General features: G+C 71.5%; 80 protein-coding genes and 1 riboswitch (1 of these 81 only partly in view). Of the genes, 34 read left to right on the top strand and 46 right to left on the bottom strand.

Going from position 1 to position 80929, the window contains the following annotated elements; all coding sequences use genetic code 11:
- Positions 1–109 precede the first annotated feature (109 nt).
- On the bottom strand, positions 110–1297 hold the full coding sequence (gene xylA, locus AB0N73_RS03235) for a xylose isomerase (RefSeq protein ID WP_363560305.1): 1188 nt from the start codon (positions 1295–1297) through the stop codon (positions 110–112).
- Positions 1298–1366: 69 nt separating this feature from the next.
- Between xylA and AB0N73_RS03230 the strand changes: the two genes are divergently transcribed.
- Complete coding sequence (locus tag AB0N73_RS03230; protein WP_363560303.1) at positions 1367–2527, top strand: ROK family transcriptional regulator; 1161 nt, start codon at positions 1367–1369, stop codon at positions 2525–2527.
- Positions 2528–2543: 16 nt separating this feature from the next.
- Here the strand turns inward: AB0N73_RS03230 and AB0N73_RS03225 are convergent, their stop codons facing one another.
- The gene (locus tag AB0N73_RS03225; protein WP_363560301.1) at positions 2544–3539 is read right to left on the bottom strand and encodes a LacI family DNA-binding transcriptional regulator; all 996 of its coding nucleotides are present in this window, start codon (positions 3537–3539) and stop codon (positions 2544–2546) included.
- A gap of 202 nt (positions 3540–3741) precedes the next feature.
- Here AB0N73_RS03225 and AB0N73_RS03220 point away from each other — a divergent pair, with 202 nt between their 5' ends.
- Genes AB0N73_RS03220 through AB0N73_RS03205 form a run of 4 tightly spaced genes read left to right on the top strand, consistent with a single transcriptional unit; the run spans position 3742 to position 9234 of the window.
- A complete protein-coding gene (locus AB0N73_RS03220; protein ID WP_363560299.1) occupies positions 3742–5028 on the top strand; it encodes an extracellular solute-binding protein in 1287 nt (428 codons plus the stop codon).
- A gap of 11 nt (positions 5029–5039) precedes the next feature.
- Positions 5040–6056 (top strand): sugar ABC transporter permease, encoded by a 1017-nt coding sequence (locus AB0N73_RS03215; protein ID WP_363560297.1) that lies wholly within the window; start codon positions 5040–5042, stop codon positions 6054–6056.
- Entirely contained in the window at positions 6053–6928 is an 876-nt protein-coding gene (locus AB0N73_RS03210) for a carbohydrate ABC transporter permease (protein ID WP_363560295.1), read from the top strand. The genes AB0N73_RS03215 and AB0N73_RS03210 overlap by 4 nt, the downstream gene beginning before the upstream one ends.
- Complete coding sequence (locus AB0N73_RS03205) at positions 6928–9234, top strand: glycoside hydrolase family 3 N-terminal domain-containing protein (RefSeq protein ID WP_363560293.1); 2307 nt, start codon at positions 6928–6930, stop codon at positions 9232–9234. Before AB0N73_RS03210 ends, AB0N73_RS03205 begins: the two co-directional genes overlap by 1 nt.
- A 21-nt stretch (positions 9235–9255) precedes the next feature.
- On the opposite strand, the gene AB0N73_RS03200 is transcribed toward AB0N73_RS03205, so the two are convergent.
- Positions 9256–9735, bottom strand: coding sequence for a sigma-70 family RNA polymerase sigma factor (locus tag AB0N73_RS03200; protein ID WP_363560291.1), 480 nt, complete (start codon positions 9733–9735; stop codon positions 9256–9258).
- 44 nt (positions 9736–9779) lie between these two features.
- Positions 9780–10310: a hypothetical protein gene (locus AB0N73_RS03195; RefSeq protein ID WP_363560289.1), complete on the bottom strand. Its 531-nt coding sequence runs from the start codon at positions 10308–10310 to the stop codon at positions 9780–9782.
- Between the two features lie 113 nt (positions 10311–10423).
- Between AB0N73_RS03195 and AB0N73_RS03190 the strand changes: the two genes are divergently transcribed.
- Positions 10424–11629 carry a prolyl oligopeptidase family serine peptidase gene (locus AB0N73_RS03190; protein ID WP_363560287.1) on the top strand — a complete coding sequence of 402 codons (1206 nt, stop codon included), beginning with the start codon at positions 10424–10426 and terminating at the stop codon, positions 11627–11629.
- 207 nt (positions 11630–11836) lie between these two features.
- Here the strand turns inward: AB0N73_RS03190 and AB0N73_RS03185 are convergent, their stop codons facing one another.
- Positions 11837–12154, bottom strand: a complete 318-nt coding sequence (locus AB0N73_RS03185) for an ATP-dependent DNA ligase (RefSeq protein ID WP_363560285.1) — start codon at positions 12152–12154, stop codon at positions 11837–11839.
- A gap of 82 nt (positions 12155–12236) precedes the next feature.
- On the opposite strand from AB0N73_RS03185, the gene AB0N73_RS03180 reads away from it, so the two are divergent.
- On the top strand, positions 12237–12566 hold the full coding sequence (locus AB0N73_RS03180) for a hypothetical protein (protein ID WP_363560283.1): 330 nt from the start codon (positions 12237–12239) through the stop codon (positions 12564–12566).
- Positions 12567–12573: 7 nt separating this feature from the next.
- Here AB0N73_RS03180 and AB0N73_RS03175 read toward each other — a convergent pair whose 3' ends face one another.
- The gene (locus AB0N73_RS03175) at positions 12574–13590 is read right to left on the bottom strand and encodes an NADP-dependent oxidoreductase (RefSeq protein WP_363560281.1); all 1017 of its coding nucleotides are present in this window, start codon (positions 13588–13590) and stop codon (positions 12574–12576) included.
- 23 nt (positions 13591–13613) lie between these two features.
- Entirely contained in the window at positions 13614–14003 is a 390-nt protein-coding gene (locus AB0N73_RS03170; protein WP_363560279.1) for a DUF1304 domain-containing protein, read from the bottom strand.
- A gap of 71 nt (positions 14004–14074) precedes the next feature.
- Here AB0N73_RS03170 and AB0N73_RS03165 point away from each other — a divergent pair, with 71 nt between their 5' ends.
- On the top strand, positions 14075–14683 hold the full coding sequence (locus AB0N73_RS03165; RefSeq protein WP_363560277.1) for a TetR/AcrR family transcriptional regulator: 609 nt from the start codon (positions 14075–14077) through the stop codon (positions 14681–14683).
- Positions 14684–14740: 57 nt separating this feature from the next.
- Positions 14741–15394, top strand: a complete 654-nt coding sequence (locus AB0N73_RS03160; RefSeq protein WP_363560275.1) for a hypothetical protein — start codon at positions 14741–14743, stop codon at positions 15392–15394.
- A 9-nt stretch (positions 15395–15403) separates the two neighbouring features.
- Here AB0N73_RS03160 and AB0N73_RS03155 read toward each other — a convergent pair whose 3' ends face one another.
- Genes AB0N73_RS03155 through AB0N73_RS03145 form a run of 3 tightly spaced genes read right to left on the bottom strand, consistent with a single transcriptional unit; the run spans position 15404 to position 17990 of the window.
- Complete coding sequence (locus AB0N73_RS03155; RefSeq protein ID WP_363560273.1) at positions 15404–17053, bottom strand: Imm61 family immunity protein; 1650 nt, start codon at positions 17051–17053, stop codon at positions 15404–15406.
- Positions 17050–17700 (bottom strand): maleylpyruvate isomerase family mycothiol-dependent enzyme, encoded by a 651-nt coding sequence (locus tag AB0N73_RS03150; protein WP_363560271.1) that lies wholly within the window; start codon positions 17698–17700, stop codon positions 17050–17052. The genes AB0N73_RS03155 and AB0N73_RS03150 overlap by 4 nt, the downstream gene beginning before the upstream one ends.
- The gene (locus AB0N73_RS03145; protein WP_363560269.1) at positions 17700–17990 is read right to left on the bottom strand and encodes a DUF1905 domain-containing protein; all 291 of its coding nucleotides are present in this window, start codon (positions 17988–17990) and stop codon (positions 17700–17702) included. The genes AB0N73_RS03150 and AB0N73_RS03145 overlap by 1 nt, the downstream gene beginning before the upstream one ends.
- 65 nt (positions 17991–18055) lie before the next feature.
- Here AB0N73_RS03145 and AB0N73_RS03140 point away from each other — a divergent pair, with 65 nt between their 5' ends.
- Positions 18056–19054, top strand: a complete 999-nt coding sequence (locus AB0N73_RS03140; protein ID WP_363560267.1) for an RNA polymerase subunit sigma-70 — start codon at positions 18056–18058, stop codon at positions 19052–19054.
- Here the strand turns inward: AB0N73_RS03140 and AB0N73_RS03135 are convergent.
- Positions 19051–19773, bottom strand: coding sequence for an NRDE family protein (locus AB0N73_RS03135; protein ID WP_363560265.1), 723 nt, complete (start codon positions 19771–19773; stop codon positions 19051–19053). The genes AB0N73_RS03140 and AB0N73_RS03135 overlap by 4 nt on opposite strands.
- Positions 19774–19820: 47 nt before the next feature.
- Between AB0N73_RS03135 and coaBC the strand changes: the two genes are divergently transcribed.
- Complete coding sequence (gene coaBC, locus AB0N73_RS03130) at positions 19821–21035, top strand: bifunctional phosphopantothenoylcysteine decarboxylase/phosphopantothenate--cysteine ligase CoaBC (RefSeq protein WP_363560263.1); 1215 nt, start codon at positions 19821–19823, stop codon at positions 21033–21035.
- Positions 21036–21064: 29 nt separating this feature from the next.
- On the opposite strand, the gene AB0N73_RS03125 is transcribed toward coaBC, so the two are convergent.
- From AB0N73_RS03125 to AB0N73_RS03110, 4 genes are read right to left on the bottom strand one after another with little or no spacing between them, the layout of a single operon-like run.
- Entirely contained in the window at positions 21065–21709 is a 645-nt protein-coding gene (locus AB0N73_RS03125) for a GyrI-like domain-containing protein (protein ID WP_363560261.1), read from the bottom strand.
- 31 nt (positions 21710–21740) lie between these two features.
- Positions 21741–23354: a glycerol-3-phosphate dehydrogenase/oxidase gene (locus tag AB0N73_RS03120; protein ID WP_363560259.1), complete on the bottom strand. Its 1614-nt coding sequence runs from the start codon at positions 23352–23354 to the stop codon at positions 21741–21743.
- Positions 23351–24169 carry an aminoglycoside phosphotransferase family protein gene (locus AB0N73_RS03115; protein WP_363560257.1) on the bottom strand — a complete coding sequence of 273 codons (819 nt, stop codon included), beginning with the start codon at positions 24167–24169 and terminating at the stop codon, positions 23351–23353. Before AB0N73_RS03115 ends, AB0N73_RS03120 begins: the two co-directional genes overlap by 4 nt.
- Positions 24166–24840: a class II aldolase/adducin family protein gene (locus tag AB0N73_RS03110; protein ID WP_363560255.1), complete on the bottom strand. Its 675-nt coding sequence runs from the start codon at positions 24838–24840 to the stop codon at positions 24166–24168. The genes AB0N73_RS03115 and AB0N73_RS03110 overlap by 4 nt, the downstream gene beginning before the upstream one ends.
- A gap of 51 nt (positions 24841–24891) precedes the next feature.
- Here AB0N73_RS03110 and AB0N73_RS03105 point away from each other — a divergent pair, with 51 nt between their 5' ends.
- Positions 24892–25521 (top strand): helix-turn-helix domain-containing protein, encoded by a 630-nt coding sequence (locus AB0N73_RS03105; RefSeq protein WP_363560253.1) that lies wholly within the window; start codon positions 24892–24894, stop codon positions 25519–25521.
- Between the two features lie 4 nt (positions 25522–25525).
- On the opposite strand, the gene AB0N73_RS03100 is transcribed toward AB0N73_RS03105, so the two are convergent.
- Complete coding sequence (locus AB0N73_RS03100) at positions 25526–26044, bottom strand: Lrp/AsnC family transcriptional regulator (protein ID WP_363560251.1); 519 nt, start codon at positions 26042–26044, stop codon at positions 25526–25528.
- A 111-nt stretch (positions 26045–26155) separates the two neighbouring features.
- Here AB0N73_RS03100 and ald point away from each other — a divergent pair, with 111 nt between their 5' ends.
- The 9 genes from ald (at position 26156) to AB0N73_RS03055 (ending at position 35284) form a co-directional block, all read left to right on the top strand.
- Positions 26156–27247, top strand: a complete 1092-nt coding sequence (ald, locus tag AB0N73_RS03095) for an alanine dehydrogenase (protein ID WP_363560249.1) — start codon at positions 26156–26158, stop codon at positions 27245–27247.
- A gap of 144 nt (positions 27248–27391) precedes the next feature.
- Positions 27392–28189, top strand: a complete 798-nt coding sequence (locus tag AB0N73_RS03090; protein ID WP_363560247.1) for an SDR family oxidoreductase — start codon at positions 27392–27394, stop codon at positions 28187–28189.
- Positions 28189–28836: a TetR family transcriptional regulator gene (locus AB0N73_RS03085; RefSeq protein ID WP_363560245.1), complete on the top strand. Its 648-nt coding sequence runs from the start codon at positions 28189–28191 to the stop codon at positions 28834–28836. Before AB0N73_RS03090 ends, AB0N73_RS03085 begins: the two co-directional genes overlap by 1 nt.
- Positions 28826–29599: a hypothetical protein gene (locus tag AB0N73_RS03080; RefSeq protein ID WP_363560243.1), complete on the top strand. Its 774-nt coding sequence runs from the start codon at positions 28826–28828 to the stop codon at positions 29597–29599. Before AB0N73_RS03085 ends, AB0N73_RS03080 begins: the two co-directional genes overlap by 11 nt.
- Positions 29596–30852 (top strand): aminotransferase class III-fold pyridoxal phosphate-dependent enzyme, encoded by a 1257-nt coding sequence (locus tag AB0N73_RS03075; RefSeq protein ID WP_363560241.1) that lies wholly within the window; start codon positions 29596–29598, stop codon positions 30850–30852. The genes AB0N73_RS03080 and AB0N73_RS03075 overlap by 4 nt, the downstream gene beginning before the upstream one ends.
- Complete coding sequence (locus AB0N73_RS03070) at positions 30849–32003, top strand: MFS transporter (RefSeq protein WP_363560239.1); 1155 nt, start codon at positions 30849–30851, stop codon at positions 32001–32003. The genes AB0N73_RS03075 and AB0N73_RS03070 overlap by 4 nt, the downstream gene beginning before the upstream one ends.
- Positions 32004–32139: 136 nt before the next feature.
- Complete coding sequence (locus AB0N73_RS03065; RefSeq protein WP_363560237.1) at positions 32140–33219, top strand: acyl-CoA dehydrogenase family protein; 1080 nt, start codon at positions 32140–32142, stop codon at positions 33217–33219.
- On the top strand, positions 33216–34562 hold the full coding sequence (locus AB0N73_RS03060) for a bifunctional PIG-L family deacetylase/class I SAM-dependent methyltransferase (RefSeq protein ID WP_363560235.1): 1347 nt from the start codon (positions 33216–33218) through the stop codon (positions 34560–34562). Before AB0N73_RS03065 ends, AB0N73_RS03060 begins: the two co-directional genes overlap by 4 nt.
- Positions 34559–35284 (top strand): glycosyltransferase, encoded by a 726-nt coding sequence (locus AB0N73_RS03055; RefSeq protein ID WP_363560233.1) that lies wholly within the window; start codon positions 34559–34561, stop codon positions 35282–35284. The genes AB0N73_RS03060 and AB0N73_RS03055 overlap by 4 nt, the downstream gene beginning before the upstream one ends.
- Positions 35285–35304: 20 nt before the next feature.
- Here AB0N73_RS03055 and AB0N73_RS03050 read toward each other — a convergent pair whose 3' ends face one another.
- Positions 35305–36264: a Gfo/Idh/MocA family oxidoreductase gene (locus AB0N73_RS03050; RefSeq protein WP_363560231.1), complete on the bottom strand. Its 960-nt coding sequence runs from the start codon at positions 36262–36264 to the stop codon at positions 35305–35307.
- Positions 36265–36581: 317 nt separating this feature from the next.
- On the opposite strand from AB0N73_RS03050, the gene AB0N73_RS03045 reads away from it, so the two are divergent.
- Both AB0N73_RS03045 and AB0N73_RS03040 read left to right on the top strand, forming a co-directional pair.
- Complete coding sequence (locus AB0N73_RS03045; protein ID WP_363560229.1) at positions 36582–37382, top strand: hypothetical protein; 801 nt, start codon at positions 36582–36584, stop codon at positions 37380–37382.
- Between the two features lie 439 nt (positions 37383–37821).
- Positions 37822–38163 (top strand): hypothetical protein, encoded by a 342-nt coding sequence (locus tag AB0N73_RS03040; protein ID WP_363560227.1) that lies wholly within the window; start codon positions 37822–37824, stop codon positions 38161–38163.
- An 89-nt stretch (positions 38164–38252) separates the two neighbouring features.
- On the opposite strand, the gene AB0N73_RS03035 is transcribed toward AB0N73_RS03040, so the two are convergent.
- On the bottom strand, positions 38253–38768 hold the full coding sequence (locus AB0N73_RS03035; RefSeq protein WP_363560225.1) for a MarR family transcriptional regulator: 516 nt from the start codon (positions 38766–38768) through the stop codon (positions 38253–38255).
- Between the two features lie 67 nt (positions 38769–38835).
- On the opposite strand from AB0N73_RS03035, the gene AB0N73_RS03030 reads away from it, so the two are divergent.
- The 4 genes from AB0N73_RS03030 (at position 38836) to AB0N73_RS03015 (ending at position 41169) form a co-directional block, all read left to right on the top strand.
- Positions 38836–39630, top strand: a complete 795-nt coding sequence (locus AB0N73_RS03030) for an IclR family transcriptional regulator C-terminal domain-containing protein (RefSeq protein ID WP_363560223.1) — start codon at positions 38836–38838, stop codon at positions 39628–39630.
- Positions 39631–39732: 102 nt separating this feature from the next.
- On the top strand, positions 39733–40428 hold the full coding sequence (locus AB0N73_RS03025) for an NUDIX domain-containing protein (RefSeq protein WP_363560221.1): 696 nt from the start codon (positions 39733–39735) through the stop codon (positions 40426–40428).
- Between the two features lie 10 nt (positions 40429–40438).
- Positions 40439–40933 (top strand): metallophosphoesterase, encoded by a 495-nt coding sequence (locus AB0N73_RS03020; RefSeq protein WP_363560219.1) that lies wholly within the window; start codon positions 40439–40441, stop codon positions 40931–40933.
- 71 nt (positions 40934–41004) lie between these two features.
- On the top strand, positions 41005–41169 hold the full coding sequence (locus tag AB0N73_RS03015; protein WP_363560217.1) for a hypothetical protein: 165 nt from the start codon (positions 41005–41007) through the stop codon (positions 41167–41169).
- A gap of 110 nt (positions 41170–41279) precedes the next feature.
- On the opposite strand, the gene AB0N73_RS03010 is transcribed toward AB0N73_RS03015, so the two are convergent.
- Complete coding sequence (locus tag AB0N73_RS03010; protein WP_363560215.1) at positions 41280–41636, bottom strand: multidrug efflux SMR transporter; 357 nt, start codon at positions 41634–41636, stop codon at positions 41280–41282.
- A 1-nt stretch (position 41637) separates the two neighbouring features.
- Positions 41638–41952 carry a multidrug efflux SMR transporter gene (locus AB0N73_RS03005; protein ID WP_363560213.1) on the bottom strand — a complete coding sequence of 105 codons (315 nt, stop codon included), beginning with the start codon at positions 41950–41952 and terminating at the stop codon, positions 41638–41640.
- Positions 41953–41963: 11 nt separating this feature from the next.
- Positions 41964–42029, bottom strand: a riboswitch (guanidine-III (ykkC-III) riboswitch).
- Between the two features lie 58 nt (positions 42030–42087).
- Between AB0N73_RS03005 and AB0N73_RS03000 the strand changes: the two genes are divergently transcribed.
- Positions 42088–42498, top strand: coding sequence for a hypothetical protein (locus AB0N73_RS03000; RefSeq protein ID WP_363560211.1), 411 nt, complete (start codon positions 42088–42090; stop codon positions 42496–42498).
- Between the two features lie 6 nt (positions 42499–42504).
- Here AB0N73_RS03000 and AB0N73_RS02995 read toward each other — a convergent pair whose 3' ends face one another.
- The 17 genes from AB0N73_RS02995 to AB0N73_RS02915 form a co-directional block, all read right to left on the bottom strand.
- Entirely contained in the window at positions 42505–43044 is a 540-nt protein-coding gene (locus tag AB0N73_RS02995) for a YaeQ family protein (protein ID WP_363560209.1), read from the bottom strand.
- 125 nt (positions 43045–43169) lie between these two features.
- Positions 43170–43676: a 2'-5' RNA ligase family protein gene (locus tag AB0N73_RS02990; RefSeq protein WP_363560207.1), complete on the bottom strand. Its 507-nt coding sequence runs from the start codon at positions 43674–43676 to the stop codon at positions 43170–43172.
- A gap of 130 nt (positions 43677–43806) precedes the next feature.
- Positions 43807–44889: a glycerate kinase gene (locus tag AB0N73_RS02985; RefSeq protein WP_363560205.1), complete on the bottom strand. Its 1083-nt coding sequence runs from the start codon at positions 44887–44889 to the stop codon at positions 43807–43809.
- Positions 44886–45917: a LacI family DNA-binding transcriptional regulator gene (locus AB0N73_RS02980; RefSeq protein ID WP_363560203.1), complete on the bottom strand. Its 1032-nt coding sequence runs from the start codon at positions 45915–45917 to the stop codon at positions 44886–44888. The genes AB0N73_RS02985 and AB0N73_RS02980 overlap by 4 nt, the downstream gene beginning before the upstream one ends.
- Positions 45914–46801: a sugar phosphate isomerase/epimerase family protein gene (locus tag AB0N73_RS02975; protein WP_363560201.1), complete on the bottom strand. Its 888-nt coding sequence runs from the start codon at positions 46799–46801 to the stop codon at positions 45914–45916. Before AB0N73_RS02975 ends, AB0N73_RS02980 begins: the two co-directional genes overlap by 4 nt.
- Positions 46798–47997, bottom strand: coding sequence for a dihydrodipicolinate synthase family protein (locus tag AB0N73_RS02970; protein WP_363560199.1), 1200 nt, complete (start codon positions 47995–47997; stop codon positions 46798–46800). Before AB0N73_RS02970 ends, AB0N73_RS02975 begins: the two co-directional genes overlap by 4 nt.
- A gap of 10 nt (positions 47998–48007) precedes the next feature.
- Positions 48008–49180, bottom strand: a complete 1173-nt coding sequence (locus tag AB0N73_RS02965) for a Gfo/Idh/MocA family oxidoreductase (protein WP_363560197.1) — start codon at positions 49178–49180, stop codon at positions 48008–48010.
- A 70-nt stretch (positions 49181–49250) separates the two neighbouring features.
- On the bottom strand, positions 49251–54233 hold the full coding sequence (locus AB0N73_RS02960; protein ID WP_363560195.1) for an Ig-like domain-containing protein: 4983 nt from the start codon (positions 54231–54233) through the stop codon (positions 49251–49253).
- Between the two features lie 97 nt (positions 54234–54330).
- On the bottom strand, positions 54331–55914 hold the full coding sequence (locus tag AB0N73_RS02955; protein WP_363560193.1) for a family 43 glycosylhydrolase: 1584 nt from the start codon (positions 55912–55914) through the stop codon (positions 54331–54333).
- A 10-nt stretch (positions 55915–55924) separates the two neighbouring features.
- Positions 55925–56899, bottom strand: coding sequence for a hydroxyacid dehydrogenase (locus AB0N73_RS02950; RefSeq protein WP_363560191.1), 975 nt, complete (start codon positions 56897–56899; stop codon positions 55925–55927).
- Complete coding sequence (locus tag AB0N73_RS02945) at positions 56896–57801, bottom strand: family 43 glycosylhydrolase (protein WP_363560189.1); 906 nt, start codon at positions 57799–57801, stop codon at positions 56896–56898. The genes AB0N73_RS02950 and AB0N73_RS02945 overlap by 4 nt, the downstream gene beginning before the upstream one ends.
- Positions 57794–59893 carry a glycoside hydrolase family 36 protein gene (locus AB0N73_RS02940; protein ID WP_363560187.1) on the bottom strand — a complete coding sequence of 700 codons (2100 nt, stop codon included), beginning with the start codon at positions 59891–59893 and terminating at the stop codon, positions 57794–57796. The genes AB0N73_RS02945 and AB0N73_RS02940 overlap by 8 nt, the downstream gene beginning before the upstream one ends.
- A complete protein-coding gene (locus AB0N73_RS02935) occupies positions 59890–60615 on the bottom strand; it encodes a hypothetical protein (RefSeq protein ID WP_363560185.1) in 726 nt (241 codons plus the stop codon). The genes AB0N73_RS02940 and AB0N73_RS02935 overlap by 4 nt, the downstream gene beginning before the upstream one ends.
- A complete protein-coding gene (locus tag AB0N73_RS02930; RefSeq protein ID WP_363560183.1) occupies positions 60612–61496 on the bottom strand; it encodes a carbohydrate ABC transporter permease in 885 nt (294 codons plus the stop codon). The genes AB0N73_RS02935 and AB0N73_RS02930 overlap by 4 nt, the downstream gene beginning before the upstream one ends.
- A complete protein-coding gene (locus AB0N73_RS02925; RefSeq protein WP_363560181.1) occupies positions 61493–62527 on the bottom strand; it encodes a sugar ABC transporter permease in 1035 nt (344 codons plus the stop codon). Before AB0N73_RS02925 ends, AB0N73_RS02930 begins: the two co-directional genes overlap by 4 nt.
- A gap of 57 nt (positions 62528–62584) precedes the next feature.
- Positions 62585–63937 (bottom strand): ABC transporter substrate-binding protein, encoded by a 1353-nt coding sequence (locus tag AB0N73_RS02920; protein WP_363560179.1) that lies wholly within the window; start codon positions 63935–63937, stop codon positions 62585–62587.
- A 127-nt stretch (positions 63938–64064) separates the two neighbouring features.
- Entirely contained in the window at positions 64065–65102 is a 1038-nt protein-coding gene (locus AB0N73_RS02915) for a LacI family DNA-binding transcriptional regulator (protein WP_363560177.1), read from the bottom strand.
- Positions 65103–65183: 81 nt separating this feature from the next.
- Here AB0N73_RS02915 and AB0N73_RS02910 point away from each other — a divergent pair, with 81 nt between their 5' ends.
- Positions 65184–65834 (top strand): ThuA domain-containing protein, encoded by a 651-nt coding sequence (locus AB0N73_RS02910; RefSeq protein ID WP_363560175.1) that lies wholly within the window; start codon positions 65184–65186, stop codon positions 65832–65834.
- 18 nt (positions 65835–65852) lie between these two features.
- Here AB0N73_RS02910 and AB0N73_RS02905 read toward each other — a convergent pair whose 3' ends face one another.
- Together AB0N73_RS02905 and AB0N73_RS02900 are read right to left on the bottom strand one after the other, a co-directional pair.
- Complete coding sequence (locus AB0N73_RS02905) at positions 65853–67109, bottom strand: MFS transporter (RefSeq protein WP_363560173.1); 1257 nt, start codon at positions 67107–67109, stop codon at positions 65853–65855.
- Between the two features lie 95 nt (positions 67110–67204).
- Complete coding sequence (locus AB0N73_RS02900) at positions 67205–69370, bottom strand: glycoside hydrolase family 3 C-terminal domain-containing protein (protein WP_363560171.1); 2166 nt, start codon at positions 69368–69370, stop codon at positions 67205–67207.
- 93 nt (positions 69371–69463) lie between these two features.
- Between AB0N73_RS02900 and AB0N73_RS02895 the strand changes: the two genes are divergently transcribed.
- Positions 69464–70042 carry a TetR/AcrR family transcriptional regulator gene (locus tag AB0N73_RS02895; RefSeq protein WP_363560169.1) on the top strand — a complete coding sequence of 193 codons (579 nt, stop codon included), beginning with the start codon at positions 69464–69466 and terminating at the stop codon, positions 70040–70042.
- Positions 70043–70054: 12 nt separating this feature from the next.
- On the opposite strand, the gene AB0N73_RS02890 is transcribed toward AB0N73_RS02895, so the two are convergent.
- The 3 genes from AB0N73_RS02890 to AB0N73_RS02880 are packed head-to-tail and all read right to left on the bottom strand — an operon-like array spanning position 70055 to position 72482.
- A complete protein-coding gene (locus AB0N73_RS02890) occupies positions 70055–71071 on the bottom strand; it encodes a zinc-binding dehydrogenase (RefSeq protein WP_363560167.1) in 1017 nt (338 codons plus the stop codon).
- Positions 71068–71646, bottom strand: coding sequence for an isochorismatase family cysteine hydrolase (locus AB0N73_RS02885; protein ID WP_363560165.1), 579 nt, complete (start codon positions 71644–71646; stop codon positions 71068–71070). The genes AB0N73_RS02890 and AB0N73_RS02885 overlap by 4 nt, the downstream gene beginning before the upstream one ends.
- Positions 71643–72482 (bottom strand): SDR family oxidoreductase, encoded by an 840-nt coding sequence (locus tag AB0N73_RS02880; RefSeq protein WP_363560163.1) that lies wholly within the window; start codon positions 72480–72482, stop codon positions 71643–71645. The genes AB0N73_RS02885 and AB0N73_RS02880 overlap by 4 nt, the downstream gene beginning before the upstream one ends.
- 77 nt (positions 72483–72559) lie before the next feature.
- Here AB0N73_RS02880 and AB0N73_RS02875 point away from each other — a divergent pair, with 77 nt between their 5' ends.
- The gene (locus AB0N73_RS02875; RefSeq protein ID WP_363560161.1) at positions 72560–73126 is read left to right on the top strand and encodes a helix-turn-helix domain-containing protein; all 567 of its coding nucleotides are present in this window, start codon (positions 72560–72562) and stop codon (positions 73124–73126) included.
- Positions 73127–73154: 28 nt separating this feature from the next.
- On the opposite strand, the gene AB0N73_RS02870 is transcribed toward AB0N73_RS02875, so the two are convergent.
- Entirely contained in the window at positions 73155–74345 is a 1191-nt protein-coding gene (locus tag AB0N73_RS02870) for a polysaccharide pyruvyl transferase family protein (protein ID WP_363560159.1), read from the bottom strand.
- Between the two features lie 98 nt (positions 74346–74443).
- Between AB0N73_RS02870 and AB0N73_RS02865 the strand changes: the two genes are divergently transcribed.
- Positions 74444–76606 (top strand): glycosyltransferase, encoded by a 2163-nt coding sequence (locus AB0N73_RS02865; protein ID WP_363560157.1) that lies wholly within the window; start codon positions 74444–74446, stop codon positions 76604–76606.
- Entirely contained in the window at positions 76603–77901 is a 1299-nt protein-coding gene (locus AB0N73_RS02860; protein WP_363560155.1) for a glycosyltransferase, read from the top strand. The genes AB0N73_RS02865 and AB0N73_RS02860 overlap by 4 nt, the downstream gene beginning before the upstream one ends.
- Positions 77902–77917: 16 nt before the next feature.
- On the opposite strand, the gene AB0N73_RS02855 is transcribed toward AB0N73_RS02860, so the two are convergent.
- From AB0N73_RS02855 to AB0N73_RS02845, 3 genes are all read right to left on the bottom strand, one after another.
- Positions 77918–78592, bottom strand: a complete 675-nt coding sequence (locus AB0N73_RS02855) for a hypothetical protein (protein ID WP_363560153.1) — start codon at positions 78590–78592, stop codon at positions 77918–77920.
- An 83-nt stretch (positions 78593–78675) separates the two neighbouring features.
- Positions 78676–79137: a DUF3237 domain-containing protein gene (locus AB0N73_RS02850; RefSeq protein WP_363560307.1), complete on the bottom strand. Its 462-nt coding sequence runs from the start codon at positions 79135–79137 to the stop codon at positions 78676–78678.
- 171 nt (positions 79138–79308) lie between these two features.
- Complete coding sequence (locus AB0N73_RS02845; protein WP_363560151.1) at positions 79309–80037, bottom strand: GAF and ANTAR domain-containing protein; 729 nt, start codon at positions 80035–80037, stop codon at positions 79309–79311.
- A 221-nt stretch (positions 80038–80258) separates the two neighbouring features.
- On the opposite strand from AB0N73_RS02845, the gene AB0N73_RS02840 reads away from it, so the two are divergent.
- A protein-coding gene (locus AB0N73_RS02840; protein WP_363560149.1) for an acyl-CoA desaturase crosses the window boundary here: on the top strand, positions 80259–80929 show its 5' portion. 508 nt of this gene lie beyond the right edge of the window; 671 of the gene's 1179 nt are visible here — the first part of the coding sequence; its start codon is at positions 80259–80261; its stop codon lies off the right edge, out of view.

The following is an 80929-nucleotide window of genomic DNA, read 5'->3' as shown; positions in this document are numbered from 1 at the left end:
GCCTTGACGTCTCCCCCTTCTCTGACCCGCGTCACACCCCCCCGGCGCCGAGACGGCGGGTTTAACCCACGGTCTCGGCGCGAAAGTGCTGTCTCGCGGGTCGGGTGGGTCAGCGGGCTCCGAGCAGGTGCTCGGTGGCGAGCTGCTGCAGACGGACGAAGCCGAAGCCCTGACCCCCAAAGTACGCGGATGCGTCGAAGTCCTCGTAGGCGGCGCGGTCGGCGAGGAGGTCGTCGTAGCTCTCGCCGGCGCCGAGCGTGGGCTGCGACAGCTCGGGAACGCGGGATGCGGCGAGCGCCTCCTGCACCTCGGGGTCGGCGCGGAAGGCCGCAGCGCGCTCCTTCAGCAGCAGGTAGGTGCGCATGTTTGCGGCGGCCGAGTCCCAGACCCCGGTCTCGTCCTCCGTGCGGCTCGGCTTGTAGTCGAAGTGACGCGGCCCCTCGTAGGCGGGCACACCACCGGGGCCGCCGTTCTCGAGCAGGTCGACGAGCGCGAACGCGTTGTGCAGGTCGCCGTGACCGAAGACGAGGTCCTGGTCGTACTTGATGCCCCGCTGGCCGTTGAGATCGATGTGGTAGAGCTTGCCGTGGTACAGCGCCTGGGCGATGCCGGCGGCGAAGTTGAGACCCGCCATCTGCTCGTGGCCGACCTCGGGGTTGAGGCCGACGAGCTCGGGACGCTCGAGCGAGTCGATGAACGCCAGCGCGTGGCCGAGCGTGGGCAGCAGGATGTCGCCGCGCGGCTCGTTCGGCTTCGGTTCGATGGCGAAGCGGATGTCGTAGCCCTTGTCGGTGACGTAGTCGCCGAGCAGGTTGACGGCCTCGCGGTAGCGCTCGAGCGCAGCGCGGATGTCCTTCGCGCTGTCGTACTCGGCGCCCTCGCGACCGCCCCACATGACGAAGGTCTTCGCGCCCAGCTCGGCGGCGAGGTCGATGTTGCGCAGCACCTTGCGCAGCGCGAAGCGCCGCACCTGGCGGTCGTTCGAGGTGAAACCGCCGTCCTTGAAGACGGGCGCCGAGAACAGGTTGGTGGTGACCATCGGCACGATCACACCCGTGTCGGCGAGCACACCCTTGAGACGGTCGATCTGGTGCTGACGCTCGGCATCGGTCGAGCCGAACGCGAACAGGTCGTCGTCGTGGAACGTCAGGCCGTAGGCGCCGAGCTCAGCGAGCTTCTCCACGGCGTGCACGACGTCGAGCGCCGGACGGGTGGGGCCGCCGAACGGGTCCGCACCGTTGTAGCCGATGGTCCAGAGGCCGAACGAGAACTTGTCGGCGGGTGTGGGGGTGGGCATGACGCTCCTTCGCGAGGGTCCCGACACGGGATGTATATGTTGTTGATCGCAACTTACTACACTGTTGTCATGGACGCCATGGGGATGCGGCAGCGCAATCTGTCTCGGATGCTCGAACTGCTGCACCGCGAGGGCTCGCTCTCGCGCGCCGCCCTCACCGAGGCCACGGGGCTCAACCGGTCGACGACGGCGGCTCTCGTCGCCGAACTGGCCGGTCAGCGGCTGGTTCGCGAAGATCCTCCCGATCCCTCGCGCCGCGCCGGTCGCCCCTCTCCGATCGTCGCCGTCACCCCCCATGCCGTCGTGATCGCGGCGAACCCCGAGGTCGACGCGATCGTGGTCGCGGCGGTCGCGCTCGATCGCACCGTGCTGGCCCGCCACCGTGTGGCGTTCGCCGCTCCCCCGACGCCCGCCGACACCGTCGCGCTGCTCGCCGAGCTCGTCGCGCAGTGGCGCGACGGCGAGCTGGCGGACCACCGGATCGTCGGCATCGGGCTCGCCGTGCCCGGACTCGTCCGCGCCGAGGACGGCGTCGTCCGCGACGCCCCGCACCTGGGATGGCGTGACGTGCCGCTGGCCGCGCAGGTGCGGCAGGCGACGGGGCTGCCGACCGCCATCGGCAACGACGCGAGCCTCGGCGCGCTCGCCGAGCACCGGTACGGCGCGGCGGTCGGTGCGGCCGACGTCGTCTACCTCAACGGCGGCGCCAGCGGCATCGGCGGCGGGCTGATCGTCGGCGGCATCCCGCTCGGGGGCGCGGGCGGGTACGCGGGCGAGTTCGGCCAGAACAGACCCGGCATCGAAGACCCCGCCGATCGCCGTGTGCCGGGCGGGGTACTGGAGGACGAGGTGAACCGGGCCCGGCTGCTCGATGCGCTCGGCCTCGACGCCGCCGACGAGCCGACACTGTCGGCGGCACTGCTCGACGCGACGGATGATCGCGTCACGGCCGAGACGACACGGCAACGCCGGATCCTGGCGACGGCGCTCGCCAACGCGGTCAACGTGCTCAATCCGGATGTGGTCGTGCTCGGCGGTTTCCTCGCCTCGCTCGCCGGCATGGACCTGGGCGACCTCGGCGCGGCCGTCCGCGCGCAGGCGATGCCGGCCTCCGCCGAGCGTCTGGAGCTGCGATCGGCCTCGCTCGCCGAGGACCGTCTCCTCGTCGGCGCGGCGGAGCTCGCCTTCGCCCCGCTGCTGGCCGACCCGCTCCAGCCGACGGGCGCCTGAACCCCCGAGCCGGTACTCAGCGCGGCGGCGCGGTCGTCGCGCGGGCCACGAGTCGGGTCGGCAGCCGGATGTGGGTCTGGTCCGGCGTCTCGCCGCCGAGCAGGGCGAGGACGAGCTCGGTCGCGACGGCGCCGAGGCGCTGCATCGGCTGACGCACGGTCGACAGCGGCACGGCGGCCCGCGAGGCCTCGGGCACGTCGTCGAAGCCGACGACCGAGAGGTCGTGCGGCACCGAGAAGCCCCGCTCCTGCGCCACATCGATGATCGACAGCGCCGAGAGGTCGTTCGCCGCGAAGATGGCGGTCGGCGGATCCTCGAGCGACAGCATCCGCAGGGCCGCATCGCGGGCGATGTCGCCCTCGTAGCGCCCCACCCCGACGAGCGCGGGATCGAGGGCGATGCCGGCTTCCGCGAGGGCGGCACGATAGCCGGCGTCGCGCGCCGTGGCGGAGCGCAGGTCGGGGCGGCCGGCGATGAACCCGATACGCCGGTGGCCGAGCTCGACCAGGTGACGCACGGCTTGCTGCGCTCCCCCGAAGCTGTCGGACTCGACGGTGGGGAGATCGGCGCGCCCGGTGTGGGGATCGATCGCGACGATGGGCACGTCGGAGGTGACGTTGACGATAGTCGGGGTCACCATGATCGCGCCGTCGATGAGCGTGCCGCTCAGCCTGCTGAGGGATCGGCGCTCCCACCCCGCGCCGTCGCGATGGGAGCCACTGTAGGCGAGCAGGTCGTACGGGGTCTCGGCGAGCGCGCGTCCGACGCCCTTGAGCACCTCGGCCGAGAAGGGCTCGAAGTCGGCCACGAGCACCCCGATGACACCGGTGCGGCGCGAGCGCATGCTGCTGGCGACGAGGCTGGATTCGTAGCCCAGCGCGTCGACGTGGTGCATGACGCGCGCCATGGTCTCCGGCGCCACCCCGTACCGGCCGTTGACGGCCTTGGAGACGGTCGCGACCGACACCCCTGCAGCCTCGGCCACATCGTGGATCGTCACGCGTCGTGTCATGCCCGGGAGCCTAGCCCCCTGGAAAAGGTTTTCGAAAACGTTTGACACCCCGAAGGGGCGTTGCGACACTGACTGCGCCCCGGACCTCCGGGAGCATCGCACGGCAGCCGGTCGGGGCAGCGACGCCCGACGCCGTCGTGCTTCCTACCGCACACCGCCCGTCGAACCGGGCGACTCGATGAAGAGAACAGGGTGGAATCACATGAGAACCAGCAGAATCGTCCTCGGCGCGGCAGCACTCGCCGTCGGGGCACTCGCACTCGCCGGATGCAGCGGCGGCTCGTCGGGCACGGACGCGGACGGCAACGTCACGCTCACCTTCTGGCACAACTCGACCACGGGCGACGGCAAGCAGTACTGGGAGGACACGGCCGCGGCCTTCGAGGCCGCCAACCCCGGCGTCACGATCGAGATCCAGTCCGTGCAGAACGAGGAGATGGACGGCAAGCTCCAGACGGCCCTGAACGCCGGCGACGCCCCCGACGTGTTCATGGCCCGCGGCGGCGGCAAGCTCGCCGACGTCGTCAAGGCCGGTCAGGCGATGGATCTCACCGAGGGCCTCACCCAGGCGACGAAGGACGCGGTGGGCGGGTCGCTCTCGGCGTTCGCCCTCGACGGCAAGAACTACGGCGTCCCGGTCGCCGTCCTCCCCTCCGGCATCTTCTACTCAGCCGACCTCTTCTCCGAGGCCGGCGTGTCCGCCCCTCCCGCCACCATCGACGACCTCGAGGCCGCCGATGCGCAGCTGCGGGATGCCGGGATCGCCCCGATCGCCGTCGGCGCGAAGGACGCCTGGCCCGCCGCGCACTGGTACTACAACTTCGCGCTGCGCGCCTGCTCGCAGGACACCCTCGACGAGGCGGCGAGCAGCCGGTCGTTCGACGACGCCTGCTGGCTGACCGCGGGCGAGAATCTGCAGTCGTTCATCGAGACCGAGCCCTTCACCGACGGCTTCCTGACCACGACCGCTCAGCAGGGCGCGGGTTCGTCCGCGGGCCTGCTCGCCAACCACCAGGCGGCGATGGAGCTGATGGGCGCGTGGAACCCGGGCGTCATCACCGACCTGACCCCCGACAAGGCACCGCTGGCCGACCTGAAGTGGTTCCCCTTCCCGGAGGTTCCGGGCGGCGACGGCGAGGCGGGCGCGATGATGGGCGGCGTCGACGGCTTCAGCTGCTGGGTCAACGCTCCCGCCGAGTGCGTGGACTTCCTCAACTTCATCGTCGAGAAGGACAACCAGGAGGGCTACGCCGACGCGTTCAAGACCCTCCCCGCATCCGTCGAGGCGCAGGGCGTCGTGGCCGATCCGGCACTGGTCGACGTCCTGGCCGCCTACAACGAGGCGCCGTACGTGGTCGTCTGGCTCGACACGCTCTACGGACAGAACGTCGGCAATGCGCTGAACGTCGCCGTCGTCGACATGTTCGCGGGCAAGGGCGATGCGCAGGACATCGTCGACGCCGTGAACGCCGCGGCCGCGAAGTCCTGAGGGAGCACCCCATGGCTTCCGTCCGTGAAGACGTGATCCCCGTCGCCGATCCGGCGGAAGTCCCCCTCGCGGCCGGGGGCGGTGCCCTCACACCGCCCCCGGCCCCGGGCACCCGTCGCCGCCGCGAACGCTGGGCCATCCGCGGCGAGCTCGCGATCCTGCTCGGCCCCGCGCTCATCGTGTTCGTCGCCTTCGTCATCCTGCCCGTCGCGCTGGCCGCCTACTACGGCTTCTTCAGCTGGTCGGGCTACGGCGCCCCCACCGACTTCGTCGGCATCCGCAACTACGTGACGATCCTCACCGACAGCGCCTTCCACGAGGCGCTCGGGCACAACGCGTTCATCGTGGTGATGTCGCTGATCCTCCAGGGCCCGATCGCGATCGGTCTGGCGCTGCTGCTGAACCGCAAACTCCGGTTCCAATCGCTCATCCGGGTGCTGATCTTCGTGCCGTACGTGATCTCCGAGGTCGTCGTCGGCCTGGGCTGGAGCCTCATGCTGCAGTCCAACGGTGCGGTGAACGGCCTGCTCGAGAAGCTCGGGCTCGGCGCGCTCACCGCCGACTGGATCTCCGATCCGGCACTCGCGATCTGGACGCTGATGGTCATCATCACGTGGAAGTACATCGGCTTCGCCGTCATCCTCTTCCTCGCGGGACTCCAGGGGATCCCCGAGGAACTGTCGGATGCGGCGGCGATCGACGGCGCCTCGTACTGGCAGATCCAGCGCTACATCGTGCTGCCCCTCATGGGGCCGACCATCCGCATCTGGGCGTTCCTGTCGATCATCGGCTCGCTGCAGCTCTTCGACCTGGTCTGGATCATCTGGGGCCAATACGTGGCCTCGACCGCCGGCACCTCGACCATGGCGACCTACATGGTGGCCAACGGCCGCAACGCCGGCAGCTTCGGCTACGGCAGCGCCGTCGCCGTTGTGATGTTCCTCATCTCGCTCGCCATCGCGTTGATCTATCAGCGCTACGTCCTGCGCCGCGACACCGCGGGCGCCGTCACGGGAGGAGCGAAATGACCGCCACCGCCGCCCTCATCGCGCCGGGCGCTCGCCGCCGGCCGCCCGCCGGTCATCGGCCGTCCCGCTCGTACGCGATCTACTTCGTCGCGTTCGTGCTGGTCGCGCTCATGCTCGCGCCGGTGGCGTACATCGTGCTGGGAGGGTTCCGCTCCAACTCCGAGATCACCCTCGATCCGTCGGGCCTCCCGGTCGTCTGGAACATCGGCAACTACCTCGACGTGCTCGCCAGCGGCGTGTTCTGGCGTCAAGTCGGCAACTCCGCCATCGCCGCGCTCGCGACGACCGCGTTCGTGGTCACGCTCGGGCTCATGGCGGCGTACGCGCTCTCGCGCTACTCGTTCCGCGGCCGCGGCGCCTACTACGCCCTGTTCACGGCGGGGCTCATGTTCCCCATGACGGTCGCGATCACGCCGCTCTACATCCTCGTGCGCGATCTGGGGCTCATGAACTCCCTCGCGGGCGTCATCGTGCCCCAGATCGCCTTCGCCCTGCCGATGACGATCATCATCCTCGTGCCGTTCCTCGGCGCCATCCCCGCCGAACTGCAGGAAGCGGCATCGATCGACGGATGCGGCCGGCTCGGCTTCTTCTGGCGGATGGTACTGCCGCTCGCGGTTCCGGGCGTCATCACCGTCGGCATCCTCGCCTTCATCGGAAGCTGGAACTCCTACATGCTCCCCCTCTTCATCCTCAACAACGAGGCCGCCTTCACACTGCCGCTGGGCACGCAGGCGTTCGCATCGCAGTACTCGGTCGACACCGCGAAGGTGCTCGCCTTCACCTCGCTGTCGATGATCCCCGCGCTCGTGTTCTTCAGCCTCTTCGAACGTCGCATCGTCGGCGGGCTGACCGGGGCGGTGAAGGGCTGATGTCGATCGAACAGGATGCGGCGGTGACCGCGGCCAGCGCCCGCGTCGTCGACCTGCTGGCACAGATGACGCTCGACGAGAAGCTCGCGCAACTCGTGGGGTTCTGGGTCGATCAGGGCGACGAGGTCGTGGCCCCGATGGCCGGCGAGATGGCCTCGTCGACCCGGTACGCGGATGCGGCAGCGCACGGCATCGGCCACCTCACGCGCGTGTACGGCACACGCCCCGTCGTGCCCGCCGAGCGCGCCGCCTGGCTGCGCTCGGAGCAACGACGCCTGCGCGCCGAGACGCGGCTCGGCATCCCCGCCCTGGTGCACGAGGAATGCCTCACCGGCCTCGCCGCGTGGCAGGCCGCCACCTTCCCGACCCCGCTCGCCTGGGGCGCGGCGTTCGATCCGGAGCTCGTCGCCGAGGTCGCCGAGGCGATCGGCGCGTCGATGCGCGCGCTGGGCGTGCACCAAGGCCTCGCACCGGTGCTCGACGTCGTGCGCGACCCCCGGTGGGGGCGCGTCGACGAGTGCATCGGCGAGGACCCCTACCTCGTCGGCACGATCGGCACCGCCTACGTCCGCGGTCTGCAGGATGCGGGTGTGCACGCGACCCTCAAGCACTTCGTCGGCTACTCCGCGTCACAGGCGGGACGCAACCATGCCCCGGTGCACGCGGGGCGCCGGGAGCTGCAGGATGTGTTCCTGCCGGCGTTCGAGATGGCCGTGCGGGACGGCGGCGCGCGGAGCGTCATGAACTCCTACGCGGAGATCGACGGGGCCCCCGTGGCCGCGTCGGCCGAGCTGTTGACCGGCCTGCTGCGCGACGACTGGGGCTTCGACGGCGTCGTCGTCTCGGACTACTTCTCGGTCGCGTTCCTCGAGACGATGCACCGGGTCGCCGCGGACCGCGGCGAGGCGGCGGCGCTCGCTCTGGCCGCGGGCATCGACGTCGAGCTGCCTACCGGCGACGCCTACCTCGAGCCGCTCGCCGAGCGCGTGCGCGACGGCCGCGTCCCGGTCGCCGACGTCGACCGGGCGGTTCTGCGAGTGCTCGCACAGAAGGAGGAGCTGGGACTCCTCGACGAGACGTTCGACGAGCCGGCACCCGCATCCATCGACCTCGACACGCCTCACCACCGTGCACTCGCGCGACGGCTCGCCGAGGAATCGATCGTGCTGCTGTCTAACGACGGCGTGCTGCCGCTCGCCCCACCGGAGCGCATCGCGCTCATCGGGCCGAACGCGGATGCGGCGGCGGCGCTGATGGGCTGCTACTCGTTCGTCAACCATGTGCTCGCCCACCACCCGGGCGTCCCCGCAGGATTCGAGATCCCGACGCTCCGCGAGGCGCTCGGCGCGCGGTTCCCCGATACGGCCATCGACCGCGTCGAAGGCTGCGCGGTTGAGGGCGATGATCGTTCGGGCTTCGCCGACGCCGTCGCCACGGCACGCGCCGCATCCGTCGCCATCATCGCCGTCGGCGACCGCGCCGGGCTGTTCGGTCGCGGTACCGTCGGCGAGGGAAACGACACCGAGACGCTCGACCTGCCGGGCGTCCAGCGCGAACTCGTCGAAGCCATCGTCGCCACCGGCACACCCGTCGTGCTGGTGGTCCTCTCCGGTCGGCCGTACGCCATCGGATGGGCGCTCGACGGCGAGACGGTGCCCGCCGCCGTGCTGCAGGCCTTCTTCCCGGGCGAAGAAGGCGCCACCGCCGTGGCGGCGATCCTCTCCGGAGACTCCTCGCCCTCGGGTCGACTCCCCGTCTCTCTCCCGCGCTCGGCCGGGGCACAGCCCTTCGGCTATCTGCATCCGCCCCTCGGTGGGCCGAACGCCATCACGAGCGCCGACAGCACGCCGGTGCGCCCGTTCGGGTTCGGCCTCTCGTACACCCGATTCGCGCACCGCGATCTGCGGGTCGACGACGACGCGACGACGTCGGCGGGGTTCCGCGCTCGCGTCCGCGTGGAGAACGTCGGCGCCCGCGCCGGCGTCGAGGTCGTGCAGCTGTACGCGCACGACCCCGTCGCCTCGCTCACGCGTCCCGTCGCGCAGCTGGTCGGCTACGCCCGGGTCGCGCTCGAACCCGGTGAGGCGGCCGTTGTCTCGTTCTCGGTGCCCGCCGCCCGTCTCGCGTTCTCGGACCTGACGTACCGACGGGTCGTCGAGCCGGGACGGATCGAGGTGTGGACCGGCCCCTCGTGCGCCGTGCGCGCAGCCGAGAGCGCGGTCGCTCTCACCGGCGACGTCCACGCGATCACCGCGCGCGACGAACGCCTGACGACCGTGGCGGTCGGGCACGTCGGCTCGTCCTGACGCACGGCGGGCGCCGACCCGTCAGACGCATGCGGCCTCGGATCCCAGCGCCGTCTGCAGGCGGGCGCGTGCCCGTGCGTGCCTGCTGCGCACGGTCGCGGCGTTCATCTTCAGCACGCGGGCCGCCTCGACCAGGGAGAAACCGTCCCAGTAGACGAGACGGATGATCTCCTGGTCGATCTCCTCCAGCCGCGCGATGGCCTCGCGCACGTCAGGGTGGTCGTCGTCCGACGGCGCACCGCTGCTGCGCAGATGGTCGGCCAGCCGCTCGGCGAGCGCTCGTCGCCGTGTGCCCGACCGATGGTTCTGCGAGAGCACACGCCGTGCGATGCCGAACATCCACATCCGCGCCTCGGTCGGATCGACGGGCAGGGAGCGCGCCTTGCGCCACACCACGACGAGCGTCTCGCCAAGCAGATCCGCCGCGTCCTCCCTGACCGGCGTCCTGCGGACGAAGTAGTCGAGCAGCGCACCGGACTCCCTCCGCACCGCGGCCGCCACACGATTCGCCTCGGTCCCGGGTGTCTCCGTGGACCGGTCGGCGCTCAATGCAGCTCTCCCGTGCAGGTCGATTCGATGCCCATGCCGCCGTTGAGGAACAGATCGTCGGGCGCACCCGCCATCAGCGCGTCGTTCTCCGCCACCTGCCACGGCGAGATGCCGCCGACGGCTTCGATCTCGAGCGCACGGTCGTAGATCCGCTGCCCCACGCCGTCCCAGTCCTGCGCGCGCATGTACTCGACGGCCTCGACGTTCGTCTCCACGTAGTTCATCTCGCCGTTGAACATCTCGATGGAGCACTCGATCTCGCGTCCCGTGTCTGTGACGTAGGAGACCGGGATCTCGAAATCAGGCACCAACCGCGGATCCGTGCCCGCCGTCGAGGCGAAGGCGAACACCGGCACCGCCAGCACCGGCACCGCCACCCATGACAGGCGCCGGATGCGACGGCCCCGTGTCGCCGTGACCCGAGCGGCGAGGGCGATGCGGTCGAGCTCCCCCGTGACGCCCGGATCGTCGGATGCCCCGCGTGGGGCGCTTCGGCGCAGCAGCGTGTCGATCGGCGACGTGTCCATGTCTCTCCTCTGGTCGTGTCTACACCCGGTACATGGCCGGCACGGCGAGGAACGTTGCACTCGCCCGCGAGGGATCCGAGCGCTAGATTCGGGGCGGGGATGGGGGGACGCATATGACGCACGTCACGAGTCCGTTCGCGGGATCGTTCGCGAAGAACGCGGATCGGGAGTACACCGTCCGCGGCATCGTCGGGCAGGCGCCGGCCGGCGGCGCGGACGTGGGCGAGGTGCTCGCCGCGGTCGGCCCGGTGAAGAACACCGACACGGCGGGCTGGGCGCGCGCCTGGCGCGATCTCGGTGAGCGCGTCGACCGGTATGCCGTGGAAGCCACCGGCCCGACCGCGCGGTGGGCGTCGCTGCGTGCCGCGAACTACCTGGCGGTCGCCGCCGACGCGGCGGGCGCCGCGGACGACGACGCCGCCGCATCCGATCTCTTCTCGGCGCACCGCGCGGCGTGGGAGCGGTTCGCCGCCGCGCTGCCCACCCCCGCGGAGCGCGTCGACGTGCGCCTCGACGACGCCGTCATGCCCGGGTTCTTCTTCCGGGGCGGGCCCGGAGCCCGCAGCACCGTCGTGTTCGTGAACGGCAGCGACGGATCCGTCAGCGGGCTGTGGGGCACGGGCGTCGCCGCGGCCCTCGAGCGCGGCCATCACGCCTACGTGTTCGACGGCCCCGGCCAGCAGTCGATGCTCATCGACCAGGGCGTGCCGTTCCGGCCGGACTGGGAGAACGTGCTCCGTCCGGTCGTCGACGCGCTCGTCGCGCGGCGGGATGTGGATGCGGGGCGTCTCGTGGTCTGGGGCATCAGCCAGGCGGGCTATTGGGTTCCCCGCGCGCTCTCGTCCGAGCATCGCTTCGCCGCGGCGATCGTCGATCCCGGGGTCGTCGACGTGTCGACATCCTGGTTCGACCACATCCCGGCCTCGCTCGTGCGGCTCCTCGACGCGGGCAAGGACGCACGGTTCGACAACGAGATGGCCCTGGGCATGCGGGTGTCGCCGGGCACCGCCGCGACCTGGGCCTTTCGCGCGCGCCCCCTCGGGACGACGGGATACGCGGCGACGCTGCGGCGGATCCGCGAGTTCGCCCTGACGGACGAGCAGGCGGCGGCGATCACGACGCCGCTGCTGATCACGTCGCCCGAGGAGGAGCAGTTCTGGCCCGGTCAGTCGGCGAGACTCGCCGAGATGACGCCGGCGGTCTCACAGGTCATCTCATTCACGGCGGCGGAAGGCGCCGCCGGTCACTGCGAGCCGCTCGCGCGGACCCTCGTGCACGAGCGCGTGCTCGACACTCTCAGCGCAGTGATGGCCAGATGAGGCTGACGTCTCGCGGCACGAGCTCACCGTCGATCACGTCGATTCCCGGGACGGCCTCGTAGTGAGGCTCATCCGGATGCGGGTCGATTTCTCGTTCCTGGGGCCATGAGGTCATGGGGGGACACCTCCAACGGATGACACCACCCTGCACGAGCACGGCCGGAACGGCGCGAGGCCTTGACACTCCCCGAACGGGGGTCTATCGCGTCAGCCCAGGTGCTCGACCGGCTCGTCCGGCGGTTCGGGCACGATCGAGAGCCCGCTGGGGCCGGATGCCGCGAGCATCAGGTCTTCGACCCACGCGCGGTTGACCTTGGGCTGACGCGACCCGTAGAAGTGGAACTGGAGCGGCACGGCGGGGTGCACCCAGAAACTACGACGACCGCTTCCGTCGCCCACCTCGACGTCGAACATGAACGGTTCGCCGCGGCGAAGCTTGTTCATGATCACGATGCGCAGGTGCGCCAGCGTCCGGTCTTCGATCTCCACCGCGTTGCCGCCGGTGTCATAGATGAATCGCCCCACGGGTCGAGCATATGTCAGCCGTCGCCGAGAAAAGGACGGGTGGCCTCTCGGCGATAGCGCCGGTCGCGGCTAGGGTGGCGGCATGGGAACGATCCACTACGGCGGCGGCGCGACTCCGATCCACATCGAGGATCGCGCACTCGCGCACCTGAAAGTGGTCATCGCGACCAAGCTGCGACGGGGCGAGAGCTTCACGCTCTCGTGGCGTCACCCCGAGGATCAAGAGCACGGCCGCAGCACCATCTGGCTGCACCCCTCGATCCCGCTCCGTTTCGTCTTCGACGACCCGGAGCCCGCGACGCTCAGCCGCGAGTGGATCGAGGAGCTCGCCAACTCCGCCAACTCCTCGGGCGGCATCATGCTCGTCTCCGAGCACTTCGACACCGAGTCCGCGCAGCCCGTGGAGTCCTGAGCGCCGCTCAGACCCCGACGCGCACCAGCATCTTGCCGGTGTTCGCTCCGCGCATCATGTCGAGGAAGGCATCGACGGTGTTCTCGATGCCGTCGACGATCGTCTCGTCGTAGGCGATGCGCCCCTGCGAGAACCACTCCGTCATCCGCGCCCGGAACTCGGGCGCGAGGTCGCGGTGGTTGCCCACCGTGAAGCCGCGCAGCATGAGCGAGCGGGTGATGATGTTGGTCATGTTGCGCGGGCCGACCGGCTCATCCTCCGTGTTGTAACCGGCGATCGCGCCGCAGAGAGCCGCCCGGCCCCCGTCGCGGAAGGCGCCGAGAGCCGCCTCGAGGTGGTCGCCGCCCACGTTGTCGAAGTACACGTCGATGCCGTCGGGCGCGGCCGCGGCGAGCTGTTCTGCCACAGAACCGTCGTGGTAGTCGAACGCGGCGTCGTAGCCGTAGACCTCGACCAGACGCGCGACCTTCTCGGGCGTGCCCGCCGAACCGATGACCCGGCCCGCGCCGAGGAGCTTCGCGATCTGACCGACGGCCGTGCCGACGGCGCCCGCCGCACCCGAGACGAAGACCGTGTCGCCGGGCTGGAGGTGCGCGATCTCGGTGAGTCCGACGTAGGCCGTGAGCCCCGTCATCCCCAGCATCCCGAGGAGCAGCGAATGCGGCACGCCGGGCGTCTCGGGCACCACGCGGAAGCCCGCGGCGTCCTCCTGCACGACATCGCGCCATCCGAAGTCGTGCATCACGAGCGCGCCGACGGGCACGTCGTCGGATGCGGAGGCGACCACGCGGCCGACGGAACCGCCGGTCATGGTCTCGCCGAGGCGGAACGGCGGCACGTAGCTCTTGACGTCGTTCATCCGCCCGCGCATGTACGGGTCGACCGAGAGGTACTCGTTCTCGACGCGCACCTGCCCGGGGGCGAGGTCGCCGTAGGTCACCTGGACGGTGCGGAAGTCCTCGGCGGTGGGCCACCCGGTGGGGCGGGAGACGAGCTGGATCTGGGTGCTGATGGCGGAGGTCATCGGGGTCCTTTCGGGGGGAGGGGTCAGAGCGCGAGGCCGACGGCGAGCAGGACGATGCCCGCGAGCGGCGGCACGAGCTGGATGAGGGCGGCGCGCGCCTTCGACGGGCTCGACAGGATCAGGACGAGGCCTGCCGCGACCATGGATCCCGCGCCGACGAAGACGAGCGTGGCCCCCACAGCGGCGTGTCCGACGGCGAACAGCACGATGCCCAGCGCGATGGCGATGGCGAGGAAGAGGTTGTAGAAGCCCTGATTGAAGGCGAGCGAGCGCGTGAGCTGCGCCTCTTCCTCGCTGCGGATGCCGAAGGTGCGGCGGGCACGCGCACCGGTCCAGGCGATGGACTCGAGCCAGAAGATGTAGACGTGGATGAGGGCGGCGAGGCCCGTGAGGATGAGACCGGCGACGATCATGGTGTGCTCCCGACTTCTGTAACGATCTTTCCACTATATACTGAGACGACCGTTACACAACAGGAGAGCGCATGGGCCGTCCACAGGGTTTCGACACCGAGCAGGTCGTGCGCGCCGCCCGGACCGTGTTCTGGCGCCAGGGTTATGAGAGCGCATCGGTGCCCGAGCTGGAACGGGCGACCGGCCTCGCGCGGTCGAGCCTGTACCACGCCTTCGGCTCGAAGCGCGGGCTCTTCGACGCCGCGGTCGACAGCTACCTGACCGAGGTCGTCCGCCCCCGCCTCGCGCCTCTTCTGGTCGAGGACGTCGCGCCGACGGCCCTGCACGACTACCTGACGGGGCTGCGCGCGGCCCTGGCCGTTCCCCGTTCCCCCGCCGGCGAGAACGGATGCCTGCTCGTCAACACGGCGGGATCCCCCCTCGCACTCGACGCCGCCGTGGCCGAGCGCGTGTCGGCGTATCGAGCCGAGCTGCGCCACGCGTTCGCCCGCGGCGCCGCCGCCCGGAACCCCGCAGCATCCGCGGCCGAGATCGACCGCCTGGCCGACACGTGCACCGCCCTGGTGGTCACGGCCTTCGCCATGACCCGGGTCGACAACGCCGCCGCCCTCGGCGCGCTCGACACCGCGCTGGCGCTCGTCGACGAGACAGACGGCCGGGATGGTGCCGCGATCTCCTGAGGGCACATCACCTCACCGCGTCCGTCTGCGACCAGCTGACAGAGACATGATGGAGCGGTGAGCACCCATTTCGAGAAGACGTTCCGGACCGATCCGCGGTTCGTGCGCAAACGACTCGCGGGGCTCACCGTGCTCGCGATCGCACTCATCCTGATCGCCGCCGTCTCCATCGTCCTCACGGCAGAGAACTTCATCCAGCTCGCGACGTGGGCGCGCGAGGGCACCGAGGATTCAGCTCTCGTGCGCACCCGCATGGGCGGCATCACGCCTCTCGTCATGATCGCGATCGAACTGACGGGTGTCGCGTGGGGCGTGCACCTCCTCGTGGTCGGTTCCCGCCCATGGCATGTGGCGGCAACCGGGACCCGGCTGCGTAAGCGCTACTACGGCTTCCACCTCAGCGATCAGAGCTTCTTCCATGAGGTGCACAGGCGCTTCGCCACGGGCGACCCGGCCGTCTACACCCCCCTTCCTCATCAGGTCGACGGCGGACAGACCGTTGTGATGATCTGGACGACTGACGCCGACCGGACCGCATTCGTCGGCATCTCCTGGGATCAGAACCGGCGACGCACGGTCAATCTGCCGCTCATCACGCACACGGGTCTGCGGTACCAAGCGCTCGACGCCGCGCTCCGGAACTCTCTGCACACGTCGCTGCCCGACGAGCGCAACCCCCTGCTGCACCGCGGCACGCAACCGACAGGATGAGCGCGCCGATCAGCTGCCGAAGGAGACCCGCGGTGTCCGCGCCCCTGCGCGGAACTCGGCGAGAGCGCGCTCGAAAGAGTACGACGACGACCGGTAGAGCACGGATTCATCATGCGCGACGAGGATCATCCCGCCGCCGCGGATCGCTCGGAACACCGCGACTCCCGCATCGAACGGGACCGCGGACACGGGATCGCCGAACGCCTTCCCCGACTGCGCGCTGAGGGAGCAGAAGAGACGAAATCCCGCGTCCGCGAGTCGACGGTCCGAAGGCGAGAGCTCTGCCCACGCCACCACGGGCGGCGCGGAGACGTGGGGGCTGACGGGAACGCATACGGGCGTCAGCGCCGGGGATCCCGTTGCGTCGAGGTACGACTCGCGGATGTCCGGCAGCGTCGCGGAGAGGAGGTGGGTGAGGTCGCGGGCATCCCGTGCGGCGATGATTCCGGCGTCGGCGATCTCGATGCCCCGCTCCGAGTCGTCTGCCCCGCGCACGGACACCCATCCGGGTGCGACGGATTCGAACCGTAGCCCGTGCGCGATCTCCGCGGGAGGAGTGGGCTCGACCAGGAGTGGGAGCATCAGTTGGGGCGCGTGCCGGGCAGCCGGACCGAGCTTCAGCAGGAGATAGCGTTCGACATCTTCGGCTCGCCGCGCTCGCAGCGTCGTGTCGTGAAGACCACGAGAGTACCGGCGAACGCGCCACCACCCGTCCGTGTCCGAGACGTCGTAGCCGGCCTCCTCGTCACCGACGTGCACCGTGTCGCCACGTGCCGTCACCTCGGCGCCGCCGAGCGCGACGAACTCCCGGAAGGCTGTCGAGAACAGCCACGCGGGCGACCAGGGCAGAACGGCGGGCGGGCTCGCCTGGGGCTGCGCGACGTCGAAGACGGGAGATCCGTGTGCGTCCAGCAGCGCTCGTCGAAGGATCCCGAGGGGCACACCCATGAGATGGCTGAACGTTCGGGACTCCCAGGGAACCCCCCGAAGGAAGGTCACTGTCCGGCTCGGATAGGCCACGCTCCAGAGACGCACGTTCCCCTCGCCGTCGGTCGCCGACGCGGTGCCGGCAGCGGGCGCTACCTGAGTACTGGTCGCCAGCAGCCCGTGTCCACGCATCCCCCGGATCGATGCGTTGCCGATAAGGAAGGTCAGATACCGCTCGACGTCCTCGAGCCGTGACGCCTGAAGCTCCGTGACATAGCTTTCCGATCGCGACGCTCCGGCCACCAGGTAGCCGGAGTCGCTTGCGCGGATTCGGTGGCGCTCCTCACCGCCCCTGCTCCACACCTCGACGTCGTCACCATCGCCGCCGACCGTGTACCCGCCGAGCTCGACGAACTCGGCGAAAGCCGACACGGGCCCGAGTGCGTCGAGAAGCGTCACAGAGGCCAGGGTAGCCCGCACACCCCTCGTGCAGGCGCCGTCTCTCGACGATCCCGCAGTCCACGGCGGTCGCTGCTCGTCACCGCGCTTTCGCTCGTCGGCTAGAAGCCGATCCGGCCCCACACCCCCGGGGCGGGAAGCGTGGCGTCGCGCACATCGGCCACGATCGCGAGCCAGTCGTCCCACCAGGCGTATGGGCCGTCCACAGGGTTTCGCCGTTCTCGCGCTCGGCACCGCGCTGGCGCTCGTCGACGAGGCATTCTGCTCGCTCAACGCTGCGGCTTCCACTCCGCTCCGCCCCGGTCGATCAAGACAGCGGCACCGGACCCGCGCAGTTCGCCCGGGCGAACCGGTCGCCCGGCGAGCGCGAGGAGAAGTGTGAGCGCCGGACCGTACACCTCGTCCCCTCCCCCGATCACGGTGTCCGCATCGTCGGCAACCAGCCGCAGGCCCTTCGCTCGTGAGCGCGAGTACTCGGTGAAGTCATGGCGCGCGAACCATCGCAACGTTGTCGCCGCTGTGTCCGCAGGTACCTGTGCCGCTATGCCGACGGGTCGACGGATCTCCTCGCCGTGGATCAGCACCTCGCCCAGTGCCGCCATCAGCGGGCCTGCTGCACGACGTGTGTTTCGGATCGCCCGTTCGTACCTGGCCAGCGTCTCGTCCGGCGTAGCGCCGATCCTCGTGGCCACCCCCCGCTCCTTATGGCGCTCGAAGTCGAAGCGCGCGGAGAACACGCTGCGCAGCCAGGCGGCCATGCTCTGCTCTGCGCCCGCGGTCAGGTGCGCGATGGTCTCTTCGAGAGTCCATGAGCCGACGAGTGCGGGCGTCTGCCACTGCTCGGCGGCGAGAGGCCGAACCTGGTCGTGAAGACGTCGACGTTCGGCATGGATCAGTGACCAGAGCGCGGACCTTGCCATCACGCGACCCGACGCACGAGGTGGACGGTGACCGCATCCCCCACGCCCTTGCCGAGCGCGCGGCGGGCCGCGGCGTTCAGCGACACCATGTGACCACCCGTTCCGGTGACCATCATCCCGACGTTCGACAACGGAAGCTCGTCGACGGTGAGATCTACGCGGACGGAACGACCCGTGCCGAAAAACGCGGCAGAGTCGGGCATCTCGACACACGCCCACACCTCGCCTTTGACATTGACGCCGATCGGGGCGGTGAAGGTGTGGTCGAGGGCGATGGGGTCGAAAGGCATGGGTCCTCCTGAATCGTGGGGTGCTGTCGATAGGTGAGACCGGGCAGGACGGGCAGAATCGTCGCATGGCGCAAGATTTCTTGGATGCTCCCGCCCCCGAGCGCGCGGAGGGTGCAGACGAGGATGCTCGCCGCCGGTTCGATCGGGCGGTGTCGCCTCTGCGCCCCGCCCTGCATGCCCACTGCTACCGGATGCTGGGGTCCGTGCATGACGCCGACGACGCTCTGCAGAATGCACTTCTCCGAGCCTGGACAGCGTTCGACCGGTTCGAGGGGAGGAGCTCACTGCGAACATGGCTCTACACAGTGGCCACCCGAACGTGTCTGGATGCGGCGCAGGCTCGGGGAAGACGCGCGCTTCCGATCGATCTCGGCCCCGCCACCACCGAGCCCACCGCCTACGCGGTACCGGACACCGAGATCGAGTGGCTGACGCCGTACCCCGACCCGGCAGCCTCGGCTCAGCGCACCGAGCACATCGAACTGGCCTTCGTCGCGACGTTGCAGCGCCTGAGCGGCAATGAGCGAGCGGCGCTCCTCCTCGTCGACGTCCTCGGCTTCTCGGCCGCCGATGCGGCCTCGGCGATGCGGACCAGCACGGCGTCGATACACTCCGCGCTCGCGCGGGGTCGACGGAGGGTAGCGAAGCACAACGCACCACCCGATCAGCCCGTGCAGCCTCAGCCCTCGCGAGCAACGCTCGCACTCGCCCACCGATTCGCCGAGGCACTCGCCACATCCGACCTCCGAGCATTCATCGACCTGCTCGCTCCCGACGTGACCTGGCAGATGCCCCCGCTCGTGGAGTGGTACGCCGGCTCGGATGCTGTCGCAGCCTTCGCGCACGCCGTACCCATGACGCTGTGCCCGAGTTGGCGCACCCTCGTCACCACGGCCAACGGGCAGGTCGCCGTCGCCTTCTACATCGGTGAGCACGCCGATCAGCCCCATCAGCCCTGGTCGCTGACGCTCCTCGACGTCACCGACGGGGCCATCTCGGGCATCACGTCGTTCCTTGATCCCGGTCTCTTCGCGCGACTCGACCTCCCGAGCTCGCTCGGCTAGAAGCCGATCCGGCCCCACACCCCCGGGGCGGGAAGCGTGGCGTCGCGCACATCCAGCTCGGCGGCGTCTCCGCCCACGCTCGCGACGGCGACCATGAGCGACAGCGTCGGGATGCCCAGATGCCGGTGATCGCGGATGAGCGCGCGGTCATCCGTCGCCGCCAGCGCCGCGCTCTCGGCGACGATCGCAAGCCAGTCGTCCCACCAGGCGTCGTCGTCCTGCGGCTCGGGCGCCTCGGCGAAGCGCGGCAACCACGTCGTGATGCGCGCGGTGCGCGGATCGTCGAGGTCGTCGTGCGCGATCATGTGCGTGCCCGGAGCGAGGGGCACCGCGCGGAGGCTCTCGCCGTCCCACGAGACGACCCGCGATCCCTCGGGGCCGACTTCGAGCAGGTTGAACCCGCGGGTCGGCGGCGGAGCATCACCGAGCGTCCCCTCGACCGAGGCGAGCGGCAGAGTGCCGCGCGAGAGCACGGCGTCGTCGGCGAGCGGCGAGGTGTCGGCACGATTGAGCAGCACCGCGAGTCGGGTCGTGGCCGGATCCGCCGCGAGCCACGCACCCCCGGCGCGCACGTCGTGCACACCGACGACACCGGGATGCTCGTCGGGCCACCATGCCCCGAGCGGATGCCAGGGCCGGTCGGGGTCTTCATCCCTGATCGCGAGGAGCCTCGTCGGCACGGCGGGATCCTCGGGGACCCGGACGATCACGGTGCACATCGAGCAGGACTCCTTCGGCGGCGGATGGGGCGTGCGAGAATCGGAGCGTGTTCGTCGTCGTCGCAGTCACCGGCGGCATCGCCGCCTACAAGACGGTACATCTGGTTCGCGATCTCATCCGCGCGGGCCACGAGGTGCACGTCGTGCCGACGGCCGATGCCCTGCGTTTCGTGGGCCTTCCGACCTGGGAGGCGATCAGCCGGAATCCGGTCACGACCTCGGTACACGACGACGTGTCGCGCGTGCGCCACGTGGCGCTCGGACAGCAGGCCGACCTCGTGATCGTCGCGCCCGCCACGGCCAACACGATCGCCAAGATGGCGGCGGGCATCGCCGACGACCTGCTCGGCACGACGCTCCTGGCCACGACCGCGCCGGTCGTGATCGCTCCGGCCATGCACACCGAGATGTGGCGGCATCCGGCCACCGTCGCCAACATCGCCACACTCCGCGCGCGCGGGGTCGTGATCGTGGGCCCCGCCGACGGCCCCCTCACCGGCGGCGACAGCGGCCCGGGCCGGATGAGCGAACCGACCGACATCCTGCGCGTCGCGCTCGAGGCCCGCCGGCCCGCCGACCTCGCAGATCTGCACGTGGTCGTGACCGCGGGCGGGACCCGCGAGCCGCTCGATCCGGTGCGCTACCTCGGCAACCGCTCGAGCGGCCGGCAAGGGGTGGCGCTGGCCGCCGCCGCCGCGGCCCGCGGCGCGCGTGTGACGCTCATCGCGGCGCACATCGAGAGCGATGTGCTCGCCGCCGCGACCCACCCGCGCATCTCGCTGCAGCGCGCCGGCACGGCCGCCGAGCTCCAGAGCGCGACGACGGATGCGGCGCAGGCCGCCGATGTCGTGGTCATGGCCGCGGCGGTCTCGGACTACCGGGTCGCCGAGGTCTCCGAGAGCAAGCTCTCGAAGGAATCCACCGACGGCACCCTCACCCTGACCCTGGTCGAGAACGCCGACATCCTCGCTGCTCTCGCGACCGAGCGCCGCCCCGGGCAGACGATCGTCGGCTTCGCCGCCGAGACCGCATCCGGCGACGAACTGCTCGAGCGGGGACGCCGCAAGCGCGCCCGCAAGGGTGCCGACCTGCTGGTCGTCAACCACGTCGGCTGGGAGCACGGGTTCGAGACCGCGGACAACGCGGTGCTGCTGCTCACCGAGGCCGCCGTCGGTGACGCCGCCGGCTCGAAACGCGAGGTCGCCGAGGCCGTCTGGGACGCCGTCCTCTCGCTGCGCGGCGAGGACTCGTCTCCTCTCTAGGCGCATCACGCCGAGGACGCCGCCGAGCGTCACTCCTGCTCGGTGGATGACCGCGAGGTCCTGGTGACGGGCTGGCGCAGGATGGTGCGGAGCTTGTCGGGAGCGACCTTGCGGACGTCGCTGACGTAGATCTCGTGGTGCTTCCCGCTCAGACGGAGCCCTTGACCGGGGATGAACTCCTGGTGCATCTCTTCCAGCACGGCTGCTTCGTCGTCGAAGGATCCGAGGTGCAGCGTCTGGACGCAGAGACCCTCCGCGAGGGCCTCGATCCGCACGTCCTCCAGCCGATCGGCCGATCCTTTGGCTTCCACGGCGGCGACGGCGGCGTGGAACATCGTCTCGTCGATCCACTCGGGCACCATGAGCATCATCGTCCAGTCCCACTGCGATTTATCCCTGGCCGTGGTGAACGCATCCATGTCGTCCGCCCACCACAAGCCTTCCAGCGGAGGCACCACGTAGTCGCGGCCGAGTTCGCGTTTGCTCGCGAACTTCAGCGTGTACGCCACGGGGTACAGCGCCTGCAGGGCCTGCGTATACGCCGGTGACGTGTTGGGATCGCCGTGCCCGTCGACCATCAGATACCGCGTCACGGGTATCTCGATGACCCGGAACTGGCCGCGCCGCGCCTGATAGCCATCGAGGTCCTTCTTGACGTCGAGCTTCCCCGTCATGTCGCTCCTCCCTGACCCATCCTGGCGCCGATCAGTCCTCGGGCAACCGTACTGCGGCGGCGGCCGCATCCCGCTCCGTGCGCCGACGCGCGGCATCCCACCCCCGCGCTTCGGCCATGAGGTCGGCCGCGAGATCGAGCACCGCGTCACCGGGATCCCCCACGAGCCCGATGCCGGTGCGCCGCATGAGCACGTCGACGAGGTGCTCGGGCGCCTCGTGCTGCACCGCGTAGGCGACCGTCGCGAGCGGTTCGCCGTCGGATGTCGCGCGCACCGCGAGCCGCGGGTCGGTCGCCATGAGCGCCAGCACGTCGTCGGCGCGCGTGCCGTAGTGGGCCAGCAGGATGTCGGCGGTGTCGGCGGCGACCCCCGCCGCCGCCGCACGCGCACGGAGCGCGGCGCCCGCCGCCGTGATGTCGAGGATGTCGCCGCCCGGAAGCGGCGTGCGGGCGGTGGCGCTCGGCGCCGAGAAGAGTCCGTGCGTGCGTTCCAGCCGGTCGACGATGCGCTGCGCGAAGGCCCGTGACGTCGTGTACTTGCCACCCAGCGCCGAGACGAGGCCCGGGGCGCCGTCCGCGGCGTGATCGTGGAGGCCGGAGGCGCGCGAGGCGCGATAGGTGTCGTCGCCGGCACCGTCGCCGAGGGGGCGGAGCCCGCCGTACGCGGCCGTCACGTCGTCGAGCGTGAGGGTCTCGGGCAGGCGCGCGCCGGCGTTGATCTCGCCCACGAAGCGCTCGATCGCGCCGCGGGTGAGCCGCCACGCATCCACCTCGCCCGTGTACGGGGTCTCGGTGGGGCCGATCAGGCTGCGGTCGCGCCACGGGGCGACGCTGAAGTGCCCGTGCGCCGACACCGTGAGCACCATGGTGTCGGTGAGGCGGCGGGTGACGAGGTAGATCCCCTCGGACCGCACGTGCGGGGTGGGCCCTGCCAGCGCCGCGAGCTCGGGGGTGCGGGCGAGAAGCTCGCGCAGCCACGGCCCGGTGGCGTCGACCGTGACGCGCGCGACGATCTCGCCGACCTCGCCGGTGACGGCGTCGCGCACGCGCGCCCCGCGCACCCTGCCGCCGCGGACGAGGAGCGTCTCGGCGCGGGTGTACGTCGCGATGTGCGCCCCGGCGGCCGCGGCGGCCTCGGCGAACGCCAGCGTCAGGCGCTCCGGCGACGACATCATCGCGTCGTAGTAGAGGATCCCGCGGTCGATGTGGCCGAGGCCGCGCTCGCGCAGCGCCGTCGCCGACAACGACCGGTGGCGCGGGATGTGGCCGGCACGGTCGGGCAGCCGGTTGCGATCGGCCGAGAGCAGGTCGTACGCGGTGAGCCCGACGTGCTCGACGAGGCCGGGCTCGGGCAGCACCATGCCGATCGGGCGCACGAGGTGCGGCGCGATGCGCAGCAGGGTGCGGCGTTCCGCCAGCGACTCGCGCACGAGACCCACCTCGAGATTCTTGAGGTAGCGGAGCCCGCCGTGGATCAGCTTGCCGGTCGCCGCCGACGTGGCCCCGCCCACATCCCCCCGTTCGACCAGTGCCACCCGCAGTCCCCGACTGGCGGCCTCGTACGCCGTGGCGGCGCCGGTGATGCCACCACCGATCACGAGCACGTCGACGGCCTCGGTCGGCCACGACCGGGCGAACCCCGTCACGACGCGGCCAGGTCGGCTCGGATGCCGGCGATCATGCGCGCGCGCTCCGACGCGATGTCGAGGAGCCCCAGGCGCAGCACGCGGGCCGCGATCTCCCACCGGTCGAGATCCGCCGTGGTGACGTCGGTGATGCGCAGGTACTCGGCCACGTAGTGGCGCAACAGGATGCGGCGGACGGCCGCGTAGACCACACGCATGGGCGCGGACGTGCCGGGGAAGAGCTCCGCCTCGCGGAAGAGCAGCCGGGTGAGCGCGGCGTCGGCGGCCGGCTGGCCGGCCACGGCGCTCTGCCAGTCGATCACGACGTTGCGCTCCGGCAGCACGAACACGTTCTGCGGGTGGAAGTCGAGGTGCAGCACCGCGTCGCCCGCGGGGAGCCGGCGGATGCGCTCGGCCACCCGCGCGCGCTCGTCCGCATCCAGAGCCGCCAACGCGGGGGTGTCGAGCTGCGCCAGCGCCAGCTCGCGGACGTCCTGCAGCCGATCGGTCGTGACGGCGTGCACGGCGGCGTGTTCGGCCGCGAGCGTGCGGCCGACCTCGGGCAGGCGCAGGATGTTGCGCTCGGCGATCGTGGTCAGCGGCACACCCGTGATGCGGTCGAACACGATGCCGTGCCGCCCGTCGATCTCGACGCGCCCGTGGCAGCGCACCGGGGTGATGCCGAGCTCATAGACCGTCACGGAGTCGCGGGCCTCACGGTCGACATCCGCTTCGGGGATGCCGGCGAAGGCGAGCTTGACGACGCGGTCCTCACCATCGGCGAAGACCTCGGCCGAACGCCCGTGGGCCAGCGGGCCAGCGGGCAGGACGCTCACGCGTCGACCTTCTTGGTGGTGCCGTAGCCCAGCCGGGTCGCCGCCTCGACGACCGAGCGCTGCGCGGCCGCATCCAGAGTTCGCGGCTCGCCGATGGCCCGTGCCCGCCAGTACAGCTCGCAGACCCACTCGAGCAGCAGGGCGTTCTCGACCGCGGATCGCAGGTCGGCGCCGAGGACGACGGCGCCGTGGTTGGCCATGAGCGCGGCGAGACGCCCGTCGAGGGCCGCCCCGACGGCCGCGGCCAGCTCGACGCTGCCGAACGGATGGAACGGCGCCACCCGCACCGTGCCCCCGAGCAGCAGCTGCTGGTAGTGCACGACGGGCACCTCGTCGAGCACGAGCGAGAGGGTCGTGGCCAGGGGCGCGTGCGTGTGAACCACGGCACCGACGCGGTCGGCGGGCGCCGAGCGGAGCACGCCCAGGTGCAGAGCCGCCTCCGAGGTGGGCGCCCACTCCCCCGTGACGACCCGGCCGGCGAGGTCGAGCACGGTGACCTGTTCGGGTTCGATGTCGGCGAGCACGGCCCCCGTGGCGGTGACCGCCACGAGCTCGCCGACGCGCACGCTGACGTTGCCCGCGGTGCCGATGAGGAGCCCGGCCGCGGCGAGGGTGCGGGAGGCGTGGGCGACCGCTGTGCGGGCGGTGTCGATGTCTGACGTCGCTGTCATGGCGTTAGCATGGACACGACCACAAACCAAAGTCAAGTTTGATTAGCGATGATGCCCCTCGATCCGACCGCCCCCGCCTGGGACCGCATCCCGTTGCAGCGACAGCCGCGACAACAGCGCTCCCGCGACAAGGTGGCGCGCGCCCTCGCCGCCGCCTCGGCCCTCGTCGCCGATGAGGGCGTGGCCGCCCTCAGCCTCCCCCGCGTCGCCGAGGCGGCGGGCGTCAGCGTCGGCGCGCTCTACCAGTACCTGCCCGACCGCGACGCGATCGTGCGCGCGCTCGTGGCCGACTACCACGCACGACTCGAGTCCCTGCTCGACGAGGCGGTGGCGCTCACCCGCGCCAGCACGCCGCCCGCCGACCCCGTCGCGCACGTGATCGACGCCGTGGCGGAGGTCTACCGCGATCGTGATGCCGTGCGATCGCTCGGCACGGCATCCGCCGGCAGCGCGATCGACGCCGACCGCCGCGCGCACAAGGAGCGGATGGCGGCCACCGCGGCGCAGTTGCTCGGGGCCAGCGGCCTGATCGTCGACGACGCGGATGCCGTGGCGCGTGCCCGCGTGGCCTTCGTCGCCGCCGACGCCGTGCTGCACGACGCGTTCGCCGCGGCGCCGCCCGTGCGCGAGCAGCTGCTGGCCGAACTGCGCCTGCTGCTGCGCCGGTACCTGCAGCCCTGAGGACTCACCCGATCGGATCCCGCATGGACTCGAAGCCGGGGGCGCGGGCGGAGGTTCGCACCCAGTCGAAGACGATCTGCGTCTCGGTCGACGCCACGGCCGGATCCATGCTGAGCCGCGTGGCGACGAAGTCGCGCAGCTGCTCGGGTGAGGTCGTCACGACGTGGATGAGGAAGTCCGTCTGCCCACCCAGGAAGAAGATGTTGAGGACGTTCGGAAGACGCGACACCTTCTCGGCGTAGGTCTTGATCGCGGGCCGCGCCTGGGCGCGCAGCGTGACCGCGACGATGGCCTGGAGCGGCAGCCCGAGCGCCGAGAAGTCGACGTCGGCATGTGCGGAGCCGAGGGCGCCCGACTCGCGCAGCGCACGCACCCGGGCGTGCGCTGCGGAGGGCGAGAGCCCCACCCTCGCCGCGAGCGCCGCGTTGGTCATCGTCGCGTCGCGACGCAGCTCCCAGAGGATGCTCTCGTCGACCGCATCGATCCGCCGGTTCTGCGCACCGGAGCCCGACGCATCCCTCATCACCGCAGATCCTTCTTGCATTCATCCATGCGCAGAAGGTTATTCGGTTGCTGGTGACTCAGGCATCACTTTCTTCTATATTCGGCCGCAGTCAACGAACGAGGAGCAGACATGCGCATCGGGATCCCCGCCGAGGTCAAGAACCACGAGTACCGCGTCGCCGCCACCCCTGCCGGGGTTCGAGAGCTCGTGCGCCATGGTCACGACGTGGGTGTGCAGCGGGGAGCGGGCGTGGGCAGCGCGATCGGCGACGAGGAGTTCGCCGCCGCCGGAGCCCGCCTGGTCGACGTCGACGAGGCCTGGTCGGCCGAGCTCGTCCTCAAGGTCAAGGAGCCCGTCGCCGCGGAGTACGGGTACCTGCGGCCCGACCTCACCCTCTTCACCTACCTGCACCTGGCGGCCGACGAGGCCCTCGTCGACGCGCTGCTCGATGCCGGCACGACGTCCATCGCCTACGAGACCGTGCAGCTGCCGGATCGATCCCTGCCTCTGCTCGCGCCGATGAGCGAGGTCGCCGGGCGTCTGTCGGTGCTGAGCGGCAGCTACCACCTGCTCGGTTCGCAGGGCGGCCGCGGCGTGCTGCTGGGCGGCGTCCCGGGCGTGCGGCCGGCGCAGGTGGCCGTCATCGGCGGTGGCATCGCCGGCAGCAATGCCGTGGCGCAGGCGGTCGGGCTCGGGGCCGACGTCACCGTGCTCGACGTCTCACTGCCGCGGCTGCGCGAGCTCGACGACCGCTATCGCGGGGCCGTGCGCACGGTCGCCTCCAGCGCCTACGAGATCGAGCGCACCGTGCACGACGCCGACCTCGTGATCGGCGCCGTGCTGATCCCGGGCGCGAAGGCGCCCCACCTCGTCTCGCACGAGACCGTCGAGCGGATGAAGCCGGGGAGCGTGCTCGTCGACATCGCGATCGACCAGGGCGGGTGCTTCGAGGACTCGCGCCCCACCACCCACGACGCGCCCACCTTCCGCGTCGGCCCCACGATCTTCTCCTGCGTCGCGAACATGCCCGGCGCCGCGGCGGGCACCTCGACGCCGGCCCTCACCAACGCCACGCTCCCCTATGCCCTCGCCCTCGCCGACAAGGGCTGGGAGCGGGCCCTCGCCGACGATCCGGCCCTGGCCCTCGGCCTCAGCACGCTCGGCGGACGCATCGCGAACGCGAACGTCGCCGCCGCCTTCCCCGCCAAGCCCCGCACCTGACGCCCCGGCGGGGCGCGTTTCGGGCGCGTGACGGCGGGCTGTGAATCGCGACCGACGCTTGCCCGCGCCGCGTCCGTGCGCTTTCATGTACGGAATTGGTCAATCGTCCAACTGTGACGGCGCAGGGGCAGAGGAGACACCGACATGCAGACGACACGACGTCCCGTCGCGATCGTGACCGGAGCGAGCTCCGGGCTCGGGCGCGGCTACGCCGAGCGCTTCGCCGCGCGCGGGCACGACCTCGCCCTCGTCGCCCGCCGCGCCGATCGGCTCGAAGAGCTGGCGGATGCGCTGCGCACCGCCCACGGCGTGCAGGTCGACGTCATCCCCGCCGATCTCGCCGACGCGCTCGCCCCGCAGCGCATCGCCGACGAGGTGGCCGCCCGGGGCCTTCGCGCCGAGGTGCTCGTCAACTGCGCCGGGTTCGGCACGGCGGGCGCCTTCGCCGGCGAGGACGCGGCGCGCATCGCGCAGGAGATCGCGGTCGACGTGACGGCGCCCACCCTGCTGGCCCGGATCTTCCTGCCCGACCTGCTCGCCGCGGACGGCGGCATCCTGCTCATGGTCTCGAGCATCGCCGGCCACCAGCCGACCCCCAACCTCGCGGTCTACGGCGCGTGCAAGGCGTACGTCACCTCGCTCACGGCGTCGATCTGGGAGGAGAACCGCGGCTCCCGGATGCGGGTGCTCGCGGTGTGCCCCGGCCCGACGGCGACGGAGTTCTTCGAGGCGTCGGGGTCGGAGCAGTTCAAGGTCGGCCGCGTCGGCACCGTCGACGAGGTGCTCGATGCCAGCTTCGCCGCGCTCGATGCCCGCCGCGGGCCCGTCGTGACCGTCGGATGGGGCAACCGCATCCAGTCGGTCGCGGCGAAGCTGGCTCCGCGCCGGCTGACGCTGCGCGTCGGTCGCACCGCCACCGAACGCGCCGGAAGGACCGCGTGATGCGCCGACTGTCGTTCGAGGAACGCCGCAGCGAACTGCTCGACGCGGCCGTGCGCGTCATCGGACGCGACGGGCTCGCCGCGGCCACGACCCGCGCGATCGTGGCCGAAGCCGACATGCCGCTGGGCGCCTTCCACTACGTCTTCGCCTCGCGCGACGACCTGCTGGTCGCCGTCATCGACCACGTGACCGAGCAGGAGCGCCTCGCCGCGTGGATCGACGCCGGCGCCGACGAGAACACCGACCCGGCGGATGCCGACGCCCCGACCCCGGGTGTGGCCGAGATCCTCACGCGCGGACTCGACGGCTACCTGCGGCTGCTCGTCTCGGCACCCGAGCGCGAGCTCGCCCTCCTCGACGTCGCCGCCCATGCGATGCGCCATGACCCCGCGGCGGTGGAGCGGCAATGGCAGACCTATCGCATCGCCGCGCGCGCCAGCCTCGAGTACGCCGCGGACCTCGCCCGGATCACGTGGACGCTGCCTCTCGACGACCTCGCCTGGTCGCTCGCGAGCTGCCTCGATGGGCTCACGCTCTCGTGGCTCACCGCGCGCGACGCGGATGCGGCGCGCACCCACATCCGCTTCCTCGCCGCCGCGTTCGCGGCCCACGCCATCCCCCGCAAGGAGACGCCCGATGCTGACTGAGACCGATCCGCGCGTGCTCGCGGCCACCAACCTGCGCGCCGTGCTGGGGGCGCTCCCCCGGCTCGTCGAGCTCGTGCCCGAGGCGGCGCGGATTCTGCGCACGCTCCCCGCGCCGACCACGCTCTCGCTCCTTGCTCCGGGCCTCCCGGTGGTGCGCTACCGATTCTCGTCCGATGCCATCGCGGAGGCCGACGAGGGCCGCGGGCCGACCCTGCTGTTCCGCTCGGCCGCGCACGCCAACGCGGTCATCGCGGGCACCGCGCAGCCGATCCCCGTGGCCGGGCCCGGCGGCATCCGGTTCCTGACGCGGGTCTTCACCCCGCTCACCGATCTTCTCGGCGTGTACCTGAAGCCGAGCGAGGACCGGCTCACCGACCCCGACTTCCGCCGCATCAGCACGCTCATGACGCTGGAGGTGGCCGTGCGGGCGATCGCCGTCATCGGCAACGAGGACCGCAGCGGCCGCTTCTCGGCGGCGCACATGCCCGACGGCGATCTCGACCTCGAGGTCGGCGACGACCTGCGCTACCGCCTCGAGGTGAAGGGCCACCGACTGCGCCTCGACGACGACCTCAGCGGGCCGCCCCGCGCGGCGCTGCGCTTCGCCGACCTCGACGTCGCCGGCGGAGTCATCGGCGGCCGCGACAGCGCGCTCGCCTGCGTCTGCGACGGACGCCTCGCGATGCGCGGCTTCATCCCGCTCGTCGACAACACCAGCCGCATCCTCGACCGAGTCGGGGCCTACCTCGGAGCCGACGCATGAACACCGACACCCTGACCGCGCCCTACCGCTACGCCAAGAGCAACGAGGCCTTCGACCGGGCCGTGAAGGTCATCCCGGGCGGCGTGCCCGGCCACCTGGGACCGAGCGAGGGGTGCTTCATCCCGCGCTCCGCCTACCCGCTGTTCTCCGAGCGCGCCGAGGGCACCCGCTTCTGGGACGTCGACGGCAACGAGTACATCGACTACATGTGCGGCTACGGCCCGAACGTCCTCGGCTACGGCGACCGGGATGTCGCGGCGGCCGCCGAGGCGCAGGCCCGCCGCGAGGACGTCGTGTCGCTGCCGTCGACGACGATGGTCGATCTCGCCGAGCTGCTCGTCGACACGGTGGCCAGCGCCGACTGGGCGTTCTTCGCGAAGAACGGCGGCGACACCACGACCCTGGCGGTCATGACGGCCCGCGCCGCGACCGGGCGCCGACGCGTCGTCTTCATCGAGGGGTACTACCACGGGGTCGCCCCGTGGACGCAGAAGCTCGACTACCCCGGGGTGCTCGACACCGACGTGCAGGGCAACATCGAGGTGCCGTGGAACGACGTGGCGGCGATGAGGCGGGTGTTCACCGAGCATCGCGGCGAGATCGCGGCGCTCATCGCGCAGCCCTACAAGCACGGCAACTTCTTCGACAACGAACTGCCCGCCGAGGGGTACTGGCAGGCGGTCCGGCGACTGTGCGACGAGCACGGCGTCGTGCTGATCGTCGACGACGTGCGCGCGGGGTGGCGGCTGGACATCGCCGGCAGCGACCACTTCTACGGGTTCGAGGCCGACCTGATCTGCTTCTGCAAGGCGCTCGCGAACGGCTACAACGTGTCGGCGCTGTGCGGCAAGGAGAGCCTGCGCGAAGCGGTCTCGAGCATCACCTACACCGGCAGCTACTGGATGAGCGCGGTGCCGTTCGCGGCGGCGATCGCCACGATCGGCAAGCTGAAGACCCTGGACGCGCCGCGGCTGTTCCGCGACCTCGGCACCCGCCTGACCACGGGCCTGGTGGATGTGGCCGCCTCCCACGGCTTCACCCTGGTCGCATCGGGCGAGCCCGCGCTGTTCTACCTGCGCCTCGCCGACGACGACTCGCTCATGCTGCACCAGCGCTGGATCGCGGAGTGCGTGCAGCGCGGGGCGTTCTTCAGCTCGCACCACAACCACTTCATCAACGCCGCCCTGACCGAGTCCGACATCTCACGCACCCTCGAGATCGCCGACGCCGCCTTCCTGGCGCTCGAGACATGACCCGGATCACGCGCCTGCCGGTGCGCCGCGGTGCGGTCGGTGCGGCGTACGCGGCGCAGGGGCTGGGCTACGCCACCATCGTCACCGCGCTCCCCGCGCTCAAGGACCGGGTGTCGATCGACGACACGACCGTGTCGCTGCTCCTGCTCGGCACCTGCCTCGCCGCGGCCGCAGGCTCGCTCCTGGCCGACGTCATCGCCGTGCACCGGGGCAGCCGCGCCGCCCTCGTGACCGGCCTCGCCGCCCAGGCGGTGGCGCTCATCGCGGTGGGACTCACCGCATCCTTCCCTCTGCTGGTCATCGCCCTCGCCGTGTACGGGGTGGGGCTCGGCGCGGTGGACGCCGCGTCGAACATGCAGGGCGCCCTGCTGCAACGCTTTCACGAGCGCCCGGTGTTCGGTCGCCTCTACGCCGCGTACACGGGCGCGGCGATCCTGGCCACCGGCGCCACCGCGCTCGTGCTCGCCACCCGCGTGCCGGCGACGGTCACGCTCGTGGTCGCCGCGGTCGTGCCCGCAGCGATCGCCCTCTGGGGCGCACGGGCCTTCGACCCGGCCCGCGCCGCCCGGAACGCCGACGAACCCGTGGCCGATCGCACACCGCTCCCGCGGCGGGCGATCTGGGCCGTGGGATCGATCGTCTTCGCGGCCTTCGTCATCGACTCGGCCGTCGCCAGCTGGAGCACGATCTATCTGACCGACGGGCTGCGGGCCGAGCCGGGCCTCACCCCGCTCGGCTACGGCGCCTACCTCGTGGCGATGCTCGCCGCGCGCCTCGGCACCGACCCCGCCGTCCGGGCCTTCGGGCGGCTGCGCGTGGGCGTCGCCGCGGTCGTGATCGCGATCGCCGGGGCGATCGTCGTCGCCGCCGTCCCCGTCGTCCCCGCCGCGATCGTGGGATTCGCCGCCATGGGGGCCGCCTCCGGGGCGCTCGTGCCGATCGCGTTCAGCCGCGCCGGCGAGCTGCTGCCCGAGCGGGGAGACGAGATCATCGCGCGCGTCAACCTGTTCAACTACGGCGGCGCCGTCGCCGGGGCCGTCGCGCTGGGCCTCATCGCGGCGGGCCCGGCGCTCGGCCCGGCCTTCCTCATCCCCGCCGTGATCCTGGCACTGCTCTCGCCCTCGCTGCGGGCCCTGCGCGTGCGCCGCTGACGGCGGCCGGAGTGCGGCGTCGCGCCCCGCGGACGCCGCCGCCCCGCCCCGCCGCGAGCCCCCTCGCCCCGGCGGGGTCGGGACGCCGCGATGTCAACCCCGGCGGGTCCTGCCGGATGCTGCCTAACGTCGCCGTATGCCCTCCTCTGCGCCGCCCTCGGTCGCACCCCTCGCCGACCCCCTCCGACGCACCCCTCTCGACGCCCGGATCACGTCGTTGCTGGATGCGGCGCGCACCGATCCCGCGTTCGGCACCGACGTGGCCGCCACGCTGTCGTGGGCCCGTTCGGTCGGTGCGCTCGCACCGCGGCCGGGCGCGGGCACCGCGGCGCTCTGGCGACTGCTGGCCGAGGCGGCCGCTGTGGACGTGACGGGGGCGCGGATCCTCGAGCCGCTGCTCGATGCCCGCGCGATCCTCGCCGAGCGCGCGGCCGAGGCCGACGCACCCGACGCGGTGCGCGCCCTGGCCGAGGACCGCACCACGGCCTGGGGCGTGTTCGCGGCCGAGGGCCCCGGTCTGCGCGTCGACGCCCGACGCGAGGACGACGGCTGGCGGCTCACCGGCACCAAGCCCTGGTGCTCGCTGGCGGGCGCGCTCGACGCCGCGCTGATCACGGCCTGGGCCGGCGAGGAGCGCACGCTCTTCGCGATCGATCTGGGCGACCCCGGCGCAGCGGCGCGACCGGGGCCATGGCACGCGCGCGGCCTCGCCGCCGTCGTCAGCGCACCCCTCGATCTCGACGACGTCGCGGCTGTCGCGATCGGCGATCCCGGCTGGTACCTGCGCCGCCCCGGCTTCGCGTGGGGCGGGATGGGGGTGGCCGCCGTCTGGTGGGGCGGAGCCCAGCCGATCATCGACCGCATCGCGTCCGCCGCGCGCGGCGAGCGCGCGGATCAGCTCTCGCAGGCCGCGGCGGGCCGGGTCGCCGCCGCCTCCTGGGCGGCGTCCGCCGTGCTCGCGGATGCGGCCGCCGCGGTCGATGCCGGCATCTCCGGCCGGGAGGCGGCTCTGCTCGCCGCCCGGGTCCGGGCCGTCGTCGCCGACGCGGTGCGCACGGTGCTGGAGACCGAGGAGCGCGTGCTGGGCCCGGGCCCCGTGACGGTCGACGAGGCCCACGCGCGTCGCGTCGCCGACCTCGGACTGTACCTGCGACAGGACCACGCCGACCGGGACCTCGCCCGGTTGGGGCGGCTCGACGGCGAGGTGCGCGCGTGAGCGTCGCCTTCGATTCCCGTCTGCCGGGCACCCCCGAGGCGGCGTGGCAGGAGGCGGCGCCCTGGCGCGGCGCCGCCGAGCTCGATCTGGACCACGACCGCGTGATCGTGCTCGCCGCCCACCCCGACGACGAGACCCTGGGCGCCGCCGGCACCCTCCGGCACGCCCTCCGCCGAGGAGCCGACGTGTCACTGCTGGTGGTGACCGACGGCGATGCCGCATTCGAGGGCGCCGAGCGTGCCGAGGTGGGGCGACGCCGACGCGGCGAGCTGCTCGACGCCGTGCACCTCCTGGGTCCCGGCATCCCGGTGACGTTCCTCGGCGTGCCGGACGGCGGCATCCGCGAGGCCCGCGCGCACGTGGCGGATGCGGTCGCCGCGGCCGTCAGCCGGACCACGGCCGGGCGCACGCTGCTGCTCGCGCCCTGGTGGGGCGACGGGCACCGCGACCACCGCGTGCTGGGCGAGATCGCACGGACCATGGCGGGCGCGGGGGTCACCGTTCGGGGATACCCGATCTGGCTCTGGCATTGGGGCACGCCCACGGAGGTCGACACCGCGGCCTGGAGCGTGGTGCCGCTCGACGACGACGACCGGCGGGCCAAGCGCCGGGCGATCGCCGCGCACCGCAGCCAGACGACGGCGACGCGGGCGGACGAACCCCCGATGCTGCACGCCGAGACGCTGCGCCACTTCGATCGCGATGTCGAGGTCTTCATCGCCCCCACGAGCGACGAGGCGGCCTCCGCGCCGACGCCGGGCGAGTTCGACGCCTTCCACGCGCGCCACGACGATCCGTGGGGCCTGGAGTCGCGGTGGTACGAGGAGCGCAAACGCGCCCTGCTGCTGGCGGCGCTTCCGCGCCGGAGCTTCGCCCGTGTCCTCGAGCTGGGGTGCGCGGGCGGCGCGACGACGCGGGCGCTGGCTCCCCGTGCGAGCACCGTGGTGGCCGTCGATGCGTCCGCGGTGGCGCTGGAGCGCGCTCGCGCACGGGGCGTTCCCGAGGGCACGGTCTACGAACGCCGCGAGCTGCCGGAGGACTGGCCGACGGGGGCGTTCGACCTGTTCGTGCTGTCGGAGCTGGGCTACTACTGGACTCCCGACCGGCTGGCCGCCGCGTTCGACCGCATCGACGGCACGGCGACCGACGACGCGGTGCTGGTGCTGTGCCACTGGCGCGGTGCGATCTCGGACGCACCGTCGACCGGCGACGACGTGCACCGCGCCGCCGCGGCCCGCCCCGGATGGCGGATGCTCGCGCGGCACATCGAGGAGGACTTCCTGCTCGACGTGCTCGTCCGCGCCGACGTCCCCTCTGTGGCCCGGGCGGAGGGGCTGCGGTGACGGCGCCGCTGCAGGCAATGACGGTCGTGGTGCCCGTGCACGACGAGGAGGAGCTGCTGGGTGCGTGTCTCGAGTCCCTCCACGAGGCCACCGCGCAACTGCGCCGCATCCACGACATCGACTGCGACGTGTGGGTCGTCCTCGACGCCTGCCGCGACGGCAGCCGAGCGGTGGCGGAGCACGCGGGAGTGCGCACCCTCTCGCTCGACGTGCGCAACGTCGGGCGGTCGCGCGCGGCGGGGGTCGCCGCCGCCCTCGCACACGTCGGCGAGGTCGACCCCGCGCGGGTCTGGACGGCGCACACGGACGCCGACTCGGTCGTCCCGGCGCACTGGCTGACCCATCAGCACGAGCTCGCGGATGCCGGGGCCGACGTCATGATCGGCACCGTTCGCCCGGATTTCCGTGATCTGGATGCGGCCCGCACCGCGGCGTGGTGGCAGCGGTACCGGCCGGGCGTCGCGAACGATGCCGTGCACGGGGCGAACCTCGGCGTCAGAGCGGATGCGCTCGTGCGCGCGGGCGGCTTCCCCGCGCTCGACGAGCACGAGGACGTCGAGCTCGTCGACGCCCTCCGGCGCGGCGGCGCACGGATCGTCCTGAGCGACGGGGCGTGGGTGCGCACCAGCGGGCGTCAGACGGGCCGCACCCCCGGCGGGTACGCGCGGTACCTGCGCGACGATCTGCTCACGCGGGAGCTGCGCGAGAGCGTCACCGACTGACGCCGGGCCGCGGGTCGGGGTCAGCCGGCGAGCGCCGCCCGGGCGCGTTCCATGGTCTCGAGGGTGAGGAACGTGCGCTCCTGGTCCTCGTCGGCCGGGGCGCCGGTGCGGATGAGGTCGACGAAGCGCGCGACCTCGCCGCGCAGCGAGTGGCGTCCGCCCGGCACCTCCTGCTCCGAGACCGAGCCGTCGATACCCCGTCGGGTGAGGCGGCGGGCGCTGACGATCTCGTCGATCGAGAGCGTGGCCTCCTCGCCCTGGATCTCGCTCGGCCGGTCGGAGTTCGTGATCTTCGAGTACGCGACGTCGACGACGAGCCCCGGGTACTCGAGCAGCAGGATGCCGGCGCCGTCGGCGCCGCTGGCGATCGGCACGGATGCAGCGCGCACCGCGTCCGGTCGGCCGAACAGCAGGACGGCCGCGTGCACCCCGTACACGCCGAGGTCGGCGAGCGCGCCGCCACCGAGAGCCGGGTCGAAGATGTTCACCTGTCGCCCCGCGAGCACGTCGTCGTAGCGCGACGAGCGCTTCTGGTAGTGCAGCGAGGCCCGGCGCAGCACGCCGAGCGACGGCAGCAGGTCGCGGATCGCGGCGGTGCCCGGGTCGTACGCCAGCCGCATCCCCTCGATCAGTACGCGGTCGGCCCGGCGCGCCTCGTCGACGAGGTCGCGCCACTCGGCCGACGTCGCGACCGCGGGCTTCTCGACGAGGACGTGCTTGCCGGCGCGCAGTGCCTGGCGCACCTGCGCGGCGTGCACACCGTTGGGCGAGCCCACGTACACGGCGTGGATCTCGGGGTCGGCCAGCACCGCGTCGAGATCGGCGGATGACCCCGCCGCCCCGATCTCGTCGGCGAACGCGCGGGCTCGCTCGGCGTCACGCGAGTAGGCGACCGCCACGCGAATGCCCTCGACCTCGTCGACCGCGCGCGCGAACGCGACCGTGATGACGCTGGAACCGATGGTGACGAGGTTGATCATGCACCGATCGTCTCACGCTCTCCGCACGCCCCTCCGGCGCCCGTGGAGGGCTCGGGCGGCCGACGCGCGGTCATGTTGCGCCCGTGCCCGCGAGTCCGTCGACACAGAGGCAGTGCGAAATATTCGCTTTAACGGATAATCTGTGTGAAGCGCATATTTAGGGAGAGCCGATGGACACGCATGATGCCCTGAAGTCCCTCCGCGCCATCGGTGTCGCTGCAGAGGTCGCGGGTCCGCGCACGGTGCGAGCGGGGGGAATCGAGCTGCACCTGGTCACGACTCGGGATGCCCCTGTTCGCGCAGACGCCGAGCGAGCGTTGGCGTCGCTGAAGCCCGACCAGCGCGCACTTCTCATCGCCGATGTCATCACTCCGAGCTTGCGCCAGATAGCTCTTCAGGACGATCGTCTCGTCGTTGTGAGCGTGGACAGTGTGATGTGGGATCGCCAGGCTGTGGCCCTCAGCGATGCGGGGGGACCCACGCACGCGAGGGCCGCCGGCCGTCGGCCCTACGGACGCTTCGCGGTGGCGCGCGCGCTTCTCGCTGCCGAAGGACCTCTTACTCAACAACAGCTGGTGACCGGCACCGGCATCACACAGGCTGCCGTCTCTCGGGCGCTTTCCTCATCATTCTTCGACGGCGTGCTCGAACGCGCCTGGGGTGGGACCAGAGTGGCGGATCGGGGTGCGCTGTTCGAGCGTGCCGTCGCCGACTACCCCGGCCCGGCCGGAGTCACCACCTACTGGTGGCACGGCACGAGCGCGATGGAGCAAGCCGACGTGCTCGCCGCCGCCGACGAGACAGCGCTCGTCTCGGGCGATATCGCGGCGGATCGGATGCGGGCATGGCGGACGCCCGAGCACGCCGTCGTGTACACCCGGGCGCAGCCGAATCTCCGAGACATGGGATATTCGCTGGCCGACAGCTCGGATTACACACTGATGCTCGTCCACCCCGACGACCACACCATCTGGCCGACCGCTCGAGCCTGGGAAGTGCCGGGCACCGCGGATCCGGTGATTGCATCGTTCGACGTGGCCCGCACCGGAACACGGGGTGATCACATCGAAGCAGTCGACCGGATCCGCGAGTACGTGATCGGAGCGAGACAGCGATGAGCGATGCCGACGACGAACCGAGCGGGGAGTTCTCTGCGAGCGGCTCCTCCGAAGGCGAGGCAGGATGGGCTGGTCGCCCGCAAGGCTCACGTCGTGGCGACCAGCGCGACAGATGATGCCGCGTACGAAGCGCTCATCGACCTATCGACGATCTTGGCCGGACGCGCGGAGACGATGGTCATCGGCGGCCACATGGTCTCCCTCCTCTGCACGGCCTTCCCGAGCCCCGGGCTGGTCGAACGGCGCACGAATGACGCCGACGCGGGTATCCCCATCGAGCTCGCCGCCACCGGTGAACTGCACAGCGCACTCCTCGATCTGGGCTACGCCGCCGACGGGGGCAACCGCTACGTCAAGGGCAACAGCGACGCCCCACCCACCATCGACCTGCTCATTCCGTCGTACAGCGGGAGACGGCGTCCGTCGTTCTGCTGTCGTCATGATCCCCGGGATCGAGGCCGCCGTCGTCCTCAAAGCCATCGCGTGGCGAGATCGCCGCCTGCGCACCGAGAAAGATGGCGTCGACCTGAGCAACCTGTTCGCCGTGCTCGCACAGCACGGCGCGGACGATTTGGGCGGATGGCGCCTGACCGAGACGGAACTGACGGCGAGCCGACGCGACGCCGCACTACACCTCCATCAGCTCGCCGATACATGGGAAGTCAGACCTCCGAAGGCTCGCGTCGACGCCCGCGCGCTCGTATCACGCATCCGCTCCTTCGTGACTCGACCCACCGATCCCGGCTCGGAACATCCGCCCTCCGCCCACTCAGCGCCGTGAACGCACCCACAGAGGACCCACCGTCCCTGACGTGACACGGATCTCGCGCCCCGCCCCGAAGAGCCCGCGGCTCACAACCGGCGCGGGTGTCAGCCGGTGGGGCCGCCGTGCTCCGGCCCCATGAGCGGGCGGAGGGCCCGGGTCAGCGCGGCCACATCCGCCGGATCCGATTCGGCGAGCACCTCGGCCTCCCGCCGCACGAGCTCGACCATGGCCGCGTCGACGCTCGCGAGCCCGGCATCCGTGAGGCGCACGTAGACGCTCCTCCCGTCGCTCGGGTTGCGCTTGCGCTGCACGAACCCGCGGGCCACCAGATTGGCGAGCCGGTTCGACATCGCCGCGCTCGTGATCATGGTGCGCTCGATCAGCTGCGCCGGGCTCAGCTGATGCGGCGGATCGCTCCGGCGCAACGCCGCCAGGACGTCGAACTCCCACGAGGCGAGCCCGGCGGTCGCGAACGCGGATGCCCGCAGCCGGTCGAGGCGCAGGGCCGCGCGTCGCAGCCGCGACATGACATCCAGCGGCGTGAGATCGACGCCGGGCAACCGCTGCGACCATGCGTCGATCAGCAGATCGACTTCGTCGTCTCGGTCGGCGGGTGCCACATGACGAACGTAGCCCACGGGAGGGTCGTCGGGCGGGGCGGGATCGCCGATGTTAGCGTCGGGGACGATGGACATCGACGAGGCGTCGCCCTCCCCCGCGCGCGCAGAGTTCGTGCAGTCGCTCGAGCGCGGGCTCGCCGTCATCCGCGCCTTCGGCGCCGAGCGCCCCCGGATGACGCTGAGCGACGTCGCTCGCGAGACGGGGCTCAGCCGGGCGGCCGCGCGCCGCTTCCTGCACACCCTCGTCGAGATCGGGTACGTCGGCACCGACGGGCGGGAGTTCTTCCTGCGGCCGCGTCTTCTCGAGCTCGGCTTCTCCTATCTGTCGGCCCTGTCGTTGCCCGAGATCGTGCAGCCGCATCTGCAGCGCCTGTCGGAGCAGACCGGGGAGTCCTCATCCGCCGCCGTCCTCGACGGCGACAGCATCGTGTACGTCGCGCGGGTGGCGGTGCGGCGCATCATGTCGGCGGCCATCGGCGTCGGCACCCGCCTCCCGGCCTACGCGACGTCGATGGGACGCGTGCTGCTGGCCGCCCTGCCCGGCGAGCAGCGCGGTGCCGCGCTCGCCGAGGCGCCGCTGCGCGCCCTGACGCCCGGCACGATCACGGACGCGGGCGCGTTGTCGGCCGAGCTCGACCGGGTCGCCGCGCAGGGGTGGGCGCTGGTCGATCAGGAGCTCGAGGAGGGGCTCCGCTCGGTCGCCGCCCCCGTCCGCGATGCGAGCGGTCAGGTGGTCGCCGCCATCAACGTGGCCGCCCCCGCCCGCCGCGACCGCTCCGGCACGGATTTCGTCGCTCCCCTCCTCGCCGCCGCCGCCGCGGTGGAAGAGGACCTGCGTCGCACCGGCACCCGCGTGCGCTAAGCCGACGCCGCGCGAACGACACCCGGCACCGCCGTGTGCTGGCCGGCACCGCGCGTTCGATACCCGGGCATAGGCTGCTGTCTTCGGAGACGAAGGGGAGCCATGAGCTCGTTCAACGACGCGGGCCCGGATGCGGGCCGGCCCGGTATCGATGTGCCCGACGGGCGCGGACGCACCGGCCTCGACCGGGCCGGACGCGATCTGACCGGCAATCCCCGCGTCGTCGTGCGCGACGTCGAGGTGCTGACGTCGAGCTGGTTCGTGACCCGCAAGACCACGTTCGACTACCAGCACGCGGACGGCACCTGGTCGACCGAGCAGCGCGAGACCTACGACCGCGGCGACGGCGCGTGCATCCTGCTCTACGACGCGACCGCGCGCACCGTGCTGCTCGCCCGCCAGTTCCGCTACCCCGTCTACGTCAACGGTCACCCCGACGGCATGTTCATCGAAGCAGCCGCGGGTCTGCTCGACGAGGACGCGCCGGAGGTCGCGATCCGCCGGGAGGCCGAGGAGGAGACCGGGCGCCGCGTCGGCGAGGTCGAGCACGTGTTCGACGTCTACATGAGCCCCGGGTCGGTCACCGAGAAGCTGCACTTCTTCGCCGCCCCCTACCGACAGGGCGACGTCGTGCCCGGGTCACGGGCCGGTCTTGCCGAGGAGGGCGAGGACATCGAGGTGCTCGAGCTCGGCATCGACGACGCTCTCGCGCGCATCGGTCGCGACATCGTCGACGCGAAGACCATCATGCTGCTGCAGTGGGCGGCGCTCCGCGGGCCCTTCGCCCCGCGAGGCTGATCGGCGCACCATGGCCGTACGACTGCTGCTGATCTCCGACACCCACATCCCGGGCCGCGCCCGCGAGCTGCCGCCGGCGGTGCGCCGCGCGGCGGATGCGGCCGACCTCATCGTGCACGCGGGCGACTGGGTGCGGGAGTCGGTACTGGAAGATCTGCAGGGCCACGGCGAGGTGCTGGGCGTCTGGGGCAACAACGACGGCGACGACCTGCGCGCCCGCCTCCCCGAGATCGCGCGGCGCACGATCGAGGGCGTGCGCGTCGCGGTGATCCACGAGACCGGCGACGCCCGCTCCCGAGAGCGACGGATGGCGGCTGCCTTCCCCGACACCGACGTGCTGATGTTCGGGCACAGCCACATCCCCTGGGACACCACGACTCCCTCGGGGCTGCGGCTGCTGAACCCCGGTTCCCCGACCGACCGTCGTCGCCAGCCGCGGCACACCTACCTGACCCTCGTGATCGACGACGGCGCGGTGCGGGACGTCGACCTGATCGCCCTCTGAGCGTTCGTCAACCCCCTCCGCCCCGAGCGGCGCCGACGTAGCGTGGGCGGACCGAGACGAAGGAGACGACGATGTCCAACAACACGTTCCCGCCGCCCGTGCCGCTGCCCGCCGACGGCGAACCCGCCGTCGACGCGACGCGCGAGGTGGACGGCGAAGAAGTGCTCGACGAAGACCTCAACGACGATCTCGTCGACAGCGCCGAGGCCGACCGCCTCGCCGCCGACGAAGGCTGACGCCCCCACCCCCTGGCCCTGGCCCTGGCCCTGGACCCGCGAGACAGCACTTTCGCGCCGAGACCGCGGGTTTAACCCGCTGTCTCGGCGCCGGGTTGCTGTCTCGCGGGTCAGCGGTCGGTGGGCGTGCCGGGCCGGGTGGCTACGGGGCGCGACGGGACGAGCTTCAGGCCGATGACGGCGAGGACGATGCCGCCGATGAACGCGGCCTTGGCGAGCGAGAAGGCCTCGGCGCCCGTGACCATCGCGAAGGTGACGGTGAGCGCGGCGCCCACACCCACCCACACCGCGTAGGCGGTGCCGATGGGGATCGACCTCGCCGCCCAGCCGAGACCCACCATGCTCGCGGCGAGCGCGGCGATGAACACGAGCGACGGCACGAGAACCGTGAAGCCCTCGGAGTAGCCCAGGGCGGTCGCCCAGACGGCCTCGAGCACGGCGCTGATGAGCAGCACGATCCACGGCATGTCAGCTCACCGCCTTCAGACCGATGACGCTGCCGACGAGCAGGAGCAGCAGCAGGATGCGGGCGAGCGACGGCGCCTCGGTGCGCGTGATCATGGCCCAGACGACCGTGAGCGTCGCGCCGATGCCGACCCAGACGGCGTAAGCCGTTCCGGTAGGAAGGTCCGTCATGGCATAGGCGAGACCCGCCATGCTGGCCACGAGGGAGACGGCGAACAGGATCGTCGGTCGCGGCCGGCGGAACCCCTTCGAGGCGGCCAGGGCCGAGGCCCACACCGCCTCCAGGACGCCGGAGGCGATCAGGATGAACCAGGACATGACGAAACCCTTCCGAGTCAGTCTTGTCGTGTGCGGGTACTGCTCCCTCGTCCGCGGCGCCCTCGTCGGTGCTCGCGACCAGGATAGCCGCCGAGGGTGAGCAGTGGCTGGGCAGCCCTGGGCTAGCGTGGCGGGATGGACGCTGACGGGATGAGCACGCCGGACGAGGCGCCGACGTCGGGGCCTGCGTCAGCGTCGCCGGCGCGGCCGAGGTGGCTCTGGCCGCTCTTCTGGGTCAACGTGTCGACACTGATCCTCGGCGGACTGGGCTATGTCGCCGGATTCATCGGCGAAGCAGGAGAGGCCTTCATTCTCGCGATGATCTTCCCGCAGGTGTGGGTCTCGGTCGTCCAACCCTGGCTCGGCGCTCTCATCGGAGCCCTCGTGGTGGCGGTGTCGGTCATCGCCGCCGTACCGAGCGGCCGGCGCGGTGCGTCGTTCGGCCGCCGCTTCTTCACCGCGCTGACGATGACGGGCTTCGTCTCCGTCTGCCTCAGCACCCTCGCCAGCATCGTGCTGCTGATCTGGGCGACGACCTCGCTCTGACCCGCGTCACTCCGCCGAGCGCGTGTGGATGTCGGACTCGAGGGAGGTGCCGTTGAGGTCGACGTAGAGGTGGCGCTCGGTGACCGACACGGTCATGGTGTTGCGCCGCCCGAGGTCGGTGACGAGCGCGTCCACGAAACCGGGATCGAAGCTGTGCAGCAGGATCGACTCGGCGCGGTGGATCTTCTTGCCCGCCCAGGGCGCGGCCACCTTCGCCGGATCGCGGTGCGTGTAGACCACAGCCCGCCCGGAGAGCTTGCTGCCGTAGTGCAGCCGCGCTGCATCCGGCGCTCCCACCTCGATCCACGCCGTGATCGTGCCGGTCAGATCGCGGACCAGCACCGCGGGTTCGTCGGTCGACGAGATGCCCTCGCTGAAGGCGATTCCCTCGTCGAACTCCAGGAGGTACGCCAGGACGCGCGTCAGCATGTAGGCGTCGGTCTCGGAGGGATGCCGCGCCACCCGCAGTGTGACGTCGTCGTAGACGCCGCGGTCCACATCCGCCAGAGAGACCTCGAATGTGTGGATCGTCGCACCGGCAGCCATGGTGTCCCACCCTACGCGCCCCACCCGCCCCCGCTGCGCCCTGCGCTGCACCCGCGAGACAGCGCTTTCGCGCCGAGACCGTGGTTTTAACCCGCTGTCTCGGCGCCAAGTTGCTGTCTCGCGGGTCAGAGATCGATGACGCGAGCGGTCGCGGCGTCCCAGCGGCGGAGGCGCGTCACGGTGCCGACGATGTCGTGCGGCTGGATGAGGCGGAGCGCTGCGGGCAGGTCGGTGAGCTTCATCCGCCGGCCGAGCGTCACGTGCGGCATCCATTCGTCGGGCGCGGTGTGCGGTGCGTCCGAGCCCGGTCCGGCCTCGCGGTGCACCTCCGCGTGCAGCTGCACGAGCGGAGCGCCGGCCAGCACGGAGCGGGCGAGCACTCGCCGATCCCCGTCGCCGAACAGGACCGGTGCCCCGATCCGCACGGCGAGGGGCAGGCGCGCCACGGCGCCGGAGAAGGCGATGTCCGCGAGCTCCGGGCGGACGAGGACCGTGATGTGCGGCCTGTTGCTGGCGGATGTGTGGGCCGCCATGCTCGACAGCCCGACCGCCGCCAGCCGATCCCACTCCGCACGGATCGCCGCCTCCGTCCGATCGTCGAACAGCAGCTCGATGCTCGTCACCTCGCTCACCCCGCGAATCTACGCGCCCCTCCCCCTCCCTCACCCGCGAGACAGCACTTTGGCGCCGAGACCGTGGGTTTAACCCGCTGTCTCGGCGCCAAGGTGCTGTCTCGCGGGTCAGGCGACTCGCGGGGTCCCGCTACACGCGGGAGGCGAGGGTGGCGCCGGCGCGGCGGAGCCAACGCAGCGGGTCGGACATCGCGGCGGAGGCGGAGCCGGCGAGGTCGGTCAGCGACAGCGCGGCGGTGAACGGGGCGAGGTCGGCATCCGCGCCGATGGCGCCGGCCACGAGCGCCGTGGGCCGCCGCGCCCGCTCGGCGACGAATGCCGGCACCTTACCGGCGGCGGACTGGGCGTCGTAGCGCCCCTCCCCCGTCACCACGAGATCTGCGGTGGATGCGGCCGCCTCCAGTCCGATGAGGTCCGCGACCGCGGCGGCCCCCGGAACGATGCGCGCTCCCCACGCCATGAGCCCGAACCCGGCGCCCCCGGCCGCACCCGCGCCCGGCGTCCCGGGGTCGACGGGAAGGAGCCCCGCAAACGACGCCACGGCTGCGTCGACCTCGGCGATCTCCTCCGGCGCGAACCCCTTCTGCGGGCCGAACACGGTGGCGGCGCCGGTCGCCCCGAGCAGCGGATTCGTCACGTCGGTCAGGACGATCGCACCGCCCGCCGGGAGGGGACGCAGGCCCGTGAGGTCGACCGCGCGCACGCGCGCCAGGTCGCGCGCGCCGTGCGCGTCGCCGCCCGCGGGGGCGAGCACCGCCCCGAGCGCGCCGAGCAGGCCCGCCCCCGTATCGGTCGAGGCGCTCGATCCGATCGCGAGGACGAGGCGCGACACCCCGGCATCCAGCGCCGCGACGATCGCCGCGCCGAAGCCCGCCGTGCTCGCCGCCCACGGATCGCGGTCGTCGCCGAAGAGCTCGAGCCCCGCGGTGGAGGCGAGCTCGACGACGCCGGTGCCGTCGGGCAGCAGCACCCACCCGGTGTGCACATCGGGTCGCCCCGGCGCCGGCCCCGGAACGGTCACCGGCATCCGTCGGGCTCCCGCGACGGCGGCCTCGAACGCGGCGAGCGTGCCCTCGCCGCCGTCGGCCATGGGCCGGAGTACGATCTCGGCGCCGGGCTCGACCTCGCGCCAGCCGTCGGCGAGCGCACGGGCGGCCTGCGTCGCCGTCGCCGTGCCCTTGAAGCTGTCCGGCGCGAAGACGACGCGGGTCATGCGCGTTCGGGCGTGCTCGCGCGGAGCACGACCTCGGGCTCACGCAGCGGTCCCGCGGACTCGGACGGATCGTCGAGCGCGAGCCGCAGCGCCCGGGCGCCGATCTCCTCGAGCGGGAGGCGGACGGTGCTGAGGCCGGGCGTCACGTCACGGGCCGTGGGGATGTCGTCGAACCCGGCCACGGCGATGTCGGCGCCGATCGTCCTGTTGGCCGCCCGGACGGCCGCCATCGCCCCGATGGCCACCACATCGCTGACGCCGAAGACGAGCGAGCCGGCAGCAACGCCATCGCGCAGCGCGGCGCGCATCTGCTCCTCGCCCGCGTCACGCGTGAAGGCTCCGCGGCGGACGCCGACGATCTCGCCGCCCGCGGCCTCGAAGCCGCGCCGGAACCCGTCGAGCCGGTCGTCGGAGGTGCGGATGCCGGCCGCCGCACCCAGGAGGATCGCCCGTGCGTAGCCCCGGCGTGCGAGGGCACGCGCGAGGGCGGCGGCGCCCTCGCCGTTCGCGATCGGAAGCGCGGTCGCGGGAGCCACATCGGCGCCGAGCGCGACGACCCGGCCGCCGGCATCGATCACGGCGTCGACCTCGCGGCGCAGCTCCGGCGGCAGCCGGTCGCCCGCACGCGACGTGGCCAGGATGACGGTGTGCGGGCGCTGACCGCGCAGCATCCGCACGACATCCGCCTCGCGTTCGGCGTCACGGCCGGCCACGGCGATCGTGACGTGGAGTCCCGCCGCCGAGGCCTCGCGCGCGACGCCGGCCGCGATCTGACCGAAGTAGGGGTCGGCGATGTCGGCGACCACGAGCGACACCACGGCGGACGTCCCGCGCGCCGTGGCCTGCGCGGACAGGTTCGCGGAGTACCCCAACGACTCCGCCGCGGCCGCCACCTTGTCGCGGTACGCGTCGGCGACCCGCCGCGTCGAACCGTTGAGGACCCGGGATGCGGTGGCCAGCGACACCCCCGCCTGACGCGCGACGTCGTCGAGGGTGGGCGCGCGGCGCGCCGTCGGCGAGTCGGTCACGCCCGCGAGTCTACGGCGCGGGCGAGCGACGGCGACACGCTCGCGCCGAACGTCTCGACCACGCGACGTGCGACCTGTTCGGGGGCGGTGGCCCACACATCCGCGTGGAAGATCTCGACCTCGACGTCGCCGTCGTAGCCGGTGCGCTCGACCGCCGCCGTCACCGCGGCGAGGTCGATGACGCCCTCCCCCGGGTAATGACGGCTCAGCAGCACGTCGGCCGCGAGGGGCGTCCTCCAGTCGCACACCTGGTACGACGCGATGCGCCCTTCCCGGCCCGCGCGCTCGATGGCCTCCGGCAACGCCGGATCCCAGAACACGTGGAACGTGTCGACCGTCGCACCGACGACGTCGGGCGCGAAGTCGCCGGCCAGGTCGAGCGCCTGCGTGAGCGTCGAGACGACCGCGCGATCGGTGGCGTACAGGGGATGCAGCGGCTCGATCGCGAGCGTGACGCCCGCCGCCTGGGCGTATGGCGCCAGCTCTCCCACGGCGTCGCGCACCCGCGCGCGCGCCCCGGCGAGGTCCCGCGATCCGTCGGGGATGCCGCCCGCGACCAGCACGAGCACCGCCCGGGACCCGGGGGCCCCGGCGGCGGCGAGGGTCGCCGTCTCGTCGATCGCGCGGCGATTGTCGTCGAGCGCCCGACGGCGGTCCGGCCCCTCGGGGGCGGTGAAGAAGCCGCCCCGGCAGTAGGTCGAGAAGCGCAGACCGGATGCGGCGAGCATCCGTGCGGCCTCGGCCAGCCCGGCCTCCGCCACCGGCTCCCGCCACAGCCCGATCGCCGGGATCCCGGCGTCGGCCGTCACGCGCAGGGCGGTGGCCAGATCGGCGTGCTTGATCGTGGCCTGGTTGAGGGACAGCCGGGGGTCGGGCGCGGTCATGCGTCCACTCCGTTCAGGGTCAGCAGGTCGCGCCAGCGCGCGGCGGCGAGGTCCGGATTCTCGAGGGCGCGCGCCTCGTTGGCGAGCTCGACGATGCGCGAGAGGTGCGGGAGACTGCGCGCGGAGTGCAGTCCGCCGACCATCTGGAACGCCGGCTGGTGCCCGTTGAGCCAGGCGAGGAAGGCGACACCCGTCTTGTAGAAGTAGGTGGGGGCCGCGAAGATGTGGCGACTCAGCGCCTCAGTGGGGCCGAGCAGGCGGGCGTAGGTGGCGGGATCGCCCTCGTCGAGCGCCCGGATGGCGGCCGAGGCCACCGGGGTGATCGCGGCGAATGCGCCGAGCAGCGCGTCGGAGTGGGTGCGCGACGAGCGCGGGTCCCGCTCCGGCTGGGGCACGTCGGGGGCGTCGGCTCCGCCGATCAGCCCGACGTAGTTGAAGTCGTCGCCGGTGAACATGCGGACCCCGTCGGGCAGGCGCTCGCGCACCGAGACCTCGGCGTCCGCATCCAGCAGGCTCATCTTCACGCCGGCCACGACCTCGCGGTTCTCCTCGATCACCTCGACGAGCACGTCCGCCGCGAGCCGCCAGTCGTCCGAACCGAAGTAGCCGCGCAGCGTCGGGTCGAACGCCGGCCCGAGCCAGTGCAGGACCACCGGCACCGTCGCCGACGCCAGCACCTCCCGGTACACGCGGCGATAGTCGTCGGCGCCGCCGGCGGCCCGCGCCAGGTGACGACTGGCCATGAGCACCGGCCCCGCCCCGTGCTCCTCGGCGACGTGCAGCTGCTCCTTGTAGGCGTCAACGACCTGCGCGAGGGTGATGAGCTCGTCATCGACGTGGTCGGTGTTGACGCCGACCACGACCGATCCGCCCTCCTCACGCGCCACCCGGGCGGACCGGATGATCAGCTCACGGGTCGCCGCGGCATCCAGCCCCATGTTGCGCTGAGCGGTGTCCATGGCGTCGGCCACCCCCAGCCCCCAGGAGTAGACCGAGCGACGGAAGTCGAGCGTCGCGTCCCAGTCGATCGCCGCGGGGCGCCCAGGGGTGTTGTCGGCCCAGGCGAGCGGCACCACGTGAGCGGCGGCGTACGCGACGCGGGTACGGAGGGGCTCCGTCGGCGCGGCGAACGTCGCGCCCTCCGCGAGGGGGACCCGGGTGGTGCGGCCGTCATCCGACAGCAGAGTGAGCGTCATGGTCGGGGGCTCAGCTCAGCGACAGCGCAGGCAGATCGAGCTTGCGGCCTTCGCGGCTCGAGCGGAGGCCCGCCTCGGCCAGCTGCACGCCGCGTGCGCCGGCGAGCAGGTCGTAGGCATAGTCGGTGCCCTCCACGTACGAGAGGAGGAACTCCTCCCACTGCTGCCGGAAGCCGTTCTGGAACACATCGTTGGTCGGGACGTCGGCCCAGTCGGCGTCGTAGTCGTGCCCGTCGGCCAGGTCGGGGTTCCAGACCGGCTTGGGCGTGGCGTTGCGGTGCTGGATCTTGGCGCCGAACAGGCCCACCACCGCGGAGCCGTGCGTGCCGTCGACGTGGAACTCGACCAGCTCGTCGCGGTTGACCCGGACGGTCCACGACGAGTTGATCTGCGCCACGACGCCGCCCTCGAGCTCGAAGATGCCGTAGGCGGCGTCCTCGGCGGTGGCGGTGTAGTGCGCGCCCGCCTCATCCCAGCGATCGGCGATGTGGACGGCGGCCTGCGCGTAGACGCTCCTGACCTCGCCGAACAGGTTCTCGAGCACGTAGTTCCAGTGCGGGAACATGTCGACGATGATGCCGCCGCCGTCCTCGGCGCGGTAGTTCCAGCTGGGGCGCTGAGCGGGCTGCCAGTCCCCCTCGAACACCCAGTAGCCGAACTCCCCGCGCACCGAGAGGATGCGGCCGAAGAACCCGGAGTCGATGAGGCGCCGCAGCTTCTGCAGGCCCGGCAGGTACAGCTTGTCGTGCACGACGCCGGTCTTCACGCCGGCCTCGGCGGCCAGCGCGGCGAGTTCGAGCGCTTCCTCCAGCGTGCCGGCCGTGGGCTTCTCGGTGTAGATCGTCTTGCCCGCCGCGACCGCCTTGCGCAGCGCCGTGGCGCGCGCCTTCGTCACGAGGAAGTCGGCGTAGATCTCCCAGCGGGGATCGGCCAGAGCGGCGTCGAGGTCGGTGGTCCAGTCCTCGATCCCGTGACGCTCGGCGAGCTCGGCGAGCGTGTTCTCGTTGCGCCCCACGAGCAGCGGGCGGACGGTGAGCCGTGAGCCGTCGGGCAGCAGGATGCCGCCCTGATCGCGGATGGCGAGGATGGAGCGCACCAGGTGCTGGCGGTACCCCATGCGGCCGGTCACCCCGTTCATGATGACCCCGATCTCGCGGGTCGGAGCGGCGTGGTTCTCTGTCATGGTGTTCCTCCATTGGAAAGCGCTTACCCGTCTCACTGTAGCCATGGGAAGGCGCTTTCCGCAACCGGCGTCAGCGGACGGTGACCACGTGGGCGGAGCTTTCCGTGCTGCCGGCGGCGTTCGTGAAGACGACGCGGTAGTCGTATCGACCCGCCGGCCGTGCCGACACGCTCGCCACGGCGCGCTGCGGCCCCGGGCTCGCGGCGTCCAGCTGCCCGCCCGCGATCTCGACACCGTTCTCGAAGAACGCGTAGCTGCTCGCGTTGGTGCCCCACCAAAGATCCGCCGTCACGGAGTACGAGCCGTCACCGTCCGCATTGTCGTCGCTCAGCACCGGCGTGTGCGGCGCCGCATGCGCGACCTCGACCATGAGAGGTGCGGTCTCGGACGAGCCCGTCGAGTTCACGAGGCGCACGACGTAGGTGTAGCGGCCGTTCGCTCGATCGGCGACGTCGAACGCCATGCGCTGCGCCGCGGGCGAGTGCAGCGAGAGATCGGCCCGTGCGATCTCCACCCCGTTCTCGAGGAGGACGGCGCGGCGCGCGTTCTCGCCCCACCACAGGTCGACGACGACCGCGTAGGTGCCGTCGCTGAGCCCGGTGTCCCAGCCCTCGTCGCTGTGGAGCACGCCGACGGCGGGCGCGGCCGTCGATCCGTCGTGGCGCACCGTGACGACGGCGCGCGCTGGGACGGTCGTCCCCTCCACGGTGCCCGCGATCTCCACGGTGCCGTCCGCGCTCCACGCGCTCTCCGCCGGTAGCTCCCAGGCCACCGCGACCACCTCGTGCGTTCCGTCGGCGCGGGAGACCGCGACCGTCTCGGGGAGAACGGGCAGATCGTTGCGATACGTCTGCACCGCGACGGCGTCGATCGCCACGATCGGCGAGGCGATCTCGCCGTAGAGGCGGAGTTCGGCGACCCCCAGGATGCCCTCGTTGGTTAGCCGCAGGTAGCGGAAGCCGCGCCCCGCCGCATCCGCCGCCGCGTCGATCCCCTGCCACGCCAGCGTCGGCTGCACACCCGAGACGATCGGGTGCCACTGTGCGAGATCGTCGGAACCGAGCAGCCGCAGGTTCTTGAGCCGCCCGGTGCCGTAGGCGTCCTGCCGGAGAGCCAGCTCGACGCGGTCGAGCGCGACGGTGTGCGCGTCGCCCAGGTCGAACACGATGTCCGCCGAGCCATTGATCACGCGCGCGTCGGTGGACGTCGACAGCGCGTTGTCGAACAGCGAGCGCGGGCGCGCCACCGCGGAGGTGTCCGGCGCTCCGGCGAGTGTCACGGTCGCGGCCCGGTCGGTGAGGGGCGCGAGCAGCCCCTCGTCCGTGCCCAGCCGCACCGCCGATCCATCGGTCGTCGCCCGGACCGGGACCGCCTCGCGCCCCGCGGCCGTCGTGTGCTCGACCGCGACGGCCACCTGCTGGCCGAGGCGGTCGTCCACCGCGATGACCGCCTGCGCCCGGTAGTGACCGGCGACGCCGGTGGGCTCGGCGTCGACGCCTTGCCCGTCGATCGAGACCGCGACGTGGGACGGCGGGTCGGAGAACACCAGGTCGGCGCTCACGACCGACCCGTCGACCGCGTAGTTGCCCAGGGCGTGATCCGACCGCAGCGTCAGCGAGGTGAGGTCGGACACGGGCGCCTCGTGCGTGCCGAACAGACGCACTTCCGCGACGTTGATGATGTTCCCGTTGGTCAGACGCACGTAGCGGTACGCGTCCGCGTCCAGACCCGCGAGACGCTGCCAGTCGGATGTCGCCGTCACGTTCGAGGTGAGCGGCACCCATGTCTGCCGGTCGTCGGACCCCTCGAAGCGCAGCGAGCTCAGTCGGGTCGTGCCGTACTGGTCCTGCCGCACGAGGACGTCCGCTCCCGTGACCGCGACGGCCGCACCCTCGCCCAGATCCCACTCGATCGAGGCGCGCCCCGCAGCGAGACGCGTGTCGGAGTGCGTGGCGATGTCGTGATCGAACAGCCGCGCCGCGTCGGCGGCGTGCGTGGGCGACGGCGTCCCGTCGAGCCCGATCACGCGCGCCGCCTGGAGGACGCCGTCGATCAGCCCGTCATCGCTCGACGCGTACACCGACGAGCCGTCGGACGTCGTGCGGACGGCGTCGGCGGCGACCCCCTCGGATGTGGTGTGCCCGATCTCGAACGCCACACGGCCGGATGCCGCAGGCTCGGGCAGCGCGACCTGGGCGCTCCAGCTGCGCCCGTCGTCGGTGTCCGCCGTCGCGACGACCCCCGCGATCGTGACGGTGACACCCGAGATGACCTCGGCGGACGTGAACTGCACCCGCACCGGGTCGCCCGCCACCGCGCGGCCCTTGAGCGAGCCGGGCGCGCTGATGCCGATCGAGGTGAGGTCGCCCACGGTCTCGGTGCGCTCGCCGTAGATGTGGAACTCGGTGAGCTCGAAGAGCCCGCGCACGGTGCCGTAGAGGACGTCGGGGAGCGGTTCGAGCAACTGCACCTTGAGGAACTGGAAGCGCTCGTCGCGCAGCTCCGGCGCGACGGTCAGCGTCTGATAGTCCTGCGTCATCGTGGTCACCCCGGGCGTGAGCCGGGTCCAGGTCACGCCGTCGTTCGACCCGAAGACGGCGGAGTTGGCCAGGCGGTCCTCGAAGATGTTCGAGCGCAGCCCGAACTGCTCGGCCGAGACCTTGGCACCGGGGCCGAAGTCGAAGACGTGTGCGAGATTCTGAGCCTGACCGTACGAGGTGCCTGTCTGCGGATCATCGTCGTCGAGGAAGCCCGCCGACGTGCCCGCTGTCGAGCTCGCGAGAAGGTCGGGGTAGATCAGGCGCCCGTCCGCGGAGGTCGGTGAGATCTCGCGAAGCGCGTCACCCGCCGCCACGAGATCGTCCACCGCAGCCGAGAACTCGACCGCCGATCCGCCGACCGCGTCGGATGCGGCCGCCTGCGCGGCGAGGAACGGCGTCCTCGTCGCGCGCTCGTAGCCGGTCGCGGGATCGAAGCGATCCGACGCGGCCACGACGGCCGCCTCGCGATCGACGGTCGCGCGCAACTGCACGCGGCGCGCCGCGATGCTCTGCCCGTCGTCGACCGAGAGGAGGACGGCGGCGTTCCCGGCGACGGTCGGCGCCCAGGTCACCTGGCCGGTCTGCGGGTCGAGCTGCGCTCCCGCGGGCAGCCCGGATGCCGTGTAGGCGAGTGCGTCGCCGCCGTCCGCGGCGAGGTCGATCGTCGCGTCGTCGCCGACCGCGACGATCGCCGTGCTCACCGGCGCGTTCCATCCGAGCGGCGCGAGTGTCGACGTGTCGACGCGCAGGCTGTCGACATCGACCCGCCCGTCGCCGTCGGCGACCTCGAGGTAGAGGAGGTCCCCGATGGTCTCGGTGCCGCTCAGCTCGACGACCACCTGACGCCACGCCCCGTCCGTGTCGGGCAGCACGACGGTGCGATCGAGGCCGAAGGAGAGCCGGAGGTCGACCTCCCCGTCGGTGCGCACACGCAGCGCCACTCGCTTCGACGCGGTCGAGGCGTTGAGCAACGAGATCTTGTCGGAGCCCTGCAGCGAGACGTACCCGCTGTCGCCGTCCGCGCCACGCGCGGGCGATCCGGCGATGTCCGCGAAGCGGTCCTCGATCTGCACCTCTGTGGCGCTCGTCTGCGGGGCGGGCACGGCCGTGCCGGCAGCCGCCGCCGGCACGTGCAGCCAGAAGTCCCCGCCGCCGTCGACGTTGTCCCATGCCCGCGTCACGGCACCGCGGTAGAAGAAGTCGGGCGGCAGGCGCTTGTCGAACGCCTCGAGGTACGACGGCGCCGCCTGCGCCAGATCGACGCCGCGATCGTAGGTGTAGTAGTAGTACAGGTCCCAGAATCCGGCCGTGTTGTACCGACCGCGATAGGCGTTCGAGATGCGGTCGTAGGTGTCGCGCACGGTGCCGTCCGCCGAGATGGCGTAGCCGACCGGCGTCCATTCGGGGTCGCGCCCCAGCATGAACTCCCAGAAATAGTCGGCCGCCGCCAGGATGCGGTCGTCGAGGAACTCGTAGGGGCCGACGGCGTCGCCCGCGCTGGACACCGTGCCCGCGACCGGGTCCACCCGGGTTCCCTGCGCCATCATCGTGCGCGCGAGCATGTAGGCGTTCGTGATGTCGCCGCCGCCGTGCGCCTGATCCCGGCCCATCTCCACGTGCTGCACCCGGGGCGTCGCCAGCGGCTCACCGGTGGCGTCGTTCTGGGTGACGAGGCGGAACAGCCGCTCGATGGACCCGTTGAACCCTTGATCCTCGGCCGTCGCGTTCACGGTGAACCACTCGACGGCCCGCTCGTAGCCCGCCGCATCGTCGAGGAAGACGTACCCGGCCATCGAGCCGATGAGCGGGTAGTTGTGCTGATTCATGAAGTGGTTCTGATCGCTCTGATACGTCTCGATCACCGGCCGGACCAGGTGCGCGGAGAACGCGTCGGTGTCCGCCTGCGTCCAGGGCGTGGCGTCGTCCTCGCATCCGCCGTAGCGCAGCAGCTCGGCCGCCGTGACCATCCGGTTCAACGGGATCCCTGTGTGGATGTGCGCGTCGGGAAAGGCCGCGTAGGCGGCCGGATCCATCTGGGACCAGATGCGGATGATGGCCATCGCGTTGTCGCGATACACCTGCTCGCCCGTGAACACGTACATCAGCGCTTGCGTGTAGGCCTTCAGACCATCGGCGATGAACCGCGAGTTCACCGCCTGACTGTCGAACGCGGTGACGGCGGGAGACGTGGGCGAGTTGGCATCCCGGTTCGATGACGTCACGGTCGTCGCAGCGGCCGGCGACGACGCCATCGCCGCGTAGTACGACGCCCACGGCTCGGCGCCGGCGGCGAGCTGGGTGCGCACGTTGGCGAGCTCGTCGACCGTGACACCCACCCCCGGGTGGGTGAAGCCGGCCGCGCTCGTGGTGGTGTCGAACACCACGTCGCAGCCATCGTCCGCCCGCGCGGACGATGGCTGCGCGGTGGCCAGCAGGGCGCCGGCGATCGCGACGGCGAGACCGAGGCCGACGGCGCGGCGGAGCGCGGGGAAACGGGGATGGCGAGAGCTCATGCGGTGACCTTCTTCGTCGAGGGTGCCGTCGCGTATCCGTCATGGATAGCGTTTGCCAGTTAACAATGACGACGAGATCCGCTCCCGTCAAGGTGTGTCAGGAGACGGGGGAGGACTCGCTGATCGAGACGCGGTCGACGTCGACGCTCCAGCCACGGCCGTCGAGGTCGTCGGCACGCACGCCCACGAACATGCCCGTGAAGCGCAGGCGGTCGCCGTGGTCGTCAGAGAGCTGCCAGGCCGGGTAGGCCCCGGGCAGCTCGCGCCACGCGGCGTCGCGCTCGCGCACCGCGGCGCGCAGCACGGTGCCGTCGATGTCGAGCGCCAGCTCCAGCGGCCCCGCGCCCACGGCGAACGGCACCGAGCGCGTCGTGCGGGACCCCTCGCGCACGACGACGCGCAGGTGCCGCCCGTTCTCGGCGTCATGGCCGATCTGGAGCCAGATCCAGCCGCGGCGGTCGTACCAGGCGATGACGCCGGCCATCTCGCGCGGCGTCCTCGGCTCGGCGTCGACGACCGCCTCGATTCGGCAGCGATGCTCCTCGACCCGTGCCAGGACCATGGACTGATCGAAGACGGATGCGGGCGAGTGGCCGCCGCGCAACCGCAGCCATCCGGGTCGCGACCGCAGGTCGGCCACGCACGGCGGCAACGGAGCCCGCAGCGTCGCCCACCGGGCGGAGTCGAGCACCGGCCGGTCGAAGTCGTCGTCGCGCCGGCGTTCGCGCGGCGGCGACTCCCCCGGGGTCTCGCCCGGGACGACGACGTCGACCGCACCGTGGTGGCCGCCGCCGGCGAGTCGCAGCCATCCGTCATCGTCGAAACGCACGTGCTGCAGGCAGGTCTCGCGGCCGAGCGTGCCGTAGCGCTCCCCCAGGTGCAGCACGGGACGGGTGGCGAGGTGCGCCAGCATCCATTCGCCGTCCGGGCGCTGCACCAGCTCGCCGTGACCCGCCTTCTGCAACGGAGTACCCGGGTCGTCGCGGCTCGTGAGGACCGCCGGACGGGGATCGCGCTCGTACGGACCGGTGCGGTGCCGCGACCGCGCCATGGTGATGCCGTGGTTCCATCCCGTGCCGCCGGCCGCGATCAGCAGGTAGTACCAGCCGTCCACGCGATACAGGTTCGGCCCCTCCACGAGCCCGTCCTCGCGATAGAGCGTCACCGCCTCGCCCGCCACCCGCCGCTCCTCGGGCAGGTACTGCTCGAGCACCAGCCCCGAGAAGGAGGGATGCTCGGGGCGCTGATCCCACTGCACGCCCACGATCCAGTGGGTGCCGTCGTCGTCATGGAAGAACGAGAAGTCGAACCCGCGCGAGCCCAGGTGGACGGGTTCGCTCCACGGACCGGTGATCTCCGGCGCCGTCACGAGGTAGTTGTCGATGTCCTTGTCGTCGCCGTCCATCGTGCGCACGATCGAGTACGCCAACCAGAACACGCCGTCGGCGTACGAGAGGCTCGGCGCCCACACGCCGCCCGAGTCGGGCACGCCGCGCAGGTCGAATCCCTCGTCCAGCGCGTGCCCCACGATCCGCCACGAGACGAGGTCCCGCGAGTGGTGGATGCGGACCGCCGGGTGGTACTCGAACGTGCTGGTGGCGATGTAGTAGTCCTCGCCCACCCGCACGATGGAGGGGTCGGGCGCGAAGCCGCGGATCACGGGGTTCGTCAGCGTGGGCACGACGGCTCCTTCAGAGCGGGAAGGGATGGGCGAAGGGCGACCCCGCGGCATAGCGCTCGACCTCGGCGACGGCGGCGCGGCCCAGTCGGCGCAGCTCGTTGCCGGTGGAGCCCGCGAGGTGCGGCGTGAGGAACACGTTCGGGAGCCCGTACAACGGGTGCCCGGCGGGCAGGACCTCGGGCTCGGTCACATCGAGGATCGCGCGGATGCGGCCGGTCCGCAGTTCGTCGACGAGCGCATCCTGATCGACGAGCGACCCCCGGGCGGTGTTGATGAGCGTGGCGCCGTCGGGCATCGCCGCGAGCACCTCGCGGGACACCATGCCGCGCGTCTGCGGGGTCTCGGGCGCGTGGACGGTGAGCACGCGGCTGCGTCGGGCGATCTCGGTCAGATCGTGCACCGGCTCGACCCCGAGGGCGCGGGCGCGGGCCGGGTCGAGGTAGGGGTCGAACGCGAGAACGCGCAGGTCCGATGCCGCCAGGTGCTCGGCGACGAGGGACCCGACGCTCGACGCCCCCACGATGCCGACCGTCGCCTCGAACGCCCCCGTGTGCGCCAGCTCGGCCTCGCGGTCGACCTCCCGCTGCTCGAGGCCGTACCGGCGCGACACCCAGAAGGCGTCCTTGAGCGCGAGGGCGATCATCGCGAGCGTGAACTCCGCCACGGGCACGGCGTTGGCCGCGCGGGCGGATGAGACGGCCACCCGGCCCGATGCGCTCGGATCGAGGAACCCGACTCCGCCGCCCCAGTGGACGACGGCACGGAGCGCGGGCAGGCGATCGAGGTCGGCCGCGCCGATGGGAGGCACGCCCCATCCGGTGATCAGCAGGTCGATCGCGGCGCGCTCGTCGGGCGTCAGGTCGTCGAGCGCGGCCACGGCCCTCGCCGCGTCGACGCCGACCGCCGCCTGCAGGCGTCGCTGCGCCTCGGCATCGAAGACCAGCGGCGCCAGGGCGGGGGTCATGAGCAGCGCGGCGCGGGTCACGTCAGATCCTCGATGCGCCACTCGTCGCGCCACGCGAGCGTCGCCTCGCCGCCCCGCACCTCGAGCGGCAACCACACCGCCGGGGAGCGGAACAGATCGTCCCGGTTCCAGCGGTCCCCGATGTACACGTGTCCCTCTCCCACCGGCAGCACGACGCTGACCTGCGAGTCGAAGGTACGCGTGCCCGGCGGCGCGATGTGGCGCCACGGCGACCAGGGCCCGGCCAGATCGGTGGCCGTCGTGTACATGTTGTCGTTCAGATCCCACCCGGTGAGGTCGGAGCCGAACAGCAGATAGTGCTCGCCCTGGCGGATCAGGGTGGGGGACTCGTACCCGATCTCGGGACGCGCCTGCTGCCGCAGCGTGGCGACGACCTCCGCCACCCCGAGGTAGTCGGGGGCCAACCGGTAGATGTGCAGGCCGTTGTCGCGGTCCTCGCTCAGCAGGTACCCGACACCGTCCTCCTGGTAGACGCCGATGTCGCGGCTGATGTTGCCGAACGGCCGCTCGGAGCCGATGTAGGTGTAGGGCCCCTGCGGCTGTTCCGCGGTCGCGAAGCCGACGCGCGCCGCCGCGTACTCGGCGTCGTCGATGTGCAGGTACATGACCCACACTCCGTCGGGCCGCTGCAGGACCTTGGGCCGCTCGACGATGCGGTCGGGCGCCACATCCCCCTCCGAGGCGACGAGCGCGCCGCCTTCGAACCGCCACGAGGCGAGATCGGCCGACGAGTAGCAGGCGATGGAGCGGAACCGGTCTCCTGCGCTCTTGTCCTCGCCCCAGGCGAACCACCGATCGCCGACCCGGGTGATCCCGATGCCGTGGAGCTGCGCGACCTCGCCGCGGTCGTCGAGGAAGACGGTGCCGGGACGGATGAGGCCGCCGCCGGACGCGTCAGACATGATCCACCCGGAAGACACGGGCGCCGATACCCTCGCCCGTGCGCAGTTCGAGCCCCTCGGGGCGCGCGTTCGCGGGCCATACCCGGCGCTCCGCGGGGAAGATCTGCGTGGCCTCGCCGCCGAGCTCCGGCAGCGTGACGACGCGCGACGGTTCGCCGCGATCCCAGACGAAGATCAGATCGTGCGATGCGGTGCGCAACCCCAGGCAGATGAGCTCGTCCTCCCAGCCGGGAAGCCCCAGCGGCCAGAACGGCTCCGCCGCACCGAGGTCGTCGCGCAGCTCCTTGTGCAGCGCGACGGCCGCCGCGACATCGACGCGCTGCTCGGGACGCAACCGGTCGAGGAATCCCGACAGGTAGAACCGCCCGCTCAACCCGCTCACGATCGTGAAGACCGTCTCCTCCTCGCTCATGTCGCGCGCCGGGTACGCCCAGTTGCCGCACTGCTCGGGCAGGATCGACGCCGGAGCCGACGCCGCGATCGGCGCGTACCGACGGAAGTCCTGCTGGTCGCTGGTCGACTGCAGGTGGGTGACGGCGAGGAGCGCGTAGTCGGCTCGCATCGCACCGGAGCTGCAGTTCTCGACCAGCAGGTCGGGATGCCGTCGGCCGAGATCGACTAGCCACTGTCGGAATGCCCGAGTGTGGCCGAGCAGTCCGTCCGCGGCGCTCGTCGCATCCGTCTCGGTGCCCGCACCGGGATTGATGTTGTAGTCGAGTTTCAGGTAGGAGATGCCGTGCGCCTCGACGAGGTGATCGATCGTCTCGTCGAGATGTGCACGCGCAGCCGGGTGCCGGAAGTCCAGGTGGTACCGGTCGTGCTCACGCACGCGCTGACCGAACCGGTGGAAGAACGCCTCCTCGGGCAGCGACGCCGCCGTCGGGCTCCCCACGCCGACGACCTCGGGCTCGAGCCAGAGACCCGACCGCATCCCGAGGTCATGGATCTCGCGGATGAGCGCGTCGAGTCCGCCCGCGAAACGTCCCGGCGCCTCGCGCCACTCGCCCACGGTCGACCACCAGTCCCCGATCTCGGGATCGGCGAACCACCCGGCGTCGATGCAGAAGATCTCGGCGCCGGCAGCCGCGGCCTCGCGGATGAGGGGGCGCAGGCTCTCGGTCGAGGGCTGCCCCATGAGCGTGTTCATGAAGTCGTTGTAGACGACGGGCATCGCATCGCCACGGTCGCGACGCAGCCACCGTCGGTAGGAGGTGAGCTGTGCGATCGCGGCATCCCGCCCCGTGGTGCTGACGGCCAGTGCCACGGGCACCGCGGCGAAGGCGCCGCCGGGTGCGAGCTCATGGGCGAAGTGGTGCTCGAGGTCGGCGGGCCCCAGCAGCGACAGCACGGCGCCGCCGCGCGTCTGGGCCAGATCGACGTGCCATCCGGCACTCGTCTCGATCTGCCAGGCGATCGTCGCGCTACCGTCCGAGATAACTCCGCACGGCAGGTGCTCACCGCTCGACCAGGCGCCGTGGCTGGTCAGACCGAAGTGACCGCGGCCGTCCTGGTCGTGGATCGGCAGCGACAGCGCGGGCAGCAGGTCGCGGAGGGGGCGCTCCTGCCAGCGGTTCTCGGCGAGCCATTCACTGTCGGCCGTCGAGACCACGAGGTCGGCGAGCGCCTCCTGTGAGCGGCCGACGGTGACCGCGGCGGAGACCACGGCTGTGAGGACGAGGGACTCCTCACCCCGGTTCTCGTACTCCGTCTCGATGCGCACCGCGGTCGTTCCCCGGGGATGCGTGATGACCGTGCGGGCGTGGAGCCCCGTGCGCTCGTCGATCTGGCGGAGGAAGAGACGTTCGGCGTCATCGGCGTCGTGGGATTCGACCGAGGCGACGCGGAACCGCTCGCCGACGGCGGAGCGCACGTAGGACTGACTGGTGCGAGAGCGCTGCTCCGCCGCGGTGAAGGCGCCCAGCAGCGGCACGCGACCGGATCCCGAGTGCGCCAGCACGTCGATCAGCGACGCGGGCAGATCGTCCGCCCAGGTGAGCGCGAACGGCCCGATGCGCACCTGTTCGGTCGGCCGGGGGGCGTCGTCGCGGGGCGTCGGCGACGACGCGCGGATCATGGTGGGGGCGTTCGTCATGACGCGCTCCTCTGTGTCGGGGCGCGCATTCCGAGCGCGCGGGTGCAGATCACGACGGCCATCGCGCCGAGCGCGGGGAGGAAGAGCGCGAGGCTCGTCCCCACGACCGGCAGCACGGTCATCGCCGCGCAGACGACCACGATCAGCAGCCAGGCGAGGGCCAGGTGGGGACGCACGATCACCGCGCGCACGGCGCGGGTGAGCAGGTCGCGTCCGGAGGCTGCCGGATCGGCGAGCGCCGCCGTGCTGAGCGAGACGACCAGGGCCACCACGCCGCCGACGGCGACGGCCGCCGCCAGCACGACGCCGTCCGACGCGCCAAGGAGGGCGACGTCGTAGCCGATGATCAGCGCCGCCGCGGCGACGGCGAGACCGGCGCCCCACAGGCGACGGGTGCCGGAGGCGAACGCGCGCCAGAACGCACGCCCCGCCTGCGCATCCGCGCCGTGGTCGAGGATGCGCTCCGCCGCCGACACGAGGGCGAACACGGCGGGCGCCAGCGGCAGCACCGCCAGCGCGCTGAGCGCGATCGCCGCGTGCGTCGGCTGCCATCCGACGAGCGCCTCGAACAGCAGCACCGGCACGAGGCAGGCGAGGAACGAGACCGAGGCGAGGAACACCTGGAGGATGCGAACCAGCCGCACCGCGAGGGGACCATCATGCGCGACGAGCGCCGCCGCCCGCGCGCGACGCGGCTTCGTGGGGGGCGCGGTGACGGTCATCCCTTCACCGCCCCGATCGACATCCCCTTGATGAAGTACCGCTGGAAGGCCGCGAAGATCGCCACCGACGGGATGATCGCGAGGATCGCCCCCGTGTAGATCAGCTGCCACTGCGAGGTCAGCAGCCCCACCATCCGGTTGATCGCGACGTTGATGGTTCCCGCCGACGACGAGTCGAGGAACACGAGCGGGATGAAGAAGTCGTTCCAGAGCCCGAGCGCCTGGATGATGACGAAGGCCGAGGTCACCGGCAGCAGCATCGGGAAGACGATCGACCAGAACGTGCGGAAGCGACCCGCGCCGTCGACGTAGGCGGCCTCCTCCACCTCCGACGGGATGCCCTTGATGAAGCTGCAGTACAGCAGCACACCGAAGGAGGCGGCACCGCCCAGGTGCACGAGGATGACGCTCGTCAGCGTGCTGTAGAGCCCCACGTCGTCGAACCCCTGCACGAGCGGGATCATCCGCACCTGGAAGGGGATCATGAGCCCGGCGATGAAGAGGATGTACATGAACCGCGAGGTCCGCCCGCCGATGCGCTCGATGCCGTAGGCGGCCATCGGCACGATGGCGACGAGGAGCACGACGGTTGTCACCGTGATGATCAGGGTGTTGACCAGCGCCTCGCCGAAGTCGGTCTGCTGGAAGAGCTGCACGTAGTTGTCGAACGTGAAGCTCGTCGGCAGCCCCATGGGGTCCTGCGTGATCTCGGCGTACGAGCGGAACGAGTTGAGGAGCGCGTAGATGACCGGCGCCGAGACGATGAGCACCAGCACGGCCAGCACGGCCATGACGACGATCTCACCGGTGGACCAGCGCTTGCGCTCGCGGGCGGGCTTGGCGGCACGACCGACGGTCGTGTGCGCGCGTGTGACGGTCATGCCTGGATCTCCCTCTTGCGCATGTACGCGTTGGCCGCGACGGTGCTGACGATCACCACGAGGAAGAGCACGACGGCGGCGGCGCTGCCGAAGCCGGCGCGGTACTCGCCGAACCCGACCTTGTAGATGAAGAACGCCATGGTCTCGCTCACGAAGCCGGGCCCGCCGGCGGTGAGCACGAGGATCTGATCGAAGATCGTCCACCCCGCGATCATGGCCAGGGTCATGTTGACGGTGACGGCGCCGGCCAGCATCGGCCAGGTGACGTGCCGGAACACCTGGCGTCCGTTCGCCCCGTCGATGCGGGCCGCTTCCAGCAGCTCCTGCGGCACCGACTGCAGGTTGGCGAGGTAGATGAGGGTCGTGTTGCCGCCGAGGGTGAAGCAGGCGATGAACAGGATCACCCACACGACGATGCTGCTGTCGCCCAGCCAGTCGCGCGCCCAGTCCGGCAGGCCCATGTCCCGCAGCAGCGTGTTCACGGAACCGAAGTTGTAGTTCAGCAGGTACTTCCAGATCGTCGCCGCGATGAAGGCGCTCACGAGCGCCGGCAGGTACACGGCGGTGCGGAAGAGTCCCTGCGCGTGCGTCACCTTGTCGAGCATCAGTGCCACCGCGAGCGAGATCGCGTTGATGATGACGGCCGATCCCAGCCCGAGGATGAGCGTGTTCCTGACGGCGTTCCAGAAGCGGCCGCTGCCGAGGATCTCCTCGTAGTTCCGGCCTCCGATGTAGTCGTAGCCGTCGCTGATGCCGTCCCAGTTCGTGAAGCTCAGCTGCACCGACTGGAGCGAGGGGATGATCACCATCAGCAGGTAGACGACCAGCGCCGGGGCGATGAACCCGAGCATGACCCACCGGCCGCGGCGGAACCGGGCCGTTCGACGTCGGCGCGCCGGAGGGCCTGCGGGCACCAGCGGAACGTCGTCGGCCGCCCCCTCCGGGGCACCGTCGAGCGGCGGCTCCCCGGCGATGCGCACCGCGGTGCTCACCACCGCGGTCTGGCCCTGCTGGGCGCTTTGATCAGACATTCGCTCCTCCTTCGGAACGCGGGGCCCCGGACGTCGCCGTTCGGGGCCCCGAGAGAGTCAGCCCTGGGCCGCAGACTTGTCGAACTCGGCCTGAGACTTCTCGATGGCCTGGTCGATCGTGGTCTGGCCGTCCTGCATCTCGATCCGCGCCTGGCGGAAGAACGTGTTGAACGCGCTGAACGTCGAGAACGTCGGTGCGTTCTCGAACCAGACGAGGTTCGGGTTCTCGAGCAGCGCGAAGTAGTCCTCGGCGCCGGGGATCGAGGTGTTGCGCTCGATCTCGTCGGCCGCGGCGATGTTCGGCGCGATCATGCCGAGCTGTTCGATGAGGTCGGCCGCTTCCACCGAGTAGTAGTACTCGAGGAACTCGACCGCCGAGGCGTACTGGGCCTCGTCTTCGGCGGCCTGCGACGAGATCGACAGGCCACCCGCGGTGTCGCCGACGACGCTGTTCTTGAGCACGTTGATCGTGCCGTCGTCGGCGGGGATGATGAAGAGCCCCGCGTCGAACTCCGGGTCGACCTTGTTGATGTCGTTGAGTCGGCCGATGCCCGCCGAGGACGTCGCCATGACGGCCTGGTCGTTGACGAGGAGTGTCGTGGTCTGCGCGTCGGCGGTGGACTGCCAGCCCTGCAGCACGTACTTCGCGGTGATGTCCTGCAGCCGCTCGAGCGGCTCGCGCAGGTCCTCGACCGAGGCGTCGCCGGCGCCGACGGCGTTCCAGAAGCCACCCTCGTCGCCCCACTCGGCGAAGACGGGAGCGGCGAGCGGCTTCCACAGCTGGTCGCTCGGCCAGACCTCGCCCGCTGCCGTCGCGAGCGGCACATCGCCGTTCGCGACGATCTCGTCCATCAGATCGATGAAGTCGTCGTACGTCTCGGGGACCTCGAGATCGTGCTCCTCGAAGTAGGACTTGTTGTAGACGATGTTCATGCCGATCTCGCCGTTGAGGGCGGTGTTCGGCACCGTGTAGACGTTGCCGTCCTCGGCGGGGGCGAACACGGCGGGATCCAGCAGCGCGGTCACCGAGTCGGGGATGGGGGCGAGCTTTCCCGCGTTGACGTAGGTCAGGGTGTCGCGCATGTCGACGACGGCCGGCCAGTTGCCCGTGGCGTCCATCGTCTTGAGCGCGGTCGCGTAGTCGCTGCCGGCCGGCAGCGGGTCGAGCTGGACGGTGGTGGTCGTGCTCTGCTCGTTGAAGGCGTCGACGACGCCCTTCACGACCGCGTTCCATGTCTCGTCACCCGTTGCGTAGAGGAAGCGGATGGTCGTCTTGTCACCGTCGGCCGTCGCTGCTCCCCCGGAGCAGCCGGCGAGGACGAGAGCGCTCGCTGCGCCGAGCGCGAGGACGCCCGGAAGGAGGCGCCGACGGGACCGACTCTGCTGAGTGCGCACCATTGCGTAGTTCATGTGATCTCCCTTGATTCAGACCCGGACGAGGTCTGGCACTTGGACAGTAGCCCAAGTGGACAACGTTTGCCACTCTTTTCGTCGAATCCGTGTCATCCCGCCGCGAAGAGCGCGCGTCTCCGACCGGTCACTCCGGCTCCGACACCCCGTGCACGATCGTGCGCGCGCGGAGCGCCACGACGGAATCGGTCGCTCCGCCCCCCTCCAGAGCCAGGGCCAGTGCCGCTTCGCCGAACTCCTCGAGCGGCACCTCGACGGTGCTGAATCTCGGCAGGACGTCGCCGAGCAGGGGCACGTGGTCGAACCCGGTCACCTCGATCGGCCCGGGGGTGTCGATCCCCCGCGCACGCAGATGCGCGATCACACCGACCGCCATCGCGTCGCTCATGGCGGCGATCACGTCGAGGTCGTCCAGATCGTCGACGAGGTGATCCACCGCCCGGTAACCCCCGTCGCGCGAGAACGAACCGTGGATGACGCGGGCCTCGGGCACGACGACCCCGCGTGCCGCGAGCCCCGCAACGAACCCGGCGACGCGATCGCGCGAGGTGATCTCGTCGTCGGGCCCGGACACGATCGCGAAGCGACGGCGCCCCGCATCCGCGAGGCCCGATGCCAGGCGTTCGGCGGCGTCGTGGTTGTCGACGGTCACGGTCGGGAAGCCGAGCGCGTTGTCGCCGATGACGACGATGTTCGCGCCCTGCGCCTGCAGCGTGCGCAGCTGGTCGGCGACCGCGGCCTCGCGGTGCCGGTCGAGCGTGCGGCTCGTCGCGATCACGACGGCGCGGTGACGCTCGCCCGCCAGTTGCGTCAGCAGCTCCAGCTCGCGCAGCGGGTCGTCCCTCGTCGTGCGCACCGCGACCGACACCCCGCGCTTCTCGGCGGCGTGCATGACACCCGCGATCATCGTGGCCGATCCGAAGTCTTCGATGTCGTTGACGATGAACGCGACGGTGCGCGCGCGTCCACCCTTGATCGTCTGCGCCGCAGGGCTGACGGAGTACCCGAGGGCTCGCGCCGCATCCTCGACGCGTTTGCGCAGCTCGGGCGATCCGCTCTGCTTGCCGCGCACCCCGCCGTTCAGCGCCCGCGACGCCGCGGGCACCGACACACCTGCCAATCGCGCCACATCCGTCAACGTCGGCGGCTTCACCGGATTCTGCATCGATCCCCGATTCATGGTCTGATAACGCTATCCAGTATGCGGGCCGACGCCTCGACCGCCTCGCACACGAAGGAGTGGATGATGCGCGCACTCATCGCATCGGGAGCCGGCCGGTACGCCGACCCGTGGCATCCCTTCGCCGAGACGTCTGCCGCGTTGGCGGGGATCCTCGGCGACGCGGGGATCGAGACCGTCATCGATGACGACGTGGATGCGGCGATGACACGGCTGGACGGCATCGACCTGCTCGTCGTGAACGCGGGCGACCCGTGGCGCGCCGAGGAGCACGCCGAGCGCCCGCACCCGGCGTCGGTCGACGGCCTCGCCGGAGCGCTCACCCGCGGGATGGGGGTGCTCGCGATGCACTGCGCCGTCTCGTCGCTCCGCGACTACCCGCAGTGGGCGCACGCCATCGGACGCATCTGGGTTCCCGGGGGCTCCTTCCACCCGCCGGCGGATGAGGCCGCCATCGAGGGCGGCGCACTCCCCGACGGCACCGCGCTGCCCTCATTCCGCCTGTTCGACGAGCGCTACTGCCGGCTGCAGGTCACCGGCGAGACGGTTGACGTCGCCCACCCCGCCACCGACCCCGCCGACCCCTCGGCGTGGGTGCGCGAGGTGGGTGCGGCGCGGATCGCGGTGGACGTGCTCGGCCACGACGCCCGCTCCTACACCTCCGCCGGCCATCGGCAGCTCGTGACGGCGCTCGCGCGCTGGGCCGGTCGCGCCTGACCGGCCCAGCGCGGCGCCTCAGCGGACCTTTTTGATGGGCAGGATGAGTCCGGCGCCCCCGACGAGGATGGCCGCCGCCACGATGAAGGCAGGCCCGAACGTTCCGGTCCCCGCCACGATCGCCGAGGTCACGACGGGGCCGGCGATCTGGCCGCCGGTGTTGGCCATGTTGAGGATCCCGAGGTCCTTGGCGGAGTTCTCCTCGGAAGGCAGCACGTCGGTGTTCAGCGCCTGGTCGACCGAGATGAAGACGCCCATGCCGACCCCCGCCAGGATCGCGTAGGCGTACATCGCCCAGACCTCCGCCACGAAGAACGGAAGGACCGAGCCCACCGCCACGAGCAGCATCGCCGCGATGACGATCGCTTTGCGGCGGCCGAGCTTGTCCGAGATCGGCCCCGAGATCGCGCCGAACACGGCGGACGTGACCAGCTGGATGGCGGCCATCCCCGCGATCACGCCACCGGCCTCGGCGGTGGACACCCCGATGTAGTCGGTGAGGATGTACAGCTGATATCCGGCGATCGTGTACGTGCCCAGCATGAATCCGAACTTGCCCCCGAGCGCGAAATAGAAGTCGCGGGCGTTGCGCAGCGGGAAGGCGAAGGTCGAGACGAGCGCGCGCCCGCTCAGCCGCTGGCGGGGCTCGTCGCGGTTCGACCGCTCCGGGGCGAGAAGGATCACGACGGGACCGGCCAGCACCATCACGACGGCGAACACGATCATGCCCTGCTCGGGCGCCGTCACGAATCCGGCGGCCACGATCTGCGCACCCGTGATGCCGACGAGCGAGCCGACGCCGTAGACCGCCGAGTACGTTCCTCGCGCGTGCGCGGGCACCCGGTCGGCGATGATGGCGAGCAACGGCGAGGCCACGATGTTCAGGAAGAGCTGGAACGCGCACCACGTGAGGACGATCAGCGGAACCGTGTCGGCGTTCATCACGGCGATCAACGAGGCGCTCGCCCCCAAGGAACCGATCAGCAGCCACGGCGTCCGCCGGCCGAACCGCGAGCGGGTGATGTCCGAGAGCGCGCCGAACAGGATGTTGGAGAGCATCGCGACGACCGACCCGGCGATCGCGAGGAGCGCGATCACCCCGACCTTGCCGGTCGGGTCGATCTGCTCGATGCGCGCCGGCAGCAGGACCGCGTTGAACGCCATGAACGGGCCGATCCAGAGCGCGGCGCCGAGGGCGAGTGCCAGCCCGAGTCGCACGGGTCGGTGCACGCGGGGGCGGAGGTCGGCGTCGGCGCCGACAGCAGTTTTCGTCATTGAAACTCCTGGTTGTGAAAGCGGGGTGGGAATCGGGTCGGGCATGAGGGTCGGGAGCGGGGGCTCCCCCGGTGACCGCCGGAGGAGCCCCGGGGTCAGTCGAGGGTGAGCTCGACGGCCAGCGCGGACGGGTCGCCCGAGTACGCCGCCGCCTCGACGCGGACGGCGGACGCGGCGAGACGGAAGCCACCGTCCGTCCAGCGCTGAAGTGGACGGATCGATCCCGTGACCTCGAGGCGGGCGGACGCTCCCGCCTCCAGAGCCACCGGAAGGAATCCGAGCAGCACGCGCCGCGGGAAGTCCGGCGCGTCGACGACGCCGTAGAGCTGCACGACGTGGCGGCCCGCGCGGTGCCCGGTGTTCGCCACGGTCACCGTGGCCGTGAACGTCTCCGCCTCGACCTCCGAGACCGACAGGTCGCTCAGCGCGAACGAGGTGTACGAGAGCCCGAAGCCCAACGGGAACGCGGCATCGTGTCCGTCGCGGTCGAGCAGCCGCTGCCCATGCCAGCGGTCGTAGGTGATCGATACGGCGTCGCGGTCGAAGGCGGGCAGGTGGGTCTCATCCGTGGGCACGGCGTACGGCAGTCGTCCAGCAGCGTCGACCGCGCCCAGAAGCACGTCGGCGAGCGCGTTGCCGCCTTCCGACCCGCTGTACCAGCCGATCAGGAGCGCGGGAACCTCGTCGCGCCACTCCTCGGTGATGACAGCTCCGGCCGTGACGATCACGACGACCGTGCGGGGGTTGGCGCGGACGGCGGCCCGGATGATCTCGACGTCGACGGGACGAAGCCGCAGACTCGCCCGATCACCGCCCTCGGCTTCCCCCATGAGGACGCCGTCCCCGCCGCCGGTGAACGAGATGGGCGGCGCACCCTCGGGAGCCGGCGGGAACAGCGCCTGCAGCTCGGGGCTGCTCATCGTGTCGCCGCCCAGATACTCGCCCTCGTCGAGAGCCGTGTATCCCACGACGACGACCGCGACGTCCGCGTCGGCCGCCGCGTCGGCCGCAGCCGCCGGGTCGTCGTCTGCGACGTAAGCGATCTCGGCGTTCGGCAGCGCGGCGCTCATCCCCGCGCGAGCGGTGACCACCTCGGGGGAACGCACGTTCGACGAGCCGAAGTCGCCGGTGTTGGCGACATCCGCCAGGCGACCGATGAGCGCGACCCGCGTGAGCGAGGACGCGTCCAGCGGCAGGAGCGGTTCGCCGTCGACCGCGTCGTTCTGCAGCAGCACCATGCTCGTCGCCGCGGCGGTGCGTGCGAGCGAGCGATGGGCGTCGCTGAAGACGACCGAGGCGTCGGGCTCAGGGTCGAGATCCGAGGAGAAGAACGCGAGCTGCGTGCGCACGATCCGCAGGGCTGCCCTGTCCACGTGCTCCCACGACGCTCTGCCGGCCGCGATGTCGTCGACGAGGTGCTCGGCCCGCTGCTGACGGAACGGCTCCTCCACATCCAATCCGGCGCGGAGAGACTCGCCGGCATCGCGCAGTCCGAAGATGAAGTCCGAGACGGTCACACCCTCGAAGCCCCACGCCTCGCGGAGCACGCCTTCCATCAGCATCTCGTTCTGACCCGCCCATGCCCCGTTCACGGAGTTGTAGGCGGTCATGATGCCCGACACGCCCGCCTCGACCGCACGCCGGAAGTGCGGCAGGTAGACCTCGTGGAGCGTCGCGTCGTCGGCGGTCACATCGACCGTGAAGCGCGCATTCTCCATCGAGTTGAGCGCGTAGTGCTTCGCGACCGCCATGGCGTTGCGCTGCACGCCCGCGATCAGCGCTGCGCCGAACTCGCCCAGGAGGACAGGGTCGTCCCCGTAGGTCTCCTGCGCGCGCCCCCATGCAGGATGACGCGGGAGATTGATGCAGACTCCGCCGAAGAAGTTCGCGCCCTGCGCACGCATCTCCCGCCCGATCGCGCGCCCGATCTGCTCCTCGAGGGCGACGTCCCAGGTCGCCCCACGGGCCATCGAGACGGGGAAGGCCGTCGAATGCCCCAGAACCACGCCGCGCGGCCCGTCGCTGAAGCGGAGGCCCGGAAGACCGACGCGCTCGAGGGCGCCCATCACGATCGGCACCGTGTTGTAGCCCTCGGTCATCATCTCGCCCATACCGGCCCAGAACGGCTGGTCGCCGTCGAGCAGCCACAACCGCTCCTCGCGGGTCAGCTCCGCCACGATCGCCGCAGCCTGCTCATCGAGCGCGGCGCCTCCGCGTACCGCGGCAACGGCTCGTGCGAACCGGGTTGACTCATCCACCATCGGACATCTCCTTACTTACGCCTGTGTAGGTAAGGAGATTGTAGGGACTGACAACAAATTGGCGCAAGCCCCGAACGATGACAGACTGGCGCGATGACGACGGCCACCCGAACGCCGCGGATCCGCATGGATCCGGCGACCCGGCGCGCGCAGATCGTCGACCGCGCGACGGCGATCATCTCGCGATCCGGCTTCCAGGGATTCTCGATCGCGGAACTGGCGCGGGAGTGCGGAATCTCCCGGGCCGGGGTCCTGCACCACTTCGACTCGGCCGAAGCGGTCCTGGTCGCGGTCCTCCGTCAACGCGACCTCGCGGATGCCGCCGCGGCGGACGATTTCGTGCACGTCGACAGCCCCGCCGAGATGCGGTCCACCCTGCATCGGACCGTCGCGAGGAACGCGGGCCAGCGCGAGATCGTGCGGCTCTACACCGTGCTCGCGGCGGAGTCACTGAGCCCCGATCACCCGGCGCACGCCTACTTCGCGGACAGAGTGAGTGAGATCAGGCAGCAGGTGGCGGCGACACTCACGTGGCACCCCGACCCGGAATCGCTGTTGCTCCGCATCCTGGCGACGATGGACGGCCTGCAACTGGCATGGCTCAGAGACCCGACGATCGACCTCGTCGCGGCATGGGATCTCGCCGCGCAGGACCTCCTGCCGGACCCCTGAGCCGGCGGCTGCTCAGTCGAAGACGACGCTCACCTTGTCGGCTGCTCCCGGCGTCGCCGCCAGCGTGAGCGCGTCGAGCGCCTCGTCGAACGGCACCCGGTGGCTGATGATCTTCTCGTAGCGCTGCCAATTCTCGACGATGTCGTCGGTGACCTCGAAGATCTCGGTCGGGTAGCCCATCGCCCAGACGATCGTGAGCTCGGTCGGCAGGATCGTTCCGAAGTCGAGGTCGACGGGGCGCTTGTGCACCGCCACGACGCCGAGGGTGGCGCGGCTCTTCGCGATCGCGGCCACGGTCTGCGGCACGACGGCGACGCCAGCCGCGTCGAGGTAGATGTCGGTGTCCGGTCGATCACCGCGCACGAAGGATGCCGCGGCGTCGCCGTGCAGCTCGCGCAGACGCTCGCCCACATCCTCCTTCGAGGAGTCGATCACGGCATCGGCGCCGACCTCGAGGGCCTTCTGCAACCGCTCGGGCTGCACATCGATCACGACGATGTGCGCGGCGCCTTTCCGCCGGTAGCCGAGCAGGGCACCCAGGCCGATCGGTCCCGCGCCGAACACGGCGACCTTCGCGCCGGGCTCGGGCGCGGTGCGATTGACCGCGTGCAGGGCCACCGCCATCGGCTCGTTGAGGGCCGCGACCTCCCACGGGATGTGGGCAGGGATGGTCTTGAGGTGCACATCCGGCTGGGCGTCGTGCACGACGACGAACGGCGTCAGCGCTCCCTGCGCGCCGCCGGAGCCGAGGAACCCGTCGGAGAAGCGCATGGTGTCGATCACCACGTGATCGCCCACCGCGAACCCGGTCACCTCGGCTCCGATCTGGACGATCTCGGCCGCCGGCTCGTGCCCGAGCGGGGTGGCGCCCTGGCGAGGCGGGATGCCGCCGACCTGCGTGTACATCCCGTCCGAGCCGCAGATGCCGCACGCCCTGATCTTGAGCAGGACGTCGCGCGGGCCGACGACCGGGTCGGGAACCTCGACCCACTCGGCACGGCCAGGTCCTGTCACGTGAACGGATTTCATGGGTTCTCCTCCGGGGTCGAGACCGTCGGGGCCGCGAGGAGCGCGGCGACGGTGGTGGTGCGGCCGAGCAGCGGGATCGTCCGTGCCAGCGTCGCCTCGTGGGCGACGGGATCGGGTCCCGCCACCGCATCCGAAGGGACGATGACCGAGAATCCCAGGTCGTAGGCGCTGCGCGCCGTCGACTCGATCCCGAACGGCGTCGCCAGGCCGACGATGACGAGGGTCTCCACGCCCGCGTCCCGCAGCCGGCGCGCGAGGTCGGTGCCCGCGAAGGCGCTCCACGCGGCACGGCGCACGATCGGTTCGCCCTCGAGCGGGGCGACGTGCGGCACGACGGCCGCCTGCGCGTCGTCCCAGACGCGCGACCCGGTCGAGTAGCTCGTCCGCCCGCCCGGCGTGCCGGTGCTGACGGCATGCCAGACCGGGAGGCCCCATCCGCGGAAGGCGGCCAGCAGCGATGAGACCGCCGCGATCAGCTCGTCGGCCGGCAGGGTACGCGCGTTGCTGAGGGTGACGGCCTGCAGGTCGACGACGAGCAGCGCCGTCCGATCGTCGACCACGGGTGCGTCGCTCATGCGCGCGGGAGAGGCGCGACGCCGGTCGCGACCGCGGCGACCGCACCGCCGTCGACGAGCAGGTCGATGCCGGTGATGAACGAGGCCTGCGGCCCGAGCAGGAACGTCACCGCGTCGGCGATGTCGCTCGGGCTGCCCAGGCGCCCGGTGCCCGACCCGTCCACCATGGACCGCATGAACGCCCCCGAGGCCGTGGCGAGCTCCTGCCGCCCCATCGCCGTCGAGATGACGCCGGGGCTCACGGTGTTGATCCGAGCGCCACGGGACTTCCACGCGCCGACGCTCGCCGCCTGCACCTGGATGCGGTTGGCCAGCTTCGCGCGCCCGTAGGCGACGCCCGCATGATGATGAAGAGCCTCCGGCTGGAACAGGGGCAGCTCGAGAAGCTCCTCCGGGGAGGCCCGGTGGATGCCCGCCTGTTCCTCGGCCGAGAACGGGGGCTGAAGGTAGCTCGACGAGCTGGAGATGACGACACCCGCTCCGCCCCGCGCGATCACCGCGCCGAAGCTCTCGAGCACGAGCCCGACGCCGAGCAGGTCGACGCGCAGCACCGCATCGAGGGGCGCCTGAGCGGGCGAGAGCCCCGCCGTGTGCACGAGCGTCCGGACATCTCCGAGGTCCGCTGCTCGCGTGGCGAGGGACTCGACCGAGGCGCGCGACGAGACGTCAACGCGCTGGGTGACGACATCGAAGCCGTCGTCGCGCATGCTCGCCGCCACGGCGTCGGTCGCCGCCTCGTTGAAGTCGGCGAGGAGGGTGGTGCGGCCGGGAGCCTGTCGGCGGGCGATGGTCTCGCCCATGCCTCCGACTCCGATCACGACGAGGACGTCGAGCATGGATGTTCTCCTTCGATCTCCACGATTACGAGACAGCTGTATCGAAATGAGAGTACACCCGTTGCTACGGTGACTCCATGCCCGAATCACGCGCCGGTCGACCGCGGAGCGAGCCCGCGCGCCTGGCCGTGCTGGCCGCGGCGCGCGACCTCGTCCTGTCCGAGGGGTACGAGCGGGTGAGCCTCGTGCAGATCGCGGCGACCGCCGGTGTCGGCAGGCAGACCATCTACCGCTGGTGGCGGAGCAAGGAGGCTCTGCTCGCTGACGCCGTGCTCACCGAGACGCTTCCGCTCGACGCCGAGCTGCCCCCGCACACGGGCGACCTCGCGGCCGATCTGCGCGGTTGGGTGCAGTCGTCCATCGATCGCATCGCCGACAGCGATGCCGCCGCGCTCTACCGCGCCCTGCTCGCCGCATCCGCCCTCGACCCGGCCGCCACCGCACGGATGAACGACGCCTTCGCCGCGCCGCTGCGCGCCGCCGTGCACGCGTCGTTCCACGCGACCGGCCGCGGCCGGCATGCCGACGTCGCGGCCGACGTCTTCATCGGCGCGATGCTGAACGCCCTCGTCACACGCGACGATGCGGCGCGGCGACGCATCGCAGACGTCGTCGACGTCGTCGTGCGCGGCACCGCCGGCTGACTCGTCGGCCGTCGAGGAATCCGGGGCCTCAGCCCCCGAGCACCCCGGCGACGTCGTCCCACCAGGCCGTCGCCGCCGCTCGCCGATCGGGGCGTCGCGCCGCGGCTTCCGCCCGCACGCCGTCGGCGTCGGCCGTCAGCTCCTCGACGCGCCGCACGGCGGCGGATGCGTCGCCGAGCTCGACCGGCCCCCGCTGCCCCCAGTGCCCGAGGACGCCGCCGAGCTTGATGCTCGTGTAGGCGTCGGCGGCGAGCGCCAGGGTCGGCACACCCGCGGGAGCCGCGAACACCACCGGGTGATAGCGCGACGAGATGAGCAGGCCCGCCGAGCGCGCGAGGGCGACGGAGGACGCGGTGTCGCCGGTCGGAACGACGATGCTCGGCGCGGTCATCGCCGCACGCACCCGCTCGTGCACGAGTCCGTCGCCGGCGGGCGGCGCCGCCGCGTCGTCGGGTCCGAAGTGCGCGTGGAAGACGACCGGACCGTCGACGAGCGCGGCAGCGGCGTCGACCGTGCGGGCGATGGCGTGCTCCACCTCATCGCGGTCGCGTCCCGCGTTCCACCCCGAGAGGCTCACGAGCACGCCCGGGGCGATCGTCGGCGCCGCGGTGGTCAGATCGATCAGATCGTCGAGGAACGATGCGTCGTCCACCTGGGACCGGGCCGGGATCCCCCACGCCTCCGCCAGAGCGGCGGTCGTCGATTCCCGCACGCCGACGAGGGCGCAGTCGGCGAGCGCCTGCCGCAGCAGGCCCTCATCCTCGGCCGTGAGGTCGGGGCCGAGGGTCTGCCCGCTGAACACCACGGGGATGCCGCGGGCCCGGGCCATCGCGGTCAAGGTGGTGCGCTCGTACACGTGCACGGGCCAGCGCGACGCGAGGTTGCCGCCGCCGGTGTGCAGCACCCCGGTGGCCTCCGCCAGCGCGTCGAGCACACCTCGCGCCGCATCATCGGACGACAGCTCGCGCTCGCCCGACGCCGCCGCGACGAGCTCCGCCGCGCGCTCCCGCGCCGCCTCGCGGTCGAGTCCCGCGAATCCGAGACGCGGGACGGCGGAGATGCCGTACCGACGCGTCGACTCGGCGGGCGCCGACGATATCCCGACGACGTCGAGTCCACGGGCGCGGAGCTCTCGCTGCGCGGCGTCGAACATCGCCTCGTCACCGACGTGGAACATCCCGTCGACGACGCCGATGTCTCCGATCGCGAGCACGGTCACGAGGCCTCCAGATGGTAGTGGGTGTGGTGATGCGTCGACAACGCTATCCGTCCGCACACCTCGCTCACGTACGATCAGCGCCGGAAGAGGGAGACACCGTGGGAATCCAGACCTCGATGGATGCGGTCGCGCACGCGCCGAGCATGGTCGACGCGTTGCGACGCGCCGACGAGCTGGCGTTCGAAGCGGGCCGCGAGCCGGGCGTGCGATCGTTGCGCCACCTCATCGCGGCACTGTCGAGCGGAGACGACCTCGTCACGATCGCGGCCGTGCACGCCCTGGCCGAAATGCCCGACGAGCAAGCGGGTCGTGTGCTCGTCGCCCTGCTGTCGGACCGGCGCGCGTTCGTGCGCGAGCACGCCGCGTGGGCGCTGGAGCAGACCCTCCCCCGCACCGACGCGATGGGGCGCCTCATCGCGATGGTCATCGCCGGAGGCTTCTCGGGCATGCTCGCCCAGCGCACGCTCGAGATCTGGTCGGTGGCCGCGGGCGAGACGCTGGCCGTGGCACTCGAGGCAGCGCTCATCACCGCGGCGGATGCGTCCGGCCGGGCGCGTCTGGTCGAGACGCTGGGCCTCGTGCGCCAGCCCATCGCCACCCGCACCCTGCTCGCCTGCGCCGGCGATGCCGACGAGTCCGATGTCGTCCGCGAAGCAGCCGTCGCGGCCCTCGGGCAACGCGGCACCGCCGAGGGCATCGAGGACGTCCTCGACCGGTTGGTCGTCGCGGGCGGACGCCTCGGGGCGCTCGCCCGGCTCTCGCTCATCGACATCGACGCGGCCCGGCATCCGGCCCCCCGCCGCGATCCGGGGGCAGCGCTGACGATCGCCCAGCTCTTCCTGCACGCCGACCTGGATCCTTCCCTCAGCTCCGCCGGCGCAGGCGACAACGGCGGCATCGCGACCCTCCTGGTGCGCCTCGGCGACGCCCTGGTCACCGAGGAGTCGGGTGCCGTGACCCGCACCCTCACCCTCGCCCGCGGCGGACTCGACGAGGCCGCCGCAGATCTGCTCGATGTCACCGGTCACGAGACGGGCCATGTCTTCGGCCGCGTGCCGCTGGCCGCGGCGCCGGTGCCGTCGTCCGCCGCCTGGCCGTTGCGCGTCACCGCGCGCCGCGGCATCCGCCGGGCTCTGCGCGCCGCGGGCCGAGTGGATCTGCTGCACCTGCGCATGGCGGATGTGGGCAGCCTCGCGGCGGCCGACGTGGCCCGCGAACTGGGCATCCCGACGGTGTTCACCCTGGCGCCCGATCCGCACTCGGTCATCACCTCGCTCGAGAACGCGGGGCAGCTCAGCCGGCAGACGTTCGGCGAGGCCGACCTGCGCGAGCACTACTGGTTCCGGGCGCGCCTGGTGCAGTCGCTCGCCGCGAGCTCCGAGCACACGGTGCTCTTTCCGCGCCCGACCCTGGCCGACGACATGAAGCGCCTCGTGGGCGTCGACATCGAGGCGCACTCCGAGCGCCACACCGTCGTGGCCGAGGGCGTCGACATCGGCGTCGTCGACGGTGCCGTGGCGGCGATGTCCGCCTATCTCGCGGACGCGGGCGAGGAGCCGGTCGGGCTCGCGAAGCTCCGCGCGCTGCTGGAGGAACTGCCCGCCGAGCGTCGCGGGCTGCCCCTGCTCGTGTCGGTCGGGCGCCTGCACCGGGTCAAGGGCATGGCGTCGCTCGTGTCGGCCTGGGCGGAGTCCCCGCTCTCGGACCGCGCAAACCTGCTGCTCATCGGCGGCGACCTCGAACATCCCTCACTCGACGAGCAGGAACAGCTCGGCCTCATCGGCGCCGTCGTCGCGCCGGAGGATCGCGCGGCACGGGGCCTGCTCCTGCCCGGACACCAGGCCAACGCGGTCGCCGCCACGTGGCTCGCGGCCGCACGGTTCGGCATGCCGGGGCTCGCGGCTCCCGGCGGGGCGTACGTCTGCGCCTCGTTGAAGGAGGAGTTCGGCATCGCGCTGCTCGAGGCGATGGCCACGGGGCTCGTCGTGGTCGCCCCGGATGCCGGCGGCCCGGCCACGTATGTGGAGCACGGCGACACCGGGTTCCTGGTGGCCACGTGGGATCGCGAGCGCATGGTCGCGGCGATCGATGAGGCCCTCGACCGCGCGCGGGACGCCGGCACCGAGACGGCGGAGCGTGCGCACGCGATGGTCACGGATCGCTTCACCATCCAGGGCATGGCGTCGACGCTCGCCCCCGTCTACGCGGGCGTCGCGGCGCGCGACGCCGACCTGGCGCGCCTGGCGGTGCTGCCCTCGTGACCCTGCTGGTGATCAGCCCCGACTACGCCTCCCACCTTCTTCCGCTCGTGACCCTCGCGGGCGCGTGGCGCGACGCCGGCCACGACGTCATCGTCGCCACCGGGCCCGCGACCGCGCCGATCGTGACCGAGGCCGGCTTCCGCCGCATCGACCTGTCGCTCGGCCGCGGTGCCAACGCGGGCGTGATGCGCACCGAGCAGCAGCAGAGCGAGGAAGCGGCCTCGCTCGCCGGTTTCTTCGCGGCGACCCGCCGGGGCATGATCGAGACCCTGACCTACCAGGCGCAGGAACGCTCGACGGATCTCATGTGGGAGCCCGTCGACCGCGCACGGCGCACCCTCGCGATCATCGACGAGGTCGCCCCCGACGCGATCATCGTCGACCACCTCGCATTCAGCGCACGGATGGCGTTGCACACGGCCGGGATCGCCTACGCCGACGTCGTCCTGGGGCATCCCACCGCGCTCCCCGTCGCCGGCGAGCGGTACGGCTGCCCGCCGTTCTGGCCCGCCGCCTTCCGGCCGGAGAAGCAGGACGTGGCCGCCCTCGCGGCGCTGTGCGCCGACGTGTCGGAGCGTTTCACCGCCCAGTGGAACCGCGCCGCCGCCGAGCTGGATGCCGCCGCCACCCCTGTTGCGGACGCGTTCTCGGTGCACGGCGACACCGTGCTCTACAACTATCCGCGCCAGCTCGCCGAGGGCGACGGACGCACACTCCCGTCCCACGTCTTCCTCGGTTCGACGTTGCGCGGTGAGACGGTCGCCCCCGACGTGACCGACTGGATCGCGGCGGGCGAGCCGTACGTCTACGTGAGCTTCGGCAGCTTCCTGTCGGTGCGCGACGACGTGCTGGCCCGCGTCGCCGAGGCCCTGCGACGCCTCGGGGTGCGCGCGGCTATCGCGACGGGTGCGACCGATCCGGCTTCGCTGGGCACCATCCCCTCCGACTGGCTCGTGCGCGACTACCTGCCGCAGGTGCGGCTGCTGCAGTCGGCGGGGGTCGCCGTGACGCACGGTGGCAACAACTCGGTCACCGAGGCCGTCGCGCAGGGAGTCCCGCTGGTGGTCCTGCCGTTCTCCACCGACCAGTTCGCCGGAGCGGCGGCGCTCGAGCGCACCGGCGCGGGCGTCGCGTGCGACCCCAATGCCGCGACCGTGTCGGAGCTGGCCGAGGCTCTGGCCACCCAGCTCGCACCCCCCTCACCGGCTCTCGCGGTGCTCGCCGACATCCGCGAGGAGGAGCGCCGGCACCCCGGACCGCAGCGCGCCTACGCGGCGTGGGCCGCGACCCGCTGACCGCCGTCGGCGCTCGTCAGACCCCGGCGCCGCCCACGAGTTCACGCATGACCGCCGGCTCGCCCTCGGCGGCGCGGTAGCGCTCCATACGAGCGGCGTTCGCGTCGTACCCCGCCCCCGCGCGCACCTCGGGTGCGTGATGCAGCGCGTAGACCCGGCCCTCGTGGCGCCGGGGTTCGGAACCCAGCAACGTCTGATGGGCGAGGAACCATGCGGCGTCCTCGAAGCCCCATCCACGGAAGCTCTCGTCCTGCCCGCCGTGCGCCCACCACGCGGCGGGGCTCGTCACGTACACGCCGGAGCACGCGCCGATCACGAGCTGCTCGTAATCGCAGTCGGCGAGCGCCGTGCCGCGGGCGTGCTGCGCGGATCCGGTCTCGCCCAGCCAGCGGTACTCGGTGTACGGCAGGTGCACGACCCCGCTCGTGCGGGCGTCGGCGATCGCCTGTCGGAGCGGGCCGATCTCGGGCAGAGTATCGGCGTCAGCGAGCACGACGATCGCGTCGGCGGGCGCGGAGCGGACGGCATCATTGCGGCACGCGGCGAGCACGAAAACGTCGTCGCCCGTGTCGATCGTCCGCAGCCGCGCCTCGGGAAGATGGGTCCGGTACCAGTCCCACACCCGCTCGAAGGGCTCCTGTCGCGACGGCGCGGGCCGCCACGGGATGACGACGTCGACGGTCGCGCTCATCTGTCTCCTACGGGGGTCGAATCGCGCCCGATCGGGGCGCCCATCGACGAGGGTACCCGCACGATGGCGGGTGTCGCGCCGCGTCAGGTCACGCGATATGCGACGTACCGCACACGGTCGGCTTCCCGAACGCAGGACGCCACGTAGAGGTACTGCTCCAGCTCGGGGTGAGACGCGGATTCGATCGTCACCGAGGTGCGGAAGTAATAGTCGGCGGGATCGGTGTCGCGCCCCGCCAGCAAGCCCGCGAGAATCGCGGGAGCCCCGCTCCGCACCCCGGAGACCCGCAGGTAGACCAGGCTGCCGTCGGCCGCCCTCGCGGTGTAACGCCCGTCGACCTCGATCGCGCCGTCGGGCCGTACGAGCTGCCAGTCCGCGCCGCCGGGAAGGATCTCACCGTCGAACGCCCCCGAGATCGTGCCGCCGATGATCGGCACGACGCGGCGGTGGCCCGCACGGGTGGACCCGTGGTCTTCGAGCGGCCCGAGCTCCACCGACACGACGAAGGCGGGCTCGAGCCCGGGGACGGGAGGCGTGTACGTCATCGTGACCACACGGGCAACTCTAGGCGCGTTCCCCGTCGCCGCCGCGTCGAACGCCGGCTCCGGTGCCGGGATGGCGGGCGCAGCGCGGGTGCTGATCCACGCGGTCAGAGGAACACGACTCGAATGTGCCTTGATCGGCATATGGCAGACGGCGCCCGCGAAGGCGAGCCTCTAGCGGGGCCCCGCGAGAGTCTCCAGGTCCAGCTCGTCGCGGGTGACCGCCACGGCGACGTCGCTCAGCCGCATCTGGTGAGTCCGCGCGTACCGTCGGAGGAGCTCGCGGGCGGTGTCGATGTCGATGTCGAGGGCACGTGCGACGTAGCCCTTCGCCTGCTCGATCGGCACCTTGGTGTCGAGGGCCCGTTGGAGTTGGGAGGCGGCGACTGTCGCCGTCTCGAGGCTGCGTTGCTGGAGCACGCTGATCGTCGCCACATCCGCGAGAGCCTGCGCGGCACGCGCGTCGATCCCGTTCAGCGCCCCTTCCGTCTCGCGGAACAGATTGAGCGATCCGATCACGTCGTCGCGCAAGCGCAGCGGGATGGCGTGGACCCCGAGGTAGCCGCGTTGCGTGGAGACGGCGGCGAAACGCGGCCAGCGCCGGATGAGTTCTTCGCTGTCCTGCGACGTGACCAACTCGCCGGTCGTGACCGCCGTGATGCAGGGGCCTTCACCGGCGTCGAGCTGGAGGAGCCCGATGAACTCGCTGCGCTCGCTCGTGGATGCCGCGACCTCGAGCTCTCCGCGTGCGTTCACGAGATGGATCGCTCCCGCAGCGGCATCGAACAGTTCCACGGAACGGTCGACGAGGGTCTGCAGCACGTCCAGCACGTCGAAATCGACGACCAGGTTGTCGGTCAGGCTCACCAATGTGTCGAGCAGTCGCTCCTCGCGGGTCTCCATGACGTGTCCTCGCTCCTCCCAGTAAAACGAACACAAATGTAACGGCCCCATCCGTCGCTCCGGTTACGGCGGCGGGGCGCGAGCGCTCCGAGCGGCGGCGTCGGACACGCCGCGCGCCGGTCGAGTTGCAGGGGCCGTTGAACCGCTCTAGCGTGGTTCCAGCTTCCCCTGACCCTGGTAGCCGGACCGTGTCACCGATCCGTCGATGCCCAGGGGAGCCTATGAGCACGCAGCCGCATACATCCGCCGAGTCCGCCGTGCACCCGGATGCAGACGGAACCCTCGCCACCGGCACGAGGACTGCCCCCGGCCATGACCGCACGACCGGGCCCCGCCCTCGCGGCACGGGCGCAGGAGTCACATCCACGTACTCCGAGCTGCTCGCGCAAGTGAAGGATGCGGGCCTTCTCCGCCGCCGTCTCGGCTTCTACGGGGCCCTCTTCGTCGGCCTCCTCCTCGCGATGGCCGCCTGCTGGGTCGCCTTCGCCTTCCTCGGCGATTCCTGGCTCCAACTCCTCGTCGCTGCGGCACTCGGGGCGGTGTTGACCCAGTTCGCCTTCCTCGCGCACGAGGCGGCGCACCGGCAGGTGTTCGAATCCCGCGCATGGAACGATCGCGCGGGGCTTTACATCGCGGCGTTCCTCGTGGGGCTGAGCTATTCGTGGTGGATGAACAAGCACAACCGCCACCACGGCAACCCGAACACGATCGGCAAGGATCCCGATATCGAGCCCGACACCATCGTCTTCATCCCCGAGGACGCCGCGCGGGCGCGTGGTCCCGTGCGATGGGTGATCCGACGCCAGGGATGGCTGTTCTTCCCCCTGCTCACCCTCGAGGGCATCAATCTGCACCGTCACGCAGTGGTCGCGATCGTGCGCGGCGCCGGGGG

This window comes from Microbacterium sp. NPDC089189, assembly GCF_040685095.1.
Lineage (GTDB): Bacteria > Actinomycetota > Actinomycetes > Actinomycetales > Microbacteriaceae > Microbacterium.
This window is presented reverse-complemented; position numbering and strand designations above follow the sequence as displayed.

What these genes read in the sequence shown, in the direction of transcription:
- xylA (WP_363560305.1), bottom strand. Translation starts at nt 1,297, where the DNA reads ATGCCCACCCCCACACCCGCCGACAAGTTCTCGTTCGGCCTCTGGACC.
- AB0N73_RS03230 (WP_363560303.1), top strand. Translation starts at nt 1,367, where the DNA reads ATGGACGCCATGGGGATGCGGCAGCGCAATCTGTCTCGGATGCTCGAA.
- AB0N73_RS03225 (WP_363560301.1), bottom strand. Translation starts at nt 3,539, where the DNA reads ATGACACGACGCGTGACGATCCACGATGTGGCCGAGGCTGCAGGGGTG.
- AB0N73_RS03220 (WP_363560299.1), top strand. Translation starts at nt 3,742, where the DNA reads ATGAGAACCAGCAGAATCGTCCTCGGCGCGGCAGCACTCGCCGTCGGG.
- AB0N73_RS03215 (WP_363560297.1), top strand. Translation starts at nt 5,040, where the DNA reads ATGGCTTCCGTCCGTGAAGACGTGATCCCCGTCGCCGATCCGGCGGAA.
- AB0N73_RS03210 (WP_363560295.1), top strand. Translation starts at nt 6,053, where the DNA reads ATGACCGCCACCGCCGCCCTCATCGCGCCGGGCGCTCGCCGCCGGCCG.
- AB0N73_RS03205 (WP_363560293.1), top strand. Translation starts at nt 6,928, where the DNA reads ATGTCGATCGAACAGGATGCGGCGGTGACCGCGGCCAGCGCCCGCGTC.
- AB0N73_RS03195 (WP_363560289.1), bottom strand. Translation starts at nt 10,310, where the DNA reads ATGGACACGTCGCCGATCGACACGCTGCTGCGCCGAAGCGCCCCACGC.
- AB0N73_RS03190 (WP_363560287.1), top strand. Translation starts at nt 10,424, where the DNA reads ATGACGCACGTCACGAGTCCGTTCGCGGGATCGTTCGCGAAGAACGCG.
- AB0N73_RS03180 (WP_363560283.1), top strand. Translation starts at nt 12,237, where the DNA reads ATGGGAACGATCCACTACGGCGGCGGCGCGACTCCGATCCACATCGAG.
- AB0N73_RS03175 (WP_363560281.1), bottom strand. Translation starts at nt 13,590, where the DNA reads ATGACCTCCGCCATCAGCACCCAGATCCAGCTCGTCTCCCGCCCCACC.
- AB0N73_RS03170 (WP_363560279.1), bottom strand. Translation starts at nt 14,003, where the DNA reads ATGATCGTCGCCGGTCTCATCCTCACGGGCCTCGCCGCCCTCATCCAC.
- AB0N73_RS03165 (WP_363560277.1), top strand. Translation starts at nt 14,075, where the DNA reads ATGGGCCGTCCACAGGGTTTCGACACCGAGCAGGTCGTGCGCGCCGCC.
- AB0N73_RS03150 (WP_363560271.1), bottom strand. Translation starts at nt 17,700, where the DNA reads ATGGCAAGGTCCGCGCTCTGGTCACTGATCCATGCCGAACGTCGACGT.
- AB0N73_RS03145 (WP_363560269.1), bottom strand. Translation starts at nt 17,990, where the DNA reads ATGCCTTTCGACCCCATCGCCCTCGACCACACCTTCACCGCCCCGATC.
- AB0N73_RS03140 (WP_363560267.1), top strand. Translation starts at nt 18,056, where the DNA reads ATGGCGCAAGATTTCTTGGATGCTCCCGCCCCCGAGCGCGCGGAGGGT.
- AB0N73_RS03135 (WP_363560265.1), bottom strand. Translation starts at nt 19,773, where the DNA reads ATGTGCACCGTGATCGTCCGGGTCCCCGAGGATCCCGCCGTGCCGACG.
- AB0N73_RS03125 (WP_363560261.1), bottom strand. Translation starts at nt 21,709, where the DNA reads ATGACGGGGAAGCTCGACGTCAAGAAGGACCTCGATGGCTATCAGGCG.
- AB0N73_RS03110 (WP_363560255.1), bottom strand. Translation starts at nt 24,840, where the DNA reads ATGACAGCGACGTCAGACATCGACACCGCCCGCACAGCGGTCGCCCAC.
- AB0N73_RS03105 (WP_363560253.1), top strand. Translation starts at nt 24,892, where the DNA reads ATGCCCCTCGATCCGACCGCCCCCGCCTGGGACCGCATCCCGTTGCAG.
- AB0N73_RS03100 (WP_363560251.1), bottom strand. Translation starts at nt 26,044, where the DNA reads ATGAGGGATGCGTCGGGCTCCGGTGCGCAGAACCGGCGGATCGATGCG.
- ald (WP_363560249.1), top strand. Translation starts at nt 26,156, where the DNA reads ATGCGCATCGGGATCCCCGCCGAGGTCAAGAACCACGAGTACCGCGTC.
- AB0N73_RS03090 (WP_363560247.1), top strand. Translation starts at nt 27,392, where the DNA reads ATGCAGACGACACGACGTCCCGTCGCGATCGTGACCGGAGCGAGCTCC.
- AB0N73_RS03085 (WP_363560245.1), top strand. Translation starts at nt 28,189, where the DNA reads ATGCGCCGACTGTCGTTCGAGGAACGCCGCAGCGAACTGCTCGACGCG.
- AB0N73_RS03080 (WP_363560243.1), top strand. Translation starts at nt 28,826, where the DNA reads ATGCTGACTGAGACCGATCCGCGCGTGCTCGCGGCCACCAACCTGCGC.
- AB0N73_RS03075 (WP_363560241.1), top strand. Translation starts at nt 29,596, where the DNA reads ATGAACACCGACACCCTGACCGCGCCCTACCGCTACGCCAAGAGCAAC.
- AB0N73_RS03070 (WP_363560239.1), top strand. Translation starts at nt 30,849, where the DNA reads ATGACCCGGATCACGCGCCTGCCGGTGCGCCGCGGTGCGGTCGGTGCG.
- AB0N73_RS03065 (WP_363560237.1), top strand. Translation starts at nt 32,140, where the DNA reads ATGCCCTCCTCTGCGCCGCCCTCGGTCGCACCCCTCGCCGACCCCCTC.
- AB0N73_RS03050 (WP_363560231.1), bottom strand. Translation starts at nt 36,264, where the DNA reads ATGATCAACCTCGTCACCATCGGTTCCAGCGTCATCACGGTCGCGTTC.
- AB0N73_RS03040 (WP_363560227.1), top strand. Translation starts at nt 37,822, where the DNA reads ATGATCCCCGGGATCGAGGCCGCCGTCGTCCTCAAAGCCATCGCGTGG.
- AB0N73_RS03030 (WP_363560223.1), top strand. Translation starts at nt 38,836, where the DNA reads ATGGACATCGACGAGGCGTCGCCCTCCCCCGCGCGCGCAGAGTTCGTG.
- AB0N73_RS03025 (WP_363560221.1), top strand. Translation starts at nt 39,733, where the DNA reads ATGAGCTCGTTCAACGACGCGGGCCCGGATGCGGGCCGGCCCGGTATC.
- AB0N73_RS03020 (WP_363560219.1), top strand. Translation starts at nt 40,439, where the DNA reads ATGGCCGTACGACTGCTGCTGATCTCCGACACCCACATCCCGGGCCGC.
- AB0N73_RS03015 (WP_363560217.1), top strand. Translation starts at nt 41,005, where the DNA reads ATGTCCAACAACACGTTCCCGCCGCCCGTGCCGCTGCCCGCCGACGGC.
- AB0N73_RS03010 (WP_363560215.1), bottom strand. Translation starts at nt 41,636, where the DNA reads ATGCCGTGGATCGTGCTGCTCATCAGCGCCGTGCTCGAGGCCGTCTGG.
- AB0N73_RS03005 (WP_363560213.1), bottom strand. Translation starts at nt 41,952, where the DNA reads ATGTCCTGGTTCATCCTGATCGCCTCCGGCGTCCTGGAGGCGGTGTGG.
- AB0N73_RS03000 (WP_363560211.1), top strand. Translation starts at nt 42,088, where the DNA reads ATGGACGCTGACGGGATGAGCACGCCGGACGAGGCGCCGACGTCGGGG.
- AB0N73_RS02995 (WP_363560209.1), bottom strand. Translation starts at nt 43,044, where the DNA reads ATGGCTGCCGGTGCGACGATCCACACATTCGAGGTCTCTCTGGCGGAT.
- AB0N73_RS02985 (WP_363560205.1), bottom strand. Translation starts at nt 44,889, where the DNA reads ATGACCCGCGTCGTCTTCGCGCCGGACAGCTTCAAGGGCACGGCGACG.
- AB0N73_RS02975 (WP_363560201.1), bottom strand. Translation starts at nt 46,801, where the DNA reads ATGACCGCGCCCGACCCCCGGCTGTCCCTCAACCAGGCCACGATCAAG.
- AB0N73_RS02970 (WP_363560199.1), bottom strand. Translation starts at nt 47,997, where the DNA reads ATGACGCTCACTCTGCTGTCGGATGACGGCCGCACCACCCGGGTCCCC.
- AB0N73_RS02965 (WP_363560197.1), bottom strand. Translation starts at nt 49,180, where the DNA reads ATGACAGAGAACCACGCCGCTCCGACCCGCGAGATCGGGGTCATCATG.
- AB0N73_RS02960 (WP_363560195.1), bottom strand. Translation starts at nt 54,233, where the DNA reads ATGAGCTCTCGCCATCCCCGTTTCCCCGCGCTCCGCCGCGCCGTCGGC.
- AB0N73_RS02945 (WP_363560189.1), bottom strand. Translation starts at nt 57,801, where the DNA reads ATGTCTGACGCGTCCGGCGGCGGCCTCATCCGTCCCGGCACCGTCTTC.
- AB0N73_RS02940 (WP_363560187.1), bottom strand. Translation starts at nt 59,893, where the DNA reads ATGACGAACGCCCCCACCATGATCCGCGCGTCGTCGCCGACGCCCCGC.
- AB0N73_RS02935 (WP_363560185.1), bottom strand. Translation starts at nt 60,615, where the DNA reads ATGACCGTCACCGCGCCCCCCACGAAGCCGCGTCGCGCGCGGGCGGCG.
- AB0N73_RS02930 (WP_363560183.1), bottom strand. Translation starts at nt 61,496, where the DNA reads ATGACCGTCACACGCGCGCACACGACCGTCGGTCGTGCCGCCAAGCCC.
- AB0N73_RS02925 (WP_363560181.1), bottom strand. Translation starts at nt 62,527, where the DNA reads ATGTCTGATCAAAGCGCCCAGCAGGGCCAGACCGCGGTGGTGAGCACC.
- AB0N73_RS02920 (WP_363560179.1), bottom strand. Translation starts at nt 63,937, where the DNA reads ATGAACTACGCAATGGTGCGCACTCAGCAGAGTCGGTCCCGTCGGCGC.
- AB0N73_RS02915 (WP_363560177.1), bottom strand. Translation starts at nt 65,102, where the DNA reads ATGCAGAATCCGGTGAAGCCGCCGACGTTGACGGATGTGGCGCGATTG.
- AB0N73_RS02910 (WP_363560175.1), top strand. Translation starts at nt 65,184, where the DNA reads ATGCGCGCACTCATCGCATCGGGAGCCGGCCGGTACGCCGACCCGTGG.
- AB0N73_RS02905 (WP_363560173.1), bottom strand. Translation starts at nt 67,109, where the DNA reads ATGACGAAAACTGCTGTCGGCGCCGACGCCGACCTCCGCCCCCGCGTG.
- AB0N73_RS02900 (WP_363560171.1), bottom strand. Translation starts at nt 69,370, where the DNA reads ATGGTGGATGAGTCAACCCGGTTCGCACGAGCCGTTGCCGCGGTACGC.
- AB0N73_RS02895 (WP_363560169.1), top strand. Translation starts at nt 69,464, where the DNA reads ATGACGACGGCCACCCGAACGCCGCGGATCCGCATGGATCCGGCGACC.
- AB0N73_RS02890 (WP_363560167.1), bottom strand. Translation starts at nt 71,071, where the DNA reads ATGAAATCCGTTCACGTGACAGGACCTGGCCGTGCCGAGTGGGTCGAG.
- AB0N73_RS02885 (WP_363560165.1), bottom strand. Translation starts at nt 71,646, where the DNA reads ATGAGCGACGCACCCGTGGTCGACGATCGGACGGCGCTGCTCGTCGTC.
- AB0N73_RS02880 (WP_363560163.1), bottom strand. Translation starts at nt 72,482, where the DNA reads ATGCTCGACGTCCTCGTCGTGATCGGAGTCGGAGGCATGGGCGAGACC.
- AB0N73_RS02875 (WP_363560161.1), top strand. Translation starts at nt 72,560, where the DNA reads ATGCCCGAATCACGCGCCGGTCGACCGCGGAGCGAGCCCGCGCGCCTG.
- AB0N73_RS02855 (WP_363560153.1), bottom strand. Translation starts at nt 78,592, where the DNA reads ATGAGCGCGACCGTCGACGTCGTCATCCCGTGGCGGCCCGCGCCGTCG.
- AB0N73_RS02850 (WP_363560307.1), bottom strand. Translation starts at nt 79,137, where the DNA reads ATGACGTACACGCCTCCCGTCCCCGGGCTCGAGCCCGCCTTCGTCGTG.
- AB0N73_RS02845 (WP_363560151.1), bottom strand. Translation starts at nt 80,037, where the DNA reads ATGGAGACCCGCGAGGAGCGACTGCTCGACACATTGGTGAGCCTGACC.